An 88,858-nucleotide genomic window follows, 5' to 3' on the forward strand; every position below is an offset into this window, starting at 1 on the left:
TGTCCTCGAATGGCATCTCGAACCCCCAGCGCAAAGCGCGCCAAACTGTTCGCGATGTCCTCGCACACCTGTTCGCGATGTCCCCGGTCCAAACAGGGGGGAGATCGGATGTCGCGCCGGCTTTCGCCAATCATCAGCGTTGCAAAAGTGGCGCCGTCGGCGACGCTGCCAATCTCCCCCCGCGTGGGGGGAGATGTCCGGCAGGACAGAGGGGGCGCGAAGGAATGCCGCCCGTCCGGGCCTTTAGCAGTCCCAGATGATCAATACTTCTCCGGCACATACAGCTCGCGCGGCAGCACCTGGCGCTCGTATTCGGGATTGAAGACGCGGTCGGGTAGCGTGATCTCTTCGAGCGGCACCTCCTCGTAAGGCATTTGCTTGAGGAGATGGTCGATGCAGTTCAGCCGTGCGCGCTTCTTGTCATTGCCTTCGACGATGAACCAGGGGGCTTCGGGAATGTTGGTGCGGGCGAAGGTCTCTTCCTTGGCCTTGGTGTACTGCTCCCAGCGCACGCGCGACTGCAGGTCCATGGGCGACAGTTTCCACTGCTTCATCGGATCATGGATGCGCATCTGGAAGCGCATCTGCTGCTCCTCGTCGGTGATGGAGAACCAGTATTTGACCAGCGTGACGCCGGAGCGGACGAGCATGCGCTCGAACTCCGGCACGTCGCGGAAGAACTCCTCGACCTGATCCGGCTCGGCGAAGCCCATCACCCGCTCGACGCCGGAGCGGTTGTACCAGGAGCGATCGAACAGCACGATCTCGCCGCCTGCCGGCAGATGCGGGACGTAGCGCTGGAAATACCATTGCGACTTCTCGCGCTCGGTCGGCGCCGGAAGTGCTACGACGCGGCAGATGCGCGGATTGAGCCGCTGGGTGATGCGCTTGATGACGCCGCCCTTGCCGGCCGAATCGCGGCCCTCGAAAATCACCACCAGCTTGTTCTTGTGATATGCCACCCAGGACTGCAGCTTGATCAATTCGGACTGCAGCGTGATCAGGTCGCGAAAATATTGCTGGCGATCCATCGAGGGCGGATGCGCTTTCTTGTAGATTTTGGCGATCTCCAGCGATAGCGCCGGTTCCGACATTTCCAGCTCGTAATCTTCGTCGAGCGTATCGGCGAGCTCCGCTTCCAGCCAGTCCTTGGCAGGAGAATTCTGTTTTGCTTCGGTCATTTATGCTGCTCCGCGTGCACGCCCGTGTCGGCGTCCGACCTGCCGGCCAACATCGAACACCTTGAGCCGACTGCATACAGGCCGGCAATGACGGTTTTATTGCAGCCGGCCTGTGTGCCGGTCGCGCAAATCCGTGAGATGTGATCGATCAGCCTCCATGGCATGCACGACAAGCGCCTTGAATTGTCCTACAAATGCCAGGCTCCTTTGGGCAGCCTTCGAAGCAGCCCTTCTCAACGCAATTGCGAGGATCTGATATGGAATACCGCACACTCGGCCGTTCCGGGCTGAAGGTTTCAACGCTGACCATGGGCACCATGACCTTCGGCGGCGCCGGCGCATTTTCGGCGGTCGGCAAGACCGATCTCGACGAGGCGCGCCGGATGATCGACCTCTGCATCGATTCCGGCATCAATCTCATCGACACCGCCAATGTCTATTCGAACGGGCTATCGGAAGAGATCATCGGCGAAGCGCTCGGCGGCAAACGCAAGGGCGATGTGCTGATCGCCTCCAAGGCGCGCATGCGGATCGGGACCGGGCCCAACGACGAAGGGCTGTCGCGCTACCATCTGATCCGCGAGTGCGAGAAGAGCCTGAAGCGCCTCAGGACCGACGTCATCGACATCTATTTCCTGCACGAATGGGACGGTACGACGCCGATCGAGGAGACCATCGCCGCGCTCGACACGCTCGTCAGCCAGGGTAAGGTCCGCTATGTCGGCTGTTCCAACTATTCGGGCTGGCAAGTGATGAAGGCGCTGGGGATCAGCGACCGCCAGCACCAGCCGCGCTTCGTCACCCAGCAGATCCACTACACGCTGGAAGCACGCGAAGCCGAATATGAACTGCTGCCGATCTCGGTCGACCAGGGGCTTGGCGTGCTGGTGTGGAGCCCGCTCGCCGGTGGACTGCTGTCCGGCAAATACCACCGCGACCAGGCCACCCCCCGCCAGCTCAGCGGCTGGACGGAACCGCCGATCCGTGATGAGGACCGGCTGTGGCGGATCGTCGAGGTGCTTGCCTATATCGGCAAGAACCATGGCGTCTCAGCAGCGCAGGTGGCGCTTGCCTGGCTGCTCGGCCGGCCGGCCGTCAGCTCGCTGGTTATTGGCGGACGGACCGAAGCGCAGTTCAAGGACAATATCGCCTCTGCAAGCCTGGTGCTGACCAGCGATGAGCGCGCACGCTTGGACGCTGTGAGCCGCCCGCCCGTTCTGTATCCCTACTGGCACCAGCAATTCACGGCAAAGGACCGGTTTGGTCCGGCCGATCTGGTTCTTGACCGGGAAGATATCTGACAACGGTCCGGATCAGGTCGAAGGTCGCCGCGGGCTTAGTCTGAGATAAAACGCCAGACCTCGGGATCAGGCTCGATCTGGCCGCTGAGCACGAAATACTTGTAGAGCACGAGCAAGCAGATCGCCTGCTCGGCCCGTTCATCGGCGAACTTGCGGCAATAGGCGTTGGCGGCGTCAACGATGCGCTCGGCCTCAGTCGGATGACGTTCGAGATACTGCACCCGCTCGGCAAGATCCGAGAAATCAGGTTCGAGCGGCACATAGTGAACGTCAGCCACGAGTTCGCTTTCGGCGAACCATGTCTCGTATGTCGGCGGCGGCATCAGGCACAGCGAATTCGAACTCATGATCCATTTTAGGTTGGTCGCCACATCGTTGCCTTCGAGCGAAATGATGTAGCGACAGCGCCGCTGCTGATCGATGCTCAGATAGGGCTTGCGATATTCCGGCGCTGCCGTCGGTTTGGGCGTGCCGAAATCGCAAAAGGGCAGATTGCGCGCGGCCTCCAGAAGCAAGGTCCTTATCGGGTTGTTGAGCTCGCCGCGCCACACCGCAACCGACAGCTTGTCCGCGAAGGCAACATCGTCGGCGGGCATGTGGAAGTGGCGGAACTTGTTGAGCTTGAACAGGACCCCGTTCCTGTTGTCGCCGGCGATCGGCCGATCCTTGACGATCGACGGCATCGCAGGCACTTCGACGACGTCGCCGAATTCGAGGTCGATGCGCAAATCAGGATCGAAGTAGCGGGTAAATTCCTTCAGATCGTAGTAATACATGCTCCGGCCTCTCGGCAGCCGGCTGACCGGCACGGCTCCGGCGCTCGGCGCGAACGCATGCTGCAATCTATTGTAATATTTGAGACGAGCGCGGACCGATCCGTCCGAAAGCCTGGCCTGATCGAGCAGCCCGGCGAGCCTGCGACGGAACAGCGCCTGCGGTGCGATATCGCGCACGGCGTTGCGCGCATAGTAGAATAGCTTCTGTGCGTTTCTTTGAAGGGTGGCCATCAGTCACTTGGTAAAAAGTCGGCTTGTGATTTTGCCCCCCGGCCCCTCCTGCACCATTGTGCCAGCCATCTTGCAAGCCACGGAACCGTGTTCAGCCGGCCTGCCGGCTGTGTATGGAGCCGATCGCCCTTTGCGGTGTTGTGTTTGTAGCCCAATGCTCCTAGGCAGGGCTAAGAACCTTTGGGATTGTGAAAGGAAGAGATATGGCTCGAGCACCGAATTACGGCCAGGAACGCAAGGAACGTGACCGGCAGAAGGCCGCCAAGAAGGCGGAAAAGCAGGCGGCCAAGGTCGCAGCCAAGGAACGTTCGAAGCCCGAAGACGAGACCACCTCCGAGACCGAAACGGAAACGGCAGAGTAAAACGCATCCGGCCCGCGAGGCGGATCGGATTTGGCCTAGGAATCCCGCTGCGTCTTCAGGCCGGCGCCTTGTCGCTGACGAACACGTTCACCTCGCGCGCGGCGGCGATGAAGGCGCGCCTTGCGGTCATCGCCGGTTTGTCGCCGGCCAGCGCATCATGGCAGGCCTGCAGCGCTTCGCGATGCTTTGGACTGCGCTTGCCGGGCCAGCTGTTGAGGAGGTAATCGGAAGCCTCGCGAGCCGTACGCAAGAGCTGAGTGGTTCCCTCCGCGCCCGACTTGACGGTCACGGGTGTTTCAAATCGGTTGTTTTCCATCGCCGCTCTTACGCCATCGGCGCTCGCGAAGCGAGGGCGAAAGTGGTTGCCCTCAGCAATCACGCCGCGACGACGGCAAATCCCCTGGCACGCAGGCCGCGCCGGTCATTGTGCAATGACGTCACCAGCCGGTCGCGGCTGCCGACAATATGGACCGAAAGCCGGTGTGCCGCCGCATCGGCATCGCCGGCCCGCACCGCTGCCAGAATGGCACGGTGTTCGGCCCAGGCACGGCCGAGTGCCGCCTCGTCGCGCACCTCCAGCCAACGCGCCCGCGACAGGCGCGTCATGGCATCGCGGACCGCCCTGAACAGGAACTCGTTGCCGGACAGGCGTGCCAGCTCGATGTGAAAATCCATGCCGACGCGATGCCATTCCTCGCGCGGGGTGCCGGCGTCGCAGGAGTCCAGCATCGCCTCGATGACGTCGACGCCGCTCCTGTCCTCCAAGACACAGGTCAGCCTGACTGCCGCGACCTCGACCGCCTCGCGGTAAACGGCGATCTGCTCGAGCTCGGCGAGGTTGATTGGCGATACCGTCCAGCCGCGCCCGTCGCGGCAGACCAGACCTTCCGTGTCGAGCCGCAGCAATGCTGCCCTGACCGGCGTGCGCGATGCGCCGAAGCGGCTTTCGATCCAGCGTTCCGTCAGCCGCTCGCCGGGGCCGATCTCGAGGCCGAGGATCATCTCCCGAAGCTGCTTTTCGACATTCTGCATCTGCGACATGGCGGTTCCGTTCTGGCCATTTGTTTCGGCGATCGGGTCGCTGGCCAGCGTTTGCCGATAACGTTTGAGAGGGGCCGCATTGACAGCCGCCGGGCTTGCGTCCATGACGGATACCAGCTTGGTATCCCAAAACAGTATCCACAGCAAGCCGCCGACAGACTTGCCCGACAGGACATGACATGCCGCAAGACACCACCCCTGCCATGCAAGGCACCCACAACATCCACTGGCGCCGCAATCTCGTCGTGTGCTTTGCCGGCTCGTTCAGCACGCTTGTCGCCATGACCCTGCTGTTGCCCTTCCTGCCGCTTTATGTCGAACAGCTGGGTGCCGAGGGGCACGCGGCGATCGTGCAGTGGTCCGGCATCGCCTATGGCGCGACGTTCTTCGCCGCCGCGCTGGTGGCGCCGCTGTGGGGACGGCTGGGCGATCGCTACGGCCGCAAGCTGATGCTGGTGCGCGCCAGTTTCGGCATGGCCGTCTGCAAGTCGCTGACCGGCATGGTGGAGACGGTCTGGCAATTGGTGCTGCTGCGCCTGCTGATCGGTTTCGCCGGCGGCTATTCCTCGGGTTCGACCATTCTCGTCGCCATGCAGACGCCGAAGGACTGGTCAGGCTGGGCGCTTGGCGTGCTGTCGGCCGGCATCACCGCCGGCGCCCTCGTCGGCCCCCTGCTCGGCGGCGCGCTGCCGCCTTTGATCGGCATCCGCGCAACCTTCCTGCTCGCCGGCGGCGTCATTTTGCTGGCGTTCCTGGCAACGACTTTTCTCATCAAGGAGAACCCTCGCCAGGCAGCCGACAAGTCAGCATCGACTAAGAAGCCGAAAGGCAGCGGCTGGTCGCAAATCTCGGACAAGCGCCCGGTCGTCGCCATGCTGGCGACCGGCACGCTGTTGAGCTTCGCCACCATGTCGATCGAGCCGATCATCACAGTCTACGTGCAGCAGCTCATCAAGGATCAAAGCCTGCTAACACTGACCTCCGGCGTCGTCATGTCGGCGGCAGCACTTGGCGCCATCCTGTCGGCCTCGCGGCTCGGCAAGCTCGCCGACCGCGTCGGGCACTGGAACGTCATCATTGGGGCGCTTGCCGTCTCGGCGCTGCTGCTGATCCCGCAGGCCTTCGTCACGCAGGGCTGGCAGCTCGCCGGCCTGCGTTTCCTGATGGGGCTGGCGCTTGGCGGCCTCTTGCCCTGCATCACCAGCGTCATCCGCCACAATGTTCCGGACGGCGTCGGCGGCAATGTGCTGGGCTTGTCGATCTCGGCGCAATATGTCGGACAGGTCGCCGGGCCGCTGCTCGGCGGCTTCGTCGGCGGTCATTTCGGCATGCGCGCTGTATTTCTCGGCACGTCCGTTTTGATGGCGGGCGGAGCGGCGTATAACTGGCTGGTCCAGTCACGCCGCGCAAGCGACATGCTGGTGCAGGCGGGCAAATCCTGACACCGTTTGCGGGCTATCACTGCTTCACGGAGACCAGCGACATGAGCACGGCCGAGCGACCAGCAAGCGGCAGCGGCCGCACCCTCGTTTTCGTCGGCGGCCTGTGCGGCGCGGCCGGCGTGGCGCTCTCCGCCGCGGCGGCACATCTGGGCGGCGTTTTCGTCGGCACGGCAGCGTCGTTCCTGCTCATGCATGCACCGGTTTTTCTTGCCGTCGGCCTCGTCGGCGCAAACCGGATCCTGCAAACCGCAAGCCTTATACTTCTTGTCGGGCTTGTGTTGTTCTGCGGTGATCTCCTCGCCCGTGACTTCCTCGGCTCGCGGCTTTTCCCGATGTCGGCGCCGATCGGCGGCACCCTGCTCATCGCCGGCTGGCTGGCGGTTGCAGCCTCAGCGCTGGCGCGCCCGCGCTCCTGAGACGGCATTCCCCGCACCGATCGTGGGAGTCCGGCTGGCATCCCTAGCCCTCCCCAGTTCAAAGTGCGGCGCTTGCGGGCAAACAGCTCGGTCCCGTTTCCGCAAACGACGGTCAATCGGACGATGGCCAGTCTTGCCGGCATTCGGGCCGGACCGGCAGGTCGCGATTGCGTGCCGCCGGTGTGGTCGGGCGGCGCCGCTCCAGCCTATCGAGGGCCGGCGAGATGCCCCAATAGTTGCGATAGATGTCTTCGAACAGATGATTGATCGGATGCATGGCTTGGCTCCTTTTTCAAACTTGAATCGATCCAATCAACTGGCCCGAAAATGCCGTGCCGATCAGCTCCGCTTGCGCTCCACAAGAAAACGAAGATCGCGGATCCACGGGCCGGCGTTGCCGCGACGTTTCCGGGTCACCCCGTTGGAGGTAATGCTCCAGTCGTTGCGATAGATGTCTTCGAACAGATAGTTGACGGGGTGCATGGCTCGCTCCTTCCTGAATCGATTCAATCGACGGTTTAGCGTTCACTTGGATCGATTCAAAAATATACCCAACCGCACCAATGTCAAGCAAAAATTTGAATCGATCCAACAAAGATGTTAGATGGCAATCCGGAGGCAGAAAAATGGCGTCATACACCGAAGGCAATACACGACCCATCCGGCTGGCCGACATAGCCAAGGCCGCCGGGGTTTCGCACGGCACCGCCTCCAACGTGTTCAGCCGTCCCGAGATCGTACGCGAGGAAGTCCGCGAGCGGGTCAAGGCAGCGGCCGAAGCGATGGGCTATGCGGGCCCCGACCCGAAGGGTCGGCTGCTGCGCGCCGGCAGGGTCAACGCGATCGGCGTCGCCACGACCGAGCCGCTGTCTTATTTCTTTGACGATCCCTTTGCCCGCGCAATGATGGCCGGGATTTCCGAGGCATGTGACGCCACCGGCGCCGGCATCGCGCTGGTATCGGCTGGTAATCAGGAGAAGCTTGCCTGGAATATCCAGAGCGCGCTGGTCGACGGCTTCATCCTGTTCTGCATCGAGGGCGGCTCACGCCTTGTCGAACTGACGCGCGAACGCAAACTCCCCTTTGTCGCGCTTGAGCTCGGCTTCGACGACGACACTGTTTCGGCAATCGGCGTCGACAATGTCGCCGGCGCCCGCCTGGCGGCGCACCATCTTGCCGAGCTTGGCCATCGGCGCTTCGCCGTTCTGTCGCTGCCTTTCGCCGACGACAGGACCGGTCCTGTCTCGCCGAGCCAAGTCCGGACGGCCGTCTACCCCGGCACGCGCGATCGCCTCGTCGGCTATTTCGACGCGCTTTCCCGATTCGGCGTCGATACCGCCGGGATTCCGGTATACGAGACCGAAAACGACGAAGCCAGCACAAGAGCCGGCCTCGAAACGATCTTCGCCTCGGCAGAGCCGCCGACCGCCATCCTGGCGATGTCGGACCGGATGGCCATGGTCGCGATCGAATGGCTGACCGCGCGGGGTCTGGCCGTTCCCGGCGACGTCTCGGTCATCGGCTTCGACGGCGTGCCTGACGCCGCCCTTTGCGATCCTCCGCTCACCACGGTCGCCCAGCCGATCGCCGAGATCGGCCGCCGGGCGGCGCGAACGATCCTCGATTTCGACGGCATGGTGCGGCGCGAGACGCTCGGCGTCGAGCTCGTCGTCAGGGCATCTTCCGGGCCGCCGCCCAAAACAGCCTGAGCCGGTCCTCTACGGGTTGGTAGTCGCCATGGCTCCCACCCCGAAGGACGCATGGACAGGCGGCGCCTCGCTGCGGATCGCGGCCGGTGCGGAACAGGTTCAAGACAGCAGGAAACGCCACGATCAGATAGCTCACCGCCAGGATGTGCAGCAGCCTCGGCAGCGACAGGAATGTCTTGTCGAAGCCGGTCAACACCACGGGCAGGTCCAGCCACGACACCTGCCCCCATAGCGGGCTGTGCACCCAGACCAACGCCGCCGCGACATAGACCGCCGACGCGACGACCAGCCAGCGATTGATCGGAATGGTGCCGCCGCGCCTGATATGCAGCATACTGGCCAGGCCGATGTTGAAGAGGAATTGCCACGACAGCGGATTGAGGAACCAGAAGCCGGGCTCAGGATAATTCGGCGGGGCGATCTGGTAGATCCCGGCAACCAGCCACAGAGCTCCGGATATCGCCAGCGCCGCCAAAGGTCTGTGGCTGATGAACAGCAGGAAAGGTTGGCGCCATCAGCAGCAGCATCGCATAGACCGGCAGGATGTTGTTGTAGCCGAGCTGATGGCCAAGCGTGACGATGCCGATCAGCGCTTGCTGCGGGTTCCTGATCAATGGTTCGATGTTGATCAGCGTCAGCATGTCCGGCCGCTTCGCGAACACCGCCGCCGCGCAGAAGATGGCCAGCACCACCATCGTCGTGACAATGTGGGCGACATAGAGCACACCGGCGCGGCGCCACAATTTCAGTGTCGCCATGAGCCGGTTTCCGGACTGGAATTTTGAGCCGTAGGCGAGCGCGACTGACATGCCGGAGATCAGCACGAAGGCCTCGGCGGCATCCGAAAAACCAAAATTCTTATAGGTCAGGGTTTCGAAAATCGTGCCCGGGACATGGTCGACAAATATGATCAACAGAGCGAGAGCGCGGAATACATCGATACGCGTATCGCGATCCGGAATACGCACATCGCGATCCGGGATACGCGTGCCGCGATCCGGTAAATTTGGCATGGTCATCGATAAAAGGCCTCAAAGCTGGTTGTTCATGCCGGCGACCGATGCGACCGCCCGGCGCACCGCTTCGATTCCTCCCTCAGGAGCATATCGGCGAACAAACGGACTGAAATGCGCCCGGTTCAATCAACTTTGAAAGAGCTCGAAAATATTCCGTTTTGAAGCCGGCAAACGAACAAAAACGACGGGATGCAACTATGGCCGAAAAACCTCCGGAAGACGGCTTTTTGCGGCGCGACCTGCCGTTTTTCTATCGCCTCTACAGACCAGCAGAACCAACCCGCGAATGCCTTTTTCTGCTGCATGGATCCGGTGTCGAGGAGACGACTCTGGTGGCGCTGGGGCAGCAAATCGCGCCGCACGCGGTGCTGGTGGCGGTGCGTGGCCGTATCGCCCAGGAGGATGGTTTCCGCTGGTTCAGACGGATCTCGCCCATACGCTTCGAACAGGGTAGCATCCGCAAAGAGGCGGACGCTTTCGCTGGCTTCATCACGGAAGCCGCGGAACGCCACGGCCTCGACCTCTCCCGGGCAATTTTTCTCGGCTATTCCAACGGCGCCAACCTGGTTTCAAGCGTGATGCTGCTGCATCCGCGGCTCATCGCCCGAGCAGCGTTGCTGCGACCCATGCCCGTGCTGGACGAGGTGCCGCCGGCGGATCTCCGCAAGGCACGGGTGGCAATCATATCCGGCGCCGCCGACCTGACCTACGGGCCCTTAGCACTCGCGCTGGTCGGACTGCTCGGCCGGCATGGTGCCGAGGTCGAGGCCCACACGATCGCCTCCGGCCATGAAATCGGCGATCGGGATGCTGAAATCGTCAGGCAATGGCTGGCGAGTCAGGCAACCGCCACGGCGCAGGCAAATTGATGAGCCCGCCGCCTATGCTCGCCCCATCCGGTTCCAGGCATCCAGCCCGGCGATCTTGTAGGCTTCGGCCAGCGTCGGATAGTTGAAGGTGTTGTTGACGAAGAAATCGACGGTACCGCCGAGATTGATCACCGCCTGGCCGATATGGATCAGTTCGGTCGCGCCCTCGCCGACGATATGCGCGCCAAGCAGCCGGCGCGTTTCGATCGAAAACAGAAGCTTCAGGAAGCCGGTGTTGACGCCCATGATATGGCCGCGCGAGGTTTCGCGGAAGCGCGCCACGCCGACCTCATACGCGCCGCCGCTCTCGCGCACCTGCTCCTCGGACTGGCCGACGGTCGAGATTTCCGGCACGGCGTAGATGCCGTAGGGAAAGGTTTCCGGCGGCGGCGGCAAGGGCACGCCGAAGGCGTGGCAGGCGGCCACCCTGCCCTGTTCCATCGAGGTGGAGGCGAGGCTCGGAAAGCCGATGACGTCGCCGGCGGCATAGATGTTCGGCGCGCTGGTCCGGAAGGTCTGCGGATCGACCTTGATGCGGCCCCGGGAGTCAGACTCGATGCCGACCACGTCCAGGCCGAGCGCGCCGACATTGCCGTTGCGCCCCGCGGCATAGAGCACCATCTCCGAGCGTATGGTGCGGCCGTCGGCAAGCGTCACCTCGGCGTAGTCGGGTTTCGAGGCGATCTCCTTGATCGCACTGCCGAGCCGGATCGTCATGCCGCGGTCACGCATCTGATGGATGAAATCGTCGACGATCTCGCGGTCGACGAAATCGAGAATGGTGTTGCGCGGCTCGACCAGCGTCACCGGCACGTCAAGCGCCGAAAAGATCGTCGCGTACTCGACGCCGATGACGCCGGCGCCGATCACCGTCAATGTCCGCGGCAAGCGCTCGAGCTCCAGCATCTCGTCGCTGTCGAAGATACGGATCTTGTCGAAAGGCACATCGCGCGGCCGGTGCGGGCGGGTACCGACCGCGATCAGCGCGTGCGCAAAACCGACTTCGCTATAGTCGCCGGTGTCCGTCGTCAGGCTCGCTCTGTTGGGCCCGAGAAACTTGACTGCGGCGCGCGCGCTCTTGACCGTGTTGCGCATGAACTGGTGTTGCAGCACCTCGACCTCGTGATCGAGCGTCTTGTGCAGGCGTTCGATCAGATCGCCGACCGAAATGTCCTGCTTGACCCGGTAGCCGCGCCCGTAGAAGCCGCGCTCGCGCCAGCCGGAGAGATTGAGCACGGTTTCCCGCAGCGTCTTCGACGGGATGGTGCCGGTATGCACGGAAACACCGCCAAGACGCCGGCCCCTGTCGACCACCAGCACGGATTTGCCGAGCTTGGCCGACTGCACCGCGGCGCGGCGCCCGGAAGGGCCGCTGCCGATGACCAGCATGTCGTAGTCCATGTCGTCCCGCCCCTCGTCCGCACTTTGTTGCGCTGCAGCAAGCTAACGCCATCGGCGCTGCAAATTCAACCGATTCGGGCTGTACCCGGTGCCGGTTCCCACCGCATGCCGCGGAAACGCCCGATCTTGATTCCGTCGCAAGACTTCACCATTTCAAAACCAGGCGGCCCGCACCCTAGCCCGGGCCTGATTGCGAGGAAATGACATGAACGCGTGCGTTCTCGACGGCGAAATCATCACCTCCAGGCTCGATGATATCAGGGCCTATGACGGCGTGCGCACGCGGCGTGTCCTCGCCTTCATCATCGACTATTGCATCGTCGCGCTGCTCACCATTCCGTTCGCGATCCTGGTGTTCTTCCTCGGGATTCTGACGCTCGGCCTCGGCTGGATGCTGTTTTCCGTCCTCGTGCCGGCCGTCGCCATCCTCTACATCTGGAACACGCTCGGCAGCGCCGACCAGGCCACGACAGGCATGAAGATGATGGGGATCCGGCTCGACCGTCTGGATGGCACCCGTATCGACGGGCTGACGGCGGTGGTGCATTCGGTGCTGTTCTGGGCCGGCAACGTCATCCTGACGCCGCTGGTCCTTCTGGTGTCGCTGTTTGCCGACCGCAAGCGCACGCTGCACGACCTGTTGCTGGGCACGGTGGTCAGCCGCAGTGACCGCTAAGATCAGCTTTTCACCAGTCCCGCCAGCTTTTATGTGCAAAGTGAAGGCTTCCGATCACCCACGCCTTCACAATCCTGTTGAATTTTTCGCCGTGCGCGCCAAAGGTATGATGATTCGCAGGAGTGTTTCCAAGGTTCGATGACGCACCATCCTACCCAGTCGCCGCAGTTCTTCCTGACCGCGCCGTCGCCGTGCCCGTACCTTGAGGGCCAGTTCGAGCGCAAGGTGTTCACGCATCTGGTCGGCGACAAGGCATCGGAGATGAACGACCTGTTGACGCAAGGCGGCTTCCGGCGATCGCAGAACATCGCCTACCGGCCGGCCTGCGAGACCTGCCGCGCCTGCGTTTCGGTACGCATCCTGGCCCAGGAATTCACCGCCAGCCGCAATATGAAGCGGGTGATACAGCACAATTCGGATCTCATCGGCGCGATGCACGACGCGCAACCATCCACCGAGCAGTATTCGCTGTTCCGCAGCTATCTCGATGCCCGCCATCGCCGCGGCGGCATGTCCGACATGACGGTGCTCGACTACGCCATGATGGTCGAGGACACCCATGTCGATACCAAGGTCATCGAATACCGGCGCCGCGGCCCCGACAGCTTCATCACCGGCAAGGGCCAGGGCGAACTGATCGCAGTCGCCCTCACCGACAAGATGGCCGACGGCCTGTCGATGGTCTATTCCTACTTCAATCCGGACTTCGAGGACCGCTCACTCGGCACCTTCATGATCCTCGACCACATCGCCCGCGCCAGGGCGATGGGCTTGCCGCATGTCTATCTCGGCTACTGGGTCAACGGCTCGCGCAAGATGAACTATAAGATGCGCTTCATGCCGCAGGAGCATCTCGGCCCGAAAGGCTGGGAACGCTACGACCACGAAGCGGTTTCGCGCTGAATAGTTTTTCCAAAATCCAATCTTAAACTGTTTCCAGGGAGAGGATGCTGCTGGTTTTCGGCCGCTTGGCTGGAAGGACAGACGCTGGGCCAATTTTGCGCCTGCCTCCACATTTCATTGCGAGAATTGCCACATGTCGTCCCACAACGATCACCAGAAGGGCCTTCTCATCACTGCCATTGGCGGCCTGACGCTGACCGTCGACATTCCACTGATCCGCCTGGCCGACGGCGGCGCATGGACGATCCTCCTGCTGCGCACCGGCACCACCTTGGTCGCGGCGCTGATCATCTGGGCCGTCTGGCGCTCGCTGAGCAGGAACGCGCCGCAGCTCCTCCCCGGCTGGTCAGGGCTCGTTGTCGCCATATGCTACGGCCTGACCTCGGTCACCTTCGTCGCCAGCATCTATCACACCACGACCGCCAATCTGGTCTTCATCCTGGCCTTCAACGCCGTGTTCGCGGCGCTGCTGTCCTGGCTGTTCCTGAAAGAGCGGCCGCGACTGGTCACCGTGGTCGCGATGCTGATCATGATCCTCGGCGTCGCGATCATCGTCGGCGATTCGATCGGCACCGGGCACCTGTTCGGTGATCTCATGGCGCTGTGCTCGGCTTTCTTCATCGCGCTGGCCATCACCATCTCACGCGCCAGCGGCAAGGACATGGGGTTCACTTCGCTGATCGGCGTGATCCTGCCCTTGGCCGTCGCGGTGTTCATGGTCTCAGGCGAAGGGTTTCAGGTGAACGCGCCGTGGTGGATCATCTTCAACGGCGCCGTCATCATGCCGATCTCGTTCTTCTGCCTCGCCAACGGGCCGAAATATATTTCGGGACCGGAAGTGGCGATGTTCTATCTGCTCGAAACCGTGCTGGCGCCGGTCTGGATGTGGATGATCTTTGCCGAGACGCCGTCGCGCAACAGCCTGATCGGCGGCGCGATCCTGATCGTCACGCTGGTCGCCCATTCGCTATGGCAGCTGCATGAGGGGCGCAAGCGCCGCGCCATCCTTGCCGTCCGTCACCCGGCCTGAGACTTCTTCTCGGCAACGATTTCGATTTGCGGCGGCGCCCCGTCGAGTTCGACCGGTGCTGCGGGGGCAAGCTCGTCGGCCAATTCCACCTCGCGTAGCCATTCGCGCCAGATCGCGACCAGCAATGCCATCAGCACCGGGCCGATGAACAGGCCGAGAAAGCCCATCGTCTTGACGCCGCCGATCAGGCCGAAAAAGGTCGGCAGGAACGGCAGCTTTATCGGGCCGCCGACCAGTTTCGGGCGCAATGTCTTGTCGACGATGAACAGTTCGACGCTCCCCCAGATGAACAGCGCCAACCCGGCCATCGGCGAGCCGCTGGCGGCGAGATAGATCGAAACAAGCGTGAAGGACAGCGGTGCGCCGCCGGGGATCAGCGCCATGATGCCGGTCAGGGCGCCGAGCGTCACCGGCGACGGCACGCCGGCCAGCCAATAGGCCACGCCCAGCACCACCCCCTCGCCGATGGCGATAATGGTCATGCCGGTTACCGTCGAGGAAATCGTCGCCGGCACGACGCGTGAAATCCGCTCCCACCTGGTCGGCAGGATGCGTTCGCCGAGACGATCGACCTGACCGGCGAAATGCTCGCCGTCGCGATAGGCGAAGAACAGCGCGATCATCATGAACAGCAGCGCCAGCAGAAGGCCGAAGGCGCTGCCGCCGGCGGCCAGCACGCCGCGATAGATGCTGCCGATGTTGGCGCCGCTGATCAGCTGGATCAGTTCGCCGATGCCGCCGGGATGGCCGAGATTGCGCGTCCACTGCTCGTTCAGCCAGTCGCCCACCACGGGCAGCGTGGCGATCCAGTGCGGCGTCACCGCGCCTTCGCGGTTGGTCTCGATCGCCCAGCCGACCCATTCGCGGACTTCGTTGCTGGCGTAGGCGCCGGCGAGCGCGATCGGCACCACCAGGAAGGCGAGAATGAACAGGATCGCCAATGTCGCGGCGATGGTGCGGTTGCCGCCGACAGCAGCAAGCAGCCGCCGATAGAGCGGCCAGCTGGCAAAGGCGATGACGAGAGCAGCCAGCACCGGGACCAGGAAACCATGAAAGAAATAGACCCCGGCGGCAACGATCAGCACCAGGAGCCAGCGCGCCGCCGACAGCGGCGGAATGACGGCGGATCTGACCGGCGTCGACAGGCCGAACAAGCGCTGCTGCCCTTCCGGTTTCTTAATCCTGGCTTCTTTCAAATGCCCATTTCTCCCAAAGGCGTACGTCGCCGCCTTATGTAGCGGTGCTTATGTACCATGATAGTGCAGCAATCGTGACGACATTCCAAATGCTGCTAATCTCCCCCTTAAGGGGGAGATGGCCGGCAGGCCAGAGGGGGTCGCCGAGCATGAAGCTCCAGCCTCCTCTGTCGCAATAGGAGGTCGCGTCGCGTCAGGACGTTCCGACCCCCTCTGTCGCCTTCGGCGACATCTCCCCCTCAAGGGGGGAGATTAGCAGCTACCCAAACTTCCCCGTCCTCGGGAATCCCTTCGGCACCATGCGTCCGGCCGAGGCGCGAGCACCGATCCACTCTATCAGCTCTTCGCGTGATTTGATGAAGGTGCGGTCGGCCGAATCCTGCCAGGAGAGACCGCCTGCGAGCGTGAAGATCTTGAGGTCGAGGACGCCGCCATCCTTGTATTTCTGCAGGCGAACGCCCTTGCCGCGACCCATCTCAGGAATCTCGGCGAGCCGGAAGACCAGCATCTTGCGGTTCTCGCCGACGATGGCGAGATGGTCGCCGGCGACCGGCACGCAGCGCTGGGCCTCGTCAGGCGCCTTGACGTTCATGACCTGCTTGCCCTTGCGGGTGTTGGCGACGACTTCCTCTTCCGGCACTATAAAGCCATTGCCGTCGTGAGACACCAGCAGCAGCTTGCGTTTGGGATCATGGACAAAGGCGGTGACGATGTCCTGGTCGTTGTCCATGTCGACAATGATGCGGATCGGTTCGCCATGGCCGCGCCCGCCCGGCAGCCGGTCGGCGCCGATCGTGTAGAACTTGCCGCCGGTGGTGAAGACCAGCACCTTGTCGGTGGTCTGGGCGTGGAAGGCGAGCTTGAGGCTGTCGCCCTCCTTGAAGGTCAGCAACGAATGGTCGGTCAGATGACCTTTCATTGCCCTGAGCCAGCCCTTTTCCGAAACGACCACGGTGACCGGCTCGCGCTCGATCATCGCATGGGCGATGTCGGTCAGGTCATGTTCGGGCGCGTCGGCGAACTGGGTCCGGCGCTTGCCAAGCTCGGTCTCCGGTCCGAATTTCTCGCGGATGCTGGAGACTTCCCACTTGATCGTCGACCACTGCCTGGCGTCGGACGCAAGCAGCGCCTCGATCTGCTTTTTCTCGATAGTGAGGCCGTCGAATTCCTTGCGGATCTCGAATTCCTCGAGCTTGCGCAGGGCCCTGAGCCGCATGTTGAGGATGGCTTCGGCCTGGTTGTCGGTGAGCGACCAGCGCGCCATCATCACTTGCTTGGGCTCGTCCTCCTCGCGGATGATCCTGATCACCTCGTCGATGTTGAGATAGGCGATCAGATAGCCGGCGAGGATCTCCAGCCGCCTTTCGATCTCGCCTAGGCGATGCCTGGAGCGGCGGATCAGCACCTCGCGGCGGTGCTCCAGCCATTCCTTGAGCACGCCTTTCAGCGACAGCACGTTGGGTATCTTGCCGCGCGACAGCACGTTCATGTTGAGCGGAAAGCGGCTTTCGAGCTCGGTCAGCTTGAACAGCGATTCCATAAGGATGCCGGGATCGACCGAACGGTTCTTCGGCACCAGCACAACGCGGACGTCTTCGGCGCTCTCGTCCCGGATGTCTTCGAGCAGCGGCAATTTGCGCGCCATCAGAAGCTCGGCGATCTTTTCGATCAGCCGCGCTTTCTGGACGCCGTAGGGGATTTCGGTGACGACGATGCTCCAGGTGCCCCTGCCCTGGTCCTCCTGGCTCCATTTCGCCCGGACGCGGAAACCACCGCGACCGGTTTCATAGGCTTCGAGGATCGAGGCCCGGCTATCGACGATGATGCCGCCGGTCGGGAAATCCGGACCTTGGACGAAGTCCATCAACGTCGTCACCGGCGCATCCGGATGCTCGATCAGATGCAGCGCGGCGTCGCAGAGCTCGGCGGCATTGTGCGGGGGGATGGAGGTCGCCATGCCGACGGCAATGCCGGACGAGCCGTTGGCGAGCAGGTTCGGGAAGGCGCCGGGCAGCACGACCGGCTCCTCGTCCTCCTCATTGTAGGTCGGCCGGTAATCGACCGCATCCTCGGTGATACCGGACAGCAGCTCGGTCGCCACGTCGGTCATGCGCGCTTCGGTGTAGCGCATGGCGGCGGCGTTATCGCCATCGATATTGCCGAAATTGCCCTGCCCGTCGACCAGGGGATAGCGCATCGAAAAATCCTGCGCCAGCCGCACCAGCGCGTCGTAGATCGACTGGTCGCCATGCGGATGGAACTTGCCCATCACCTCGCCGACGATGCGGGCGCATTTGGCGAACCCCTGGTCGGGGTTGAGCCTGAGCAGCCGCATGGCATGCATGATACGGCGATGGACCGGCTTCAGCCCGTCGCGCACATCCGGCAGCGCCCGGTGCATGATGGTCGACAGCGCATAGGCGAGATAGCGCTCTTCCAGCGCTTTCTTCAGATCGACCGGCTCGATGTTGTCGCCACCGCCATCGCCAGGCGGCAAAAGCCTTTTTCCCATGGGCTGGGACTAGCCGAGCGGGTGATTCGCGGCAAGAGGCGCTTGAACGCGCCGCCCTTCCGCAACACGAACTGAACGCACTGCTGCGCCGACCAACATCAATCGGTTACATCCCGGCTCTATGGTAATGGATCGGATTTGCCTTTCGCCGTGGTTTTCGACCATTGTGCGGGAGAATGCCTTTTTCCCGTCCAGTTCATCACGGAAGGGTGACGGCGCAACGAATTGAAAAACAATCTTAAGGACACTCTCAGGGGACTCGCGATGACGATCAGACGCTCGACACTCAACAAACTTGCTTTTTCGACGTTTTTGCTGACGCTGCCGCTGAACGCGGCCTTCGCGCAGGATGCGGCGGTCGCCGACCGGCTGAAGGCGGCTCTCGCCGCCCAGGGCGTCGACATCTCCTGGACCGGGGTGACGGGCGATGCCTCCAGCATGGTGCTGCAAGGCGTGGCGTTCAAACCGGCGGCCGAAAAGGAAGCGTTCAAGATCGGCGACGTCACACTCGAGGGCGTGACCGAAGCCGATGGCGGCTATGAAATCGAAACCGTCTCGACTGCGGCGTTCCAGCACAGCGAGGACGGCGTCACGGTCGACCTCAGCCCTTTCATCATTCACGACATGACGGTTCCGGCCGACGGCGCCACAGGCCCGCTGGGCTCAATGATGATGTATAAATCGGCCGAACTCGACAACATGACGGTCAAGGTTGCCGACAAGACCGCATTCTCGATGGACGGACTCGCCATCGAAATCACCCCACCGGCCGACGGCAAGGCGATGGAATTTTCCGGGACCACGGAAAAGTTCAATGCCGACCTGACGCTGGTCGAGGACCCGAAGTCCAAGGACGTGATCAACGCGCTCGGTTACCAGAACATTACCGGGAACCTTGAAATGGAGGGCACCTGGCAGCCTGCGGACGGCAAGATGGAGCTGTCGAAATACGACATCTCCGTCGACAATGCCGGAACGCTCGGCATGACCTTCGGTCTCGGCGGCTACACGTTGGACGTCGTCAAGTCGCTGCAGGAGATGCAGAAGAAGATGGCGGCTCAGCCCGAAGGCGCAGACAATTCGGCGCAAGGCATGGCCATGCTCGGCGTGCTGCAGCAGCTTTCGTTCAACAGCGCTTCGATCCGCTTCGACGACGATTCGCTGACCAACAAGGTGCTGGATTATGTCGGCAAGCAGCAAGGCATGTCCGGCAAGGACATCGCCAACCAGGCCAAGGCAATCGTGCCTTTCGGGATGGCGCAGCTCAACAACCCCGAATTGACGGCGCAGGTGTCGGCGGCGGTCGGCAAATTTCTCGACGATCCGCAGAGCCTTGAAATCTTGGCCGAGCCGCCGGCGGCGGTGCCGTTCGCGCTGATCATGGCGGGCGCCATGTCCAACCCGGTGGACCTGACGAAGACGCTTGGCGTGACAGTCAAGGCGAACGAGGACTGAGCGGCACGTCTCTGGCCGGTTTCGCAAAATGCGCTTGCATTGGAAGTGTCAGCGCCGCCCCTCATCCGCCTGCCGGCACCTTCTCCCCGTTTAGTGACGGGGAGAAGGGAAATGGCCGCGACCTTGGCGCCCATTGTTGCAACGCTGGCAGCTGGCGAAATCATTCGTAACAGTGTCTTTCTCCCCGTCACTATACGGGGAGAAATGCCCGGCAGGGCAATGAGGGGCAGCGCAAACCAACAGCGTTTAGAATCGGTTGCGGGAGGTTTTTTAACCCTCTTTCTTGGTTACCGCGACGCGCAGCGACAATTCGCGAAGCTGCTGCGGGCTTGCTTCCGACGGCGCGCTCATCAACAGGTCGTAGGCCTGCTGGTTCATCGGGAACATCGTCACTTCACGCAGGTTCTTGGCGCCGACCAGCAGCATGACGACACGGTCGATGCCGGCCGCCATGCCGCCATGCGGCGGTGCGCCATACTGGAAAGCGCGGTAGAGGCCACCGAAACGCTCCTCGACCGTCTCGCGATTCAACCCGACAGTCTCGAACGCCTTGACCATGGTTTCCGGCAGATGGTTGCGGATGCCGCCCGACGCAATCTCGAAACCGTTGCAGACCATGTCGTACTGGTACGCCTTGATCCCAAGTAGATCCTCGCCGTTGAGCGCATCGATGCCGCCCTGCGGCATGGAAAACGGATTGTGAGCGAAATCGATCTTTTTCTCGTCCTCGTTCCATTCGAAGAAGGGAAAGTCGACGATCCAGCACAGTTCGAAGCGGTCGCGATCGACAAGGTTCAGCTCCTCGCCGGCGCGGGTGCGCGCCGCTCCCGCGAACGAGACGAACTTCTTCGGGTCACCGGCGACGAAGAAAGCGGCGTCGCCATCGGCAAGACCGAGTTGGAGGCGGATCGCCTCGGTGCGCTCCTCGCCGATGTTCTTAGCCAGCGGACCGGCGCCTTCAAGCTTTTCGCCCTCCTTGCGCCAGAAGATGTAGCCGAGGCCCGGCTGGCCCTCGCCTTGCGCCCAGGAATTCATGCGGTCGCAAAAAGCGCGTGAACCGCCGGTCCTGGCCGGAATGGCCCAGACCTCGGCCTTCGGGTCGTTGGCAAGGATGTTGGCGAACACCTTGAAGCCGGAATCGCGAAAATGATCGGAGACGGCCTGCATCTCGATCGGGTTGCGCAGGTCCGGTTTGTCGCTGCCGTATTTGCGCATGGCGACATCATAGGCGATGCGCGGAAAGTTCTGCGTCACCGGCTTTCCGGCGGCAAAGGTCTCGAACACGCCGCGCATCACCGGCTCCATGGTCGCCAGGATATCGTCCTGCTCGACGAAGCTCATCTCCACGTCGAGTTGATAGAATTCGCCCGGCAGGCGGTCAGCGCGCGGGTCCTCGTCGCGGAAGCAAGGCGCGATCTGGAAGTAACGGTCGAAACCCGACACCATGATCAATTGCTTGTATATCTGCGGTGCCTGCGGCAGCGCGTAGAAAGTGCCGGGATGGATTCGCGACGGCACCAGGAAGTCACGCGCACCTTCGGGCGACGAAGCGGTCAGGATCGGCGTCGAGAATTCGGTGAAGCCGACCTCGCCCATGCGCTTGCGCATCTCGGCGATGATCTTCGTGCGCGCCACGATGTTCTTGTGCAGCGTGTCGCGGCGCAGATCGAGGAAGCGGTATTTGAGACGGATATCCTCGGGATAATCGGGCTCGCCGAACACCGGCAGCGGCAATTCCTTGGCCGCCGACAGCACTTCGATCTCACGCGCGAAAACCTCGATCTCGCCGGTCGGTAAATTGGCGTTCGCCGTCTCGGCCAGACGCGCCTTTACCTCACCATCGACGCGGATGACCCATTCGCCGCGCACGGTCTCGGCAACCTTGAAGGCCGGCGAATCCGGGTCGGCGACGATCTGGGTCAGGCCATAATGGTCGCGCAGATCGATGAAGAGCAGGCCGCCATGGTCGCGAACGCGATGCACCCAGCCCGACAGGCGAACGGAAGAGCCGACGTCGCTCTTCCTCAACTGGGCACAGGTATGGCTGCGGTAACGATGCATTGTCATTGATAGGTCCGGATGTTGATTGCGGCCAAGGCATGATGGCCCGGCCCGAAAATTTGGGCGAAAAGCACATGAGAGGCCGCCTTTGTCAAGGCAGGCGGCGCACGGTCAGCATCTCTCGGTTTGAACTTCGGCTTGTAAACCCTGGCTGCGTGAAACTCCACACCACAGTCAAAGCGTAGAATTTCCTCTGCTCGATCGTGATCAGGGTGGTCAAGCCGTGTACAATGGCCGTCACACTAACGGGAGGACTACCATGCGCATTCGCACATTGACTGTCCTGGTGATGCTGCTTGTCGGCACCTGCGCATTTGCACACGCCCAGCCAAAGCCGATATCAATCGAGGTGTTTCCATTCGAATTGGAGGACAAGAGCGCCGGGGCAGGAATAATTCCGCCGGATGAACACGACAGGCGCTATCTGTCCGAGTCGGCACAAGTTGCGAAGGACATGCTCTCCCAGTCCGGACGTTTTACAGTGGTTGATGCGCCAGCGACAGATGAGCAGGCGGTTGCACCGCACGGATTGCGCAATTGCGGTGGCTGTGAAAGCAAAATCGCCAAAGAGCACGGCGCATCTCTTGCGCTGCTGGGCGTCGTGACGCGCGTCAACCGAACAGAACATACCATGTTCATTCGCATCCTCGACGCAGAAACCGGGAAACCTGTTTCGCAGGGCTTTACCGATCTTCGCATGGGTCCGAACTACGCGTGGCCCCGCTCCGTGAAATGGCTGATGACAAACAGAATTCTGCGGTAGGACGCAAGTCACCCGCGTGCGCGATCGGGAGCGCGAAAGATCGCCCCCCTCAGCTAAAAATCAAACCGAGAAATTGATTGTCGGCGCTGGCCTGCTAACCGCCGGGAATTGCCGCTGGCATTGGCGCGGGCGATGGTTCAAGAAAGATCAACGACAGGCCTTCCTTCATGTCCTCCATGCGTCCGCTGATTCCTCTCCTTATTGCCGCCGGCATCCTGCTCGGCGGCAACGGCCTGCAGAGCACCCTGATCGCGCTGCGCGGTGCGCAGGAGGGATTTTCGGCCTCGACCATCGGCCTGATGGGCACCTTCTATTTCGCCGGCTTCCTGCTCGGCTGCCTCGCCGTCACCCACATCATGAAGGCCGTCGGCCATGTGCGCGCCTTTTCCGCACTGGCGGCGATCGCTTCGGCCGGAACATTGCTTTTGGTGCTGGTCGTCGACCCGGTCATGTGGTGCGCGTTGCGCCTCGCCGGCGGGTTCTGCTTCGCCGGCCTGTTCACAATCATGGAAGCCTGGCTCAATTCCGGGGCCGCCAACAAGGACCGCGCGCGGGTGCTGGCCATCTACCGGATGGTCGACATCGGTTCGGTCACAGGCGCACAGTTCCTGATCCCGATCGTCGGCGCCGGCGGCTTCGCCATCTTCGCCGTCATGTCGATCATGATCACGCTCTCGCTGGTGCCGGTGTCGCTCGGCGACCGCTCCAACCCGACCCCGCCGGAAGACGTCAAGCTCGACCTGGCCCGCGTCTGGCGGATTTCGCCGCTCGGCTGCTTCGGCTGCATTGCCGTCGGCGTCACCAACAGCGCCTTCCGCACGTTGTCGCCGGTCTATGCCGAACAGATCGGCATGTCGGTCACCGACGTCGTCACCTTCGTCAGCGTCGGCATCTTCGGCGGCGCCATCATCCAGTATCCGCTCGGCTATCTGTCCGACCGCTGGGACCGGCGTTCCGTGCTGCTGATAACAACGTGCTGCGCGCTGCTCGCATCGCTGGCGCTGGTGTTCTGGGCGCGCAGCGACCCGTCCCTCAACTTCGTGATCGTCTTCATCTTCGGCTGCTTCGCCATGCCGCTCTACTCGCTATCGGCGGCGCATTCCAACGACCGCGCCGACAAGGGCGAGTTTGTGCTGATCAACGCGGCGCTGATGCTGTTCTATTCCTTCGGCGCAATTGGCGGGCCGTTCGCCGCCTCGACGGCGATGCAGTACTTCGGGCCAAGCGCGCTGTTCGTGTTCACCGCCACCGTCTACGCCATCTTTGTCGTCGTCATCCTGTACCGGATGCAGGTGCGATCGGGCGTTCCGGCCGGCCATCGCAGCCGCTTCATCGGCCTTTTGCGCACATCGACGGTGTTCGCCCGACTGGCCAAGCGCAACGATGATTCCGACGGGCCTGCGAAGCAATGATGACGGCCCCTACGTCTTGAACCCGGGGCTGCCGCTTGACGAAAGCCCGCGCGGCTGAAATTGAAGGAGACCTTACCCTTTTGCCAAAAGCGATTTGATGCACGTCATCACCACCCAAGAAGAGCTCGAAACAGCTGTTGCCGCGTTCGAAAAGTCGGATTTCGTCACCGTCGACACCGAATTCATTCGCGAGACGACCTTTTGGCCGATCCTCTGCCTGATCCAGATGGCGGCGCCCGGGGTGACGGCGCTGATCGATCCGCTGTCACCCGACATCGACCTGAAGCCGTTCTTCAGGCTGATGGCCAACGAGGCCATCGTCAAAGTATTCCATGCTGCGCGCCAGGACATCGAAATCATCGTTCATCTCGGCGACCTGGTCCCGCATCCGGTGTTCGACACCCAGGTGGCGGCGATGGTTTGCGGCTTCGGCGACAGCGTCTCCTATGATCAGCTCGTCCAGAAGATCACCGGCGCTCGGCTCGACAAGTCCTCACGTTTCACCGACTGGCGCCACCGGCCGCTTTCCGAAAAGCAGCTCGACTACGCGCTCGCCGACGTCACCCATCTGATCGAGGTCTACCAGCACCTCAGCGCCGAACTGGTGCGGGAAAACCGCGCTCATTGGCTGAACGAAGAGATGGAGGTGCTGACTGCGCGTGAGACCTACGATCCGCATCCGGAGGATGCCTGGAAGCGGCTGAAGATGCGGCTGCGCAAGCCGCAGGAACTGGCGATCGTGCAAGCGGTGGCGGCATGGCGCGAGCGCGAGGCGCGCGAACGCGACGTGCCGCGCGGCCGGGTGCTCAAGGACGACGCCATCTACGAGGTGGCGCAGCAGGCGCCGCGCGATGCGGCAGCACTCGGCAAGCTGCGCACCACGCCGAAAGGCTGGGAACGCTCAGTGACGGCAACGGCGCTGCTTGGCGCGATCAACAGCGCGCTTGCCTTGCCCAGGGAAGAGATGCCGAAGCTGCCGAAGAGTTTTCAGCCGCCCGAAGGCTCCAATGCCGCCGCGGAATTGTTGAAAGTCCTGTTGCGGATCGTCGCCGAAAAGGAGGGCGTCGCTTCGAAGGTGCTGGCCTCCAGCGACGACATCGACCGCATCGCCGCCGAGGGCGAGGCCGCCGACGTGCCGGCCTTGCAAGGCTGGCGACGCGCCGTGTTCGGCGAGGCCGCGCTCAAACTGGTGCGCGGCGAGATCGCGATCAAGTTCGACAAGCGCAAGATCGCGCTGTTCGATTTGTAGTCTTGAGCCTGCTTGGTCCTAAGCTTGGCGCTGTTTCTGACCGGCCAGGTGGAAAACCGCGATGACGATCACCGGTATCGCCAGAAGCGCGAATTTGGTGACGATCAGCGCCGAGGCGAAGGACAGCGAATCCGGATTGGCCGACAGGAAATCCGAGAGCAGGCGGGCCACCGCGATGTTCTGCGCATAATCGGCAAGCGTATAGGGCAGCACCAGGACGAGCGCGAACAGCGACTGGAGCTGCGCGGACAGAGCCCGGAAGTTCCTCAGCCGCCGCCCCGTGGCCAGGATCAGGCTGACCAATGTCAGCGACAGCAGCGCCGGGAACAGCAGGTCAAAGGTCAGATAGTGCCAGACCAGAATGATCTCGCTGCCGCGCCGGCCGAGCGCCGTCAGCCAGGCCATGCCCTCATCCGGGGTGAAACCGGTCCAGCGCAAATCGAGCGACGGCAGGCCACCACTCAGCTGGCGGAAATAGAGGAATTCCATCGCCGTCACGGCGACGAAAACCGCCATCGCGACAAAACAGAGCGCGGCAGCGTGGCGCGACAGCCGTAGCATCATTGCCGTCAGGCTTCGCGCGAGTTGGTTAGGATCCGCCGGGGTAATTCGGGCTTTCGCGGGTGATCGTGACGTCATGGGCATGGCTTTCACGAAGTCCGGCGTTGGATATGCGTACAAAAGTGGCGCGATCGCGGAAATCGGCAAGATCGCGACCGCCGACGTACCCCATAGCTGCTTTCAAGCCGCCGGCAAGTTGGTGCAGCACGCCGGACACAGGTCCTTTGTAGGGCACCTGCCCTTCGATGCCTTCCGGCACCAGCTTCAGCGTGTCGCGCACCTCGGCCTGGAAATAGCGGTCGGCGGAGCCGCGCGCCATGGCGCCGACCGAACCCATGCCGCGATAGGCTTTGAAGGAGCGGCCCTGGTGCAGGTAGACTTCGCCCGGGCTCTCGTCGGTGCCGGCCAGCAGCGAGCCGATCATGGCGGCACTGGCGCCGGCGGCGAGCGCCTTGGCGAGATCGCCGGAATATTTGATGCCGCCATCGGCAATGACCGAGACGCCCGATTTCTGCGCTGTCTCGACTGCCGACATGATCGCCGAAAGCTGCGGCATGCCGACGCCGGCGACGATGCGGGTGGTGCAGATGGAGCCGGGCCCGATGCCGACCTTGACGGCATCGGCGCCGGCATCGATTAGCGCCAGCGTGCCTTCTGACGTGGCGACGTTGCCGGCCAGGATGCGGACCGAATTGGACAGCTTCTTGGCCCGCGTCACCGCATCCAGCACGCGTTGCGAGTGACCATGCGCGGTGTCGATCACCAGAAGGTCGACGCCGGCATCGATGAGCCGCTCGGCGCGCTCGAACCCGTCATCGCCCACACTGGTGGCGGCCGCCGCGCGCAAGCGCCCCTGCACGTCCTTTGTGGCGTGCGGATTGAGCTGCGACTTCTCAATGTCCTTGACGGTGATCAGCCCGACGCAATTGCCGTCGCTATCGACCACGACCAGCTTTTCGATGCGGTGCTGGTGCAGAAGCCGCTTGGCTTCGTCCTGATCGACGTTCTCCTTGACCGTGATCAGGTTCTCACGGGTCATCAGCTCGTAGACCTTTTGCCCCCGATCGGAGGCGAAGCGCACGTCGCGATTGGTCAGGATGCCGACCAGCCGTCCGACCGTATGCCCGCCAGCGCCGCCATTCTCGACCACCGGAATGCCCGAGATGCTGTAGGTGCGCATCAGACCCAGCGCGTCGGCGAGCGTCGCATCGGGACCGATGGTGACGGGGTTCACGACCATGCCGGACTCGAATTTCTTCACTTGCCGCACCTGCTCGGCCTGTTCGGCCGGCGAGAAATTGCGGTGGATGACGCCGATGCCGCCAGCCTGGGCCATGGCGATGGCGAGACGCGCCTCGGTGACGGTATCCATCGCGGCGGAGAGGATCGGCACGTTGAGGTCGATGTCGCCGGCGATGCGGGTGCGGATATCGGTCTCGCCCGGCATAACCTCGGAATGACCCGGCTGCAGCAGCACGTCGTCAAAGGTCAGCGCCAATGCGCCCGTGGACGTTTCGATAATTTTTGCCATGGCCAGCCCTCGGAATGCATGAAAAGCGCTGGACCGGATGGACAGCGCCGACTCGTCTTCTTCCCTTTCAGGATTGGCGCTGGCTCGTAACACGTCCCGTCGCCGTTGAAAAGCCGATTGGTTGTGCACTTATGTGGTCGCGTAGTCTTGCTTTGTGACGGCAAGTATGCTAGGAATTTATTCATGGTGCTGATTTGCGCCAGCGACCCGCCGCCGAGGCGGGTTTTTTTGTTTCGGCGCCATTCTTCGCAGGGCTCCCGCACTGGCACGGCTGCCAGGGTCGCACAAATGTGACGGCAAATTAAGGCGACATCCGACGCAACCCATGGTAACCGCCCTGCGTGTCGGCTTGCCCCTTTGCCCCCAAGGGACCGGCAAGCAATCGGCGATGCAACATTCAAATCCGAACGCGCCTGGGAGTTGAGGAGTGGCGCCTTCCGGCGCTGGCGGGACAGCACCCCCCTCTGGCCTGCCGGCCATCTCCCCCTCAAGGAGGGAGATTGGCAGCTTCGCCGCTCCACGCACTCCTGCACCGTTGAAGGTTTGCGAAGGCCGCGATGACGTCCGATCTCCCCCCTTGAGGGGGAGATGTCCGGCAGGACAGAGGGGGCGCTAAGGAACGCTACAGGGCGGTTACCCTGCGCCGCTTCCGCCTTTAAAATCCTTCGCCAACAAATAAAGCTCCACCGACTCGTCGCGCGAGGCCGGCGGCTTGACGTGATGGACCGAGCGGAAATTCTGCTTGAGCCTGGCGAGCAATTCGTTCTCGGCGCCGCCCTGAAAAGTCTTGGCGAGAAAATGGCCGCCCGGCTTCAGCACCGACAGGGCGAAATCAGCAGCCACCTCGCACAGATACATGGTGCGGATGTGATCGGTCCGGCGGTGGCCGGTGGTCGGCGCCGCCATATCGGACAAGACGATATCCGGTTGGCCGCCCAGCGTTTCGGCGAGCTTTTCCGGCGCCTGCGGGTCGAGAAAATCCATCAACAGAACCGGCGCCCCGGGCACCGCATCCATTTCGAGATAGTCGATGCCGACGACATGCGGGTGTTCAGCCGTCGATTTCGTGCGCGCGGCGGCGACCTGGCACCAGCCGCCGGGTGCCGCGCCAAGGTCGATGACCTTCATGCCGGGCTTGAGCAGATGGTGCTTGTCGTCGATCTCGATCAGCTTGTAGGCCGCGCGCGAGCGGTAGCCGTCGGCCTTGGAGCGTTGGACATAGGGATCGTTGATGTGACGCTGCAGCCAGCGGCGTGACGATTCCTTCAGGCCGCTTTTCTTCTTGATCCGCGTCTTCAGCACGCGAATGCCGGCAGAGCCTGGTTTTTCTGGTTTCTTCATTGCCTGCCACGCCCGTTGTTACGCCAGACGCCGTCGTCGGCCATCAATTCGCTCAATATGCCCTCGCGCAGGCCGCGGTCGGCGACGCGCAGCCGCTCCGACGGCCACACCGCGCGGATTGCTTCCAGGATGGCGCAGCCGGCCAGCACCAGATCGGCGCGATCGGCGCCGATGCAGGGGTTGGCGACGCGCTGCTGAAAGTCCCAGCCGACCAGTTTTTCGACCATGCGGTCGACGCTGTCGCGGTCCATCCACAGCCCGTCGACCCGGCGGCGGTCGTAGCGTTCCAGGTCAAGGTGGACGCCGGCCAGCGTCGTCACCGTGCCCGAGGTGCCGAGCAGATGGAATTTCGGACTGGCGAGCACATGGCTCAGCCGGTCGCGCCCGTCAAAGGCGTGCAAGCGCACAGCCACATCCTCGACCATGGCGGCAAAGATCTCGCGGGTGACCGAGCGGCCGCCGAAGCGCTCGGCCAGCGAGACCACGCCGACCGGCAGCGACGTCCAGGAGACGATGTGGTTGGCGAGCCTCGGCGAGCGGTGGCCGGTGAGATCGATCAGTGCGATTTCCGAGGAGCCGCCGCCGATGTCGAATAGGACGACGCCTTGCGTGTCGCGGTCGACCAGCGAGCCGCAGCCCGAAACCGCCAGCCGCGCCTCGGTCTGGCGGTCGATGATTTCGAGCTTCAAGCCCGCCTCACGTTCGACGCGGTCGAGGAACTCGGCGCCGTTCGCGGCCGTGCGGCAGGCTTCGGTGGCGATCAGCCGGGCCTTCCTGATCTTGCGGCTGCGCAATTTGTCGCCGCAGATCTTTAGCGCCTCGACAGCACGGTCCATCGCCGGCTGCCCGAGCCGGCCGTTGGCGGTGAGGCCCTCGCCCAGCCTGACGATGCGCGAGAAAGCGTCGATGACGCGGAACTGGCCGTGGCGCGTCGGCACCGCCACCAGCAGCCGGCAATTGTTGGTGCCGAGATCGAGTGCCGCAAACACCGGCAGTTCCTGTGCCGGCGACCGGCGAACATCCTGCTCCGGCCTGCTTGGTGCAGCTGAGGCCAAAGGCGCGACGATCGCCTCGGGCGGGCGGCTGGCTGGAGCGCTGCCGGCGGGCGCCGACAGTCCGGCCGCTGCGAGGTGAGCGTCATCGCGCGCAAAAACCTTGCGGCCGCGCCGGCGTTTGCGCCGCTTCCTGGTCTTGGCCTTCTGATCCTGGCCATTCTGATGCTGGGACGCGTCGCCTGCCTGTCCGTGATCGGACCAAGGCTGCACCGGGCGGCCATTCTGCCGGCCGGCGGGTGGGCTTGCCTGGCCCGAAGGCGGCGGCGAAGCCCTGGACACGCCCACTTCCGGCGCGCCGGCGCCGGTGTCGTGGTCTTCCACTTCAGTTCCTTCCGGCGCCGCGCGAACCGGAGACCGGACGCAGCAGGCGCTGTCATGTGTTCTAAGTTGCCGCCAGACTAGCAGCGCCGGGCCGGATCACCAAGAGCGCAGGGGCCGAATTTTGCCGGCGGCATGAAGCGGCAGCAGGAAGAGCCGCGCCTTGCCGGTTGAATAGCCGGCTTCGATAAGGCATTTCTGAAATGGCGGAATGGAACATTCGGAATCGCGGCCAGTTTCCCTGACGCGAACCGGAAAACGGGGCTGCAACGCATGATCGTCACGGCATGAACTGGAGGCGCTATCTCTGGCCGGTCGTCGGCATTGCGGCGGTCGTATTCTCGCTGTGGCTGCTACTGCACGAACTGCGCGGCATTTCGCTCGACGATGTCTGGGACGGCATCGTCGCCATCCCTGCCCGCGGCTGGATGCTCGCCGCGCTGAGCTCGGTCATCGCCTATGCATCGCTGGCCGGCTACGACCACATCGCGCTCCTGCATATCGGCAAGAAAGTGTCGTGGCTGTTCGTCACCTTCTGCTCATTCACCACCTATGCGCTGTCGCACAACATCGGCGGCTCGGTATTTTCAGGCGCGGTGATCCGCTACCGCGCCTACGGAACCAGGGGCCTCACCGGAAAGGATGTCGGCGTGCTGGTGGCGATCTGCTGGATCACCTTCGTGCTGTCGACGATCCTCGTCTCCGGCCTCGTGCTGGTCTTCGAGCCTGAAATCATCGACCGGTTCTCCGGCGCACCGCATCATGGCCTGACCATGGCCGCGGGCGTCGCCATGCTGCTGCTGGTGGCGGCCTATGTCTTCGGCAGCTGGCTGCATCTCAGACCGCTGAAGATCGGCAGCTTCCAGATCCATTATCCGGCGCTGCCGATCGTCGCGCGGCAATTGCTGATCGGCCCGATCGAGCTTTTGGCCGCGGCGGCGATCATCTTCTTCGCCCTGCCGGCGGCCGGCAACCCCGGCTATTTCGTCGTGCTCGGCGTCTTCCTGGTGTCGTTCTCGATCGCTCAGATCTCGCATGCGCCGGGCGGGCTCGGCGTGTTCGAGGTCGTCTTCCTCGCGGGCCTGTCACACATGGACCCGGTCGGCGTGCTGGCGGCGCTGCTGGTGTTCCGGCTGTTCTACCTGATCGTCCCGCTGGTGATAGCGCTCGGCGTCGTGCTGTATTTTGAGCACGGGCAACTCGGCCGGGGTGGCGGGTGAGAAGGGGTAATCGCTTCAGACGGACAATGCGCCGTTTTGGAGGCGACGAATCGTCGATGTCGGCGCCGCCCCTCATCTGCCTGCCGGCATCTTCTCCCCGTGAAAAACGGGGAGAAGGGACCTAGCCGCAACGCTGGCGACCCCCTCTCCCCGTCCTGGGAGAGGGTAAGGGTGAGGGGCAGCGCAAACGCCCACAAGAGTGAGGGCAAGTCAAAACCTGAAGCAATAGCGCTGATTGAAGGGCTGGGCAGGCTTGACTATTTTCCGGCGGCGGCTACAAGGCACGCGCGGCGCCATCGCCGCCCTGCCCGCGCGGATTTCTTCAACCGCGCCTGCTGGGGAATAGGTTAACGGTAGACCCACGGACTCTGACTCCGTTAGTCCTGGTTCGAATCCAGGTTCCCCAGCCACACTTGGAAAGCCTTGCAGCAACGATGGACCACTGCCGGCCTCCACTGCGCAATCGCAACGGGCTTGCTTAGGCACCTCATCACGCATCAGCCGGCCGCGTTCCCGTCTACCCTCTGTCAATATTCACAGACTATGATATGGCTTCCGCTTGGAGCAGCAGATGACCCGCTACACCTTTCGTATCATTGAATCTTTCACACCCGAGACCATCCCAATGGTCCGGCTGGGCGAGTACGTGGTCGAATATGCGAAGCTCCTTGGCGAGATCAAGGACGTGCATTTCGACGGGATAGTCGACCAATCCGTGGGACTGGTGGCCGTGATCGAAGACCAGTCCGCAACGCGCGTCGCGACGCGTGTCAACGCGGTCAAGCGCGGCGACGGTCCCGATGATGCAACCCGCGCGATGAAGCGCCTGGACGATATGCTGGCGGCAGATAACGCCGTCGGTGAACTCGTTCTCGACGGCGCGAAAATTATCGCTTTTCCTGGCCGCAACCGCCAGGAGCGGCAGTTCTTCGGTCCCTTCACGCAAGCAGGCGCTCTCGACGGCGAGGTGATCCGCGTCGGGGGCCAGGACGATACTATCCACGTGCATCTGCGAGATGGCGAACGGATTTACACAAGCTGCGTTACGACACCGGAGGTCGGCCGTCGTCTCGGCCATCATTTGTTAGGACCGACTGTGCGTTTACTTGGTGAAGGTCGCTGGGTGCGCTTTCCAAATGGGCTATGGGAGTTGCGGCAATTCCGCATCCGCGACTTCGAACTGCTGGAGGATGTGAGCCTTCCGGAGGTCGTTTCCCGACTGCGCGCCGTGAAGGGCAATGAATGGAACGCAGTTGCTGCGCCGATCGACACTCTGCTCGATGAGCGGGGCGGAGAAGAAAGGGGCAAACCGCATTGACCACTGCGATCGATACGTCGCTGCTGCTCTATATTCTCAACGAGAAAACCTCCGCCCCGATGGACCCCGCAACTGGCAAGCCGGTCGAACGATGTGCGGAGCGTGTCAACAAACTCATAGCGGATCTCGCGAAGAAAAAGGAAAGGCTGATCGTTCCGACGCCGGTGCTCGCGGAGGTGCTTGTACGGGCAGGTTCGGCCGCCCCGCCGTGGTGGGGCATGAAGTAGGTTTCCTGGACACCGCCCACTGCGCTGAGGCCTTCGTCGAGTGCGTATTCCATCACCGCGCAGCACAGCTGCGTCAGCGTGCCGCGCAACCCGGTCGAACGTTTGTCGGGAACGACGAATGTGCGCGTCCATTCGGCCCAATCGGGACGTCTTGGGACGCCCGATTTTTCGCACATGTGAGAAAAGACCTCCGAGACCATGTGCGGCTCGCTCGTTGGGATCAATCGAGCCGAGGTCACGACGCGACCGTCTTCGATACCGAGCAGGTAAGTCGCCGCGTCGGTATCGAATTGGTCCAACTCGCGACCATCCGGGCTCGGAGGGCGCCAATGTTTCTGGTGCACGAAGAAATCGTGCCGCCGGCGCAGAAACTCGTCGAACTCGTTTTCATAGAGATGCTTGTTATGCGCATTGACTACGTGGGCCATTATTATGGCGCGATCCCCCGATCGTTCTCACGGGGATATTTGCAGCCTCGCTAATATACGTCACCTGTCCGATGGGACAGTTGACGCGTTCAGGGGTGGATCAGGCGCCGGCGCATTGCTTCGACGACCGCCTGCGTGGTCGTGGCGACGCCAAAAGCCTCCCTGGCTCGGGTGGAGTGCCATTTGACCGTGCGCTCGGTCAGGCCGAGGATTTGGGATGTCTCCGACGATGTCTTACCGGCCGCAGCCCACAAGAGCACCTCTTTTTCCCGGTCGGTCAGCAGGCCCTCCTCGCCATCAACGTCATTGGACAAGGCCTGGATCGACATGCCGGCATAGACCGCCATGGTAACCAGCTGCACTTGATGGCGCGGCGAGAGCGTGCAGCACTTCGCGGACGAGGCAAACGACAGCACGGATTGCCAGTGGTGAACGCTGAGCATCGGCACGGCGAAGCCGCTGCAGATGCCAAACTCCGTCGCCTCGCCGGCGACGCGTCGCGAGCCTTCCGTGTCTGACCACTTTGCCGGGACTTCGGACCAAAGGAACGGCTTCAAGGTCTTTGCCGAGTAGATGCAAACACCATCAACCGCGGCATGCTCGGCTTCGACATAGCGTTCGAACCAGCCAGCCGGCCAGCCATTCAGTTCAACCATCGGTGCAAGCTTCTGCCCACCGAGCGGCACACCGCTAAGGATGAGGTGCTCGAAGCCGAGATTCCTCACGGTTTCGAGCAGGTCGCTCAGCAGCGGCCCGGTAGCTGTGTGCTTCCTGCAGCGTTCGACAAAGTCGAACACGTCTGAGTCGATCATGCCAGAGGCCCCGTCTCCCCGCCGAAATATTAGCATACCTCAAATTAGAACCTTCAAATATACCACCGCTGCCTTGCCAATCGCAACGGTTGCGTTCCCCCACGCTCGTGCCAGCGCAAATCGATCACAATCGGCACAGGCTCGCCGGCTGGCATGACTTAGAAGAGAATGGATCTCTTCAACCTCGGCGCCTATCGCTGACTCATCTCCAGGTGCAGCGCTGCGCGCAGCAGCAATTTCTTGAAAGCCGCCGCAGGGAACAGCAAACGGGCTCTCGATGCTATCTTCGCCATAGGCAGGCGCATCGGCCGAACGAACGAAAAAATGCCCGCGCCTCTGGCGGAGAGCGCGGGCGCAATCCGATTGGGCCCGATCTGCAGCGGACAAGCGAGAGGCGCTCTCACAGACATTCATTAGAGATTGCTAATTTTATGCTTGACGATCGCATCGCCGGCACCAAAATCGTGGTCTTAAGCTCAAGCGTTCGAACGGGGGATGTCGGCATGCCTGACGGCATCGAAATCTACTTCAGTGCGAGCCTGGCGCCGGGTCAGCGCGAGATAGTCGAGCAGTCGATCGCGTCGGCGGCGGAGCGCACGCGTGCGGAGGCCGACGCCGCGCGCGAGCGAGCGGCCGAGGAGGACAAGCTGCATGACGCGATCACGGCGCGCCTTGCGAAGCTGATCCGAGCGGACCCCGGAGTTGCAGAGGCGCTCGAAGGGGTCGGCATGCGGCCATTCAAGGCTAAGGACAGCCTGCGCCTGCAGGGCCCGCCTGGCGGAGGACGCGATCACGTGATCCCTGCGTCGCCGACTGACAGCAGCGTCGAGCAGCGGCTTCCTCCCTACGACTTCGCCTGGAGATGGCATCACAACGGAGGGGCCCCTCCGTTCAACCAGAGCGGCGACCAACGGGGACGCCTCGGCGTGGATGCGCGGGCCGGCGGCGGCGTCGCGGGCGGCGCCAGCCGTTTTGTCCACGCACACATCGGCGTCGGCTGCATCGTGCGGACCGATCGTCCGATCGCCGTCGAGTTGTTCGCGCCGCGCTCATCGCGCCATTCCTTCGCCATTGGCGCACGCGGCATTGGTGCGAGCGCAACCTCGGAGGGTGGCCTGGAGACGACTTTTATGAGGGGTGGCCAGGTCTTGATGGCGGGCACCTTTCCGTGGTGGCGCAGGCGCGGGAGCAGCCTCTCAGAGAATGCGAGGGGTCGGACTGGCTTCACGAGCGTATTCCCCAGTGGCATGGGAGGACGAATCGACCCGGGCGAATACACCTTCCACGTAGGCATCTGGGCATTCGCCGATTGCTCGTCAGGCATCGGAAGCGCGGGAGTGCAGTCGCTAGTCGAGAGCAGCATCATCGAGATGCGAATCCATCGCCGAGACTGAACCGGTCGAAAGACAGATTCACGCACCAAGCCAGTCATACCCGCTGCCGTACAAGCCTCGTCGTGTGCGTGCAGGACGGCCGCTTCCCTGCCGGAGGCCCTGAGGCGGATGTCAACAGTTAGCTGGCCGTGCGCAGACGCCGAGATCGAACAAAGGCCTTTAGTCCGTCGGAATCCAACGCATGCCCGAAGGCATAACCCTGCAGTATGTCGCAGCCCAAGCTCTTGAGTGTCTGTGCGTGCTCCATCGTCTCGACTCCCTCCGCTACGACCTCAATACCCAGGGATTTGCCGATTTCAATGATCGACGAGACGACCTGCCTTCGTTGCGGAGATTTGACAATTGGGATGACCAGCTGGCGATCTATCTTCAGCCGGCGAGGCTGCAGCTTGAGCAAGCTGACTATTGAGGCATAGCCCGTACCAAAATCGTCTATTTCTACGTCAATGCCGAGCTCTTTTATCTGCTCAACATTCCAGGTAACAAAATCATCATTCTCGTCAAGGAAAATTGATTCAACGAGCTCGAATGCAACCGTTCCCTTCTTGATATTTAGTTCCCTCAGACTCTTTATGAGTTCCTCATCTTGAAGGCGGCGTGCCGAAACGTTGACTGATACCCGTGGAATGTGAATATTGGCAGCAGACCACCCTTCCAAATCCAAAAGCGATTGCTCTAATATCATTCGATCGATGATCGAGACGACATTCAGTTCTTCCGCAATCCTCAGGAAGACATCGGGCGCCAAAATACCCTTCTCCGGATGCCTCCATCGCGCCAGCGCCTCAACCCCAACGATTTCGAGCGTTTTTGCGTCAAATTGCGGCTGGTAGAAGGGAATGAACTCGTTGCGCTCAAGACCGCCGAGAATTTCGTCGGCAATCCGTTTTGTGTCGACGATTTCGCTTTGCATCGCCTCGGTGAAGAATTCGTATCGATTGCGCCCACGCCTCTTTGCTCGGTAAAGCGCGATGTCAGCGTTAACCAGCAGGTGTTTGGCTTCAACATCTTTTCCGTTATCGACTGCAATTCCCACGCTCACACCAAAACGGCATCGATGGCCCTGATAGTAGACCGGTTCTCGCATCTGGCTGATGACGCGATCAGCGAGCAGCGCCAGTTGCTTGATATCGTCATGCACCACGCACAGGACGATGAATTCGTCTCCTCCGATCCGAGCGACGAATCCCTCACCATCGACCTTGGATCGGAGGACAGTCGAGGCGTGAACAAGCATTGCGTCGCCAGCGGCGTGGCCAAGCGTATCGTTGATGTGCTTGAACCGATCCAGATCTATGTGAAGCAGTGCCGCATACCCGCCGGCGCGCCTGGCGTTTGCAGCGTAATCTTCCAGCACTTGGTCGAGGTAACGCCGGTTGGGCAGACCGGTCAGCGAATCGTGGAGCGCAATGTGCTCTATGCGCGCCTTGGCCGACTCGAGTTCTGCATTTTTCGACTCGGAAAGCTGTTTTGCGCGAACCAGGTCCTTGTTCAGCAGGACATCGGCTGTCACATCCCATTCGGCGCCAATCATTTTTGGGGTGTCGTTTGCGTGCCGGTAAATTATCGCCTTGGATCGGACATGGCGAATCTCGCCATCCGGCCTAATGATCCGGTACTCCGACAAATATGGCCCTCCGCCGGCCATCGCGCTGTCGAAATCGGCGTGGGCGCCAGCCAAATCATCCGGGTGGATTGCTCCCGCCCAGTCCAGGTAGCCGCGGTGCTCCCCAGTCGGTTTGCCGTATATTTCGTTTACGCGGTCGTCCCACGTAAGTTCGTTGGTCGCGAGATCGTGTTCCCAAACGCCAATAGCCGACGCTTCCAGAGCGAGTTCCAGGCGTCTCGACAATCGACTCAGTTCCGCATAGTTGCGCTGTCTCTCGCCAATCAGCCGACCCGTAACCAGGAATGGGATCACAACCAACGCCCCGGCCACCGCCATGATTGCGCGCAAGAACCACGCGTTGTCGGGCGTCGAAGGCCAGCCGTTTTTGGGAATGGCTGCGATCCGCCACGAACCGGACGGGAGCAGAACGTCGGCTGTCACCGGATTGCTTTTGGCGATGCCCTCGTTGCCGAAGAATTGATCTCCACTCGGACCGAGAGCGTCCTTGCCGATCAGAGCTATGTCAATCCCGAGATCATCGTCAAGCAGACCACTCGCCTTATAAAGGCGCTGAACGTCGACAACGGCCGAAATGATGCCCCAGAACCTTTCGGTGTTGCCTGCACTGCGTACAAAAACCGGGATCCGACCGACGAAGCCTTGCCCTCCCTGCCTCAAGTCGACGGGACCGGCAAGAATTAGCTCGCGCTCGTCTCGCGCCCTTAGCGCGGCCACACGCTGCCGCTCGTCCTTGCGGTAATCAAGGCCTATCGCCTTCTCATTGCCCTCCATCGGGTACATCAGGGAAATGACCAGATCGGGCGCACCGGCAATATTCTTCAATTGCGAGCCCCGGCCAAACAGGTTGCTCGCGAGCGAGGCGAAGCGTTGCTGTCCCATATAGGGCTCGGTCACGACGGTCGCGACCAGTCCCTGCACCAGTTGAAGGTTTCCGTTGATGTTACCTTCAAGCTTGGCGCGGATAAGATTGACCTTGGCCAGGACATCCGCACGGGCGGCTTGATCCGAGACGACTTTGTTCTGGTGATCCGCGAACGCTGCGCCAACGGCAATAACTATCACCGCCATTGCCGCCGGGATATTTGCCGACGAGAAAACAGCCTTCTTAATACCGCCGAACCTAGCGCGGAAAAGAGCCAATAGGCGATTCCTCAGCTGCTATTCAGGTTCTCGGGCAACCCGACCAAGGAATATTAGCTATCAATATTTAATTTTGACCTTCACGGGTCCTAAAATTTTTGCACTTTCGAACCGCCTGGTGCCGCCGGAGTGGTTGGAACAGACCTGCGGCTCGCTAGACACCTTAGAATTGCTTGCAGTCGCTGAAGGTGCATGGGTTGCCCTGATCGGGGGATAACCGTGCTCACCTTTCCGGCATCAGATCGACGAGGTGACAATGCAAAACTGGAATAAGAGCAGGATTAGTGGCCCTCAATCGCCTTGGGGGTAACCAGGTATGGTATCTTCCCGACGCTACGCTTCGTCGCGCCAATGGAATAGGCCATTGGAATCTTGGGAGAGTTCTCTGGCAAGCCGTACATATCCTTGCCTGCCCTCACGGCAAATGAAAAGTGCTGCCACGAAACCGTGTCATGCTCATTGAGAAAATCCAGTGTCAGCCCAGCTGAAATCAGCGCGTTCACCACGTCACTGACCGGATGAATCCACTCATAGTAGCGCGGATGTTTCAAGATGCGGTCGTCACCGGTATAGGTGAGTTCCTCGTTCCATGCGAGTGGCCGAGCTATTGGCGTTCGCCAGTCGTGCTTGAACTCCAGCGCCGCAGCCTTGCGGTCACACTGGAACATCAATGGATGGCCCTCGGCCAGATAGAGCCGGCCGCCGGGCCGCAGGAGATCGGCAACCACCCGCGCCCAGCGGAACACGTCGTCCAGCCAGTTTACCGAACCCCAGGTAACGTAAGCGATGTCAAAGGTTCGGCCGAGCGCCTCGACTGCCTCGAACAGTGGCGCCTCCACGAAGCGCACATCAGTGCCTGCCTTCGCAGCGAAATCCCGCGCCGCTGCGATCGCCATCGGTGAGAAGTCGAGGCCGGTCACGCTGCCCGCACCCAGATTCTTCAAGCTGATTGTGTCAAGCCCTATATGGCATTGCAGATGGACGATGTCCTTGCCGACAATGTCACCGACCTCGCGCGTTTCCAACTCATAGAGATTGGATCCGCCTGCCAGCACATTTTCTATGTGGTAGCTGCCTGTTGTGTCGGTCGAATGCAGTTCGGCCCGATCATCCCAATTAAGGCGGTTCGCACCCAGAAACGGTTCCAAATTGCCCCCCCTGCCGAGACTAAAATTTGGTAAACAGAACGTTAATATACTTTGCAGCTAAAGTGGCGCGCGTCAATCCGAGGCGGGCCGGTGCACCAACGCTGCAGGCCAGGCTCACCACCGCCCTGGCCAAGGCGGACCTGCCAATCATTCGTCTGGGCAGAACGAGCGCGCAATCAGGACAAGGCTACTGTCATGGAGGCGCCGGCTCCTCGCCCTATCAGCCTCGCGACGCGATTTCACGCAGCTGCGTCAAGTCCCTGCGCCGGCACATAGTTGAGTATAGGGCCGAGCCAGCGCTCGACCTCGACGGGCGGCATGGCCTTGCGGCGCGCGTAATCCTCGACCTGGTCGCGTTCGACCTTGGCCACGCCGAAATAATAGCTTTCGGGATGCGACAGGTAGATGCCGGTCACGGAGGAACCCGGCCACATCGCAAAGCTTTCGGTCAAGCTGACGCCGGCGTTGCGCTCGCCGTCGAGCAGGCAGAACAGCGTTGCTTTCTCGGTGTGGTCGGGCTGCGCCGGATAGCCGGGCGCCGGGCGAATGCCGCGATAGGGTTCGCCGATCAGCTCGTCCGGCGCCAGATCCTCGTCCGGTGCATAGGCCCAGAACTCCTTGCGCACGCGTTCATGCAGGCGCTCGGCGAAGGCTTCGGCGAAACGGTCGGCCAGCGCCTTGACCATGATCGACGAGTAGTCGTCGTTCGCCCGCTCGAAGCGCTCGGCAATCGCCGCTTCCTCGATGCCGGCGGTGACGATGAAGCCGCCGAGATAGTCGGCCTTGCCGCTGTCCAAAGGCGCGACGAAATCCGAGAGGGCGACGTTCGCCTTGCCGTCGCGCTTGGTCAGCTGCTGGCGCAGCGTGAAGAAGGTCGCCAGCTCCTGCGATCGCTTATCGCTAGTGAACAGCTTGATATCGTCGCCGACGGCGTTGGCCGGCCAGAAGCCGATGACACCCTTCGGCGCGAACCATTTTTCGGCGATGATCTTCGCCAGCATCGCCTGGGCGTCCTCGAAGAGCTGGCGGGCGGCAGCACCTTGCGCTTCATCCTCGAGTATCTTGGGGTAACGGCCCTTCAACTCCCAGGTCTGGAAGAACGGCGTCCAGTCGATATAGCGCGCGAGCTCGGCCAGATCCCAGCCTTCGAAGATTTTCAGGCCGAGGAAGGAAGGCTTCGGCGGCTCGTAGGCCGACCAGTCGATCCTGTGGGCGTTGGCCCGCGCCTTGGCCAGCGGCAGGCGCTGCTTGTCGGATTCGCTGCGCGCGTGCGCATCGGCAACCTTCTTGTACTCGGCACGAACATTGTCGACATAGCCGCCTTTGGTCTCGTTCGACAGCAGCGCCGACACTACGCCGACCGCGCGGCTGGCATCGGTGACGTAGACCGTCTGGCCCCTGGCATAGCGCGGATGGATTTTTACCGCCGTATGCACGCGGCTGGTCGTCGCGCCGCCGATCAACAGCGGAATGTCAAAACCTTCGCGCTCCATCTCGGCAGCCATATGCGCCATCTCGTCGAGCGAAGGCGTGATCAGGCCGGACAGGCCGATGATGTCGACCTGCTGCTCGCGCGCCGTCTGCAGGATCTTCGCCGGCGGCACCATGACGCCGAGGTCGATGATCTCGTAATTGTTGCAGGCGAGGACCACGCCGACGATGTTCTTGCCGATGTCGTGGACATCGCCCTTCACCGTCGCCATCAGGATCTTTCCGGCTGTCTGGCGCTCGCCGGTGTCGATGCCATTGGCGGCGTTCGCCAGCTTCTCCGCCTCCATGTGCGGAAGCAAGCCGGCAACGGCCTGCTTCATGACGCGGGCGGATTTCACCACTTGCGGCAGGAACATCTTGCCGGCGCCGAACAGATCGCCGACGACATTCATTCCTGCCATCAAAGGACCTTCGATGACATGCAGCGGCCGCTCGGCGGCAAGCCGTGCTTCGTCCGTGTCCTGATCGATGAATTCGGTGATGCCGTTGACCAGTGCGTGCGAAATGCGCTGCTCGACCGGCCAATCACGCCAGGCGAGATCGCGTTCCTGCGCCTCCTTGCCGGCCGTGCCCTTGAAGCGTTCGGCAAGTTCCAGCATGCGTTCGGTCGCCGTGCCGCCGCCCTTCGGCTGACGGTTGTTGACGACATCCTCGCAGGCTTCGCGAAGTTCCGGATCGATGGACTCGTAAACGGCAAGCTGCCCGGCGTTGACGATGCCCATGTCCATGCCCGCCTGGATGGCATGATAGAGGAACACGGCGTGCATGGCTTCGCGCACCGGCTCGTTGCCGCGAAACGAGAAGGAGAGGTTCGACACGCCACCCGATATGTGGACATGGGGAAGCGTCGCGGTGATCTGCCTGGCGGCTTCGATGAAGTCGACGCCGTAATTGTTGTGCTCGTCGATGCCGGTGGCGATGGCAAAGATGTTCGGGTCGAAAACGATGTCCTCGGGCGGGAATCCGGCCTGCTCGGTCAGCAGCATATAGGCGCGGGTGCAGATTTCGACCTTACGCGCCTTGGTGTCGGCTTGGCCGTCCTCGTCGAAGGCCATGACGACCACCGCCGCGCCATACGCGCGGACGAGCTTCGCATGGTGCAGAAAAGCCTCCTCGCCTTCCTTCATCGAGATGGAGTTCACCAGCGGCTTGCCTTGCACGCATTTCAGGCCGGCTTCGATGATCTCCCATTTGGAGCTGTCGATCATCACGGGAACGCGGGCGATGTCCGGCTCGGCGGCGATCAGATTGAGATATTCGACCATCGCCTTCTTCGAATCGATCAGGCCTTCGTCCATGTTGATGTCGATGATCTGCGCGCCGTTGGCGACCTGGTCGCGGGCGACGTCGAGCGCGGCGGCATAGTCGCCCGCCGTGATCAGCTTCCTGAACTTGGCCGAGCCCGTGACATTGGTTCGCTCGCCGACATTGACGAACGGAATCTCGTCGGTCAGCGTGAATGGCTCGAGCCCGCAAAGGCGCATCTTCGGTTCGATGGCGGGAACAGCGCGCGGCGGATATTTCTTCACCGCCGCCGCGATGGCGCGGATGTGGTCCGGCGTCGAGCCGCAGCAGCCGCCAACGATATTGACCAGGCCGTCGCGCGCGAACTCCTCGATCTGCGCGGCCATGAACTCCGGGCTTTCGTCATATTGGCCGAATTCATTGGGCAGGCCAGCATTCGGATAGGCGCAAACAAAGGTGTCGGCGACGCCTGATATTTCGTCCAGATGCGCGCGCATGGCATTGGCGCCAAGCGCGCAATTGAGGCCTATCGTGAACGGGTTGGCGTGGCGGACCGAATGCCAGAAAGCCGTCGGCGTCTGGCCGGACAGCGTGCGGCCGGACAGGTCGGTGATCGTGCCTGAGATCATAACCGGCAGACGCACGTCCTTCTCGAGGAAGATCTCTTCTGCCGCGAAGATCGCCGCCTTGGCGTTCAGCGTGTCGAAAATGGTCTCGATCAGGATGATGTCGGCGCCGCCATCGATGAGACCGCGCAGCTGCTCGCCATAGGCGAGGCGCAGTTCGTCGAACGTCACGGCGCGGTAGCCGGGATTGTTGACATCCGGCGACATCGAGGAGGTGCGGTTGGTCGGCCCCAGCGCACCGGCAACGAAACGACGCTTGCCGTCCTCCTGCTCAGCCCTCACGGCTGCCCTGCGCACCAGCCGCGCACCGTCGCGGTTCAGCGCATAGACCGCGTCCTCCATGCCGTAATCCGCCTGGGCGATGGCGGTCGAGGAGAAGGTGTTGGTTTCAAGGATGTTCGCCCCGGCGATGGCGTATTGGTAGTGAATCTCCTCGATCGCCTTGGGCTGCGTCAGGATCAAAAGGTCGTTGTTGCCCTGCTGATGGCAGGCGCAATCCGCGAATTTGTCGCCACGGAAATGGTTCTCGTCAAAACCCAGGCCCTGGATCTGCGTGCCCATGGCGCCGTCGAGGATGAGGATACGTTCGTGCGCCGCCGCCGTCAGCGCCGCAAGCACTTCCGAGCCGTCGGGCTTAGCGGCGACGGGGCCGAATAGGTCCTCCAGCGATGAAGAGTTTTGCGACATTTTCCATCCTCGAAGCGACAGTCGCGCCTAAGTCACATAAAGACATCTTTATGTCAATATACGGTATTTATCTGCTGCTGTCACCCCTGCCGTCGGAAATGCTGCCCACCGGCGCTACAACGCCGCCTGCGCTGTCTTCGCTACCGCCGCCGCTCTCAGCAGCATGCCGAACAGGTCGCGTGGCTCGTCCGGATCGGCCAGCATGTCGAGTTCCTGGTAGAGGCCGCTCGATCGCAGCTGATCTCTGATATAGCGCAGCGCCGAAAAATCCTCGATGGCGAAGCCGACCGAATCGAACAGCGTGATCTGGGCCGGGTCGCGCCTTCCTTGTGCAGCGCCGGTGATGACCTGCCACAGCTCGGTCACCGGATGATCCGGTGCAAGCTGCTGGATCTCGCCCTCGATGCGGGTCTGCGGCGGGTATTCGACGAAAATGTCGGAGCGCAGCAGGATGTCGCGATGCAGTTCGGTCTTCCCCGGACAATCGCCCCCAACCGCATTGATGTGCACGCCTGAGCCGACCATGTTGTCGGTGAGGATGGTGGCATACTGTTTGTCGGCGGTGACGGTGGTGATGATCTCAGCCCCCTCGACGGCTTCTTCGGTGGAGCGGCAGGCAACCAAGTCGAAGCCAAGGCCAGTGAGATTGCGGATGCATTTTTCCGTCGCCGACCGGTCGACGTCGAAGAACCGCAACTTGCGCACACCCAGCAAGGCCTTGAAGGCCAGCGCCTGGAATTCGGCCTGGGCACCGTTGCCGATCAGCGCCATACAGTCGGCGCCGACCGGTGCCAAGTGCTTGGCCGCCAGCGCCGACATCGCTGCCGTGCGCAGCGCAGTCAGGAGGGTCATTTCCGAGAGCAGCACCGGATAGCCATTGTGGACGTCGGCGAGCATGCCGAAGGCAGTCACCGTCTGGCGGCCTTCACGCATGTTCTTCGGGTGGCCGTTGACATATTTGAAGCCATAGACCTCGCCGTCGCTGGTCGGCATCAGCTCGATGACGCCCTCGGCGCTGTGCGAAGCGACGCGCGGCGTCTTGTCGAAGGCTTCCCAGCGGCGGAAGTCATCCTCGATGTAGAAGGCGAGCTCGGTGAGGAAACGCTCGACACCGATCGCCAGCACCAGTTTCATCATGTGGTCGACGCTGACGAAGGGAACGATGTTGAGATTGGGGATCATTTTTGTCCTTGCCCGCATTCCTGCGACGGTCAGTCCCTGCGATGCGCGTTGTGCGCCTTCATCATCGTCGCCAGCGCCGGATCGCTCTGCTCCAGCATGCCAATCGCCGCATTTGTGTCGTACAGCCGCTCGTCCTGCCCCATCTTGAACTTGGCCTCGAGCCGTTCGATCGGCAGGTCGAAGCCAAGGATATGCGGCATGCGCCGCTCCATGCCGCCCGGCCCGAGCTCGCGCACGCGCCAGCGGTCGTCGCGGTCCTTTTCCAGCACGTCGACGAGCTGCAGCAGGTGCTGGGCGGTGGCGTGATCGTCGAGCTGAAACGGCCGGCCGTGGCAATGGACGACGGCGAAATTCCAAGTCGGCGCGCTGTCGCGCACCGGGTTGCGCGGATACCAGGAGGGCGAGATATAGCCATGCGGCCCGTGGAAGATTGCGATCGTCTCCCTGCCCTCGGCGATCAACGCGCTGTGCGGGTTCTGCCTGGCGAGATGCGACACCAGGGTGCCGTTCGCTCCCCGCTCGCGGTCGAGCACGAAAGGCAGATGCGAGGCGACCAGCCCTTGTGGTCCATTCGTCACCAGCGTGGCGAAGGCAGCCGCCTCGATCAGGCCGAACACCTCGTCCAGCGACAGCGGTGCGAACTCGGGCTTGCTATACATGGGGGTTCCTTTTCTTGTTTGAGCATGATCTTATCCGGAAACCGGTTCCCACTTTTCGCGATCATGCTCTAGCTTCTCTGCACGCGAACCGCCGGGATCAGGCCTTGCGGCCGTATCAGCAGCACGGCGATAACGCCCGACAGCACGATGGCATCGCGATAAGGTGCGACCACCCCAGGCAGCGTCGCCTGCAGCAGCACCTCGATAATGCCGAGCAGGAAGCCGCCGGCGACAGCACCCGGCAGGCTGCCCAGCCCGCCGACGACAGCGGCGATGAAAGCCTTCAGCACTGGGGTGAAACCCATCAGCGGATCGACGGAGGCGCGCTGCGCCACCCACAGCATCGCCGCCAGTCCGGCTAGCAAGCCGGAAAGCAAGAAGGCGGTGGCGATGATGCGGCTGGCCGGGATGCCCATCAGCCGCACGACATTGAAATCCTCAGCCGCGGCGCGCATCGCCGTACCGGTCACGCTGCGGCGCAGGAAGAGTTCCAGCGCAATCAACGCCAGTGTTGAGACGACGATGGAGATGCTCGGGCCCACACCGATGGTGAAGTCGCCGAACGAGAAGGCGCCGGTCATCCAGCCGGGCATGGCAACAGCCTGCGGCCGGGCCGAGATGCCGTTCTGGAAAACGACCTTCAGCAGGCTCGAAACGGCGAAGCTGGTCAGAAGCAGGCTGGTGACGCTGGCGCCGCGCATCGGCCGAAAGGCGACGCGCTCCATGACGACCGCTGCCAGGGCGCCGCAGGACACGGCGACGAGCACCGCCGCCGGAAACGGCAGGCCGAAAACCAGCGCGGCAAGCAGCGCATAGCCCGACAATGTCATCAACTCGCCATGGGCGAAATTGATAAGGCCGACGATGGAGAAGACGATCGCCAGCCCCAGCGCCAGCAGCGCATAGACGCCGCCGAGGCTCACCGCATTGATGATCTGCTGCGCGATCATGGTTCAGGCTCCGAGATAGGCTTGGCGGACGAGGTCCGAACTGGCGAGTTCCTTGGCGGTGCCGGACAGCACCACCTCGCCATTGGCAAGCACGATGGCCCGGTCGGCTATCTCCAGCGCAAGCGCCACATTCTGCTCGACCAGAAGGATGGTCAGGCCGTTACGGCGCAATTCGGCGATCAAGTCGAAGACCGTGTCGATCAGCTGCGGGGCAAGGCCGAGCGACGGCTCGTCGAGCAGCACGATGCGTGGCTTGCCCATCAGGGCGCGGGCGATCGCCAGCATCTGCTGCTCGCCGCCAGAGAGATTGCCGCCCTTGACGCGGTGATAGCGCCGCAGAATCGGAAACAGCTCCAGCATCTCCTCTTCGCGCGCCCTTGCCTCCCCCGCCGGCAGGTGCATCGCGCCGCCGAGACGCAGATTATCGGCCACGGTCAGGCCAGCGAAGATGCGCCGGCCCTCCGGCACCAGCGACACACCCTTGCGGGCGATCGCCTCCGGCGCCAGCCCGGTGATGTCGACGCCGTCGAAGACCACTTTCCCCGATACGACAGGCACCAGCCCGGCGATGGCGCCAAGCGTCGAGCTCTTGCCGGCGCCGTTGGCGCCGACGAGCGCGATAATCTCGCCGCTGTCGACGGCGAGGTCGACGCGGCGCACCGCCTCGACTTCGCCGTAGCGTATTTTCAGGGCTTCGACGCTCAGCATGATGTCAGGGCGCCGGAACGTCGGCGGCGTCGGGGATCATGGTCTTGATATGCTTTCCTTCGCCGCCTTCATAGCGCATCAGCGCCACGGGCCTCAGCGGCATGCGGTCGGTGCCGGCATAGGTGATCTTGCCGGTGATGCCTTCGAAATCCTTGAGGCCGGCGATGGCGTCGCGGATCGCCTTCGGATCATCCGAACCGGCCGTCTTGACCGCCTGGTCGAGGATCAGCCCGATCTCGTAGCCGTTCACCTCATAGGTCGATTCCGGCTCGTGGCCGGCATATTTGGTGAAGGCGGCGTTGAAAGCCTCCAGCTTGCTGCCCGGCTCGGCATAGCCGGCCGCGGTGTAGACAACGCCGTCGACCAGCTTGCCGAGCCCTTTGATGGTCGGCGTGCCGATGGCGTCGGCGCCATAGACCGGAATGGTGACGCCGGCACCACGCAATTGCTGGATGAAGGCCGGAAAATCAGGCTCGTAAGCGGCCGTCATGATCAGGTCCGGCTGGTCGGCGAGGCCCTTGATGTTGGTGATCTCGGCGGAAAAGTCCGGCTGGCCCATGGTGAAAGTACCGCGACCGACGACAGCGCCGCCCTTCTTTTCAAACACCTTGCCGAAATATTCGGGCAGGTTGGCGGTGTAGGTGGAATCCGGCGAGGTCAAGAGATAGACCTTCTTCTTGCCTTCGGCGACGGCGAAGTCGGCGACTGCGGTCGCCTGCACATTGTCGGCGGGATAAGTGCCGAACATGACATCGCCGACCGCGGCGGTGAGCACCGGGGCGGAGCCGCACAGCGTCAATGTCGGAATACCGAGCGGCTGGGTGAGCTGGCCAGCCGAGATCGAGGGATCGGCGTCGCAAGGCGTGATCATGATCTTGGCGCCGGCGTCGATCAGCTCCTGGGCGACGGTGGCGGTCTGCGCCGTGTCGGATCGCGTGTCCTTGATGATCAGCTTGGCGGTGTATTTGCCGCCGAGACCGCCCTTGGCGTTGAGCTCGTCCAGCGCCATGCGCAGGCCGGCAAGTGCCGGCTGGTCGTAGGGAGCAAGGCCGCCGGTCTGCGCGGTCGCGGCACCAATAATGATCTCCTCGGCGGAAGCCGTGGAAACGATGGCGACGGTCGTGGCGAACACCGCCGCATAGAGGGCGGCGCGGTGAAGGCGATAGAGCTTTGGCATGTCGGTTCTCCCGGATTTGTTATCGTTGGCTATGCGGTTTCACTTGCAGGCGTTTCGTTGGCAGGCGTTTCTTGTCCCGTCTTGGCGCGGGCGGTGCGGCTGCCGAGATAGGCGGCGATAACGGCGGGGTTCTTCTGCACTTCGGCCGGCGTGCCGTCGGCGATGACACGGCCATGGTCGATGACGACGATGCGTTCGCACAGGTTCATCACCAGCCGCATGTCGTGCTCGATCAGGACGAGGCCGATGCGCCGCTCGGTGCGGACGGCCGAGAGGATGGAAACCAGTTCGGCGGTCTCGACCGCGTTCATGCCGGCGGCGGGCTCGTCGAGCAGGAGGAAGCGCGGTTTCAGCGCCAGCGCCCGCGCCACCTCCAGCCGGCGGCGCTGGCCGTAGGCGAGCCTGGCGGCGGGTTGATCGGCAAATTTCTCCAGCCCCATGCGGGAAAGCTCGCGCATTGCCGCCGCCTCGGCACCGGCAAGGTCGGGCTCGACCTGGCGGGCTGCGACCACGACATTTTCCAGCACAGTCATTTGCGGGAAGACGCGGATGTTCTGAAAAGTGCGGGCAACGCCGGAGCGGGCGAAGCGGAAGGCCGTGGCCTGCCTCACCGAGCCGCCGATCGACACGCTGCCGGCGCTCGGCTCGACATCGCCGGCCAGCATGTTGAGCAGGGTCGTCTTGCCGGCGCCGTTCGGACCGATGATGCCGGTGATGCTGTCGGTGCCGAAGGCGAGCGTGACGTCGTCGACGGCGACGACGCCGGCATAGCGCCGCGACAGATGATCGGCGGCGAGCCGGTCCTGCTCCGCATGCAGCAGCGGCGCAGCCGGGACAGTCGCGGTCTGGCGACCAGGCCGGCGCAAAAGGTTCAGCTCGCGCTCGCCGAACAGGCCCGTCGGCCGTCGCCAGATGACCAGGATCATGGCAATGGCAAGCACGCCCTGGGTCAGTCCGAACAGCACCGGCAGATGCAGGCCGAACGCCTCGCCGCCGCCCTCGAAACGACGCACCACCTCGATCACCACGATGGTGACGACGACGCCGGCAAAGGCGCCGAGCGAGGAGCTCATGCCGCCGACGATAAGCATGGCCAGCATGGTGAAGCTGAGGTCGAAATAGAAGTCGCGCGGCGAAAAAGCGCCGAGGAACTGCGCCATCATGGCGCCGGCGGCCATGGCGGCGACCGCGCCCACCACCCAGGCGGCCAGCCGCGAGGTGCGCTGATCGACGCCGACGGCGGCCGCACCTCGCTCGTCATTGGCCGCGGCGCGGGTGGCAAGGCCAAAGGCGGTTTCCCGGAAGAGCCTTGCCGCCACCAGCGCCACCGAAGCGACGCCGATAGCGGTCCACAGACCGACCTCGCGCGGCACGCCGTAGAAGGGCTGGCTGCCGCGGGTGATCTCGCGCCCGGCGACCAGCAGCGTATAGACGATGATCAGCATGGCGAGCGTGGCGATAGACGCGCTCGACCCGGACAGCCGGAGCAGAGGCGTGCCGGTCAGAAGGCCGATGGCGATCGCAAGGACAATGACGACGGCGAGTGCCGCGAAGAAGGAGAGTTCATAACCAGCGAGGAACTGCGGCAGGTCGCGCAGCGCGGTGCGCTGCAACGCCGCCGGCATGGTCAGGATGCCGGTGGCATAGGCGCCGAGACCGACAAAGGCAGCGTGGCCGAAGGAGACGATGCCGCTGTTGCCAGAGAAGATCTGCAGGCCGAGCACCGCCGTCAGCATGATCGCGGCGTAGGTGACGACGCGCTGCATGGCGGCGCCACCGAAGAAGAAGACAATGAGCGCTCCCAGCAGGAGCGCCGCCACCATGCAAAGCGCATCGGCGCTGGCGTTGCGGAACGCGGCCGGCATGAACGACCGCGCCCTTCCCTCGCCCATCGCCACCGACGCCATCAGGCGGCCTTGAAGCGGCTGGGCGAAAACGGCGCCAGGATCGGCTGGGTGCCTTCGGTCACCAGCCTGGCCATCGCCTCGCCGACCGCCGGCCCGGTCTTGAACCCATGGCCGGAGGAGCCGGCCGAAACGAACAGCCGGTCGACGCCAGGCATGGCGCCGATCACCGGCAGGTCGTCGGGACTCATGTCGTAAAGCCCGGCATAGCCGGGGCGGATACCGAGATCGGCCATTGCCGGCACGCGGGTCGCGAAAGTCTCGAGGATCTCTACCGATTCTGATTCCTCGACCCCTTCCATGTAGTCGTCGGGATTGTCGACGAAACGCGGACGGCCCGCCTGTTCATGGCGTACGCCAGTGCCGCCGCCGGCCCAGGTGCCGGCAAGAATGACGCCGTCATTGTCGGGCCGCGCATAGTTGCAGGAGATGTCGTCGCACCAGGCGAAGGGCATGACCTGGCGCGCCTTGCCGGCGGCGTCGAGCACGGCCATTGGGTGGCGCTCGACATGCAGCGGCAAATCGAGGCCGACCGTCGCCAGCAGACGGCGTGTCCATGGCCCTGCAGCGAGGACCACGGCATCGGCCTTCAGCACCGTGCCATCGGCAAGCGCGACGCCGCTGATGCGATCGCCCTCTTTCACAAGCCGTTCGACGAGGGTGTTCTGCATGATCCTGGCACCGCGTGCCTTGGCGGCGCGGGCAATTGCATTGGTTGCGCCGAAGGCGTCAGCATAGCCGTATTCGGGCTCCCACAGCGCCAGCGCGACATTGTCCAGCGCAAAGCCAGGCGCGGCATCGGCGAAGGCTCGCGGTGACAGCGTCTCGATTAATGCGCCCTCGCCGCGAATGCGTTCGGCAGCGGCCTTCCAACTCGCTTCATTGTCGTTGCCGCAGACCCACATCATGCCGATTTCGGTGACGAAGGAGCCCTCGCCTGATATCTCCGGCAAGGACACGAGGATCTCGCGGCCACGGATGGCAAGCTGCGACAGTTCCGGCGAGAGATAGAAGGCGTGCAGCAGGGCCGAGGACTTGCCGGACGGCCCGCCGGCGGGATGCGTCTGCTCGACAAGCGTCACCGTCACGCCGGACGCGGCCAGATGATAGGCAGCGCTCGATCCAACGATCCCCGCACCGACGACAATGACGTCGCTTCCAGTCCGCATGGCTGTTCCCCACAGTCTGTTGGCTGCTTTCCGACAAAGCTAAGACCAGTCGTCCGGTTATGTCAACATCTCTTCATTGTTGACCGGAATTAAAATCTCTGTAATAAACTCGACACAACGAGGCAGGGTAAGCCCAACGAGGATTTTGGGGAGGCCAATGGCGATACGCGATGTTCTGATGCGCGGGGATCTTGCGCTGACGCCGTCGGAGGAAAAGATCGTCCGGCTGCTTCTGACCGACTATCCGACCTCCGGCCTCGGCACCGCTTCGTCACTCGCCCGGCGCGCCGGCGTCAGCGACCCGACCGTGGTCAGGCTGGTGGTGAAGCTCGGCTATGATGGCTTTCCGGACTTCCAGGCCAAGCTTCTGGCCGAAGTCGAGGCCAGGCTGCATTCGCCGCTGCTGATGATGGAGGCCAAGCGGCCGACAGGCGCGGAAGACAGCGCCATCCTCGCCTATCTCAGCTCCGTCGGTGCCGCGCTTGAGAAATCGGTCAGCCTGACGCCGCTGCAGAGCTATGAGCGCGCCGCCCGGTTGCTGATGGAAGCCAAGGGCGAGGTGGTCATGCTCGGCGGTCGTTTCAGCCGCCACATCGCCGGCATGTTCGCCGGCTACATGCTGCAATTCAGGCCGGGTGTGCGCGACCTCGGCACTTTGTCGGCACAGGCCTTCGATACGCTGGCCGATCTTGGCCGCCGCGACGTGCTGGTAGTTTTCGATTATCGCCGCTACCAGTTCGACGTCATCGACTACACCAGGCAGGCGGCGGCGCGCGACGTGCGCATTGTGCTGTTCACCGATCAATGGCTGTCGCCGATCGCCGATCTCGCCGAGGTCACCATCGTCAGCCCGCTGGAAGTCGCCTCCCCCTATGACACGCTGGCGCCGGCGATTGCGCAGATGGAGGCGCTGGTCGCCCACATCGTCTCCACGCTGAGCGATGGCGCCCGCGAACGCATCGAAAAGTTGGAGGAAGTGCGGCATGCGAATGCCGTGACCCTCGACAGTGCCGGCCCCGAAGAAACCGGGATGCGCAGGATGCCCGGGCCCAAATCAGCCCAACCTAACTCAGCCAAATCCAAATCAGTGAAGCAGGACCAGAAAGCATGACGCAGGCATTGCCAAAACGAAACGAGCCGTTCCGGGCCGGCGAAACCGCGCTGCTTCTGGTCGACATGCAACGTGTCTGGCTGGAGCCCGGCGCCGATCCGGCGCATCCGGAGCGCGGCCCGGACCACTATTTCTACCGGCAGACGGCATCGCAGACGATCCCCAACCAGGAGCGCCTGCTGGCGGCTGCCCGAGCCAATGGCGTCGAGGTGATCCACACCATCATCCAGAGCCTGACGGAAGACGGCCGCGACTGCTCGCTCGACCACAAGCTGACGCCAATCCATATCGCGCCCAGCCGGCCGGAAGGCCTGCCGGTGCCGTCGCTGGCGCCAGCCGGCGACGAGATCATGCTGCCGAAGACGTCGTCGGGCGTCTTCAACTCGACCAACATCGATTATGTCTTGAAGAACCTCGGCGTGCGTTACCTCGTCGTTGCCGGCATCATGACAGACCAGTGCGTCGACATGGCGGTGCGCGACGCCGCCGATCGCGGCTACCTAGTCACCTGCGTGTCGGATGCCTGCGCCGCCGCCACGCAGGAGCGCCATGACGGTGCCCTCAAGGCGTTTGGCGGCTATTGCTGGGTCACTGATACCGCCACCATTGCGGCGCGCTTCGAAGCCTTGGGAAAAGCTGCATGACATCGACCGTCGAACCGCTCGTTGCCATCGTTACCACCGATCTCTCCGCCATCACACGCGGCCGCTCGGTGGTCGAAAGCAAGCTGCAGAAGATCGCTGCCACCGGCGTCGGCTGGCTGCAGGCCAATCTGTCGCTGACGCCGTTCAATTCCATCGTCGATCCCAACCCCTGGGGCTCGTCCGGCGATGTGCGGCTCATTCCTGATCTCAACGCCCGTTTTCAGACAGTGCTGACCGGATCGGTGACGCCGTTCGACATGGTCGCCGGCAACATTGTCGAACTCGACGGCAGCCCGTGGATCGGCTGCACGCGGACCATGCTCAGCGACGCGCTGGCGGAGCTGAAAGCGGCAACCGGGCTTTCAGTCATCGCCGCCTTCGAACATGAATTCCATATCGAGGGCGACTTTGTGCCTGGGCATTCGCTGTCATTCCAGGCCTTGCGGCGGACCGATCCGTTCGCGCCAGATCTGATGGCGGCGCTGGAAGAAGCCGGCGTCGCGCCCGAAGTGGTCATCGCCGAGTTCGGCAACGAGCAGTTCGAGGTGACGCACGAGCCAACCAATGCGCTTGCCGCAGCCGACCGCGCCGTCGCCATCCGCGAGATCACCCGCGAAGTGGCGCGCAATGCCGGGTGGCGCGCGAGCTTCACACCGAAAGCCGCTCCCGATGCCGTCGGCAACGGCGTCCACATCCATTTCAGCTTCGTCGACGAGGCCGGCAAGCCGGCGACCTACGATCCGGCGCGACTGGGCGGTCTTTCCAGCCAGGCCGGCGCCTTCTGTGCAGGCGTGCTGCGCCATCTGCCTGGTATCACCGCTATGACGGCGGCGAGCGTGTCGTCCTATTACCGGCTGAAGCCGCATAGCTGGAGCTCGTCATACACCTGGCTTGCCGATCGCGACCGTGAAGCCTCCTTGCGCATCTGCCCGACAGTAACGATCGGCGGGCGCGATCCGGCGCGGCAATACAACATCGAATACCGGGCCGCCGACGCCACCGGCAATCCCTACCTCTCCCTGGCGGCCATCGTGCGCGCGGGACTGGAAGGACTGAAGGCGAAGCTGCCGACGCCGCCGCTGGTCACCGGCGACCCGACGCTGATGAGCGAGACGGAGCGCAAGAAGCTTGGTCTCGTACGCCTGCCGGAAACCCTGCCGGCGGCGCTCGACGCGCTCACCGCCGACAGCACCGTCACGGGATGGTTCGCACCGGTCTTCGTCGAGACCTTCGTCGGCCTCAAGCGGCATGAAACCGAGCGCCTTGCCGGTCTCGATCCGGTGGCTGTCTGCGACCTCTACCGGACGCTTTATTGATGGCTGCGCAGCGTGCAAATGCCGTCCAGCCTGGAAAAGATTGGCCAGCTGCAGTCGACGTGCTCAACGAAAATGGGCACTCCGACATCGTGCTGTTGTGCGAGCATGCGTCCAACCACATTCCGGCGGAGTATGAAAAGCTGGGGCTCGATACCAGCCATTTGCAACGTCACATCGCCTGGGACATCGGCGCCGTCGAAGTAACGCGCCATCTGTCGGTGCTGCTCGATGCGCCTGCCTTCCTCAGCGGCTATTCGCGGCTGCTGATCGACCTTAATCGGCCGCTGGGCACGAGCGGCAGCATTCCTGTGCTGTCGGAAGACACCGACATTCCCGGCAATGTCGCGCTCGACCCAGTGGAGCGCGCACGGCGCGCCGAGATCATGTTCGCGCCTTTCCACGACCGGGTGGCCGCCCATCTCGACCGCCGGGCGAAGAACGGCAGGCCGACGCGAATCGCGACAATCCACAGCTTCACGCCGGTCTTCCTCGGGATTCCCAGGCCCTGGCATGCCGGCGTGCTTTACGATCGCGCCGCCGATTTCGGCGAAGCGATCCTTGCCGGCCTCAGCGTCGACCGCGCGCTCAATGTCGGAGCGAATGTGCCTTACGTGATCAGCCGCGACGCCGACTACGCCGTGCCCATCCATGGCGACGATCGCGGCATTCCCGCCGTCCTCATAGAGATCCGGCAGGATCTGTTGTCGAGCCGCTCCGGCATCGAGGCGTGGGCGAACCGCTTGGCCGCCGCCTTGCCCGCGCAGCAGAAGGAGAAGGCGTCATGAGCAATCTCAGCCTGCGCGAGCGCGACGCGGCAACCATCGCCCAAATCGGCAAGCTGCGCTTCTCGCCGCTGAGCGTCGTCGGCGGGCAAGGCAACCGACTGATCGAGGAAGGCGGCCGCTCGCTGCTCGACCTGTCCGGCTCGGCCGGCCCGGCAATCCTCGGTTACGGCCATCCGGCCATCATCGAGGCGGTCGAGGCGTCGATCCGCGACATGGCTGGCGCCAGCCTCTTGCTATACCCGAACGAACCGGCGGTTTCGCTGGCCGAGCGGCTGCTGGCGATCACGCCCGGCGATGGCGAACGGCGCGTCTGGTTCGGCCACTCCGGGTCAGACGCCAATGATTGCGCGGTGCGGGTGCTGCAGGCAGCCACCGGCCGCTCACGCTTCATCTCCTTCATCGGCTCCTATCACGGCAACCTCTCCGGCTCGATGGGCATCAGCGGCCATACCGCCATGACCCACACACTGCCTAGGCCGGGCGTGCTCCTGCTCCCCTACCCCGATCCGTTCCGGCCGCAGTTCAGCGCCGAGGCCGTGCTTGCGCTGCTCGACTACCAGTTCGAGACCACCTGCCCGCCGCATCAGGTCGCGGCAGTGTTCATCGAGCCGCTGATGTCGGATGGCGGGCTGATCGTACCGCCGCCGGGATTCCTCAACGCGTTGCAGGACCGTTGCCGCAGGCATGGCATCAGAATAGTCGTCGACGAGGTCAAGGTCGGGCTGGCCCGTAGCGGCATGATGCACTGTTTCCAGCACGAAGGATTGACGCCCGATCTCGTCGTCTTCGGCAAGGGTATTGGCGGCGGCCTGCCGCTTTCGGCCGTTATCGGCCCAAAGGAGATCATGGACCACGCACCGGCCTTCGCGCTGCAGACGACCGCCGGCAACCCGATAGCGACGTCCGCCGGCTACGCTGTGCTGAAGACGATCGAGGCGGATGGACTGGTCGAGCGCTCGGCGCGCGTCGGCACGCTCTTCTCGGATGCGCTGCGGGCGCTCGGCGCAAAACACGAGATCATCGGCGACGTGCGCGGGCGTGGCCTTGCCGTCGGTGTCGATCTGGTCAAGGACCGCAAGACACGCCAGCCGGTCGCGGCGACGACGACGGCCAAGATCATCTATCGTGGCTACGAACTGGGTGCGGCCTTCACCTATGTCGGGCTGAAGGCCAATGTGCTCGAATTCATGCCGCCGCTGACGCTGACCGAGGACGAAGTGACCGAGGGCGTGGCCATTGTCGACCAGGCGATCGCCGACGTGAGCGCTGGCAAGGTCTCCGACGCGGATGTCGCTTCCTTCATGATGTGGTAGGCGGGACTTCTGTGGTGAGGGCGCAGACCTCTCGCCACTATGAGAATATCTCCGCCAGTTCGTCGACGCTGGTGCCTTCCTTGACCTGACGCAGTTCGACATAGCTGACCGCCGTGGCTACCGACAGCACCATAGAAACCACGGTCGACAGCATGGCTGCCGCCACATCGGCGACAATTCCGTCTAGCAGGAGAATGATAGCCGCCATCACCGACTGAATGACCATCGTGATGATCATAAGGATAAGGAAAAGACCAAATAGCGCCCAGCGGCTGCCCTTGGTCAGGACGCGGCTGCGCGACATGCTGCCGAGGACACCCAGGCGCTCCTGTATCAGAACCGGAATAGCCACCGACCAACCAAGCCACAATATGATTCCGGGGACCAGCAGAGCTAATGAAGCAAGGCCCGCCCCCAGCACTACGAGCAGGCCGATCCCCAGGGTTGGGAGCAAATAGCGGATGGCTATCTGGATGCAGTCGCCAAAGGACGGCCGTTTGCCGTTCAAATCCTCGATCGTCGCCCGCACGAGTGCCGACTGGAGCAGCAGCGACAGGATAAAGGATATTAATCCGGCGGCAATGCCGACGGAAGAATTCCAAAACATCATACTAGGATCGGCCACCGCGGTCGGGTCGCCCAGTGCAGTCCCGCTCAAGGTCGATTCGGTCCAGAGGCGGAGCACTATCGCCGGCAGACCTGAGAACAGCAGCGCGAGTCCAAGGTACAGACCGATATTGCGGCTGATGACAGCAAAGCTGTCGTTGAAAACCCTGCCGATGCGAAACCTGTCCGGCCGTTCCAGTGTCAATGAAGCCATGATGCGTCCCCCGCTTAATCACCGCATATCGGCTGGTGATCCCCGCATTAAATGTGCCAACATTGGAGGTCGACGTCTAGTCCACTTGCAATTGTCTTGCCGCATTGCCAGTGTCGGGCTGGGGAACCAGAGGTTGCAGGGAAGCGGTTGGCAGTGGCACAGCCAGGCATAGCGGAAGCCGAATGGCTGGCAAAAGCGCATGAGCAGTTGATCTCGGATAAGTCGATCCAGTTCGACCTGCCGGCCTATGTGCCGCCCCAGCCACCCGACTGGCTGAAGCCGCTGCTGGACCTGTTATCGTCGCTCGGTCCCTACATGATCTATCTGTTCTGGGGGGCGGTGATATCAGGTGCCGCGCTCATCCTGCTCCTAGTCTTTCTCGAGATGAAAGGTATCGCCTGGCGCCTGCTCTGGCAGCGCGCGCGGCGCGAAACCGAAGCGGCACAAGCATGGCGTCCCGACGCCGGCGCCGCGCAGATCCTGCTGTCGGAAGCCGACGCGCTTGCCGCACGAGGCGACTATGACGAAGCGGTTCATCTCCTGCTTCGCCGCAGTGTCGCCGATATTGCCGGCCGGCTGCCGGATTTCCTGCGGCCGTCGCTCACGGCGCGCGACATCGCCGCCGCTGCTTCGGTTCCCGCCAAGGCCCGCGCGGCCTTTACCGAGATCGCACGCATCGTCGAAGCCGCGCTGTTCGCACGCCGGCCAGTCGGCGCCGAAGGCTGGCGGGAGGCACGCGGCGCTTATGAGCGTTTCGTCTTCCGGGATGCCTGGATATGAGCGCGACGACGATTGAACCAGCGGCACAGGAACCGTTCAATCGAAGAACGCTATTCTGGGGTATTTTCGCCAGCCTGCTTGCGGCGGCGGGTTTCTTCCTGCTGTCCACCTATGCTCCCGACTTCCGCCCACCCGGCAACGGCGGCGCGACGCCGCTGTCGAAAAGCGGCGTCGGCTATGCGGGCCTTGCGGAATGGATGTGGCTGACCGGCAATTCGCCTTCCATGGCGCGGACCGATCAGGAGCTTGGTGCCGACATGTTGCTGATCGTCACCATTTCGCCCGATAGCGATCCCGCGGCGCTCGACCACATTCTTGAACTTCGGCAGGACCAGGATACTCTTTTCGTGCTGCCCAAATGGCAGACCCTGCCGATGGAAGAGCACGAAGGATGGAACATGAAATTCGGGCGATTGCCCGATTCCGTGGTGAACCAATGGCTCGGCCGGATCGCCGATGCAAAGATCGGCGTCGGCCAAAGCACGGTGCAGCAACTCGACGTCGAAGGCCGGCTCGTTGCCGCCCCCGGCGAATTGCAGTGGGTGGCGGACGAGCATCCAATCATAGCAGCCGGGAACAACAAGGCTGTGCTCACCAAACTGGATGACAAGCCTTTTTATATCCTGACGGACCCCGACCTGATCAATAACGCCGCGCTAGGAGATTCCGACAAGGCGGCCGCCGCGCTCGACCTAATTGCATTGCTGCAACCCGAAAAGGGCCCAGTCATGTTCGATCTCACGCTGCATGGCGCGGGGCGAAAATATGACCTTGCGAAGCTCTTGGTCGAACCGCCATTTCTGGCGCTGACGCTGACGATCCTGGCTGCGGCGGCGCTGGCTTTCCTGCACGGCCTCGGCCGTTTCGGCCCACCCCGCGCCGAATTCCGCGCCATTGCCTTTGGCAAGCGTGCGCTGGTGGATGCGACGGCGATGCTGTTGCAGCGCGCCGGGCGGCTCGAGCAACTGGGAGGCCGTTATGCGGCCTTGATGCGGGTGCGCGCCGGCACACTGCTGGGAGCGCCGCAGGGGCTGCAAGGAGAAGCGCTCGACCACTGGCTCGATTCTCGCGATAAGGACGAGGTCGACGGTTTCACCGCGCGGGCGCAAGCCGTCGGCGAGGCGAAAAATCCGACGCAAATGCACGAGGCAGCGGAGCGGCTGCACGATTGGACGGCAAGGAGGCTCGGTGAACGTCGATGATGTGAAGGCCCTGGCGACACGGATCAGGGAAGAAGTGGGCAAGGCGATCACCGGACAGCACGACACGGTCGACCTGATGCTGACCGCCTTGTTCGCCGGCGGGCATATCCTGCTGGAAGGCCCTCCTGGCACGGCCAAGACAATGACCGCGCGTTGCTTCGCCCAGGCTCTGGGTGTCGCCTACGGACGTATCCAGTTCACGCCGGACCTGATGCCTGGCGATATCGTCGGATCGAACATCTACAATTTCCAGACCGGACAGTTCACGCTGACGCGCGGTCCGATCTTCTGTGATCTTTTGCTTGCCGACGAGATCAACCGCACGCCACCCAAGACACAGGCAGCACTTCTGGAGGCGATGCAGGAGCATGCGGTCACCTTCGACGGCACCACGCATTCGCTGGGCCGAAACTTCATGGTGGTCGCGACCCAGAACCCGATCGAGCATCAGGGTGTTTATCCCCTGCCCGAGGCGCAGCTCGACCGCTTCCTGTTCAAGCACCGGGTCAGCTATCCCGGCCCCGAGGAGGAACGGGCCATCATCATCCATCACGGCGGCGGCTCCGCGTCGCACGACATCGCGCAGTACGGCATCAAGGCGCAGGCGGACCGCAAGACACTGGAGAACGCGCTCGCCACCGTCGGCTCCGTCACACTTGTCGACGAGGTCGTTGGTTATATCGCTTCGCTGGTGCGCGCCACGCGCAACACCGCCGATTTGGAGGTTGGCGCCAGTCCACGCGCGGGCGCCATGCTGGCCAGGGCGGCACGAGCGCGGGCGGCGCTGGATGGGCGCGCCTATGTGATCCCCGACGACGTCAAGGCGCTGGCGGTGCCGGCGCTGCGCCATCGCGTCATCCTGTCGCCGGCCGCGCAGATCGATGGCCGGCTGGTCGAGCAGATCGTCTCCGACTTGGTCGACCAGACGGAAGCGCCGCGTTGATCTATCCCAGCGGCCGAGCGGTGTGGGCGGCAGCGGCGGGCGCGGTGCCGGCCTTCCTGGTCGCGCTGGCGCTGCCGTCGCTGTGGTATCTCGGATTGCTGTGGATCTGCCTGCTGCTCGCCTTCCTGGCGGTGGACGCCGCGGCGGGACGCGCGCGGAAATCGCTGGCCGCCAGCCTCCACGCGCCGCCGCAGGTCGGTGTCGGCGGCCAGTTCACCGTCCATGTCGCCGCCCGTTTTTCAGGCCGGACGCGGACCCTGGAGGCGCGCGTCGGTCATGATGAGCGCCTGGCGCCGATCGGCGGAACCGGCGGTCCCCTGGCTGCCACAAAGGATGGCGGATCGCTCGACCTGCGGTTCCAGGCGCTGCGGCGCGGCATCGCCAGCTTCGATCGTCTGTGGGTGCGCTGGCGCGGGCCGTTCGGACTGGTCTGGAACCAGGTCATCCTGCCGATGGAAAGCAAGGTGGCGGTGTTGCCCGACGTCCGCAGCGCCCGCGACCAAGCGATCACGCTGCTGCAGCGCAATGCGCTGCCCGAAGGGCACGCCCAGCGCCGGGCCGGACAGGGCCGGGAGTTCGAGGCGCTCAAGGATTATCAGCCCGGCATGGGCCGGCGGATGATCGACTGGAAGCGCAGCGCCCGCCACGGCAGGCTTCTGGCGCGCGAGTTCCGCATCGAGGAGAACAACAACATCGTGCTGGCCATCGACAGCGGACGCCTGATGTGCGAGCCGGTCGACGGTGTACCTAAGGTGGACCGGGCGGTGGCGGCCGCCTTGCTGTCGGCGTTCATCGCGCTCAAGGGCGGCGACATGGTCAGCCTGTTCAGCTTCGATGGGCGGCCGCGCGTTGCGAGCGGCGCGGTGCGCGGCTCGGCTAGTTTCGCAATGATCCAGAAGCGGGCGGCGGAGATCGACTATTCCAACGAGGAGACCAATTTCACCCTGGCGCTGACCACGCTTGCGGCGCGGCTCGACCGGCGCTCGCTGGTGATCATCTTCACCGACTTCGTCGATCCAATCAGCGCGGAATTGATGCTGCGCACCGTCGGCCGGCTCACCGAACGGCATCTGGTGCTGTTCATGATGACGAGGGATGTCGAGTTGGAGAGCTTGACCGACATGCCGCCTTTGTCGGGCGAGGATGTGGCCCGCGCCGTCGTCGCCGGCGGGCTTTTGCGCGAAAGGCAGGTCGTCATCGGCCGGTTGCGGCTGCTGGGCGCGCATGTGATCGAAGCCGACCATCAAAGGCTGGGGCCGGCACTGGTCGAGCGCTACCTGCAGTTCAAGCGGGAGGATTTGTTGTGACTGGGCCAGTACCCGGCGATGCTGGACGCGGTGATGCCGTACGCCAGTCGCTGGCCAGCTTCCGTCGGGAGCGCGAGGCCGACTGGAAGGCGTTCGAGGCGCTTCTCGCCCGCGTCGAGAAACGCGCGCCGCGGACGCTGTCGGAAGAGGAGCTGCTGTCGCTGCCGCTGCTCTACCGATCGGCATTGTCTTCCCTCTCGGTAGCGAGAGCGACATCCCTCGACAGCGCGCTGATCGCCTATCTGGAATCCCTGTCGCTGCGGGGTTATTTCTACCTCTACGGGGCACGTCGCGGGCTGCGGCAGCGCATCGCCGATTTCTTCCTGCATGACTGGCCCGGTGCCATCCGCGATTTGTGGCGCGAGACGCTGGTGTCGGTGGCGCTGATGTTTGTCGGCATCGGCGCCGGCGCCTGGCTGGTAGCGTCCGACAAGGACTGGTTCGACGCGATCATCCCGTCGGGCCTCGCCGCTGGCCGCGGCCCCGACGCTTCGGCCGAGCTGCTGCGCAGGATGCTTTATGATGGCGACAATGGCTTTCTCTCAGGCTTTGCCGCTTATCTTTTCACCCACAACGTCCAGGTCGCAATCCTGGCTTTCGCCCTTGGATTTGCGTTCGCCGCGCCGACGGTGCTGCTGATGCTGTTCAACGGCTGCATGCTGGGTGCGCTGTTCCAAGTCTATTGGGCAAAGGGGCTTGGCATGGAACTTGGCGGCTGGCTGGCCATTCACGGCACCACCGAATTGTTCGCCATCGCACTGGCCGGTGCTGCCGGCATGCGCATCGGCACGCGCATCGCCTTTCCCGGCGAGCTGACCCGCATGACGGCAGCGGCCCATGCAGGGCGCGTCGCGGCGACCGCGATGGTCGGCGTTTCGGTCATGCTGCTGTTTGCCGGACTGCTCGAGGGCTTCGGCAGGCAGACGATCACCAGCGATGTCACGCGCTATGCCATTGGCGTCGGCATGCTCGCATTGTGGATCGGCTATTTCTACCTGTTCCAGGTGGTGCGGAATGGCGACCGCTAGACGCTCCGCGCTGGCGACAATGCGCTCGCTGATCACGCCTGAAGGTGTCGATCTCCAGATAAAGCTGGCCGACGCCGGCACACGGGCTGCCGCTTTCCTGCTCGATGTCGTGTTTACCACCACGGCGGCAATCGCGGTCACGATTGTCGCGCTGTTTGGGGTAAGAGGCTTCGGCACCGATAAAATGCAGCCGCTTTTCATCGTCTGGATCATCGCGATCTTTTTTCTGCGCAACGCCTATTTCATCGCCTTCGAGGCGGGCCGGCGCGGGTCGACGCCCGGCAAGCGGATCGTCGGCATCAGGGTGGCGTCACGCAACGGAGCCGGCCTGTCGGTCGATCAGGTCATCGCCCGCAATCTGATGCGCGAGATCGAAGTCTTTCTGCCGCTGTCGATTATCGCCGGACGGAGTGGGATGGGCGTCGCCGATACGCTGACGACAGTCTTCGGACTGGTGTGGGCGCTTCTGTTCGCTCTGTTCCCGCTTTTCAATCGCGACCGGCTGCGGATTGGCGACCTCCTGGCGGGGACCTGGGTCGTCGAAGCGCCGAAGCGCACGCTGATGGAGGATCTGTCGGCAAGACAGGATCCGGTCGCCAAGACTTTTCAGTTCAGCCACGCGCAGCTCGATGCCTATGGCATCGCCGAACTGCACAAGCTTGAAGAAGTGCTGCGCCGCGACGACTATTTCGCGCTGCGGGCGGTGGCTGAAACGATCGGACGCAAGATCGGCTCAACGCCGCAGGCGCATGATGCCCGCCCGTTCCTGACGGCGTATTACGGCGACCTGCGAGCCCATCTCGAGCGAAAGCTACTGCTGGGCAACCGCAGAGCCGACAAGCATGATGGGTAGGCTGAAGAGGCCGGAGACGATGCAGATCAAGATAAGCGGCACTGAAGAATCCAGAATTGAGCGCGCAATTCAGGCAGCAGTGTCTGGGTCTTGGAAGAATTTAGCAGACTCACTGATGCACCTTTTCCAAACGACGAACTGATGAAGGAGCAATTCGACGATTCCTCCCGCCGACTTCAGCTGGAGGGAGGAAATTGGAAAAGGGGCTCCGGCATCGAAATCCTGGCTGATGGAGTCCGCTTCACAATAACAAGGATAGAGGCGCCACCGGAGGTGGATATCGTACTTTCACTGCACAGCACGAGTGAGCACAGTGACAGTACGACCAGTATCTGAACGTTTCATCAGCAGTTGAACTGGGAAGACTACCCATCGGCCGACCTCTCAAGCCGCTGCCTTAACCCACCCACTTCTCGTAGTCGGACACCAAAAGGTGCAGCGGCGCGACATCCTCGTCGATGTCGGCGAAGCGGCCGATCGGCTCGCGGAAGACATTGTCGGTGAGATCGTCATTGACCGTCGAAACCTCGCCGATCAGCACGTCCTTGCCCTCGGCCCAGAAGGCGTGCCAGACGCCCGGCAGCAGCGTCACGCTCTGGCCTGGATCGAGCTTCAGGAGCCCGCCCGCCGGCAGCCTGTGGATGGTTCCGTCGACAGGCACGGAAACCTCGGCCTTCGGATCGATGCCGCCATCGCGATCGTGCATGAACAGTTCCAGCACCAGCCTGCCGCCACCACGGTTGATGATGTCTTCGGCCTTGATGTTGTGGCGGTGCATCGGCGACAGCTGATCCTTGCGCGAGATCATGATCTTCTCGGCATAGAGCATGCCCATGCCCTTCTTCATGTCCTCGTAGCGACCGTTGCGAACGGTGAACAGGAAGAGGCCGAGATCGCTAAACTTGCCCTGGCCGTAATCGGTGATGTCCCAGCCAAGCCGGGAGGAGAAGATGGCCGACGAATCCTGCCGGCGCGCCTTCATTTCTTCCGGCGACCAATAGGCGAAGGGCGGCATGATATAACCGAACGAACGGATGAAGGTGTCGGCATCACGGATGATGTCGTTGACGGTGGAACGTTTCATGGTCGTGATCCCTTCTTCAGGCGGCGACTACAGCGCATAGCCGAACACCGATCCGGTGTCGACGTAAACCGCATGCTGGCCTCATGACATCCGGACCGATCAAGGCCATAAATCCAGGAAATTCCCAGGGTGACAATCCATGCGCAGCATAGACGACCTCGATACGCCGGCAATCCTGATCGACGCCGCCCGCGCCGAAGCCAACATCGTCCGCGCCCAGGCCCATGCCGACAGCCATGGGCTGAAGCTCAGGCCGCATATCAAAACCCACAAGCTGCCCTACTGGGCGAAGAAGCAGGTCGCGGCTGGCGCGGTCGGCATCACCTGCCAGAAGATCGGCGAAGCCGAGGTGATGGCCGATGCCGGGCTGACCGACATTTTTCTGCCCTACAATATTCTCGGCCGCGCCAAGCTGGAGCGGCTCAAGGCGCTGCATGGCCGCGTAACCCTCTCGGTGACGGTGGACAGTGGGGAGACGCTCGACGGGCTTGCCGCCACCTTCACCGATCCGGGGCACCGGTTACAGGTGCTGGTGGAATGCGACACCGGCATGGGCCGCTGCGGCGTGCAGTCGCCTGGCGACGCGGTGGCGCTGGCCAGAGAGATCGCCAAGGCCAACGGGCTCGTCTTCGGCGGGCTGATGACCTATCCGTCGGCAGGCCGCGCCGCGGAGGCCGAAGCCTGGCTTGCCGGCGCACGCGATGCACTTGCCGCCTCCGGCCTTGAATGCCAGCGCATTTCCAGCGGCGGCACGCCGGACATGTGGCGCTCGGGCGAGGACAGCGTCGTCACCGAATACCGCCCCGGCACCTACATCTATCTCGACCGCTACCAGGTCGCCAAAGGCGTCGGCAGCCTCGACGATTGCGCGCTGACGGTGCTGTCGACCGTGGTCAGCCACCCGACACCGGCGCGCGCCATCCTCGACGCCGGCAGCAAGGCGCTCTCCAGCGACACGCTGGGGCTTGCCGATTTCGGCGAGCTGCTGGGTATTCCCGGCGCCAGGGTGACCGGCCTCAGCGAAGAGCATGGCAATGTAACGCTTTCGGGCGACACAAAACTTCGCATCGGCGAGCGCGTGCGCGTCGTGCCCGACCATTGCTGCGTCGTTACCAATCTGTTCGACGAGGTGCACCTAATCGACGGCGACAAGGTGCTTGAAACGCTGCCGGTAGCAGCGCGCGGCCGGATGGGGTGATATTGGCGTCGCTCTGACCGAACGCCCGTTTGGATCAGGGTTGGACAAGCGAACCCAGCGCAGCCCTCAGCGGATCGAGGGCATCGCCATACAATTTCCAGCGCTCGACCGAGGACGAATAGATCGGCTGGCGCACCTGCCAGCGGCTAGGCGTTCGCACTGTGCGCTTGGTCTCGTGGAAACGCAGACACGCATCGTCCCATTCCACGTCGAGAAATCCGATCAATCCACGTGCGCGGGTTTCGAGATCGGCCACGGTTTCTTCGTAGGGCATGTCGTGGATGGCCAGCGGAACGACCTTGGCCCAATGGCGCATCAAGCGATCATATTGCCGATAATACTGCCCAAGCTTGGTCAGATCGGCATTGTAGCCGTGGGCATCGGAGAAATTGTGCATGAAGCAGGACGTGCAATTATCCATCGGGTCACGCCGACAGTGGACGATGCGGGCATTTGGCAAAATGAGGCTGATGAAGGCCAGCAGCTCGAAATTATGCGGCATCTTGTCGACGACACGCGCCGCCTTGCCGTTGCGCTTGTTGAGATGGTCGAGATATTTCGAGCCAAGTTCCCTCGCCTTCGTCGGCGTGAGCGCCGCCATGGCCCTGGCGAAAATCGCCGGATCAGGCTGGTCGAATCCGAGTTCGCCGGCCAATGAACGGATGATCGGCAATTCGCCGGCGCCATGGATATCGTGATGACTGGCGCATATCTGCTCGGTCAGCGTCGTTCCTGAACGTGGCATGCCGACGATGAAGATCGGCCGTTCGGACGGATTGCCGAATTTTGGCCGCGCTTCGAAAAAACCGGCGTCGAAAGTCTCGATGAAACTGTCATAGAGCCGCGTGTGCATGGCAATGTCGAAATCATTGCCGGAGATTGCCTTGGCCCTGGCGAAATGGTGGATGGCCAGGCGATACTCGTGCTGGTCGTTGAGGATTTTTCCGGCGGCGTGATGCAGGTAAACCCGCTCGCGATCGGTGGTCATCGGCAATTCAAGGCGGGCCTGCACCAAGGCCAGGGCTGGATCGCCCTTGACGGCCCGACGCGCGAGCGCCAGCCCGGACAGCGCCTCGACATTCGCCCTGTCAATGGCGATGGCGCGACCAAAGCATTCGACCGCCTCGGCTTGCCGGCCCATGTCGGTGAGCAGGTCGCCCATACCGACCAGCGCCTTCAGCGATTGGCTGTCAACCGCCAGCGCGCGGCGATAGAAACCCTCGGCGATGTCGCCCTCGAGTTGGCTCCGGTAGGATTTGCCGAGATTGCACAATGCCTCGACAAGCCGGCCGTCGAGCTCGATCGCTTTTCTCAGCTGTTTGCGCGCTAGTTCTATGTTGCCGATCAGGTTGTAGGCATTGCCGAGATTGTTGCGGAAAATGGCGTTGCCCGGTTCGAGCTTGACCGCGCTCTTCATAAAGTCGATGGCCGTCTCATTTTGCTGGGCCTCGATCGCCAGCGTGCCCATCAAATTGAGCGCCATGGCATTTTTGGGCTGACGTCGAAGCACGGTCTGATAGCAGAACTCGGCTTCGCGAAACCGCTTGCGGCGCTGCAGGTCGATGCCGCGCTGCAACGTCTCCAGCACCGACTCGCCAGCGGCCGGGAGAAAATCCTGGACCATGGCCGGTAGACCGACAGGCTGCCGGCGTGGCAAGAGTGGCATGCTTCACCCCCAATCGCCGGATATCACGGCAATCAGCGTGACCAATCAGAATTTGAATGTAACGCCAAGCTGCAGATTGTGGGAATTCAACTTGCCGTTCGAGAATACAGCATCGCTGTCGCGCGAGGAATCGAAGTCGACGCCGGAGACGGCCTTGAACCTGTAGCCGAAATCGAGGTCGATATTCTGCGCCAGCGCGTAGGTGACACCGGCTCCCAATTGGCCCGCGAAACCCCACCCACCAGATCCGTATCCATAAAGGTGACCATCCCAAGTTGTGTCGGCGGTCACATAGGCGGCGCCGATGCCGCCGCCGACATAGAGCTTGGCATCTGCAAAATGAGCAACGTCGGCCCAGACATTGGCGAGCAGATAGGTAGCGGACAAATCGCCGTCAGCCGGAAGCCAGGCACTTACACCCTCCTGATACGAATTCGCCTTGTAGCGGGCATAGGACAGTTCGCCTTCGACCCGAAACACATCGTTGATCCGCCTACCGACGACGCCGCCGATCACGAAGCCGGTGTCGAAGTCCATCGAAAAGTCGTTGTTGTAGTAATCGGCATGTGTTTTCACGCGATTCGGGAAGCTGGCGCCACCAAACAGTGTGACATACCAGAGATCCTGGGCCGCCGGAACTTCGACCGCCGCGTCGGCGGCATTGGCCGAATTCCAGCCGAGCATCAGGGCCGTTGCGGAGACACCAGCAAGCAGACGTACATTCGTCGACAAATCCACCCCCACGAATATTGACAGGCAAACATAATGCATCACTTCTGGTGCAAGGCTTAGCTGTCAACAAGTGAAAACGAGACCAGGGTCCACCTTCTAGAAATCTCTGTTGCAACATTGCAACATCCCTGCTTCGGTCCGTCACAAATAATGTTGACGGCAGAATACGTGAGGCTGTCGGGCGAAATAGAATGAGGGGCCAATGACGGCCGAGCAGGTGCCCCACTAATGGAGCTTATCGGCCTGCCTCGCCGCGACACGGCGCATGGAAATGACCCGGCGACGTCGGATTTCCGTGCGCATCGCCATCAGGTGGAGCGCGAAGAACAGCACGGTGAAGCCGAGCGCCATCACCAGCAGCGGCCTCAGCATAGAGGGGTCAATGGTCGAGCCACCCATGCGGAACACCGAAGCCGGCTGATGCAGCGTGTTCCACCAGTCGACCGAGAACTTGATGATCGGGATGTTTATGAAGCCGACCAGGGTGATGATTGCGGCGGCCCAGGCGGCGCGCGCCGCACCGTCGAGTGCCCGCGTCAGCGCAATGATGCCGAGATACATCAGAAACAGCACGAACACCGAGGTCAGCCGCGCGTCCCACACCCACCAGGTGCCCCACATCGGCTTGCCCCAGATCGAGCCGGTGATCAGCGCGAGTGCTGTAAAGACGACGCCGATGGGTGCCGCCGATTTCAGCGCAACATCGGCCAGCGGATGGCGCCATACCAGCGTGCCCAACGCGAAAACCGCCATCACCGTGAAACACATCATGGCCAGCCAGGCGAAGGGCACATGGATATACATGATGCGCACGGTGATGCCTTGCTGGAAATCCTCCGGTGCCGTGAAGCTCATATAGAGCCCGGCGGCCAGGAGGAGTGTGGCGATGGTCGCCAGCCACGGCACTACCTTGTCGGCCAACCCGACAAACCGCGTCGGGTTGGCGAAATCCATCCAGCCGCTGAGGCGTGAAGTCAGGTCACTCATGCGGCTTTACATAAACCCGCGACGCGTTTGGGGCAATCGAGTGGTGGTGTCGCAGGCGGGACCTTCCCTTCTCCCACAGCGGAGAAGGGAAGGAGCTCAGGCGGCCTCGTCCGTGATGGCGCGGCTGAGGCGGCGGACTTCCTCGTCGTTGAGCAGGCCGCCGGCGCGCAGCAGGCTGGCGAAGCGGCCATTGCGCATCGACAATTCGGCGAAGCCACCCATTTCGACCACCTTGCCCTTGTCCATGAACACGACCAGATCGGCATCTCGAACGGTCGTCAGGCGGTGGGCGATGATGAAGGTGGTGCGGCCGCGCCGCAATTCGTCAATCGCTTCCTTGACACGGTCTTCCGTCTCGACGTCGAGCGCGCTGGTCGCTTCGTCGAGCACCAGGATGGGCGAATCCTTCAGCACGGCGCGCGCGATCGCGATACGCTGGCGCTCGCCGCCCGAAAGCTGTCCGCCGCGTTCGCCGACGACCGTGTCGTAGCCGTTGCTCTTCGACAGGATGAAATCCTGCGCGGCGGCGGCATTGGCGGCGGCGTGGACCTCATCGTAGGTCGCCTCGGCGCGCCCGACGCGGATATTGTCCTCGATCGAGCGGTTGAGCAGACCCGCATCCTGGAACACGGTGGCGATCGAGTGGCGCAGCGACTTGCGGGTCACCGTGCGGGTATCGATGCCATCGATCAGGATACGGCCGCTGGACGGTGCAAAGACGCGCTGCAAAAGATTGATGAGCGTGGTCTTGCCTGCGCCCGTCGGACCGACGATGGCCACGGTCTGGCCGGCACGGACCTCGAACGACACATCGTTCACGCCCTGCCCCGAATTGGCGAATTCGAAGCTGACGTTTTCAAAACGCACATGACCAGTGACGTTGCCGAGGTCGCGCAACCCATCCGGCTCGGCGGCGTCGGCCGCGGAGTCCTCAAGGCGGTAAAATTCCTCGAGCTTGGCCCTGGCTTCCGAAATCTGGTTGGCGAAGGCCGACATCTGGTCGAGCCGGGCGATCAGCAGCGTGGCAAAGCCGGTAAAGGCGATGACGTCACCGATACGCAGTTGGCCATGCATGACCAGATAGGAGCCGATCAACAGCACGACCATCATCGAAATGGTCGACGACAGGCGGTGCAGGGCGTTGGCCAGTGCCCACCAGTCGAGTACCGGATACTGGGCATCAAGCAGATTCTTGACATAACGCTTCAAGGCGTCGGTCTCGTGGCCGATGCGATTGTAGCTCTGCAGCACGGCGACATTGCTGACCGAGTCGCTCACATGCGCGAACACCTGGTGAAAATGCCGCTCCACGGAAGCCTGGCCTTCCCTGGTACGACGCATCACCAGCCGCCCGATTCCGACATAGAGCGCGCCCAGCGCCAGCAGGACCATCGACATGCGAATATCCATGCTGAGCGCCGTCGGCACCAGCAGAACCAGTGCGACGACAGTGGACAAATGCTGCCTCATGAACTCGAGCCAGAGGCTGAACAGGGTCTCGACCGCGCGCAGAAGCGTATGCAGGGAGTTGGAGGTGCCGCGCTGATGATGCCAAGCAAGCGGCATGGTGATCACGCGCTCGAATGACTGGCAAAGAACCTCGCTGCGTCGTGCATGGGCAAAGCGGTCCGCACCGCGCGCCACCAGAACGAAGGCGACGACGTTGAAGACGCCGATACCGGCCCATACGGCGAGCGTCGAAAAGACCGAGCCGCCGTCCGAAATAGCATCGATCACCCGTCCGAACATGATCGGCTCAAGGATGGCGATAATGGCCAGCGCGACATTCGCCCCGCAGATAAACGCTACGCGTTTCCTGTCGGCAGCGAGATAACCAAGCGCTCTCCAGTAGATCTGCAGAAGGGACACTTTAGCTACTCCGGCAAATTGTTATTGTGCACTGCATCATTTTCTACACGTACCCGTTGACGTGTCGCGAAACAATGCTCGTGTACCCCTTCAGTTCCCAATTCGCGAACAAAAGATGGCGACGCTGCGAAATCTGTCGTGATCACCTAACGGTTTGAGAAAAAAGGTAAAATGTCAGTCCTGCGGCAAAACCGTGGCAGGCTGCAAGCACTGCCGCAATTTTAATCAGCAACTGGGTCATGTACGAATCCCTAAAGCCTGCATCGGCTTTTGGGAAAGCTCATGCGCAACAGAATTTCTAGAGAAACCTTAAACAACGCGCATCCGCAAGACGTGCAAAAACGCTAAAATCCTTGGAACTACGCCGGTATCCTGACGACCACCTCAGCCTTATCGCCGGCTTTCGGTTCGAAAGACGATGCCTTCGTCTTTTTACCATCTACCTCTAGCGAGATGGCTTTGACCTTGGCGTCGCGGACGACGCGAACCCTGAGTTCGGCCCCCAGCACCTTGAGCGTTGCTGTATAACCATCCCAATGGCTGGGGAGTTTCGGCCTGAACTGAATGCGCTCGCCCCTGCGCTCAATGCCGAGGATGCCCTCGACCGCCGCGCGATAAAGCCAGCCGGCCGAGCCGGTATACCAGGTCCAGCCACCCCGGCCGCCCTTGCCTTGCCCGGCGTAGACGTCGGCCGCGACGACATAAGGCTCGACGCGGTAGTGCTCGGCAGCGGCCTCGTCGAGCGCGTGGTTGACCGGGTTGAGCATCGAGAGACAGCGGTAGGCGTCGTCGGTGCGCCCCATTTCGGCGAGCGCAATGACGAACCATGTCGCCGCGTGGGTGTACTGGCCGCCGTTTTCACGGACACCTGGCGGGTAGCTCTTGATGTAGCCTGGGTTCTGTTCCGTCCTGGAGAAGGGCGGGGTGAAAAGCTTGACGATCTTGAGCTCGTCGTCGACAAGCATTTTCATCGCCTGTTGCATCGCCGTCGTCGACCGCGCCGGATCGCCCTCGCCCGACAGCACGCTCCACGACTGGGCAATCGAGTCGATCTTGCACTCCTGCGAACCGCGCGACCCCAGCGGCGTGCCGTCGTCGAAGCTGCCGCGACGATACCATTCACCATCCCAGGCCGTGCTTTCCAGCGCCCGCTTCAGCACGGCGGCGTGTTTTGTCCAGGCTTGCGCGCGCTTGGTATCGCCTTCCGCCTTGGCGACAGGTGCAAAGTCGCCCAGCGTCTTCAGCAGGAACCAGCCCAGCCAGACGCTCTCGCCCTTACCGTGCTCGCCGACACGATTCATGCCGTCGTTCCAGTCGCCTCCGAGGATCAGCGGCAATCCGGCGGGGCTGCTGCGCTTGATGGCAAGGTCAAGTGCGCGTGCGCAATGATCATAGAGTGAAGCGGTCTTCTTCGAGATCTCCGGGGTGAAGAAGGCGTCGTGCTCGCCTTCTTCCAGAGGCGGCCCGTCGATGAAGGGCAGTTGTTCCCTGAGGATCGCGGTATCGCCGGTCACCTGCAAGTAGTGTGACGTGGCGTGGGCGAGCCAGACCACGTCGTCGGAAATCATGGTGCGGACGCCTGCCTCGGTGCGCGGCAGCCACCAGTGCTGTACGTCACCTTCAGGGAATTGCCGCCGCGCCGCGTTGAGGATCTGGTCGCGCGCCAATTTCGGATCATGGACAAGCAGAGCCAACGTGTCCTGCAACTGATCGCGGAAGCCAAAGGCGCCGCTCGCCTGGTAAAACGCGGAGCGGGCGCGGATGCGGCAGGCAAGGCTCTGATAGGGCAGCCAGTGGTTGACCATAGCGTTGAGCGCCTTGTCCGGCGTCTCGACCTGGATGGTGTCGAGAAACCCTCGCCAGGTGCGTTCGTTGTCAGCCAGCCGCTGATCGAAATCCTTGCTGCTATGATGCTGTACCAGCGCGCTGGCTTCCTCGGCAGAGGCTGCATCGCCGAGCAGCCAGAGCAGCGTCACGTCGCCGCCGGCGGGGATGTTGATGTCGCGTGCAATTGCAGCACAGGGATCGTCGCCGGCCTCGACGCGGCCCGACAGGCTGGCGCCGCTGAGCACGGCATGCGGAAGTTCGCTGGTGCCGTGCCGGCCGATGAACTCACCGCGGTCGGCCGTCACCGAATGTGCCGCGCTGTCGGCGGCCAGGAAGGCGACCCGCTCGCTGAAGTCGAGCCCATAGGGATTTTGCACCAGCAACGCGCCCGTCGCGGCATCCCTGGACGGAACGATGGTCGCCGCCGTGCGCGAACGATGGCTGCCAAGAACCCATTCCGCGTACGCGTAGACGCGCAGGCGCGCCGGCACGGAACCCGAATTCTGAATGCGCAATCGGGAGATTTTCACAGGATCGACAGAATCCACCACATGAGTAAGGTCCATCGACAGCGACCCGCGCTTCGAACGGAAGGTCGAAAAACCCTGCCCGTGCCATGTTTCGTAGGTCATGGCGGGATCGCGCACCACGGCGGCCAGCGGCGAGAACGCCCGGCCGCTGGCGTGATCGTAGATATAGATCCCCTCGCCGGGCCGGTTGGTGACCGGGTCGTTCGCCCACGGCGTCAATTGATAGTCGCGGCTGTTTCGGCTCCAGGTGAAGGCAGCGCCTTCAGCCGAAACATGGAAACCGAACGAAGCGTTGGAGACGACGTTGATCCAGGGCTGCGGCGTCGTGCGCCGGCCAGCTAGACGCACGACATAGTGGCGTCCGTCGCCCTCGAAGCCGCCAAAACCGTTCCACTGGTTGAGCCCGCTGCCGTCGGCACTGCCTTCGATCGTGGCTTGGGCAGCCGATGGCTGTGGCGCCGGCGAAGACGGTTCACGAAGCGCTGCTGTACCTGCCGGCTGCAACGCGTCCCGCGCTTGCAGCGCAGCGGCCTCGGCGCGCTCGATCTGATCGAAGATGGTGCCGTTGCGCGTGTGCAGGGCGACGCGGGCGACAGCGAGCAGCGTCTTGTAGGTCGTCTCGTCCATCAGGTCGCGGCGCACCGCGAAGATGTGCTGGCGGGGTCCGAGCTCCTTGCCGCGCAGACGGCTGTTTTCGCACAGCGTCTCGACTGCCCGTTGCAGATCCTGCACGTAGGAAGAAGCCTGCTCGTTGACGACGACAAAGTCGATCATCATGCCGCGGGCGCGCATATATTCCTGGAATCGGAGCGCCTGGGCGACGATTTCGAGGTCGGCGACATCGCCGATCCTGACCAGGAAAATCGGAAAGTCCCCGGATATGCTGGTCGGCCACAGACTGGACTGCTTACCGAGCCCGGAGGCGATCGATTCGGCCGGAAGGCGCAGGAACGGATCGGGATAGATCAGATAGCGCGCCAGATTCTGCACATTGGCGGCATCGGCAAGGCTGAGGCCGAGATGACGGGTCTGCACCTGCGAGCGGGTCCAGGCGAGCATCGCCTGGCGAGCGAAAGCTTCCGGATGATCCAGCCGCGCAATGGCATCTTCGAGTTCGGCACGGTTGGCGCCGACGGCAGTCCAGAAGGTCAGCGATATCTTCTTGTTGGCCGGCACGCGCACCTGTCGGCGAAGTGCTGCGACCGGATCCAGCGTGAAGCCGGAATGGCCGCCAAGCTTGGCGCCGGGATCGAAGGCGGCGGCCTCGGTAATGGTGCGGCCGCGGCCGATGAAGGCGCGCCGGTCGGTCTCGGCCTCGGCGTCGCGCGTCGACCCGGACGGGTCGGTGACGAAATGCACCAAGGTGACATCGGGCTCGTCCGTTTCCCGCTTGCGTCTTGTGGCGAAGATCGCCCCGTTATTCGCGGCGATTTCGGTTTCTACGAACATTTTCGAGAAGGCCGGATGCGCGTTGTCGGATGCGTCGGAGCCCAGCACCAGCTCGGCAAAGGAAGTCACTTCGATATGCCGGTCGACCGGGCCGTCATTGTAGAGCGTCACCCGCCGGCCTTCGCCGTTTCCTTCCGAGATGACGATGCATTCGACCTCTGAACGCAGTGGTCCCACCGATTTGACGAAGCTCGCCTTGTCATCGGAGAACAGCGTCTGCACCTCTTCGTTGGTGGCACGCTTCGGCTCGGCGGTGGCCGACCACCAGTCGCCGGTGCCGGAGTCGCGCAGGAAGATATAGGAGCCAAGCCGATCCTCGGTCGGATCCGGCTGCCAGCGCGTGACGGCAAGCTCGCCCCAGCGACTATAGCCGGAGCCGGTTGCGGTAACCATGACCGAGTAGCGGCCATTGGACATGACGCTGGTCGAACGCAGCGCCTTGAGCGGGTTGAGCACGATGCGCGTATCGGGGCTCTCGACTTCCGTTTCGTCCTTCGACCGTTCGTCGGCCTCGGTCCTGACGGTGGCGGTCGGGATGTCGCGCGGCGCTCTTTCCTGCAGCAGCAACTCGGCCGACTCGATCACCGGATCGCTGTGGAAACGGTCGCGCAGGCGTCCTTCGAAGATGGCGTCGGCAACGGCCGCGATCGACATGCCGGAATGGTGGGCCATGTAGTTCAGCACGACGACATGGTCGGTGCCCTCCGGCACGCGCTGCGGTGTGAAATCGACCGCGTCGTAGAAGCCGTGCCGGCCAAGGGCGCCGAGCCGCCTCAGCCTGGCCAGGTTCTGCACCGATTCACGCGGGGTGAACTGCGCCGCCAGCACGGTCGCATAAGGCGCAATCACCGTGTTCTGGCCAAGACCTCGCTTCAGGCCGAGCCCAGGCACGCCGAAATTGGTGTACTGGTAGGTCAGTTCGCGGTCGCGGGCGTTGTAGGCCGCTTCCGAAATCCCCCAGGGCACGTTCTTCGAGCGGCCGTACTGGATTTGGCGTTTGATGATGAGCTTGCTGGTCTGATTAAGGATGCTGCCCTGCGGCTCCTTCATCACCAGCGGCGGCATCAGATACTCGAACATCGAGCCGGACCAGGACATCAGCGCGCCCTTGAACCCGATCTCCACGATCGGCCGGCCGAGGTGGAACCAATGCTCCGTCGGCAGATCGCCCTTGGCTATGGCGAACAGGCTGGTCAGCCGCGCCTCGGAAGCCAGGAGGTCGTAGCAGCTTTCGTCGAGCTGATGCTCCTCGACCCGGTAGCCGATCGACAGGAGCTTGCGTTCCTTCCGCATAAGGAAGGAGAAATCCATCTCGAAGGCGAAGCGGCGCGTGCGCTCGCGCAACGAAAGAAGCTTGGCCCGCAGCGCTTCGACGGCACTGTCGTCGCTATGCGCGTCGTGGACATGCGCTTCGCAGGTGGCTTCCAGTCTCGCCGCCCAGTCGGCGATTATGTCGCTCTGCGTCGATGCGGCCTCGGTATGGATAGCGATGGCGAGCTTGCGGATCTCGCCAGCCAGAACGGCCAGGTTGATGGTGCGGATCGACGCCATCTCGGGCTGTGCCTTGATCGATTCAACCGCGCGCCGCATGCCGTCGAGGCGATCGGCGAGTCGCTGGCGCAACGGCCGCAACTGGCGGCGGTCGTCAGGCAACTCCGCCAGGCTTTCGTCGAGGATCGTCACCGTATCGAGGATACCCTCGAAGTCGCCCTGAAGGTGGACTGCAGGCGCTTCCGCCCATTCGGCGCAGGCTGCCGCCACCGCCACCAGATGGCCGGCGAGATTGCCGCTATCGACGGCGGAAATGTAGAGCGGGTAGAGCGGCTTCAGCGTCGTCGTATCATACCAGTTGAAGAGATGGCCGCGCTCACGCGGCATGCTCTCGATGGTCGACATCGTGGCGTCGATGCGCGTGGCGGCGTCGGACAGGCTGATCCAGCCGAAATCGCGGGCCGAAACCACCGACAGGAGATAAACGCCGATGTTGGTCGGCGAGGTGCGGGGCGCCACGACAGGCGCCGGACTTTCCTGAAAATTGTCGGGCGGCAGATTGTGATGCTCGGCCGTCACGAAGGTCTCGAAATAATGCCATGTGCGCCGCGCAACCGTGCGCAGCGCATGGATGTCGGCCGCCGATATGCGCAAACGGTCCTCGGTTTCGGCCGAGCGGCTGATCCAGAAGGCGAAGGCCGGCGAACCGATCCAGAACAGCGCGAAGAAGAAGGCGACGAAAGCTCCGGTGGAATCGGCCAGAACAGGGATGGAGAGGCCGACGACGCCGACAATCACCGCGCCGTACATCATGCCGTAATAGGAGCTGAGATCGTTGTCGCCGTTCTTGTGAGCCTGCGAGGCAGTGCGCCATTCGAGCAGGTTCTGCCGACTGACGAACAAACGGTAGAGGGTGCGAATGATAGCGTCGCCCATCATCCAGGCCAGATGGGCCATCAGCACGATCTTCAGCGCCACCAGGGCGGTGCCGAAGACAACGTCGCGCGCCAGCGCCGAGAAATGGCCGCGCGGCGTCTGGTCGCCGCTTTTCGGCAAGATGGCGTGGACGATGTCGAATGTCGGCGCCATGAACAGTGTGAGGATCAGCAGCGCCTGCCATTGCGCGGCCTGCGTGAAAGGCAGCAGCGTCCAGCCGGCGATCGCCGCCATTACCCAGAAGATCGGCGTCAGCGAGCGGCGCAGATTGTCGACCATCTTCCAGCGCGACAGCGCCGGCACGCCGGAGCGCGGATCGAGAATGAAGCCCAGAAGCTGCCAGTCGCCGCGTGCCCAGCGATGGTGGCGCGACGCGTCGACCGAATAGCGGGTCGGATAGTCCTCGACCAGTTCGACGTCCGTGACCAGCGCCGCACGTGCCAAGGCGCCTTCGAGCAGATCGTGGCTGAGGATGGTGTTTTCGTCGATGCGGCCCTTCAGCGCCGCTTCGAAGGCGTCGACATGATAGAGGCCCTTGCCGGTGAAGGAGCCGTCGCCGAAGACGTCCTGATAAATATCCGAGACGGCAAAGACATAGGGATCGAGGCCGCGATTGGCGGAAAAGACCCGCTGGAAGAAGGATGCGTCGTCGCCGCTGGTCAGCGAGGCGGTGATGCGCGGCTGCAGGATGGTGTAGCCGGCGGTGACAACGCGCTTTGCCGCATCGTAGTGCGGGCGGTTGAGCGGATGGCAAAGCTTGCCAACCAAACTGGCGACGGCATCGCGGGTGGTGCGCGTGTCGGCGTCCAACGTCATCACATGGATGACGTTTTCAGGCAACGGCACATCCAGCGGCAGAAAGGTGGTGTCGCTGTCACCGCGCAGCAGAAGGTTCAGTTCGTGCAGCTTGCCGCGCTTGCGTTCCCAGCCCATCCAGGCGCCCTGGGATTCGTTGTAGAGCCGCCGGCGATGTAGGACATAGAAACGCGGCGCGCGTTCGCTGGGATAGCGGGCGTTCAGCCGGGCAATCTCGTCGCGAGCATATTGGAGGATCTCAATATCCGCCGCATCGATTTCGGTTTTGCTGTCCGGCCAATCCGAAAGCAGAGCGAAATGGATTTCGTCAGCCGTGTTGGCCAGGTGATGCACTTCGATGTTGCGGATGTTCTCCTCGACGTCGTCGCGCGAGCCGATCAGCGACGGCACCACTACCAGCGTGCGGACCTCGGGCGGCATGCCGCGTCTGTAGTCGTAGCCGACGAGGCGCGTGGGCTTCAGGAACAACGATACGACAGTGTTGAAGAAGGCAAGCGCGCCCTCGCTGGCCGGCACGGCAAACAGCGCCAGCATCAACGCGATCGACCCTATGGACAGGCCGAGGCTGGCAAGGGCATTGCCGGAGAGAACCAGAAGCAGGACCGTCAGCGCGAACACTGGCAAGACAATGCCCAGCCATCCGGTCTTGCGGAACGCCCGTTTGATCGTGACGCTGACGGTCGGCCGATAGCCGATCGCCTTTTCCAGTTCCAGCCGGCGCGGCCCGACCAGAAAGAACCCGACGTCGGTGTGAGCGGTCGGACCGGTGCTGGTGGTATCGTCGACAGCGGCATGGCCGGCGAGTTCGATCGCCTTTTCGGCAACGCGGAATTCGGAACGATCGGAGCGGCGCGCCATTTCTTCGATCGCGGTCCGGTACTGGTCGCGCGAGAAGAAATCGAGCGCTGCGAAATCGGTGCGCTCGCGTAGCAAGGTGTCGATGCGGCTGACATCTTCGAACCAAACCGTCCAGTCGATATCGTTGATAAGCCTGAGGCCGCGGATGATGTTGCCGGTGGTTACATTGCCGCCGGACAGCGTGCGATGCTCGCTGATGATGATTTCCTCGGCATCGGAGCCGGACTTTTCGAGTTCGCCCTCCAGCCATTCCAGCGCCCTGCCGGCATTTTGCGACCCGTCGCGCAGGCGGTAGAGCAATTGGGTGGCAAAGGTGGTGTCTTGTGCATGGGCAACGTAGTGCGACAGGATCGCCTGACGATCGGCGCTGTCGTCGACCGCCAGCACGCGGTCGGCAACCTCGTTGGCAATCTGGCGCATCTGTCGGGTACGATTGACCCGGACCGCGATCCGGCGAAGATTTTCGATCAGAACGAAGCGCAGCAGCGATGGCAGCGCCCAGAGCTCGCCGATCTTCAGCGGCTCGACGGACTGAAAGCCTTCGACGATCGCCTTGAACATTGTCGCCGAAACGGAACTGTCGGAATGGGCGACATAGGTCCAGGCCAGCGCAAGCGCGCGTGGCACGCTGGCGCCGTTGGACAGCTTCAGTGTCGGCAACTCCCGATAGAAACGGCGCGGCAGGTCGCGCTTGACCTGGAAGATGGTTTCCTCGACCAGATAGTTGTTGTCGAGCAGCCATTGCGCCGCCGGTGTGATCGTCTCGCCCCTCGCCTGCGCGGCATTGGTCGAGCGGTAGACTTCGAGGATCTTGCTGGCACTGTCGCGGACGCGTGGCTGGAAATCGAACGGCTCCAGGCCGAACAGATCTTTGACGTCGCCCTTGGCGAGGGTTGTACCCAGCGTGCGCAGGCGCTCTTCCGGCAGGAAATTGGAGCGTATCGGCTCTTCGGTGATGGCCGGGAAGCCCGCGCTCGTCTTTTCCATTTGGGTGGGGGCCGTCTGAATATTCATTGAAAATTCCGCATGGGGGACGCATAGCGGCGCCACCGCCACGGCAATGTCCCTAAAACCGATTCAAATGCAATTGGTTGCATCGAAACACAGGTCGAAAGTTTGTTTTCGCACCCCAACTTTCAGACGATCACCCCTTCGCTCCCGCCGAGACTTGATCGAAGGAGGGATTCGGGCTTTTTCGTGATGTGGGCTTGAGCTTACGGCATATTTCGCCGGTGTTGCGATCATGTTTCGAAACAGGCGTTAATCGTTTGCAGCAACCCGTTCGATCCTGATCACGAACAGCGTCGCCGTTCGGGCTGGCTCCAGGCGCCATTTCAGGGCGCCCGGCCCGAGCAACAGCGTGTCGCGCGGCCCGATGCGGACAGGCGTCGCGCCGGCCATCGTGATCTCGCCGTCAAAACACAGGATGAGGGTAGTATCGGGCGCCGACCGGATATCTGTCGGGGCCGAAATCACCACGCGCTCGACGGCGTGGGGCATCCGTCCGCGCCGCGTCATGACGTTGAGGTCGGTGATCGGACCGGCGATTAGCGCCGCTTGCGTCGGCACATCGGCCGGAAAGGAGAGCGGGGCAGAAGCCCTGGTCACCGTAGCCGCCGGGCGGCCGGCGATATCAAGGACAATCCCCTCGCCTTCCAGCACGGCCAAGGTTCGGTCCACTCCGGCAAACCCTGAGAACGGCCCGCCGCTTTCGACGCGCGCCATGGAGACGCGCCAGTCGAAATCGTCGAGTGCGGCACCTGCGGGCGAGACGGCGATTTCCGTCGTCACCCCGCCGCCGTTCTTCCACGGCATAGACCGGTATTCGGCTGCCCGGAGAATGCGCAAGGCGCGGCTCAGCCGAGAATGCCTGGCAGGTTGAGCTGGTGCTCCCTGGCGCAGTCGATGGCGAGGTCATAACCGGCATCGGCGTGGCGCATGACGCCGGTCGCGGGGTCGTTCCACAGCACCCGCTCCAGGCGTTTGGCCGCTTCGCGTGTGCCGTCGGCGACGATGACCATGCCGGCATGTTGCGAAAAGCCCATACCAACGCCGCCGCCATGATGCAGCGACACCCAGGTTGCGCCGGAGGCGGTGTTGAGCAGCGCATTGAGCAGCGGCCAGTCCGACACGGCGTCGGAGCCGTCCTTCATCGATTCCGTCTCGCGGTTCGGCGAGGCAACCGAGCCGGAATCAAGATGATCGCGGCCGATGACCACCGGCGCCTTGAGCTCGCCCTTCGCCACCATCTCGTTGAAGGCGAGGCCGAGCCGGTGGCGGTCGCCGAGACCGACCCAGCAGATGCGCGCCGGCAGACCCTGGAAGGCGATACGCTCGCGCGCCATGTCGAGCCAGTTGTGCAGATGGGTGTTGCCGGGCGTCAGCTCGCGCACCTTGGCGTCGGTCTTGTAGATGTCCTCAGGATCGCCTGAGAGGGCTGCCCAGCGAAACGGGCCGATGCCGCGGCAAAACAGCGGTCGGATATAGGCCGGCACGAAACCCGGGAAGGCAAAGGCGTTCTCGAGCCCTTCCTCTTTCGCCACCTGACGGATGTTGTTGCCATAGTCGAGCGTCGGCACGCCGGCATTCCAGAACGCCACCATCGCCTCGACATGTTCGCGCATGGACGCGCGCGCTGCCTTTTCGACCGCCTTCGGGTCGCTGGTACGCTTCTCGCGCCATTCGGCGAGCGACCAGCCCTTGGGCAGATAGCCGTTGAGCGGATCATGCGCCGACGTCTGGTCGGTGACCAAGTCGGGGCGCACGCCACGCCGCACCAGTTCCGGCACGATGTCGGCGGTGTTGCCGACCAGACCGACCGATTTCGCCTCGCCGGCCCTGGTCCAGCGCTCGATATTTTCCAGCGCCTCGTCGAGCGTGTCGGCGCGTTCGTCGACATAGCGGGTGCGCAGCCTGAAATCGATACGGTCGGGATCGCATTCGATCGCCAGGCAGCAGGCGCCGGCCATCACCGCGGCCAGCGGCTGGGCGCCGCCCATGCCGCCGAGGCCGCCGGTCAGGATCCATTTGCCCCTGAGGTTGCCGCCGTAATGCTGGCGGCCAGCCTCGACGAAGGTCTCGTAGGTGCCCTGCACGATGCCTTGCGTGCCGATGTAGATCCACGAACCGGCCGTCATCTGGCCGTACATCATCAGGCCCTTCTTATCGAGATCGTTGAACTTCTCCCATGTCGCCCAGTGCGGCACGAGGTTGGAATTGGCGATCAGCACGCGCGGCGCATCGGTATGCGTCCGGAACACGCCGACCGGCTTGCCCGACTGCACCAGCAGCGTCTCGTCATCTCCAAGCGTCTTCAGAGAGGCGACGATGCGATCAAAGTCGTTCCAGGTGCGCGCCGCCCGGCCGATGCCGCCATAGACAACCAGTTCGTTGGGGTTTTCGGCGACGTCGGGATCGAGATTGTTCATCAGCATGCGCAACGGCGCTTCCGTCAGCCAGGAACGTGCATTGAGCTGGCTGCCGCGCGGGCTGCGGACTTCGCGGATGTTATGGCGAGGATCGGTCATAGCGTCACTTTTCCTTTCGAATAAGCTGCGCGGCGGAGCGTCAGCGCCCGGCCCAGGCAATCGCGCTTTCCAGAATCCGCTTCAGCGTGGCGCGGATCGGCGCGGCGAATGCGGGGTCGTAAGGCACCGGCCAATTATCGGGCGTCCCCTTGCCCTCGGGCTCGCGCATATAGCCGCGGTTGGACAGTTCCATCTGCAGCGCGTGGACGTTGTTCTGCGGCTGGCCGAAATGGCGCGTGATCCAGCCGCCCTTGAAGCGGCCGTTGACGACGTAGCTTTCGCCGGTCTCTGCGAGGATCTGGCCGACCATCGCCTGCAAGGCCGGATCGGCGCTCTTGCCGTCATTGGTGCCGAGATTGAACACCGGCAGCGTGCCTTCGAACAGGCGCGGCAGCACCGAACGGATCGAATGGCAGTCATAGACGACGATCTTCTGGTGCAGGGCGCGAAGCCTGTCGATTTCGGCCTGCAAGGCGGCATGATAGGGTACGAAATATCTCTCGCCGCGCTCATCGATCTCCGACGGCCCAGGCTCTTCCCCGGCGCGATAGAGCGGATCGCCATCGAAGGTCTCGGTCGGGCAGAGCCCGGTGGTCGCCTGGCCGGGATAGAGCGAGGCGCCGGACGGGTCACGATTGACGTCGATGACGGTGCGCGAGATCGCCGTATGCACCACCGTCGCGCCGAGGCTTTCGGCGAAATCATAGAGCTTGTCGACCCACCAGTCGGCGTCGCGGCGGCCGAGCCACGGCGAAACCAGCCGGTCGTCAAGGCCGGCGAGATCGACGCCGGTATGCGGGATCGAGACCAGCAGGGGCGCCGTGCCTTGGGTGACGGTGAGCCAGGAGGGTAGAGTCATGAGAGATCTCCCTGCCTTGGCACTCTACGTCGCCCCCCCTCTGTCCTGCCGGACATCTCCCCCACTTGGGGGGAGATTGGCAGCTGCGGCGCCTTGCTCAGTCCTGGAATGTTGGAGATTGGCGAAAGCCTCGTTGACGGCCGATCTCCCCCCTCGTGGGGGAGATGTCCGGCAGGACAGAGGGGGGCGCGAAGGAACTCGGCCTATCGAGGTGTGCGCTGTCACGACGCAATCCCCGGCAGTGCCACCGCGCCCGCTGCCTTCACGGCAGCGCCGCTGCGCACCATGGCAATGGCCTTTTCCATGTCGGGGTGGAAATGCCGATCATTGTCGAGATGCGGCACTTCGGCCCTGACCAGCCTGCGCACCGCTTCGAGCGGCGCACTCGATGCCAGCGGCGCATGGAAATCGCAGCCTTGCGCTGCGGCCAGCAATTCGATGCCGATGACGGCCGTCGCATTCTCGACCATGCCGATCAGCCGGCGCGCGCCATGCGCTGCCATCGAGACGTGGTCTTCCTGATTGGCAGAGGTCGGGATCGAATCGACGCTGGCCGGATAGGCCTTCTGCTTATTTTCCGAGACGAGTGCTGCCGCCGTCACCTGCGGGATCATGAAGCCGGAATTCAAGCCGGGCTTCGGCGTCAGGAAAGCCGGCATGCCCGACAGCGCCGGGTCGACCAGCATGGCAATGCGCCGTTCCGACAGCGAGCCGATCTCGCATACGGCGAGTGCGATCATGTCGGCGGCAAAAGCCACCGGCTCGGCGTGGAAATTGCCACCGGAAAGTGCTGTGTCGTCCTCGGCGAAGATCAGCGGATTGTCGGTGACGCCGTTGGCTTCGGTGCCCAGCGTGTCGGCGGCCTGGCGCAGCACGCTGAGGGCCGCGCCCATCACCTGCGGCTGGCAGCGGAGGCAGTACGGATCCTGCACGCGCTCGTCGCCGACTCGGTGCGATTCACGAATGGAGCTGCCGGCCATTAGATTGCGCAGCGCCTCTGCCGTCTCGATCTGGCCAGGATGCTTCCTGAGCAGATGGATGCGCGGATCGAAGGGGGCGTCGGAGCCTTTGGCGGCATCGGTCGAAAGCGCACCGGCGACGAGCGCCGACTGATAAAGCACTTCAGCGTCGAACAGGGCGGCCAACGCGTAGGCGGTCGAGAACTGCGTGCCGTTGAGCAGCGCCAACCCTTCCTTGGCGCCCAATGTCACTGGCTCCAGCCCGTGCGAGACAAAGGCGACCTTGGCCGGGAACCGACCATGCGGGGTAAAACACTCGCCGACGCCGATCATCACCGCCGTCATATGCGACAGCGGCGCAAGGTCGCCGGATGCACCGACAGAGCCTTGCGCCGGGACCACCGGAATGACGTCATTGGCTAGCATCGCTTCCAGCAATTCGATGGTCTGCGGCCGCACACCGGAGGCGCCCTGCGCCAGGCTGGCCAGCTTCAGCGCCATCATCAGCCGAGTGATCGCAACCGGCATCGGCCCGCCGACACCGGCGGCATGCGACAGCACGATGTTGCGTTGAAGTGTCTCGAGGTCGGCGGCGGGAATGCGGACGCTGGCCAATTTGCCGAAACCGGTGTTGATGCCATAGACCGGCTCACCCCTGGCGACGATCCGCGCAACCGCCTCGGCGCTGGCCTTGATCTTCGGCCGGCAGGCAGGGTCCAGCTTCGGCACGGCGCCACTATAGATTTCGCGCCAGTCGGCCAGCGTTGTGTTGCCCGGCTTGAGTTTGAGTTGGCTCATTGTCCTCTCCAGATGCGAGCATGCAGCGGGTTGAAGCCCATGCGATAGACGAGTTCGGCCGGACGCTCGATGTTCCAGATCGCAAGGTCGGCTGATTTTCCAGCCTCCAGCGTGCCGGTCTGTCCGAGCAGTCCTAACGCTCGGGCGGCCTCGCGGGTGACACCGGCAAGGCATTCGTCAACAGTCAGACCGAACAAAGTGGCCGCCATGTTCATGGTCAGCAGCAGCGAGGTCAGCGGCGACGTGCCAGGATTGCAGTCGGTGGCGACCGCCATCCTGACGCCATACTGGCGAAACAGGCCGATCGGCGGCTTCTTGGTCTCACGGATGAAATAGTAGGCGCCGGGCAAGATCGTCGCCACGGTTCCTGCCTTGGCCATCGCCGCCGCACCCGCCTCGTCAGTGTATTCGAGATGGTCGGCCGACAGGGCGCCATAGCGCGCGGCGAGTTCCGCCCCATGCAGATTGGACAATTGGTCGGCGTGGAGCTTTACCGGCAGACTTAGCGCCTTCGCCGCGTCGAACACGCGAGAAATCTGCTCGGGCGAAAAGGCGATGCCCTCGCAAAACCCATCGACCGCGTCGGCCAGGCCCTCGTCGGCGACGGCAGGCAAAATCTCCTTTGCGACCAGATCGATAAAAGCGTCCTTGTCGCCTTTCGCTTCAGGCGGCAGGGCATGGGCGCCGAGGAAGCTCGTCCTAACTGTTATTGAACGGTTTTCGCCCAGGAGCCGCGCGGCGCGCAGCGATTTCTTCTCGTTTTCGATGTCGAGCCCATAGCCCGACTTGATCTCGATGGTGGTGAGGCCTTCGGCGATCAGCGCATCGAGGCGCGGCAGCGACTGGGCAACCAGTTCGTGCTCGCTGGCAGAGCGCAGCGCCTTGACCGACGAGACGATGCCGCCGCCCGCTCGAGTCACCTCCTCATAAGTCGCGCCGGCCAGCCGCATCTCGAATTCGTTGGCGCGGTTGCCGGCATGAATCAGATGAGTGTGGCAGTCGATCAGGCCGGGGGTAATCCAACGCCCTTCGCAATCGATAATCTCGGCGGCTTGGCCAACCGCTGCCGGCATGTCGGCTTCCAGGCCGGCGTAGACGATCAGGCCATCGCGCGCGGCGATCGCGCCGTCTCCGACGATACCCAGTCCGGCCGCCCTGTCAGCCATGGTCGCCAGACGCGCATTGCGCCAGAGGCGAATCTCCCCTGCCCGATCTTTGCTCTCTCCAGCCATCATCTTTTCCGTTTCAATCGGCGGCTATTATGTATATACATATTGAAATGCACTGCAAGTGATATCATTGCACGGGACACAGGGAATCGGAGAGAAAAACGTGACGGCGATCTTTGCGGAACAGGCGCTTCTGCCCGACGGCTGGCATTCCAATACCCGGATCGTCGTCAGTGGTGGCGGCATCGCCACGGTCGAGCCGAACACCGCATCCCAGCCCGGCGACGAACGCCATGCCATCCTCCTGCCAGGCATGCCGAACCTGCACAGCCACGCCTTCCAGCGCGGCATAGCCGGCCTTGCCGAGCTGCGCGGCCCTTCCGCCGACAGTTTCTGGAGCTGGCGCGAGGTGATGTACCGCTTCGCGCTGTCGATGACGCCGGACCAGGTCGAGGCGGTTGCCGCGCAGCTCTATGTCGAGATGCTGGAGGCAGGGTTCTCACGCGTCGGCGAGTTTCACTATCTGCATCACGAACGCGACGGCCAGCCCTACGCCAACATCGCGGAAATGGCCGAACGCATCACTGCCGCGGCTGCCGACACCGGCATCGGGCTGACGCTGCTGCCGGTCTTCTATGCCCATTCCTCCTTCGGCGGCGCTGCGCCGAATGAAGGCCAGCGGCGATTCATCAACGATGTGAATCGGTTCTCGCGGCTTGTTGAGAAATGCCAGGAATGCGTTCGCACCTTGAATCAGGGCGTCGTTGGCGTCGCTCCGCATAGTCTGCGCGCCGTGACGCCGGAGGAACTCGCCTCAGTTACCGCAATGACGCCGGACGGGCCGATCCACATCCATGTCGCCGAGCAAGTGAAGGAGGTCGAGGACTGCCTTGCCTGGTCCGGGGCGCGACCGGTCGAATGGCTGCTCGCCAATGCCAAGGTCGATAAAAGCTGGTGCCTGATCCACGCTACCCACATGACCGAGACCGAGACGGCGGCCATGGCGAAAAGCGGGGCAATCGCCGGCCTCTGCCCAATCACAGAGGCCAATCTCGGCGACGGCACCTTTGCCGCGCCCCTGTTCACGCAACATGGCGGCCGCTTCGGCGTCGGCTCCGATTCCAACGTGCTGATCGGCCTGCCGGACGAATTGCGGCAGCTCGAATATTCGCAGCGCCTCGCCCACCGCGCCCGCAACCTGCTGGCGGTCGCCGGCGGTTCGACCGGCCGCGCTTTGTTCGATGCAGCGCTCGACGGCGGCAGCGCGGCGCTTGGCGCAGGCCCCTCGCGGATCGCCGCGGGTGCCCCAGCCGATTTCATCTCGCTCGATGGCAAGCACCCGTCGCTTGCCGGCAAGACGGGCGATGCAGTGCTCGACGCCTGGATCTTCGCCAACGGTACCAAGGTCGATTGTGTCTGGGTGCATGGCAAGAAACTGGTCAGCGGCGGCAGGCACACAAGGCGCCATGCCGTTGCCGAGCGTTTTCGCAAGGTGATGACGGAACTCGCGGCGTGAGCATGACCGGAACAATGGACGTCGGCGAGCCTCTCTCGCTGCATCAGCGCATCCTGTCCGACATCAGCGAACGGATCCTGTCCGGCGCTTGGGCGCCCGGCCACCGCATACCGTTCGAGCACGAACTGTCGGCCGAGTACAAATGTTCCCGTATGACGGTGAACAAGGCGCTGTCGCAGCTTGCCAAGGCCGGGCTTATCGAGCGCCGCCGCCGCTCCGGCAGTTTTGTCCGGCGGCCGCATTCGCAAGCCGCGGTGCTGGAAATCCACGACATCAGGATCGAGGTCGAGGCGCTTGGCCTGCCCTATCGCTACGAGCGTGTGGCGCGACACAAAAGGCGCAGCAGTGCGGAGGATCGCGCCTTGCTGGAACTCGACGCTGCCGGACCTGTGCTGGCGCTGGAATGCCGGCATTTCGCCGGCCAGCGGCCGTTCGCCCACGAACAGCGGCTAATCAACCTGGCCGCCGTGGCCGAGGCCGGCGACGAGGAATTTCTTGCCATCGCACCTGGGCCGTGGCTGATCGCCCGCGTGCCGTGGAGTGCCGCCGAGCACCGCATCCGCGCCATCGCCGCCGATAAACACATTGCGGCCGCACTCGATATCGAGTCCGGCGCATCGTGCCTGGTGGTCGAGCGGCGGACATGGAGCGCCGAGCACCCCGTCACTCACGTCCGTTTCACCTATGCGGCCGAGAGCCACACGCTAGTGGCAAGGTTTACGCCGTCGCAGGGGTAACCCTCCCCCTCGAGGGGGAGGGTCGCGGAGGAAAATGCCGCATGGCGGCATTTTGTGACGCGGGGGGGGGTCGGTGCAACCCCGCCGACCCCACCCCGTCTCGCAATCTCCGCTTCGCTCCGATTACTCGCCGACCCTCCCCGTTGGCTTACGTTGAGGTCGATGGTTTGGATTTTCTGATGACGGAAGTAGGCATCGAAGACGCCGTCGGTTTCGGTAGGGCGGAAGGCGACGGCCTTGCCGGCAAACGCCTTGCAGATCTTGACGGCGTGTCCGAACAGCGAAGTTGTGCCCTTCTGCTGGATTCTGCGGACCTGGTCGCCGGGCGCGTATTCGAATGGCTGGACCGCATCGGCGAAGTCGCGCGCCGAAACCCGATAGCGGTCGAGCGGCACAGCGTCCGCAATGGCCTGGTGCGGCCTCTCGGCGTTGTAGATGTGACGCCAGGCATCGAAGGCGCGCTGTGCCGCCTGCAGGCTGTCGAAGGGTGGTCCCTGCAGCGCCTCGGCCTTAAGCGTGCGGTGGAAGCGCTCCTCCTTGCCCAGCGTCTGTGGGTGGCAGGGTCTGGAATGGCCGATCGTTATGCCGTTCTCGATCAGCAAGACGCCGAGCATGGTGAAGTTGTTGCGGCCACCGTCGCCCCAGGGTGGGCCGTTGTCGGTGGCGATGCGCCACGGCAGGCCGTAGCGCCGGAAGGCGGCGATCAGGCGGGTTTTGACAGTTTCGGTGGTCTGGTCGGGGCAAGCTTCCAGCACCAGCGAGAAGCGCGAATGATCGTCGAGCACGGTCAACGGATGCAGCCGCCCGGCGCGCAATGGCACATGG

69 protein-coding genes, 1 tRNA gene and 1 pseudogene are annotated in these 88,858 nt (G+C 63.0%); 31 read left to right on the forward strand and 40 right to left on the reverse strand.

Annotation, left to right across the window (positions count from 1 at the left end; genetic code table 11):
• Positions 1-260: 260 nt before the first annotated feature.
• Positions 261-1,181 (reverse strand): polyphosphate kinase 2, encoded by a 921-nt coding sequence (gene ppk2, locus NKH12_RS08740; protein WP_352952732.1) that lies wholly within the window; start codon positions 1,179-1,181, stop codon positions 261-263.
• Positions 1,182-1,438: 257 nt separating this feature from the next.
• Between ppk2 and NKH12_RS08745 the strand changes: the two genes are divergently transcribed.
• Complete coding sequence (locus NKH12_RS08745) at positions 1,439-2,482, forward strand: aldo/keto reductase (RefSeq protein WP_352952733.1); 1,044 nt, start codon at positions 1,439-1,441, stop codon at positions 2,480-2,482.
• 35 nt (positions 2,483-2,517) lie between these two features.
• On the opposite strand, the gene NKH12_RS08750 is transcribed toward NKH12_RS08745, so the two are convergent.
• Positions 2,518-3,489 (reverse strand): glycosyl transferase family 90, encoded by a 972-nt coding sequence (locus tag NKH12_RS08750; RefSeq protein WP_352952734.1) that lies wholly within the window; start codon positions 3,487-3,489, stop codon positions 2,518-2,520.
• A 203-nt stretch (positions 3,490-3,692) separates the two neighbouring features.
• Between NKH12_RS08750 and NKH12_RS08755 the strand changes: the two genes are divergently transcribed.
• Positions 3,693-3,851 (forward strand): hypothetical protein, encoded by a 159-nt coding sequence (locus tag NKH12_RS08755; protein ID WP_023798419.1) that lies wholly within the window; start codon positions 3,693-3,695, stop codon positions 3,849-3,851.
• A 55-nt stretch (positions 3,852-3,906) separates the two neighbouring features.
• Here NKH12_RS08755 and NKH12_RS08760 read toward each other — a convergent pair whose 3' ends face one another.
• Both NKH12_RS08760 and NKH12_RS08765 read right to left on the reverse strand, forming a co-directional pair.
• Positions 3,907-4,140, reverse strand: coding sequence for a DUF982 domain-containing protein (locus NKH12_RS08760; RefSeq protein ID WP_473598182.1), 234 nt, complete (start codon positions 4,138-4,140; stop codon positions 3,907-3,909).
• 86 nt (positions 4,141-4,226) lie between these two features.
• Positions 4,227-4,892, reverse strand: a complete 666-nt coding sequence (locus NKH12_RS08765; protein ID WP_352952735.1) for a GntR family transcriptional regulator — start codon at positions 4,890-4,892, stop codon at positions 4,227-4,229.
• A 179-nt stretch (positions 4,893-5,071) separates the two neighbouring features.
• Here NKH12_RS08765 and NKH12_RS08770 point away from each other — a divergent pair, with 179 nt between their 5' ends.
• Both NKH12_RS08770 and NKH12_RS08775 read left to right on the forward strand, forming a co-directional pair.
• A complete protein-coding gene (locus tag NKH12_RS08770; protein WP_352952736.1) occupies positions 5,072-6,334 on the forward strand; it encodes an MFS transporter in 1,263 nt (420 codons plus the stop codon).
• Between the two features lie 41 nt (positions 6,335-6,375).
• The gene (locus NKH12_RS08775; RefSeq protein WP_352952737.1) at positions 6,376-6,750 is read left to right on the forward strand and encodes a DUF423 domain-containing protein; all 375 of its coding nucleotides are present in this window, start codon (positions 6,376-6,378) and stop codon (positions 6,748-6,750) included.
• A gap of 112 nt (positions 6,751-6,862) precedes the next feature.
• Here the strand turns inward: NKH12_RS08775 and NKH12_RS08780 are convergent, their stop codons facing one another.
• A complete protein-coding gene (locus NKH12_RS08780; RefSeq protein ID WP_352952738.1) occupies positions 6,863-7,027 on the reverse strand; it encodes a hypothetical protein in 165 nt (54 codons plus the stop codon).
• 62 nt (positions 7,028-7,089) lie between these two features.
• A complete protein-coding gene (locus tag NKH12_RS08785) occupies positions 7,090-7,233 on the reverse strand; it encodes a hypothetical protein (RefSeq protein ID WP_352952739.1) in 144 nt (47 codons plus the stop codon).
• 143 nt (positions 7,234-7,376) lie between these two features.
• Between NKH12_RS08785 and NKH12_RS08790 the strand changes: the two genes are divergently transcribed.
• Entirely contained in the window at positions 7,377-8,459 is a 1,083-nt protein-coding gene (locus NKH12_RS08790) for a LacI family DNA-binding transcriptional regulator (protein WP_352952740.1), read from the forward strand.
• A 76-nt stretch (positions 8,460-8,535) separates the two neighbouring features.
• Here the strand turns inward: NKH12_RS08790 and NKH12_RS08795 are convergent.
• A pseudogene (locus tag NKH12_RS08795) lies at positions 8,536-9,478 on the reverse strand (OpgC family protein); the annotation flags it as partial.
• Between the two features lie 194 nt (positions 9,479-9,672).
• Between NKH12_RS08795 and NKH12_RS08800 the strand changes: the two are divergent.
• Positions 9,673-10,344, forward strand: a complete 672-nt coding sequence (locus NKH12_RS08800) for an alpha/beta hydrolase (RefSeq protein WP_352952793.1) — start codon at positions 9,673-9,675, stop codon at positions 10,342-10,344.
• Positions 10,345-10,356: 12 nt separating this feature from the next.
• Here NKH12_RS08800 and sthA read toward each other — a convergent pair whose 3' ends face one another.
• Complete coding sequence (gene sthA / locus NKH12_RS08805; protein ID WP_352952741.1) at positions 10,357-11,745, reverse strand: Si-specific NAD(P)(+) transhydrogenase; 1,389 nt, start codon at positions 11,743-11,745, stop codon at positions 10,357-10,359.
• A gap of 205 nt (positions 11,746-11,950) precedes the next feature.
• Here sthA and NKH12_RS08810 point away from each other — a divergent pair, with 205 nt between their 5' ends.
• The 3 genes from NKH12_RS08810 to NKH12_RS08820 all read left to right on the forward strand — a co-directional run bounded on the left by NKH12_RS08810 (position 11,951) and on the right by NKH12_RS08820 (position 14,354).
• Entirely contained in the window at positions 11,951-12,421 is a 471-nt protein-coding gene (locus NKH12_RS08810; protein WP_352952742.1) for an RDD family protein, read from the forward strand.
• Between the two features lie 138 nt (positions 12,422-12,559).
• Complete coding sequence (locus NKH12_RS08815; RefSeq protein WP_127314425.1) at positions 12,560-13,324, forward strand: arginyltransferase; 765 nt, start codon at positions 12,560-12,562, stop codon at positions 13,322-13,324.
• A gap of 133 nt (positions 13,325-13,457) precedes the next feature.
• Positions 13,458-14,354, forward strand: coding sequence for a DMT family transporter (locus NKH12_RS08820; RefSeq protein ID WP_352952743.1), 897 nt, complete (start codon positions 13,458-13,460; stop codon positions 14,352-14,354).
• Here NKH12_RS08820 and NKH12_RS08825 read toward each other — a convergent pair.
• Together NKH12_RS08825 and parC are read right to left on the reverse strand one after the other, a co-directional pair.
• Entirely contained in the window at positions 14,342-15,550 is a 1,209-nt protein-coding gene (locus NKH12_RS08825) for an AI-2E family transporter (protein WP_352952744.1), read from the reverse strand. The genes NKH12_RS08820 and NKH12_RS08825 overlap by 13 nt on opposite strands.
• 259 nt (positions 15,551-15,809) lie before the next feature.
• Positions 15,810-18,062 carry a DNA topoisomerase IV subunit A gene (gene parC, locus NKH12_RS08830; protein WP_352952745.1) on the reverse strand — a complete coding sequence of 751 codons (2,253 nt, stop codon included), beginning with the start codon at positions 18,060-18,062 and terminating at the stop codon, positions 15,810-15,812.
• Between the two features lie 264 nt (positions 18,063-18,326).
• Here parC and NKH12_RS08835 point away from each other — a divergent pair, with 264 nt between their 5' ends.
• Positions 18,327-19,517 (forward strand): aq_1923 C-terminal domain, encoded by a 1,191-nt coding sequence (locus tag NKH12_RS08835; protein ID WP_352952746.1) that lies wholly within the window; start codon positions 18,327-18,329, stop codon positions 19,515-19,517.
• Between the two features lie 270 nt (positions 19,518-19,787).
• On the opposite strand, the gene aspS is transcribed toward NKH12_RS08835, so the two are convergent.
• Positions 19,788-21,578, reverse strand: a complete 1,791-nt coding sequence (aspS, locus tag NKH12_RS08840; RefSeq protein WP_352952794.1) for an aspartate--tRNA ligase — start codon at positions 21,576-21,578, stop codon at positions 19,788-19,790.
• Positions 21,579-21,837: 259 nt separating this feature from the next.
• Between aspS and NKH12_RS08845 the strand changes: the two genes are divergently transcribed.
• The 3 genes from NKH12_RS08845 (at position 21,838) to rnd (ending at position 25,002) form a co-directional block, all read left to right on the forward strand.
• Complete coding sequence (locus NKH12_RS08845) at positions 21,838-22,341, forward strand: DUF3280 domain-containing protein (RefSeq protein WP_352952747.1); 504 nt, start codon at positions 21,838-21,840, stop codon at positions 22,339-22,341.
• Positions 22,342-22,508: 167 nt separating this feature from the next.
• The gene (locus tag NKH12_RS08850) at positions 22,509-23,753 is read left to right on the forward strand and encodes an MFS transporter (protein ID WP_287055035.1); all 1,245 of its coding nucleotides are present in this window, start codon (positions 22,509-22,511) and stop codon (positions 23,751-23,753) included.
• A gap of 97 nt (positions 23,754-23,850) precedes the next feature.
• Positions 23,851-25,002 carry a ribonuclease D gene (rnd, locus tag NKH12_RS08855; RefSeq protein WP_352952748.1) on the forward strand — a complete coding sequence of 384 codons (1,152 nt, stop codon included), beginning with the start codon at positions 23,851-23,853 and terminating at the stop codon, positions 25,000-25,002.
• Positions 25,003-25,020: 18 nt separating this feature from the next.
• Here the strand turns inward: rnd and NKH12_RS08860 are convergent, their stop codons facing one another.
• The 4 genes from NKH12_RS08860 to NKH12_RS08875 all read right to left on the reverse strand — a co-directional run bounded on the left by NKH12_RS08860 (position 25,021) and on the right by NKH12_RS08875 (position 29,811).
• Positions 25,021-25,566, reverse strand: coding sequence for a hypothetical protein (locus tag NKH12_RS08860; RefSeq protein ID WP_352952749.1), 546 nt, complete (start codon positions 25,564-25,566; stop codon positions 25,021-25,023).
• A gap of 25 nt (positions 25,567-25,591) precedes the next feature.
• Positions 25,592-27,094: an IMP dehydrogenase gene (gene guaB, locus NKH12_RS08865; RefSeq protein WP_352952750.1), complete on the reverse strand. Its 1,503-nt coding sequence runs from the start codon at positions 27,092-27,094 to the stop codon at positions 25,592-25,594.
• A 633-nt stretch (positions 27,095-27,727) separates the two neighbouring features.
• Positions 27,728-28,435, reverse strand: a complete 708-nt coding sequence (locus NKH12_RS08870; RefSeq protein ID WP_352952751.1) for an RlmE family RNA methyltransferase — start codon at positions 28,433-28,435, stop codon at positions 27,728-27,730.
• Complete coding sequence (locus NKH12_RS08875; protein ID WP_352952752.1) at positions 28,432-29,811, reverse strand: Ppx/GppA phosphatase family protein; 1,380 nt, start codon at positions 29,809-29,811, stop codon at positions 28,432-28,434. Before NKH12_RS08875 ends, NKH12_RS08870 begins: the two co-directional genes overlap by 4 nt.
• 284 nt (positions 29,812-30,095) lie before the next feature.
• On the opposite strand from NKH12_RS08875, the gene NKH12_RS08880 reads away from it, so the two are divergent.
• From NKH12_RS08880 to NKH12_RS08890, 3 genes are all read left to right on the forward strand, one after another.
• Positions 30,096-31,028, forward strand: coding sequence for a lysylphosphatidylglycerol synthase domain-containing protein (locus tag NKH12_RS08880; RefSeq protein WP_352952753.1), 933 nt, complete (start codon positions 30,096-30,098; stop codon positions 31,026-31,028).
• Between the two features lie 336 nt (positions 31,029-31,364).
• A tRNA-Gln gene (locus NKH12_RS08885) sits at positions 31,365-31,438 on the forward strand.
• A gap of 161 nt (positions 31,439-31,599) precedes the next feature.
• Complete coding sequence (locus tag NKH12_RS08890) at positions 31,600-32,346, forward strand: hypothetical protein (protein ID WP_352952754.1); 747 nt, start codon at positions 31,600-31,602, stop codon at positions 32,344-32,346.
• A gap of 28 nt (positions 32,347-32,374) precedes the next feature.
• On the opposite strand, the gene NKH12_RS08895 is transcribed toward NKH12_RS08890, so the two are convergent.
• Both NKH12_RS08895 and NKH12_RS08900 read right to left on the reverse strand, forming a co-directional pair.
• Positions 32,375-33,001, reverse strand: coding sequence for an acyl-homoserine-lactone synthase (locus NKH12_RS08895; protein WP_352952755.1), 627 nt, complete (start codon positions 32,999-33,001; stop codon positions 32,375-32,377).
• A gap of 89 nt (positions 33,002-33,090) precedes the next feature.
• Positions 33,091-33,813: a helix-turn-helix transcriptional regulator gene (locus NKH12_RS08900; protein ID WP_352952756.1), complete on the reverse strand. Its 723-nt coding sequence runs from the start codon at positions 33,811-33,813 to the stop codon at positions 33,091-33,093.
• A 503-nt stretch (positions 33,814-34,316) separates the two neighbouring features.
• Between NKH12_RS08900 and NKH12_RS08905 the strand changes: the two genes are divergently transcribed.
• Positions 34,317-35,207, forward strand: coding sequence for a hypothetical protein (locus NKH12_RS08905; protein WP_352952757.1), 891 nt, complete (start codon positions 34,317-34,319; stop codon positions 35,205-35,207).
• A 118-nt stretch (positions 35,208-35,325) separates the two neighbouring features.
• Here NKH12_RS08905 and NKH12_RS08910 read toward each other — a convergent pair whose 3' ends face one another.
• The 10 genes from NKH12_RS08910 to NKH12_RS08955 all read right to left on the reverse strand — a co-directional run bounded on the left by NKH12_RS08910 (position 35,326) and on the right by NKH12_RS08955 (position 50,923).
• Entirely contained in the window at positions 35,326-37,905 is a 2,580-nt protein-coding gene (locus NKH12_RS08910) for a bifunctional diguanylate cyclase/phosphodiesterase (protein WP_352952795.1), read from the reverse strand.
• Positions 37,906-38,258: 353 nt separating this feature from the next.
• Positions 38,259-39,125: a class I SAM-dependent methyltransferase gene (locus NKH12_RS08915; RefSeq protein ID WP_352952758.1), complete on the reverse strand. Its 867-nt coding sequence runs from the start codon at positions 39,123-39,125 to the stop codon at positions 38,259-38,261.
• A gap of 239 nt (positions 39,126-39,364) precedes the next feature.
• A complete protein-coding gene (metH, locus tag NKH12_RS08920; RefSeq protein WP_352952759.1) occupies positions 39,365-43,174 on the reverse strand; it encodes a methionine synthase in 3,810 nt (1,269 codons plus the stop codon).
• A gap of 114 nt (positions 43,175-43,288) precedes the next feature.
• A complete protein-coding gene (gene ocd / locus NKH12_RS08925) occupies positions 43,289-44,356 on the reverse strand; it encodes an ornithine cyclodeaminase (RefSeq protein ID WP_352952760.1) in 1,068 nt (355 codons plus the stop codon).
• A 29-nt stretch (positions 44,357-44,385) separates the two neighbouring features.
• On the reverse strand, positions 44,386-45,015 hold the full coding sequence (locus NKH12_RS08930; RefSeq protein WP_352952761.1) for an FMN-binding negative transcriptional regulator: 630 nt from the start codon (positions 45,013-45,015) through the stop codon (positions 44,386-44,388).
• A 68-nt stretch (positions 45,016-45,083) separates the two neighbouring features.
• On the reverse strand, positions 45,084-45,965 hold the full coding sequence (locus NKH12_RS08935; protein ID WP_352952762.1) for a branched-chain amino acid ABC transporter permease: 882 nt from the start codon (positions 45,963-45,965) through the stop codon (positions 45,084-45,086).
• A 3-nt stretch (positions 45,966-45,968) separates the two neighbouring features.
• Positions 45,969-46,673 carry an ABC transporter ATP-binding protein gene (locus NKH12_RS08940; RefSeq protein ID WP_352952763.1) on the reverse strand — a complete coding sequence of 235 codons (705 nt, stop codon included), beginning with the start codon at positions 46,671-46,673 and terminating at the stop codon, positions 45,969-45,971.
• Positions 46,674-46,677: 4 nt separating this feature from the next.
• Complete coding sequence (locus NKH12_RS08945; protein ID WP_352952764.1) at positions 46,678-47,850, reverse strand: ABC transporter substrate-binding protein; 1,173 nt, start codon at positions 47,848-47,850, stop codon at positions 46,678-46,680.
• 29 nt (positions 47,851-47,879) lie between these two features.
• A complete protein-coding gene (locus NKH12_RS08950) occupies positions 47,880-49,757 on the reverse strand; it encodes a branched-chain amino acid ABC transporter ATP-binding protein/permease (RefSeq protein WP_352952765.1) in 1,878 nt (625 codons plus the stop codon).
• Positions 49,757-50,923 carry an NAD(P)/FAD-dependent oxidoreductase gene (locus NKH12_RS08955; RefSeq protein ID WP_352952766.1) on the reverse strand — a complete coding sequence of 389 codons (1,167 nt, stop codon included), beginning with the start codon at positions 50,921-50,923 and terminating at the stop codon, positions 49,757-49,759. The genes NKH12_RS08950 and NKH12_RS08955 overlap by 1 nt, the downstream gene beginning before the upstream one ends.
• 157 nt (positions 50,924-51,080) lie before the next feature.
• Between NKH12_RS08955 and NKH12_RS08960 the strand changes: the two genes are divergently transcribed.
• From NKH12_RS08960 to NKH12_RS08980, 5 genes are read left to right on the forward strand one after another with little or no spacing between them, the layout of a single operon-like run.
• Positions 51,081-52,034 (forward strand): MurR/RpiR family transcriptional regulator, encoded by a 954-nt coding sequence (locus NKH12_RS08960; protein ID WP_352952767.1) that lies wholly within the window; start codon positions 51,081-51,083, stop codon positions 52,032-52,034.
• The gene (locus tag NKH12_RS08965; RefSeq protein ID WP_352952768.1) at positions 52,031-52,678 is read left to right on the forward strand and encodes a cysteine hydrolase family protein; all 648 of its coding nucleotides are present in this window, start codon (positions 52,031-52,033) and stop codon (positions 52,676-52,678) included. Before NKH12_RS08960 ends, NKH12_RS08965 begins: the two co-directional genes overlap by 4 nt.
• Positions 52,675-53,994 carry a type I glutamate--ammonia ligase gene (locus NKH12_RS08970; RefSeq protein WP_352952769.1) on the forward strand — a complete coding sequence of 440 codons (1,320 nt, stop codon included), beginning with the start codon at positions 52,675-52,677 and terminating at the stop codon, positions 53,992-53,994. The genes NKH12_RS08965 and NKH12_RS08970 overlap by 4 nt, the downstream gene beginning before the upstream one ends.
• Positions 53,994-54,779 (forward strand): N-formylglutamate amidohydrolase, encoded by a 786-nt coding sequence (locus NKH12_RS08975; RefSeq protein ID WP_352952770.1) that lies wholly within the window; start codon positions 53,994-53,996, stop codon positions 54,777-54,779. The genes NKH12_RS08970 and NKH12_RS08975 overlap by 1 nt, the downstream gene beginning before the upstream one ends.
• The gene (locus NKH12_RS08980; RefSeq protein ID WP_352952771.1) at positions 54,776-56,092 is read left to right on the forward strand and encodes an aspartate aminotransferase family protein; all 1,317 of its coding nucleotides are present in this window, start codon (positions 54,776-54,778) and stop codon (positions 56,090-56,092) included. Before NKH12_RS08975 ends, NKH12_RS08980 begins: the two co-directional genes overlap by 4 nt.
• A gap of 37 nt (positions 56,093-56,129) precedes the next feature.
• Here NKH12_RS08980 and NKH12_RS08985 read toward each other — a convergent pair whose 3' ends face one another.
• On the reverse strand, positions 56,130-56,912 hold the full coding sequence (locus NKH12_RS08985; protein WP_352952772.1) for a hypothetical protein: 783 nt from the start codon (positions 56,910-56,912) through the stop codon (positions 56,130-56,132).
• Positions 56,913-57,065: 153 nt separating this feature from the next.
• On the opposite strand from NKH12_RS08985, the gene NKH12_RS08990 reads away from it, so the two are divergent.
• The 6 genes from NKH12_RS08990 to NKH12_RS09015 all read left to right on the forward strand — a co-directional run bounded on the left by NKH12_RS08990 (position 57,066) and on the right by NKH12_RS09015 (position 63,025).
• Positions 57,066-57,692, forward strand: a complete 627-nt coding sequence (locus NKH12_RS08990; protein WP_352952773.1) for a DUF4129 domain-containing protein — start codon at positions 57,066-57,068, stop codon at positions 57,690-57,692.
• A 197-nt stretch (positions 57,693-57,889) separates the two neighbouring features.
• On the forward strand, positions 57,890-58,894 hold the full coding sequence (locus NKH12_RS08995) for a DUF4350 domain-containing protein (RefSeq protein WP_352952774.1): 1,005 nt from the start codon (positions 57,890-57,892) through the stop codon (positions 58,892-58,894).
• Positions 58,881-59,837 carry an AAA family ATPase gene (locus tag NKH12_RS09000; protein WP_352952775.1) on the forward strand — a complete coding sequence of 319 codons (957 nt, stop codon included), beginning with the start codon at positions 58,881-58,883 and terminating at the stop codon, positions 59,835-59,837. The genes NKH12_RS08995 and NKH12_RS09000 overlap by 14 nt, the downstream gene beginning before the upstream one ends.
• The gene (locus NKH12_RS09005) at positions 59,834-61,144 is read left to right on the forward strand and encodes a DUF58 domain-containing protein (protein WP_352952776.1); all 1,311 of its coding nucleotides are present in this window, start codon (positions 59,834-59,836) and stop codon (positions 61,142-61,144) included. Before NKH12_RS09000 ends, NKH12_RS09005 begins: the two co-directional genes overlap by 4 nt.
• A complete protein-coding gene (locus NKH12_RS09010) occupies positions 61,141-62,172 on the forward strand; it encodes a stage II sporulation protein M (RefSeq protein WP_352952777.1) in 1,032 nt (343 codons plus the stop codon). Before NKH12_RS09005 ends, NKH12_RS09010 begins: the two co-directional genes overlap by 4 nt.
• Positions 62,159-63,025 carry an RDD family protein gene (locus tag NKH12_RS09015; RefSeq protein ID WP_352952778.1) on the forward strand — a complete coding sequence of 289 codons (867 nt, stop codon included), beginning with the start codon at positions 62,159-62,161 and terminating at the stop codon, positions 63,023-63,025. Before NKH12_RS09010 ends, NKH12_RS09015 begins: the two co-directional genes overlap by 14 nt.
• 397 nt (positions 63,026-63,422) lie before the next feature.
• Here NKH12_RS09015 and NKH12_RS09020 read toward each other — a convergent pair whose 3' ends face one another.
• Positions 63,423-64,109: a D-lyxose/D-mannose family sugar isomerase gene (locus tag NKH12_RS09020; RefSeq protein WP_107647282.1), complete on the reverse strand. Its 687-nt coding sequence runs from the start codon at positions 64,107-64,109 to the stop codon at positions 63,423-63,425.
• 139 nt (positions 64,110-64,248) lie between these two features.
• Between NKH12_RS09020 and NKH12_RS09025 the strand changes: the two genes are divergently transcribed.
• Positions 64,249-65,307 carry a D-TA family PLP-dependent enzyme gene (locus tag NKH12_RS09025; RefSeq protein WP_352952779.1) on the forward strand — a complete coding sequence of 353 codons (1,059 nt, stop codon included), beginning with the start codon at positions 64,249-64,251 and terminating at the stop codon, positions 65,305-65,307.
• A 34-nt stretch (positions 65,308-65,341) separates the two neighbouring features.
• Here the strand turns inward: NKH12_RS09025 and NKH12_RS09030 are convergent, their stop codons facing one another.
• From NKH12_RS09030 to hutI, 10 genes are all read right to left on the reverse strand, one after another.
• Positions 65,342-66,973, reverse strand: coding sequence for a tetratricopeptide repeat-containing sulfotransferase family protein (locus tag NKH12_RS09030; RefSeq protein WP_352952780.1), 1,632 nt, complete (start codon positions 66,971-66,973; stop codon positions 65,342-65,344).
• 45 nt (positions 66,974-67,018) lie between these two features.
• A complete protein-coding gene (locus NKH12_RS09035) occupies positions 67,019-67,705 on the reverse strand; it encodes an outer membrane protein (protein ID WP_352952781.1) in 687 nt (228 codons plus the stop codon).
• Between the two features lie 225 nt (positions 67,706-67,930).
• Positions 67,931-68,692, reverse strand: coding sequence for a heme ABC transporter permease (locus tag NKH12_RS09040; protein WP_352952782.1), 762 nt, complete (start codon positions 68,690-68,692; stop codon positions 67,931-67,933).
• Between the two features lie 96 nt (positions 68,693-68,788).
• Positions 68,789-70,561 carry a glucan ABC transporter ATP-binding protein/ permease gene (locus tag NKH12_RS09045; protein ID WP_352952783.1) on the reverse strand — a complete coding sequence of 591 codons (1,773 nt, stop codon included), beginning with the start codon at positions 70,559-70,561 and terminating at the stop codon, positions 68,789-68,791.
• 359 nt (positions 70,562-70,920) lie between these two features.
• A complete protein-coding gene (locus tag NKH12_RS09050; protein ID WP_352952784.1) occupies positions 70,921-79,482 on the reverse strand; it encodes a glycoside hydrolase family 94 protein in 8,562 nt (2,853 codons plus the stop codon).
• A gap of 246 nt (positions 79,483-79,728) precedes the next feature.
• On the reverse strand, positions 79,729-80,316 hold the full coding sequence (locus NKH12_RS09055; RefSeq protein WP_352952785.1) for a HutD/Ves family protein: 588 nt from the start codon (positions 80,314-80,316) through the stop codon (positions 79,729-79,731).
• A gap of 8 nt (positions 80,317-80,324) precedes the next feature.
• Positions 80,325-81,995 (reverse strand): urocanate hydratase, encoded by a 1,671-nt coding sequence (hutU, locus tag NKH12_RS09060; RefSeq protein ID WP_352952786.1) that lies wholly within the window; start codon positions 81,993-81,995, stop codon positions 80,325-80,327.
• A 40-nt stretch (positions 81,996-82,035) separates the two neighbouring features.
• Positions 82,036-82,854, reverse strand: a complete 819-nt coding sequence (gene hutG / locus NKH12_RS09065; RefSeq protein WP_352952787.1) for an N-formylglutamate deformylase — start codon at positions 82,852-82,854, stop codon at positions 82,036-82,038.
• Positions 82,855-83,075: 221 nt separating this feature from the next.
• On the reverse strand, positions 83,076-84,611 hold the full coding sequence (gene hutH, locus NKH12_RS09070) for a histidine ammonia-lyase (RefSeq protein WP_352952788.1): 1,536 nt from the start codon (positions 84,609-84,611) through the stop codon (positions 83,076-83,078).
• On the reverse strand, positions 84,608-85,843 hold the full coding sequence (hutI, locus tag NKH12_RS09075; protein ID WP_352952796.1) for an imidazolonepropionase: 1,236 nt from the start codon (positions 85,841-85,843) through the stop codon (positions 84,608-84,610). The genes hutH and hutI overlap by 4 nt, the downstream gene beginning before the upstream one ends.
• A gap of 100 nt (positions 85,844-85,943) precedes the next feature.
• Between hutI and NKH12_RS09080 the strand changes: the two genes are divergently transcribed.
• Both NKH12_RS09080 and hutC read left to right on the forward strand, forming a co-directional pair.
• Positions 85,944-87,296, forward strand: a complete 1,353-nt coding sequence (locus tag NKH12_RS09080; protein ID WP_352952789.1) for a formimidoylglutamate deiminase — start codon at positions 85,944-85,946, stop codon at positions 87,294-87,296.
• A 2-nt stretch (positions 87,297-87,298) separates the two neighbouring features.
• Complete coding sequence (gene hutC, locus NKH12_RS09085; protein ID WP_352952790.1) at positions 87,299-88,033, forward strand: histidine utilization transcriptional repressor HutC; 735 nt, start codon at positions 87,299-87,301, stop codon at positions 88,031-88,033.
• Here the strand turns inward: hutC and NKH12_RS09090 are convergent.
• Positions 87,979-88,858 (reverse strand): integrase core domain-containing protein (locus NKH12_RS09090; RefSeq protein ID WP_352952791.1); only part of this gene is annotated, 880 nt, incomplete at its 5' end. The genes hutC and NKH12_RS09090 overlap by 55 nt on opposite strands.

It is taken from the genome of Mesorhizobium sp. M1322, from assembly GCF_040318085.1.
In the GTDB taxonomy this organism is placed as follows: Bacteria; Pseudomonadota; Alphaproteobacteria; order Rhizobiales; family Rhizobiaceae; genus Mesorhizobium.

Bases quoted from the DNA above. Each gene is read 5' to 3' on its own strand.
- NKH12_RS09020 (WP_107647282.1), bottom strand. From the start codon at position 64,109: ATGAAACGTTCCACCGTCAACGACATCATCCGTGATGCCGACACCTTC.
- NKH12_RS09030 (WP_352952780.1), bottom strand. From the start codon at position 66,973: ATGCCACTCTTGCCACGCCGGCAGCCTGTCGGTCTACCGGCCATGGTC.
- NKH12_RS09040 (WP_352952782.1), bottom strand. From the start codon at position 68,692: ATGAGTGACCTGACTTCACGCCTCAGCGGCTGGATGGATTTCGCCAAC.
- NKH12_RS08880 (WP_352952753.1), top strand. From the start codon at position 30,096: ATGAACTGGAGGCGCTATCTCTGGCCGGTCGTCGGCATTGCGGCGGTC.
- NKH12_RS08750 (WP_352952734.1), bottom strand. From the start codon at position 3,489: ATGGCCACCCTTCAAAGAAACGCACAGAAGCTATTCTACTATGCGCGC.
- NKH12_RS08845 (WP_352952747.1), top strand. From the start codon at position 21,838: ATGCGCATTCGCACATTGACTGTCCTGGTGATGCTGCTTGTCGGCACC.
- NKH12_RS09050 (WP_352952784.1), bottom strand. From the start codon at position 79,482: ATGAATATTCAGACGGCCCCCACCCAAATGGAAAAGACGAGCGCGGGC.
- NKH12_RS08905 (WP_352952757.1), top strand. From the start codon at position 34,317: ATGCCTGACGGCATCGAAATCTACTTCAGTGCGAGCCTGGCGCCGGGT.
- hutU (WP_352952786.1), bottom strand. From the start codon at position 81,995: ATGACCGATCCTCGCCATAACATCCGCGAAGTCCGCAGCCCGCGCGGC.
- NKH12_RS08815 (WP_127314425.1), top strand. From the start codon at position 12,560: ATGACGCACCATCCTACCCAGTCGCCGCAGTTCTTCCTGACCGCGCCG.
- ppk2 (WP_352952732.1), bottom strand. From the start codon at position 1,181: ATGACCGAAGCAAAACAGAATTCTCCTGCCAAGGACTGGCTGGAAGCG.
- rnd (WP_352952748.1), top strand. From the start codon at position 23,851: ATGCACGTCATCACCACCCAAGAAGAGCTCGAAACAGCTGTTGCCGCG.
- hutH (WP_352952788.1), bottom strand. From the start codon at position 84,611: ATGAGCCAACTCAAACTCAAGCCGGGCAACACAACGCTGGCCGACTGG.
- NKH12_RS08770 (WP_352952736.1), top strand. From the start codon at position 5,072: ATGCCGCAAGACACCACCCCTGCCATGCAAGGCACCCACAACATCCAC.
- NKH12_RS08900 (WP_352952756.1), bottom strand. From the start codon at position 33,813: ATGATCGACTCAGACGTGTTCGACTTTGTCGAACGCTGCAGGAAGCAC.
- NKH12_RS08870 (WP_352952751.1), bottom strand. From the start codon at position 28,435: ATGAAGAAACCAGAAAAACCAGGCTCTGCCGGCATTCGCGTGCTGAAG.
- NKH12_RS08930 (WP_352952761.1), bottom strand. From the start codon at position 45,015: ATGTATAGCAAGCCCGAGTTCGCACCGCTGTCGCTGGACGAGGTGTTC.
- NKH12_RS08935 (WP_352952762.1), bottom strand. From the start codon at position 45,965: ATGATCGCGCAGCAGATCATCAATGCGGTGAGCCTCGGCGGCGTCTAT.
- NKH12_RS08960 (WP_352952767.1), top strand. From the start codon at position 51,081: ATGGCGATACGCGATGTTCTGATGCGCGGGGATCTTGCGCTGACGCCG.
- NKH12_RS08755 (WP_023798419.1), top strand. From the start codon at position 3,693: ATGGCTCGAGCACCGAATTACGGCCAGGAACGCAAGGAACGTGACCGG.
- NKH12_RS08955 (WP_352952766.1), bottom strand. From the start codon at position 50,923: ATGCGGACTGGAAGCGACGTCATTGTCGTCGGTGCGGGGATCGTTGGA.
- NKH12_RS08890 (WP_352952754.1), top strand. From the start codon at position 31,600: ATGACCCGCTACACCTTTCGTATCATTGAATCTTTCACACCCGAGACC.
- NKH12_RS08835 (WP_352952746.1), top strand. From the start codon at position 18,327: ATGACGATCAGACGCTCGACACTCAACAAACTTGCTTTTTCGACGTTT.
- hutI (WP_352952796.1), bottom strand. From the start codon at position 85,843: ATGGCTGGAGAGAGCAAAGATCGGGCAGGGGAGATTCGCCTCTGGCGC.
- parC (WP_352952745.1), bottom strand. From the start codon at position 18,062: ATGGGAAAAAGGCTTTTGCCGCCTGGCGATGGCGGTGGCGACAACATC.
- NKH12_RS08940 (WP_352952763.1), bottom strand. From the start codon at position 46,673: ATGCTGAGCGTCGAAGCCCTGAAAATACGCTACGGCGAAGTCGAGGCG.
- hutC (WP_352952790.1), top strand. From the start codon at position 87,299: ATGACCGGAACAATGGACGTCGGCGAGCCTCTCTCGCTGCATCAGCGC.
- guaB (WP_352952750.1), bottom strand. From the start codon at position 27,094: ATGGCAAAAATTATCGAAACGTCCACGGGCGCATTGGCGCTGACCTTT.
- NKH12_RS08800 (WP_352952793.1), top strand. From the start codon at position 9,673: ATGGCCGAAAAACCTCCGGAAGACGGCTTTTTGCGGCGCGACCTGCCG.
- NKH12_RS08965 (WP_352952768.1), top strand. From the start codon at position 52,031: ATGACGCAGGCATTGCCAAAACGAAACGAGCCGTTCCGGGCCGGCGAA.
- NKH12_RS08850 (WP_287055035.1), top strand. From the start codon at position 22,509: ATGTCCTCCATGCGTCCGCTGATTCCTCTCCTTATTGCCGCCGGCATC.
- NKH12_RS08810 (WP_352952742.1), top strand. From the start codon at position 11,951: ATGAACGCGTGCGTTCTCGACGGCGAAATCATCACCTCCAGGCTCGAT.
- NKH12_RS08790 (WP_352952740.1), top strand. From the start codon at position 7,377: ATGGCGTCATACACCGAAGGCAATACACGACCCATCCGGCTGGCCGAC.
- NKH12_RS08860 (WP_352952749.1), bottom strand. From the start codon at position 25,566: ATGATGCTACGGCTGTCGCGCCACGCTGCCGCGCTCTGTTTTGTCGCG.
- NKH12_RS08895 (WP_352952755.1), bottom strand. From the start codon at position 33,001: ATGGCCCACGTAGTCAATGCGCATAACAAGCATCTCTATGAAAACGAG.
- NKH12_RS08975 (WP_352952770.1), top strand. From the start codon at position 53,994: ATGGCTGCGCAGCGTGCAAATGCCGTCCAGCCTGGAAAAGATTGGCCA.
- NKH12_RS08985 (WP_352952772.1), bottom strand. From the start codon at position 56,912: ATGGCTTCATTGACACTGGAACGGCCGGACAGGTTTCGCATCGGCAGG.
- sthA (WP_352952741.1), bottom strand. From the start codon at position 11,745: ATGGACTACGACATGCTGGTCATCGGCAGCGGCCCTTCCGGGCGCCGC.
- NKH12_RS08780 (WP_352952738.1), bottom strand. From the start codon at position 7,027: ATGCATCCGATCAATCATCTGTTCGAAGACATCTATCGCAACTATTGG.
- metH (WP_352952759.1), bottom strand. From the start codon at position 43,174: ATGTCGCAAAACTCTTCATCGCTGGAGGACCTATTCGGCCCCGTCGCC.
- NKH12_RS08765 (WP_352952735.1), bottom strand. From the start codon at position 4,892: ATGTCGCAGATGCAGAATGTCGAAAAGCAGCTTCGGGAGATGATCCTC.
- hutG (WP_352952787.1), bottom strand. From the start codon at position 82,854: ATGACTCTACCCTCCTGGCTCACCGTCACCCAAGGCACGGCGCCCCTG.
- NKH12_RS08950 (WP_352952765.1), bottom strand. From the start codon at position 49,757: ATGGCGTCGGTGGCGATGGGCGAGGGAAGGGCGCGGTCGTTCATGCCG.
- NKH12_RS08995 (WP_352952774.1), top strand. From the start codon at position 57,890: ATGTGGCTGACCGGCAATTCGCCTTCCATGGCGCGGACCGATCAGGAG.
- NKH12_RS09015 (WP_352952778.1), top strand. From the start codon at position 62,159: ATGGCGACCGCTAGACGCTCCGCGCTGGCGACAATGCGCTCGCTGATC.
- NKH12_RS08980 (WP_352952771.1), top strand. From the start codon at position 54,776: ATGAGCAATCTCAGCCTGCGCGAGCGCGACGCGGCAACCATCGCCCAA.
- NKH12_RS08945 (WP_352952764.1), bottom strand. From the start codon at position 47,850: ATGCCAAAGCTCTATCGCCTTCACCGCGCCGCCCTCTATGCGGCGGTG.
- NKH12_RS09025 (WP_352952779.1), top strand. From the start codon at position 64,249: ATGCGCAGCATAGACGACCTCGATACGCCGGCAATCCTGATCGACGCC.
- ocd (WP_352952760.1), bottom strand. From the start codon at position 44,356: ATGATCCCCAATCTCAACATCGTTCCCTTCGTCAGCGTCGACCACATG.
- NKH12_RS08910 (WP_352952795.1), bottom strand. From the start codon at position 37,905: ATGGCGGTGATAGTTATTGCCGTTGGCGCAGCGTTCGCGGATCACCAG.
- NKH12_RS08820 (WP_352952743.1), top strand. From the start codon at position 13,458: ATGTCGTCCCACAACGATCACCAGAAGGGCCTTCTCATCACTGCCATT.
- NKH12_RS08785 (WP_352952739.1), bottom strand. From the start codon at position 7,233: ATGCACCCCGTCAACTATCTGTTCGAAGACATCTATCGCAACGACTGG.
- NKH12_RS08775 (WP_352952737.1), top strand. From the start codon at position 6,376: ATGAGCACGGCCGAGCGACCAGCAAGCGGCAGCGGCCGCACCCTCGTT.
- aspS (WP_352952794.1), bottom strand. From the start codon at position 21,578: ATGCATCGTTACCGCAGCCATACCTGTGCCCAGTTGAGGAAGAGCGAC.
- NKH12_RS08745 (WP_352952733.1), top strand. From the start codon at position 1,439: ATGGAATACCGCACACTCGGCCGTTCCGGGCTGAAGGTTTCAACGCTG.
- NKH12_RS08970 (WP_352952769.1), top strand. From the start codon at position 52,675: ATGACATCGACCGTCGAACCGCTCGTTGCCATCGTTACCACCGATCTC.